Source organism: Pseudomonas sp. NFACC43, from assembly GCF_900119645.1.
Taxonomy (GTDB): domain Bacteria; phylum Pseudomonadota; class Gammaproteobacteria; order Pseudomonadales; family Pseudomonadaceae; genus Aquipseudomonas.
The window spans coordinates 114,309-229,651 of the sequence record NZ_FPKK01000002.1 but is presented as its reverse complement, the minus strand read 5'-3'; the positions used below and the strand labels follow the sequence as shown (position 1 = coordinate 229,651).

Genomic DNA, 115,343 nt, shown 5'->3' with positions numbered 1-115,343 from the left:
TCGCGGGGATCGTGCTGGATTACGCGTTGCGCTGAGGCACACTTATTTCTTAGCAGTCACCGGACCTTGTGGCGAGGGGATAAATCCCCTCGCCACAGCGATCTTCGACAGACGGGAGTCAGTCGGGCTTGGCGATCTTCCATGCGCCATCCATTTTGCCGTCGCCGGTCATGTCTCCCGCTTTCTTGTCACCAACAAAGGTATACAGTGGATCGCCGTCATAGGCCCATTGTGAAGAGCCATCGGCACGGGTGATCACAGTCCATTCGCCCGAGGGCGTCGCGGTGCTTTCAGCCTTGAGCGGCGGCCAGTTCACGGCGCATTTGTCGTTGCACATCGACTTGCCGTCGTCATCCTTGTCAAAGGTATACAACGTCATGCCCGCGTGATCGACCAGCACACCGTCCTTGACCATCGCCGGCTCGCCAGCCGCAAACGCCATTCCCGGTAATGCCAACGCAACCAACAGCCCCAGCGCGTTGATGGATCGAGTGTAATAAGCCATGGAAAACCTTCTTGTGTGGTAGCCAGGATTCGGACTGAAAAGCGTAGCCCAGGATCCCTTTTGCTGCCGGAGCACGAAATAACTGTCACACGACTGCAATAATTCCGTTATCTAATGCGGCGCAAGACAGTTAAATGACAAGAGGATTACCCCATGGTTGGCAGGAGCATTCTGATCGTCGACGACGAGGCGCCCATCCGCGAGATGATTGCCGTTGCGTTGGAGATGGCCGGCTATGACTGCATGGAAGCAGAAAACTCTCAACAGGCCCACGCAATCATCATCGACCGCAAGCCCGACCTGATCCTGCTGGACTGGATGCTGCCCGGCACCTCCGGTATCGAGCTGGCGCGGCGCCTCAAGCGCGACGAGCTGACCGGTGACATTCCGATCATCATGCTCACGGCCAAGGGCGAGGAAGACAACAAGATCCAGGGCCTGGAAGTCGGCGCCGACGACTACATCACCAAACCGTTCTCCCCACGGGAACTGGTGGCGCGCCTGAAGGCCGTACTGCGCCGCGCCGGGCCGACCGATGGCGAGGCGCCGATCGAAGTCGGCGGCCTGCTGCTGGACCCGATCAGCCACCGGGTGACCATCGACGGCAAGCCTGCCGAGATGGGGCCGACCGAATACCGCCTGCTGCAGTTCTTCATGACCCACCAGGAACGCGCCTACACCCGCGGCCAGCTGCTGGACCAGGTCTGGGGCGGCAACGTCTATGTCGAGGAGCGCACCGTGGATGTGCACATCCGTCGCCTGCGCAAGGCCCTCGGCGATGCCTATGAGAATCTGGTACAAACCGTGCGTGGCACCGGTTATCGTTTTTCGACGAAGGCCTGATCCGAGCCCTTACCGCCCGACAAGCTGACAAGGACGCGTGTTCAATTGAATCAAAACTGGCATGGCACCCTGATTCGCCACATGTTGTTGCTGGTCACCGGCTGCCTGGTGATCGGCCTGATCAGCGGGCATTACGCCTGGAGCCTGGCGGCGGGCCTGGCCCTCTACCTGGCCTGGACCCTCAAGCAACTGCTGCGCCTGCACGAATGGCTGCGCCTGCACAAACCCGACGAGGCCCCACCCGACGGCTACGGACTGTGGGGCGAGGTGTTCGACAGCATCTACCACCTGCAACGGCGCGACCAGCGCGTGCGTGGCCGCCTGCAAGCGGTGATCGACCGGGTGCAGGAGTCTACGGCGGCCCTCAAGGACGCGGTGATCATGCTCGACAGCGACGGCAACCTGGAATGGTGGAACCGCGCCGCCGAGACCCTGCTGGGCCTCAAGACGCCCCAGGACAGCGGCCAGCCGGTGACCAACCTGGTACGCCACCCGCGATTCAAGGAATACTTCGAGCAGGAAAACTACGCCGAACCCCTGGAAATCCCGTCCCCCACCAATGACCGGCTGCGCATCCAGCTGTACATCACCCGCTATGGCAACAACGAACACCTGATGCTGGTGCGCGACGTGACACGCATTCATCAGCTGGAACAGATGCGCAAGGACTTCATCGCCAACGTATCCCACGAACTGCGCACGCCCCTGACAGTGATCTGCGGCTACCTGGAAACCCTGCTCGATAATGTCGACGAGGTGAACCCGCGCTGGCGCCGGGCCCTGCAGCAGATGCACCAGCAGAGCGGACGCATGCAGACCCTGCTCAACGACTTGCTGTTGCTGGCGAAGCTGGAGGCCACCGATTACCCGTCGGACAACCAGCCGGTCCCCATCGACGACCTGCTGCAGATCATCAGCGAAGATGCCCAGGAGCTGTCCGGCCCCAAGCAACAAACCATCACCCTGGAAGCCGACCCGCTGGTGCAGCTCAAGGGCAGCGAGGCAGAACTGCGCAGCGCGTTTTCCAACCTGGTGTTCAATGCGGTCAAGTACACGCCGGAACAAGGCCGGATCCATATCCGCTGGTGGGGCGACGTGCAAGGCGCGCACCTGAGCGTGCAGGACTCCGGCATCGGCATCGACAGCAAGCACCTGCCGCGCCTGACCGAACGCTTCTACCGTGTCGACTCCAGCCGCAACTCCAATACCGGTGGCACCGGCTTGGGGCTGGCGATCGTCAAGCATGTCCTGTTGCGGCACCGAGGCCGCATGGAAATCAGCAGCGTGCCCGGCCACGGCAGCACTTTTACTTGCCATTTCGCCCCGGCGCAGGTGGTTCGCGCGCGTCACGCCACCCCTGCCGATTGACGCACGCCGGCGCTTCCCTCTAGGCAATTGCCGAGTCAGCCGCTACATTGGCTGACTTGCGCCTGCCTTTGCAGGCATGCTTTTTTGACCCTCCAAGCACTTACGGAACCTGCAAAACCCCATCATGGACCCATCCCCTGGCTTGTCCCTCGTCACACTTTTCGCCGAATTCGGCATGATTCTCTTTGCTCTGATCCTGGTTCTGCTCAACGGATTCTTCGTTGCGGCCGAATTTGCCATGGTCAAGCTGCGCTCGACCCGGGTCGAAGCCATCGCCGAGCAGAACGGCTGGCGGGGGCACATCCTGCGCACCGTCCATAGCCAGCTCGACGCCTACCTGTCCGCCTGCCAGCTGGGCATTACCCTCGCCTCCCTGGGCCTGGGCTGGGTCGGTGAGCCGGCGTTCGCGCACATCCTCGAACCGCTGCTGGGCGCGGTGGGCGTCGAATCGCCGGAAGTGATCAAGGGCGTTTCCTTCTTCACCGCGTTCTTCATCATTTCGTACCTGCACATCGTGGTCGGCGAACTGGCGCCCAAATCCTGGGCCATCCGCAAACCCGAGCTTTTGTCGCTGTGGACCGCCGTGCCGCTGTACCTGTTCTACTGGCTCATGTATCCGGCCATCTACCTGCTCAACGCCAGCGCCAACGCCATCCTGCGCATCGCCGGCCAAGGGGAACCGGGCCCCCATCACGAGCACCACTACAGCCGTGAGGAGCTCAAGCTCATCCTGCACTCCAGCCGTGGCCAGGACCCCAGCGACCAGGGCATGCGCGTGCTGGCCTCGGCCGTGGAAATGGGCGAGCTGGAGGTGGTGGACTGGGCCAATTCCCGGGAAGACCTGGTGACGCTGGAGTTCAACGCGCCGCTCAAGGAAATCCTGGCGATGTTCCGCCGTCACAAATTCAGCCGCTACCCGGTGTACGACAGCGAACGCCAGGAGTTCGTGGGCCTGCTGCACATCAAGGACCTGCTGCTGGAACTGGCGGCCCTGGACCACATCCCCGAATCGTTCAACCTGGCCGAACTGACCCGGCCCCTGGAGCGTGTGTCGCGGCACATGCCGCTGTCGCAGCTGCTGGAGCAGTTCCGCAAGGGCGGCTCGCACTTCGCCCTGGTGGAGGAAGCCGACGGCAACATCATCGGCTACCTGACCATGGAGGACGTGCTGGAAGTGCTGGTGGGCGACATCCAGGACGAACACCGCAAGGCCGAGCGCGGCATCCTGGCCTACCAGCCGGGCAAGCTGCTGGTACGGGGCGACACGCCGTTGTTCAAGGTCGAGCGTCTGCTGGGCATCGACCTGGATCACATCGAGGCCGAGACGCTTGCAGGGTTGGTCTATGAAACCCTCAAGCGGGTGCCGGAAGAGGAAGAAGTGCTGGAAGTCGAAGGCCTGCGGATCATCATCAAGAAGATGAAAGGCCCGAAGATCATCCTGGCAAAGGTGTTGATGCTCGATTGAGCATCAACACCTTTGCGGCGACGACCCTTCTGTGGCGAGGGGTTTTGTCCCCTCGCCACAGAAGCGCTTTAACTGCTGCAGAGGCTACTGCTTGCCCACCGCAAAGTTGGGCAAGTCCCCCACGGGCTGGTTGAACTGGTAGGGAATCGACACCAACCCCAAGCCGGTGTTGCGCTGCACCACGAAATGCAGGTGCGGACCGGAGCTGTTGCCGGTGTTGCCGGACAACGCCAACGGCGTACCCACCCCCACCCGTTGCCCTTCCCGCACGCTCACCGAGCCTTTCTGCAGGTGCAGGTAGACCCCCATGGTCCCGTCGTCGTGCAGTATCCGCACGAAGTTGCCCGAAGGATCGTCCCCCCTGCCGGTCTGTTCGTTTTCAGTCTTGATGACCACGCCGCCACGCGCCGCGATGATCGGCGTGCCTTCGGGCATGGCGATGTCCATGGCGTAGCGATTCTTGGGACCGTAATGACTGTATTGGCCATTGGCCCCCTGGCTCAGGCGAAACGGCCCGCCGCGCCACGGCAATGGGTAGCGGTAGGCTTGCGCCGTGCCGGCGGGGTCGCCCAGGGAGTATTCGAACCGCGGGGTGTACACCAGGGGCTGGCCGGGCTGCGTGGCCGTGAGCAGCGCCAGGCGCAGGTTGCTGCGCGCCGGCAACACCCGACGAATCGGCCGGCTCGGCGCGCCACTGACGTTGCTCAACCCGGCGAAGCTCAACTCGATCTCCACCGGCGCGTACAGGTCATTGCGCACGAACACCGCGTCCGCGCCTTTTTGCTTGCGGATATCGAGAAACACCTGTCGTTCCAGGCGCTCGACCATGCGATCACGGAATACGAACACCTGGGCGCCCTTGCTGGGGCGGTCGCTATAGGACACCACGCCATTGGCATCAGTGGATTTGTAGATTGTCATGGCCACGGCCGACGTGGAGGCCAGGACAAGACCACAGGCAAACAGCAAAGGCACGAGCATGGGCAAGATTCTGTCGAAAAGTGAAGGCCTGCACAGCAGCCTAGCAGCTGGGATGGACCAGCGTAGTCGACGGATGTTTCAAAATTGCAGGCTACAAGCGCTTTGCTCAGGCCCATGGCCTGATCGCGAGCAGATGGGCTCCCAAAATCTATCTACAGGCACTGGCCCCCGCTTCGGGAAGGGGACACAAGGAACAAAGGCAGATCAGGAGACCCTACAGCACCACCCTCCGGACGATCAACCATACTCCAAACCCAGGCACTCTCTTGCAACGATAAATACGAAATCGGTACCCCGAACATTATCAGGCCAGCGGTGATATCCGATTGCTTGACCGTATGCCGTATCACCAGTTCAGAGCCGAGCCGATAGCCGGTGAAGAAAAATATCACGACATCGCCCGCAACCATTCCCTGAGTCAACTGCCGAAACGGATAAGAGCCTCCCTCATTGATGGCCGAAAGATGGACCACGCTACGAGTTTCCTGTCCTTGCTGGTGGATCCCAGCGGGCACGGCCAGGTCGCCAGCGACACCGAGTTCAAGGACAGGGGATACCCTCGTTCCCGCTGTCGATTGCACCGTGTAGATAACCCTGACAGTGCCGTGTTTGATCGGTACCAGAAAATCCGCCCCCACGGGCACGACCAGATCCTCCACCGGACCCGGCCCAATAACCATGTGCTTGACGAAACAGGCATCCGCGCTCGAACCCCACCAATAGACAGAAACAAGAGCACCCGGCGTGAGCGATGAGCCGGCTCTGATGCGCAGGTTGACGCCTTGCACAACCACCGGGAGGGCAATCATGCCGTCAACCGCTTCATCCACTACAGGCTTATATATCTGACCCTCCATTGACAGCACGACGACTGGCGATTTCGTCTCTTCGACCGGATATTCCAGATAGAAATAATAGAGTGCGGCCTGCTGCCCCTGGAACTCCAACGCCCGGTCAGCCGGCACGTCCACGACGATGTCCTGGTTCGCTTCCTGGATTGTTCCACCCATACCAAACCCGCCAGGCCCATCCACCGATTGCAGCACTGCATGATATCGACCATCCACCCGCATCCCATCGACAAAAGGAATACGGATGGTCAATCCCATCTCCAGATCGGCATACGAGACTTTCCCGTCCACGGCTTCATCGATCGAAGCCTCGAGCAACGGTGCCTGATCACGGTGTAATGCGTCGGCTATTCGATTTCTTTCTTCCAGGCTGATAAATAGGCTCATCACGCTCTCCCATTGTGCAGGCAACCATCAGGACGACTGTCCGCAGCAACTTAGGAGAAAAAACCTGAAGAACAACCTGTAGGAAATAACAGTCCGGACCAATGGTCAGTCTTGCTGTCCGACATGACGAGCATGTTGCACTCAAGATTGGAGGAGCCGGTCTTGAGCATGCTCTCACAGAGGACTGTGGATACTGCAGACCAATGTGGAAGCGAGCCCGCTCGCGACAGCGGGCTGGAGGCCGTCGCCGGATCAGGCGCCGGGAACGAAGTGCTTCTGCGCCGTGCCGCGGGCGATGAGGCGGGAGATGTAGTCGAGCTTCTGCGGGTCTTTGTCGACGAAGCGGAAGGTCAGTTGCAGCCATTCGCTGTCCGGTGTCTGCTCATGGGCGACGATGGCGTGCAGATAACCGTTCAGGCGCGCGGTTTCGGCGTTGTCGCCCTGCTCCATGTCCAGCACGGAGCTTTCAAGCACCTGAGGCAGGGTGTCGGTGCGCTTGACCACCAGCAGCGCTTCCTTGAGGCTCAGGGCCTTGATCACGCATTGCTGGGTGCCGCTGGACAGGCGCAACTGGCCCTGGCCGCGGTTGGCGGTCGCTGCGGAGGCGGCCGGCGCCTTGACGGGCGGGCTGTTGAGCAAGCCACGGGCCGGCGCGGCGGCGGGAGCAGCCGGTGCGGCAGGGGCAGCGGCGGCCGGTCTGGCGGCAGCAGGAGCTGGCGCGGCAGCCGTCACTACCGGCGCGCCCTTGCCGCCGGTCAGTGCGCTGAGGGAGTCGTTGCCGAACGCCGAGTTCATCTTGGTCGGGGCGCTGTTCATCAGGGTGTCGAGCTTGCCGACCTTGTGCAGGGCCTGCTTGACCTTGGTCAGCAACTGTTCGTTGGTGAAGGGCTTGCTGACGTAGCCGGAAACGCCGGCCTGGATCGCCTGGACCACGTTCTCCTTGTCGCCACGGCTGGTGACCATCACGAACGGCATACCCTTGAGGTTGTCCTGCTGGCGGCACCAGGTGAGCAACTCAAGACCGGACATCTCCGGCATTTCCCAGTCGCACAGCACCAGGTCGAATGCCTCACGGGCCAGCAGGGCCTGGGCTTTCCTGCCGTTCACCGCGTCCTCGATACGGATGCCCGGGAAGTAATTGCGCAGGCACTTCTTCACCAGGTCACGAATGAACGAAGCATCGTCCACGACCAACACACTGACCTTACTCATCCAGATCCACCTCTAAAAAATCCCGGCAAGCATACCGCTTTTACTGATGGCATATTGCCAAAAACCGTCAGTCACGCCGGGACTTTTCGTTCGCGGGGTGCTGCTTTCGATTAAAAAGGCCACAAAAAAAAGCCCGACCAGAAGGCCGGGCGCTTTTCTTGGGCAATCTTACTTATCGTCAGTTTCACCTGGAACATTAGCGGTTTCGGACGGGGTGCCCTCAACTTCTTCCTTCATTCGCTTGAGCCCCATGTGCCGTACATCGGTGCCACGCACGAGATAGATCACAAGTTCCGAGATGTTGCGCGCATGATCGCCGATACGCTCCAGGGAACGCAGGACCCAGATGATGCTCAGCACCCGGGATATGGAACGCGGGTCTTCCATCATGTAGGTCGCCAGCTCGCGCAGGGCGGTCTTGTATTCGCGGTCGATGATCTTGTCGTACTGGGCCACCGACAGCGCCAGGTCGGCGTCGAAACGGGCAAAGGCGTCCAGGGCATCGCGCACCATGTTGCGCACCTGGTCACCGATGTGGCGAACCTCGACGTAACCGCGCGGCGCCTCGCCCTCTTCGCACAACTGGATGGCGCGGCGAGCGATCTTGGTGGCTTCGTCGCCGATCCGCTCAAGATCGATCACTGACTTGGAGATGCTGATGATCAAGCGCAGGTCGGAAGCAGCGGGTTGGCGACGGGCCAGAATGCGCAGGCACTCCTCGTCGATGTTGCGCTCCATCTGGTTGATCTGGTCGTCGATCTCGCGCACTTGCTGGGCCAGGCCCGAATCGGCCTCGATCAGCGCGGTCACCGCGTCGTTGACCTGCTTTTCCACCAGCCCGCCCATGGCCAGCAGGTGACTGCGCACTTCCTCCAGCTCGGCGTTGAACTGTGCGGAAATGTGGTGAGTAAGGCCTTCCTTCGAAATCATCTTGTTCGCTCCGCGAAAGTTGCAAGCTTCAAGCTGCAAGCTTCAAGCAGTTAAATGTTGATCCGGATCGCATCTGCCGCCTGTGCTCTGCGGCTTGCAACGGCCTCGACTAGCCATAGCGACCGGTGATGTAGTCTTCGGTCTGCTTCTTGGCCGGATTGGTGAACAGCGTATCGGTATCGCCGAATTCCACCAGTTTGCCCATGTACATGAACGCGGTGTAGTCGGAGACCCGAGCCGCCTGTTGCATGTTGTGGGTCACGATGACGATGGTGAACTTGGACTTGAGTTCGTAGATCAGCTCCTCGACCTTCAGGGTCGAGATCGGGTCCAGGGCCGAGCAAGGCTCGTCGAGCAGCAATACTTCCGGCTCCACGGCGATGGTGCGGGCAATCACCAGACGCTGCTGCTGACCACCGGACAGGCCCAGGGCCGAGTCGTGCAGGCGATCCTTGACTTCATCCCACAGGGCCGCGCCCTTGAGCGCCCACTCCACGGCTTCGTCGAGTACGCGCTTCTTGTTGATGCCCTGGATGCGCAGGCCATAGACCACGTTCTCGTAGATGGTCTTGGGGAACGGGTTGGGCTTCTGGAACACCATGCCCACGCGACGGCGCAGCTCGGCCACGTCTTCGCCCTTGCGGTAGATGTTGTTGCCGTAGAGGTTGATCTCACCCTCGACGCGGCAACCGTCCACCAGGTCGTTCATGCGGTTGAAGGTGCGCAGCAGGGTGGACTTGCCGCAACCCGACGGACCGATGAACGCGGTCACGCGCTGTTTCGGGATGTTCAGGCTGACGTCGTACAGCGCCTGCTTCTGGCCGTAGAACAGGTTCAGGCCGGGCACTTCGATGGCGACGGTTTCTTCGGCCAGGTTCAGGCTCTGCTTGTCGCGGCCCAGGGCCGACATGTTGATGCCATGTGTATGTGCTTCGTGTTGCATGGGAGGCTCCCTGTGCTAACAAATTCGGTTCGGTTGTGTGGGAGCGAGCCTGCTCGCGTTTCTGGCACCTCGGCCCGGCGCTGGACCGAGGCGATGCCATCGCGAGCAGGCTCGCTCCCACAGAAAATCAGTGCGTAATCAACTATCCAGTGCCTTGTACTTCTCGCGCAGGTGGTTACGGATCCACACCGCCGACAGGTTCAATATCGCGATCACCAGTACCAGCAGCAGCGCCGTGGCGTAGACCAACGGCCGCGCCGCTTCTACGTTCGGACTCTGGAAGCCCACGTCATAGATATGGAAGCCCAGGTGCATGATCTTCTGGTCCAGGTGCAGGTACGGGTAGTTACCGTCCAGCGGCAGCGAAGGTGCCAGTTTCACCACGCCCACCAGCATCAGCGGCGCCACTTCGCCCGCGGCGCGGGCCACGGCGAGGATCATGCCGGTCATCATCGCCGGGCTCGCCATGGGCAGCACGATCTTCCACAGCGTCTCGGCCTTGGTCGCGCCGAGGGCCAGGGAGCCTTCGCGCACGGTCCGCGGGATACGCGCCAGGCCTTCCTCGGTCGCCACGATCACCACCGGCACCGCCAGCAGCGCCAGGGTCAGGGACGCCCAGAGCAGGCCAGGAGTCCCGAAGGTCGGCGCCGGCAGGGCTTCGGGGAAGAACAGCCGGTCGACCGAACCACCCAGCACGTAGACGAAGAAGCCCAGGCCGAACACGCCGTACACGATGGCCGGGACGCCCGCCAGGTTGTTCACGGCGATACGGATCAGCCGGGTCATGGTGCCTTGGCGCGCATATTCGCGCAGGTATACAGCCGCCAGTACGCCGAACGGCGTCACGATCATCGCCATGATCAGGGTCATCATCACGGTGCCGAAGATCGCCGGGAAAATCCCGCCTTCGGTGTTGGCTTCACGAGGGTCGTCGCTGAGGAACTCCCAGACCTTGCTGAAATAGAACCCCAGCTTGGTGAAGGTACCCATGCCGTTCGGCTGATAGGCGTGCACCACCTTGCCGATGCTGATTTCCACTTCCTTGCCGTTGGCATCCCGGGCGGTCAGGCTGTCGCGGTTGAACTGGGCGTGCAGGTCGGTCAGGCGTGCCTCGATGTCCTTGTAGCGAGCGTTGAGCTCGGCACGCTCGCTGTCCAGGTCGGCCTGGGCCGCGGCGTCAAGCTTGCCGTCCAGCTCCAGCTTGCGACCGTGCAGGCGGATACGCTCCAGTCCGGCGTTGATCGCACCGATCTCGACCTTCTCCAGGGTCTTGAGCTCCGCGGCCAGTTGGTTGACGCGCTCCACCCGGGCCTGCAACTGCGGCCAGGCGGCCTCGCCTTCGGCAACGACCTTGCCCTCCTCCTTGACGTTGACCAGGTAGCCGTAGAAGTTGCCCCACTCGCGGCGCTCGATGGCCATCAGCTCCGGTGGCGTGGTCTGGTTGGTCAGCCAGTCGCCGACGATCCAGGTGAAGTCGGTGCCATTGAGGTCCCGGTTACCCACCTTCACCAGCTCGCGGGTCATGAACTCGGGGCCTTCGTCGGGCACCGGCAGGCCAGCGCTTTTCAGCCGCTCGCGAGGCACTTCTTCTTTCTGCACCACTTCGCCGACCACCAGGTGACTGGGCATGCCCGGCACGTTGTAGCTGGCGTGGATCAGGTCCGCCGGCCAGAAGTGGCCCAGGCCGCGCACGGCAATCACTGCCAGCAGGCCAATGGTCATGATCACCGCGATGGACACCGCGCCACCGCTGATCCAGACGCCGGGGGCGCCGCTCTTGAACCATCCTTTCAGGGAGTGCTGTTTCACAGACTTCTACCTTTCTTAAAGCGACGAATATTTCTTGCGCAGACGCTGACGGATCAGCTCGGCGAGGGTGTTCATGACAAAGGTGAACAGCAGCAACACCAGTGCCGACAGGAACAGTACGCGGTAATGGCTGCCACCGACTTCAGACTCGGGCATCTCCACCGCCACGTTGGCCGCCAGGGTGCGCAGGCCTTCGAACAGGTTCATTTCCATGACCGGCGTATTACCGGTGGCCATCAGCACAATCATGGTCTCGCCCACCGCCCGGCCCATGCCGATCATCAGTGCCGAGAAAATGCCCGGACTGGCGGTGAGGATCACCACGCGGGTCATGGTCTGCCACGGCGTGGCACCCAGGGCCAGGGAGCCCAGGGTCAGGCCGCGAGGTACGCTGAATACGGCGTCTTCGGCGATGGAGTAGATGTTCGGGATCACCGCGAAACCCATCGCCAGGCCCACCACCAGGGCGTTGCGCTGGTCATAGGTGATGCCCAGGTCATGGGAAATCCACATGCGCATGTCGCCGCCGAAGAACCAGGCTTCCATGTACGGGCTCATGTACAGCGACAGCCAGCCCACGAACATGATCACCGGAATCAGCAGCGCGCTCTCCCAGCCGTCCGGCACTTTCAGGCGAATCGACTCGGGCAGGCGGCTGAAGGCGAATCCGGACACCAGGATGCCGATGGGCAACAGCATCAGCAGGCTGAAGATACCTGGCAGATGCCCTTCCACGTACGGCGCCAGGAACAGGCCGGCGAAGAAACCGAGGATCACCGTCGGCATCGCTTCCATCAGCTCGATCACCGGCTTGACCTTGCGGCGCATGCCGGGGGCCATGAAGTAGGCGGTGTAGATCGCGGCGGCGACGGCCAGCGGCGCGGCCAGCAGCATGGCGTAGAACGCGGCCTTGAGCGTACCGAAGGTCAGCGGGGAAAGGCTCAGCTTGGGTTCGAAGTCGGTGTTGGCGGCGGTCGATTGCCAGACGTATTTAGGCTCGTCGTAGTTCTCGTACCAGACCTTGCTCCACAGGGCGCTCCAGGACACTTCCGGGTGCGGGTTGTCCAGGGTCAGGGGCTGCAGCTTGCCGCCCTGCTCCACGATCAGGCGGTTGGCCCGCGGCGACATACCGAACAGACCTTGGCCATCGACCACCTGGTCCACCAGCAGGGTGCGGTGGGCGGTACTGTGGAACACGCCGAGCTTGCCGGCGGCATCGAGGGCGACGAAGCCTTTGCGGCGCTCTTCGGCGCTGATCTCGACGATCGGCGTGGTGCCCATCTGGAAGGTGCGGATCTGCTTCAGGCGTTGCTCGCCGTCCGCATCGCGGGCCATGAACCATTGGGCCAGGCCACCCTTGGAATCACCGAAGATCAGCGAGATACCCCCCACCAGCTGGGCGGCGGCGGTGATCTGGGCTTCGGCGTTTTCCAGCAGCTTGTAGCGGCCGTTGAGGCTCTTGTCCCGCAGGTTGAACACGTCGGCCTGGGCCCGGCCGTTGACCACATACAGCCATTGCTGGCGAGGGTCGACGAAGATGTTCTTCACCGGCTCGGTCATCTGCGGCAGCTCGATGCGCGTCTGCTCGCTGGTGATCTCGCCGGTCATCATGTTTTCTTCGCTGGTGAGCGACAGCACCTGCAACTGGGCACCGCTGGAACCGGCAAGCAACAGGGTCGAATCGGTGGCGTTGAGGCTGACGTGCTCCAGGGGCGCGCCCTGCTCGCTCAAGACGATCGGCGTCTCACCATAAGGATATTCGACGGCAGGCGAGATGGTTTTCTTGCCGTCCGGGTAGGTGACCTTATAGGTATGACGGAACACCAGGGCCTGGCCATTGGACAGGCCGATCACCACGAGCGGGCTGCCGGGCTGGTCTTCGCCAATGGACGTCACGCTGGCGCCGGCCGGGACCGGCAGGTCGACACGGCGCAGTTCGGCGCCGCTGGTCAGGTCGAAGAACAGCGCCTGGCCCTTGTCGGAAACCCGCATGGCCACCTGGTTCTGCTCTTCGATGGAGATCATCAGCGGTTTGCCGGCGTCCTGCATCCAGGCCGGCGTGATGGAGTCCTTGGCCGTCAGGTCCGCACCCTGGAACAGCGGGAGCACGACATAGGCCAGGAAGAAGAAAATCAGGGTAATGGCCGCCAGGACGGCAAGGCCACCCACCAGCACGTACCAGCGGGTCAGGCGATCCTTGAGCGCGCGGACGCGACGCTTGCGTTGAAGCTCAGGCGTATTGAAATCAATGCGCTTGGGAGGGGAAGTCGTAGTCATTGTGGAATTGGCCAGATCATTCATGCGCACACCCTAGCGATCCTGTATGACAGAAAGATGACAATGCAGTGACGCAACAAATCCGCCGCCGAACAAACCGGCAGCGGACAGGAATTTGTGTGTGGGAGCGAGCCCGTTCGCGACAGCATCGGGCCGGTCGACATCGACGTCGAATGCACCGGCCTCTTCGCGAGCAGGCCCGCTTCCACAAAAGCCCGGGCGCCGGCCCGGGCTCAGGGCTTACTTCTTGGCGACGTTGCCGCCTTCCGACAGACCCAGGTCAGCCAGGGCCTTGGCGGCTACCTTGGCTGGCAGTGGGATGTAGCCATCCTTGACCACGACTTCCTGGCCTTGCTTGGACAGGATCAGCTTCACGAACTCGGCTTCCAGGGGAGCCAGAGGCTTGTTCGGAGCCTTGTTGACATACACGTAGAGGAAACGCGACAGCGGGTACTTGCCGTTCAGGGCGTTCTCTTCGGTGTCCTCGACGAACTCAGTGCTGCCTTTCTTGGCCAGGGCCACGGTCTTCACGCTGGCGGTCTTGTAGCCGATGCCCGAGTAGCCCACGCCGTTGAGCGAAGAGCTGATGGACTGCACGACCGAAGCCGAACCTGGTTGCTCGTTGACGTTTGGCTTGTAGTCGCCTTTGCACAGGGCTTCTTCCTTGAAGTAGCCGTAGGTGCCGGATACCGAGTTACGACCGAACAGTTGGACCGGCTTGTTGGCCAGGTCACCGGTCACGCCCAGGTCACCCCAGGTCTTGACGTCGGTCTTGCCGCCGCACAGACGAGTGGAGGAGAAGATCGCGTCGACCTGCTCCATGGTCAGGTGCTGGATCGGGTTGTCCTTGTGCACGAATACGGCCAGGGCGTCCACGGCAACCGGGATAGCGGTTGGCTTGTAGCCGTACTTCTGTTCGAAGGCCTGCAGTTCGTTGTCCTTCATCTTGCGGCTCATCGGGCCCAGGTTGGAGGTGCCTTCGGTGAGTGCGGGCGGCGCGGTGGAGGAACCGGCGGCCTGGATCTGGATGTTTACGTTCGGGTATTCTTTCTTGTAGTTCTCGGCCCACAAGGTCATCAGGTTGGCCAGGGTATCGGAGCCGACGCTGGACAGGTTGCCCGACACACCAGTGGTTTTGGTGTAGCTCGGGATCGCAGGGTCAACAGCGGCAACCGCGTTGGCAGTCGCAACGCCAGCAGCGACAAAAGTCATTGCCGCCATCAAACGCTTCAGTTTCATGCCTTACTCCTAGCAGATAGGGTGTGTTAAGTCGGCCAAGTATCTGTAAGCCGTGTGAACACTCTATGGCTGAAATATGACAATTGGATGAAAGGCCAGCATCGAGTTTTACAAGATGTCGTGGCGAGGGGATTTATCTCCTCGCCACAGAACCGGGTCTAGCGCCCTTTTTTCCAGAGATAGGCCCCTACCACCATCCCGACGCCACACAGTACCGCCACGTAATAGGCCGGCCCCATCGGGCTTTCCTTGAGCAGCAGGCTGACGATCATTGGCGTCAGGCCGCCGAAAATCGCGTAGGCAACGTTGTAGGAGAACGACAGGCCGCTGAAGCGCACCACCGGCGGAAAGGCCTTGACCATGACATAGGGAACCGCGCCGATGGTGCCCACCAGAAGACCGGTGAGGGCATACATCGGGAACAGCCACTGCGGATGCTCGGCCAGGTTGTGGTAGAAGGTCCAGCTACTGGCCAGCAATGCGGCGCAGCCGAACACGAAGACACGTCCCGCACCGAAGCGGTCGGCCAGCACACCGGCCAGGATGCAGCCGATGCTCAGCATCACGATCGCCAGGCTGTTGGACTGCAGGGCGGTGGTCGGCTGGAAGTGATAGACCGTCTGCAGGACCGTCGGGGTCATCAGGATCAGCACCACGATGGCGGCGGACAACAACCAGGTCAGCAGCATGGAAACGATGATGGCGCCTCGATGGTCACGCAGCACTGCGCGCAACGGCACTTCTTCGGCCAACGCCTTGCGCAGCTGCAGCTCCGCGAATACCGGAGTCTCGTGCAGCCACTGGCGCAGGTACACCGAGAAAAGACCGAACACGCCGCCCAGCAGGAACGGAATCCGCCAGGCGAACTCCGCCACTTCCACGGGCGTATAAAGGCTGTTGATGGCGGTGGCCACCAGCGACCCCAGCAGGATCCCCGCCGTCAGGCCGGAAGTGAGGGTGCCGCAGGCATAACCGATGTGGCGCGCCGGAACGTGTTCGGAAACGAATACCCAAGCCCCCGGCACTTCGCCACCGATGGCCGCCCCTTGGATCACCCGCATAAGCAACAGCAGGATCGGCGCCCACATGCCGATCTGCGCATAAGTGGGTAACAGACCCATGATCAGGGTAGGCACCGCCATCATGAAGATGCTCAAGGTGAACATCTTCTTGCGTCCCAGCAGGTCGCCGAAGTGAGCCATGATGATCCCGCCCAGCGGACGGGCCAGGTAACCGGCGGCAAAAATGCCGAACGTCTGCATCAGGCGCAGCCACTCGGGCATTTCGGCGGGAAAGAACAATTTCCCGACCACGGTGGCGAAGAACACGAAAATGATGAAATCGTAGAACTCCAGCGCGCCGCCCAGGGCCGATAGCGACAGGGTCTTGTAATCATTGCGGGTCAGCGGACGGGCGGGTTGCGCGGGTATTGCCGTGCTCGAAGGCGCAGTGGTCATGGGAGGGGCTTCTCTTATAGTCGGTTCCGCAACCCACCGATACGGGTTGGGGCAAGGTTTGGCACGATAGCAAATTGTTCGAAAAAGCACATGGAGACGTGCCCTTGGGCATCGAAAATCGGAGCCGGGTGTCCAGTTGCGCAAACGGGCGCCTTGAGAAGCGGCAATGCAGCATGACGGCGAGGGACGCCATCAAAGAAGAACCTTATTGGGGAATGAGGGCACTAGTGGTCGTCTCGACGTCTATCGCCCGATATACTCGCAAGCTTGCGACACTCTGTAAGGGGTTGCTGTGCGAAAACGTCGTTGGTGGGCGCAATGAAAAACCAGCCGGTTTCGCAGAGTATCCCTTTGGCACGCCTTTACGAAAAACGTGACGAACGCAGCATGTTCGGGCTGAATCGTTTTTTACAAAGACGGCTATTCACCTGAAGTACAAGACAGAGTTACGGGTCAGAGGCCCCTTCGGCATGATAGAGCTCGAGCAAGAAGATCCAATCCCGCAAGGCGACCTGGCCCTGCAGATCACCGCACTTCCCCGTGACACCAACGGCTTTGGCGATATTTTCGGCGGCTGGCTGGTGTCCCAGATGGACCTGGCTGGCACGGCAATGGCCAGCCGGGTAGCCGGCGGGCGCGTGGCGACCGTGGCGATCGATCGCATGGCGTTCCTGGTGCCGGTAGCGGTGGGTGCACAACTGTCGTTCTACACCCAGACCCTGGAAATCGGTCGCAGCTCGATCCAGATGATGGTCGAGGTCTGGAGCGACGATCCGCTGTCCAGTGAATGGCGCAAGGTCACCGAGGCCGTGTTCGTGTTCGTCGCCATCGATGGCAGCGGTCGCACCCGTTCGGTTCCGCCCCGCGCCCGTTAAACACGGCGACCGTTTTGCGGTCCATTGCAGTTCCTGTTCCCGAGCGAGATTTGCAGCATGCCTACGCCCAATGTCGAAGCCGTCAAACTGGATGAACTCAATGGATGGCGCATTCGCCACGGCCAGGCCGAGTTGCTGGTGGCCCAGCAAGGCGCGCATATCCTCAGCTATCAAGTGGACGGCCAGCCGCCGCTGATCTGGCTCAACGACCAGGCCACCTTCAAGACCGGCAAGAGCATCCGCGCCGGTGTACCGGTGTGCTGGCCATGGTTCGGCAACCTCACCCGCAACCCCGACAGCGTACAAGCCATGCGCGTGAGCAACGAGCCAGCCACCGCCCACGGCCTGGTGCGGGCTATGGACTGGACATTGAAGGGCATCGAAGCCGAAGGCGACAGCCTGAAGGTGGAGTTCGTGCTGCCTTATCCTGAGAATGGCCTGTCGGGCTGGCCCCATCAGGTGGACCTGACGCTGGCCATCGTGATGGACACGCAGTTGCACATCAGCCTCACCAGCCATAACCGTGGCAGCGAGACCGTCAGCCTCAGCCAGGCGCTACACAGCTATTTCGCCGTCAGCGATGTCCGCAACGTGCATGTCCAAGGGGTCGATGGCCTGAGTTACATCGAGACCCTGGACGACTGGAACACAGCGACCCAGGCCGGTGACCTGCATTTTTCCGGCGAGACGGATCGCATCTATCTCGATACCCCGCCGACGCTGAGCATCGTGGACCCGCACTGGGCACGACGGATCGAACTGACCAGCAGCGGTTCGCGTTCGGCGGTGATCTGGAACCCCTGGACCGAACGCGCCAAGGCCTTCAGCGACATGTCCGACGATGGCTGGCAGCGCATGCTGTGCATCGAAACGGCGAATGTGATGGACGATGTGGTGACCTTGCTGCCAGAGGCCAGCCATACCCTTGGCGTGAGCATCTGCAGCAAGCCGCTCTAAGCCACGCCACAAAAACCACAGTGGGAGCGAGCCTGCTCGCTCCCGCATGGTTTTGGGTCAGCCGAGCAGTCGGTTACAGATCCGCGTCCTGCACTACCCTCACCTTCTGCGCGTCCAGCGCATACGCCGCGCTCGCCAGGTCGTTGTCGACCTTTTCGATCTTCAGCGTGCCGGTCACCCATAACGGGGTGTAGATGTCATCCAGCTTCAGGCCCTTGGGGTAACGCACCAGTACCAACTGGTTGGGCGGCGGTGGCGGAACGTGGATGCAGGCGCCAGGGTATGGCACCAGGAAAAACAGCGTGCTGTGACCCTTGGCATCGGTTTCCAGGGGTACCGGATAACCGCCGATGCGGATGTGCTTGTCGTTCATCGACGCCACGGTCTTGGTCGAATACATCACCGCCGGCAAGCCCTTGCTCTGTTTCAGGCCGCCTTTCTGAGTGAAGGTGCCATCGGCTTCCGGGGAGTTGTGGTCGATCTCGGGCATGGCCTCGAGGGCTTTCTGGTCCGACTTGGGCATCAGCTCGAGCCAGTCGGTTTCCGGCAGTTCGGCTGCATGGGCCAAGGCACTGCCCAGCAAAAGAAGGGTCAACACTAGACGGCGCATGAAAGGGCTCGGCAAAGAGTGAAAGGTAGGACGCCGGGCATTCTAGCCCTCTCTACGCGCCGTAGAGAGGGCCTTGACGCATTTGATTCAGTTTCTTTTGATCAGGCCGTAGATCACCAGCAATACGACCGCGCCCACCAGGGCACCGATGAAGCCGGCACCTTCGCCCGCCTGGTAGATGCCCAGGGCCTGGCCGCCATAGGTGGCTGCCAACGAACCGCCAATACCGAGCAGAATGGTCATGATCCAGCCCATGCTGTCATCACCCGGTTTCAGGAAGCGCGCCAGCAGGCCAACGATCAAGCCGATAAAGATGGTTCCGATGATTCCCATGGCATTTCCTCTTGAGTAGGACTCATGCCAAAGCCTAGTCAGGCTTTGGCACCTTGCCATGAGAGAATCCTGCCGACGAATGGTTCCAAAATGTTGCGGATCAATGCTCGGCGATCAGCGTCTCGACCTTGATGATCTGCTGGGCCAGCGTGGCCCGATCGGCACACCGCAGGTTGGCGTGGCCGACCTTGCGTCCGGCCTTGAACGCCTTGCCGTAGTGATGCAGATGGCAGTCGGCGATTGCCAGGACTTTCTCGGTGTCCGGCACCTTGCCGATGAAGTTGAGCATCGCGCTTTCGCCGACCTTGGCGGTCGAACCCAGGGGCAGCCCGGCCACCGCCCTGAGGTGGTTTTCGAACTGGCTGCACTCGGCGCCCTCGGTGGTCCAGTGCCCGGAGTTGTGCACCCGAGGGGCGATCTCGTTGGCCTTGAGGCCGCCGTCCACTTCAAAGAACTCGAACGCCATCACGCCGACGTAATCGAGCTGCTTGAGCACCCGGCTGGAGTAGTCCTCGGCCAGTGCCTGCAGCGGGTGGTCGGTGCTGGCGACGGACAGCTTGAGGATGCCGTCCTTGTGGGTGTTGTGCACCAGCGGATAGAAACGGATCTCACCGTCGCGGGCACGCACGGCGATCAGCGAGACTTCCCCGGTAAATGGTACGAAGCCTTCCAGCAGGCAGCCCACGCTGCCCAGCTCGGCGAATGTACCGGCCACGTCTTCGGGCGTGCGCAGGACTTTCTGGCCCTTGCCGTCGTAGCCCAGGGTGCGGGTCTTGAGCACGGCCGGCAGGCCGATGGACGCGACGGCGGCGTCCAGGTCGGCCTGGGACTGAATGTCGGCGAAGGCCGGGGTGGGAATGCCCAGGTCCTTGAACATGTTCTTTTCGAACCAGCGGTCTCGCGCGATGCGCAAGGCCTCGGCGCTCGGGTAGACCGGAACGAACTGGGACAGGAAGGCAACGGTCTCGGCCGGGACGCTTTCGAATTCGAAGGTCACCAGATCGACTTCATCGGCCAGTTGGCGAAGGTGGTCCTGGTCGCCGTAGTCAGCCCGCAGATGCTCGCCCAGGGCACTGGCACAAGCGTCCGGGGCCGGGTCCAGGAAAGCGAAGTTCATCCCCAGCGGCGTACCCGCCAGGGCCAACATGCGGCCCAACTGGCCGCCACCGATTACACCGATCTTCATTCGTCAACCACCTCAGGCAATGCGTGGGTCCGGATTGTCCAGGACGCTGTCTGTCTGTTCAGCGCGGAATTTCTTCAATACGGTATGAAATTGTGGGTGCTTGGCGCCCAGGATGCTCGCCGAGAGCAGGGCCGCGTTGATCGCGCCAGCCTTGCCGATGGCCAGGGTCGCGACCGGAATGCCGGCCGGCATCTGCACGATGGACAGCAGCGAATCGACTCCCGAGAGCATCGACGACTGTACCGGCACGCCCAGCACCGGCAGGTGCGTCTTGGCCGCACACATGCCCGGCAGGTGGGCCGCGCCACCGGCACCGGCGATGATCACCTCGATGCCACGCGCCTCGGCCTCTTCGGCGTACTGGAACAGCAGATCCGGGGTGCGGTGGGCGGAAACCACTTTCACCTCATAGGGGATGCCGAGCTTTTCCAGCATATCGGCGGTGTGGCTAAGGGTGGACCAATCGGACTTGGAGCCCATGATCACGCCAACCAGTGCACTCATCGTCGTGCCTCTTCTCTCTGGGCGCCCGCGGGCGCGTCAAAAAACAACAAGCCACGCGGGAAACCAGCGTGGCTTGTTGTACGAATTATGGCCGGGCGAACCGACCGAAGGCCGGGCAGTATACCGAAAACGGTGCGTTAAACGCATCTTCGCCGACCATCTGTCATTTGGGCTGAAGCGGCGGCTTTATTGACTCGCAGGTCAGCGAGGGAACAGCCCGCATCCCTGTGGGAGCGAGCTTGATCGCGATAGCGGTGTGTCAGTCGCCATCAATGCTGCAGAGCCAACGCCATTGCGAGCAAGCTCGCTCCCACAAGGGGTTGCGTGTTGTTTTCAGGATCCGATGGCACCCTGGGCCACGCCCCCCTCGAGCTTGCGCCAGAGCAGTCGTACATTGGCCTTGCGCACCAGGGCGCAGCGATACAGGCGGATCTCCAGCGGTACATGCCATTGGGTACCGCCGCAGATCACCAGTTCACCTCGAGCCAGCTCGGCGCGCACGCTCAGTTGCGGCACCCAGGCGATGCCCAGGCCTTCCAGGGCCATGCTCTTGAGGCTGTCGGCCATGGCCGTTTCGTAGACCGTGGTGAAACGCAGCGCCCGCTGGCGCAGCAACTGGTTCACCGAGCGTCCGAGGAACGCCCCGGCGCTGTAGGCCAGCAACGGCACGCTGGCCTCGCCTTCGAGATCGAACAGCGGCCTGCCATCGGCATCGGCGGCGCATACCGGCAGCATTTCGGTCTGGCCCAGGTGCAGTGACGGGAAGATCTCCGGATCCATCTGCATGGCCGAATCCGGGTCATAGAAGGCCAGCATCAAATCGCAGCCGCCTTCGCGCAGGGCATGGACGGCATCGCCCACGTTGGTGGCCACCAGCCGGGTGGCGATGTTCATGCCTTCATTGCGCAGTTGGGCGATCCAGCGTGGGAAAAAGCCCAGGGCCAGGGAATGCGCGGCCGCCACCTGTATCACCTCGCCCTGTCCACCCTCCAGGTGATGCAGGTGACGCAGCACCTCGCCCAGTTGCTCCACCACGGTGCGTGCCGTCACCAGGAACAACTGCCCCGCCGCCGTCAGTTCCACCGGCGTGCGGGAGCGGTTGACCAGCGTCAGCCCCAGCGCCGCCTCAAGGCTGCGGATGCGTCGGCTGAAAGCCGGTTGCGTCACGAAGCGGCGCTCGGCCGCCTGGGAGAAACTGCGAGTGGCGGCCAGGGCACTGAAGTCCTCGAGCCATTTGCTTTCAAGATTCATCACGTTCTCCCTGCACATGCCCAACGCATGCACGACACACGCACCAAAACAGGTCACACGTTCGCCGTTCGCCCGGCGTCACATGTGCATTATGCCGAATATGCATAGGGCAGTGTTTAACAGCATTGGCCCTTATTTTCCTGAAGGCCTAGGATCCACAGCGTTCCGGCACAGTCCGGGTCCTTATCGAGATGATTTTCCATCATGTCTTCCGCTGCATCATTCCGCACAGAAAAAGATCTGCTTGGCGTACTCGAAGTACCAGCGCAAGCGTATTACGGCATCCAGACCCTGCGAGCGGTGAACAACTTCCGCCTCTCGGGCGTTCCGATCTCGCATTACCCCAAGCTGGTGGTCGGTCTGGCAATGGTCAAGCAGGCCGCCGCCGATGCCAACCGCGAGCTGGGCCAGCTCAGCGAAGCCAAGCATGCAGCCATCAGCGAAGCCTGTGCCCGTCTGATCCGCGGCGATTTCCACGAAGAATTCGTGGTGGACATGATCCAGGGCGGCGCCGGCACGTCGACCAACATGAATGCCAACGAAGTCATCGCCAACATCGCGCTGGAGGCCATGGGTCACCAGAAAGGCGAGTACCAATACCTGCACCCCAACAACGACGTGAACATGGCGCAGTCCACCAACGACGCCTACCCGACCGCGATCCGCCTGGGTCTGCTGCTGGGCCACGATGCGTTGCTGGCCAGCCTCGAAAGCCTGATCCAGGCATTCGCCGCCAAGGGCGAAGAGTTCAGCCACGTCCTGAAAATGGGCCGCACCCAGCTGCAAGACGCCGTGCCGATGACCCTCGGCCAGGAATTCCGCGCCTTCGCCACGACCCTGGGCGAAGACTTGGCGCGTCTGAAAACCCTGGCGCCCGAACTGCTCACCGAAGTGAACCTGGGTGGCACCGCCATCGGCACCGGCATCAACGCCGACCCGCGCTACCAGGCCCTGGCCGTGCAGCGCCTGGCCACTATCAGCGGCCAGCCGCTGGTGCCCGCCGCCGACCTGATCGAAGCCACGTCCGACATGGGGGCCTTCGTGCTGTTCTCCGGCATGCTCAAGCGCACCGCGGTCAAGCTGTCGAAAATCTGCAACGACCTGCGCCTGCTGTCCAGCGGCCCGCGCACCGGCATCAACGAAATCAACCTGCCGGCCCGTCAGCCAGGCAGTTCGATCATGCCCGGCAAGGTCAACCCGGTGATCCCGGAAGCGGTCAACCAGGTGGCATTCCAGATCATCGGCAACGACCTGGCCCTGACCATGGCGGCCGAAGGCGGCCAGCTGCAACTGAACGTGATGGAGCCGCTGATCGCCTTCAAGATCTTCGACTCGATCCGCCTGCTGCAACGGGCCATGGACATGCTGCGCGAACACTGCATCGTCGGCATCACCGCCAACGAAGCGCGCTGCCGTGAACTGGTCGAGCACTCGATCGGCCTGGTCACCGCGCTGAACCCGTACATCGGCTATGAAAACGCCACTCGCATTGCCCGCGTCGCGCTGGAAAGCGGACGCGGCGTGCTGGAACTGGTGCGCGAAGAAGGTCTGCTCGACGACGCCATGCTCGACGACATCCTGCGCCCGGAAAACATGATCGCTCCGCGTCTGGTCCCGCTCAAGGCGTGACAGATGCGAGCATTGCTCACCAGGTCGAGGGACTAGACACCTCTCACCTTTTGAGGGCTTGGGGAATTTTTTCCCCAAGCCCTTTTTTTGCCATCGCCAGGGAGGGCTTATGCCGAAATTGACAACATCGGGACAGATCTCAGCCTTCGACAGCTCCTTTGATGGGCTGTCGAAGGCTGCGATTCGTACCGATTGCGGCACGACGTTTCGTCGCTTGCACCACAACCGTGCAGACGGGCACGGCACTGATAGGTATAGTGCCGCCCCTCTTCGCATGAGTGGTCGTCGGTAGCGAGACCTTAAACATGCGAAACCCGAACTAATAACAACCCGCGAATTGGACCGGGACGAAACCTCGCCTCACCTGTCAAGCCGTGCGCCGACGGATGTAACGTGATGTTTCCAAATGGCCAGCATTTGCTTAAACAAAAAACAGCGAGGAATACTCATGCTTGAAGTCATCAACGACTTCCTCTCAGGGAAAGTGCTGATCGTGCTCATCGTCGGGCTCGGCGGCTACTTCACGATCCGCTCGCGTTTCGTCCAGTTCCGTCATTTCTTCCACATGTTCTCGGTGTTCCGTGACAGCCTCAAGAGCAGCACCGACCAGCTCAGTTCCTTCCAGGCCCTGATGCTCAGCCTCGCCGGTCGTGTCGGCGCGGGCAACATCGCCGGTGTCGGCATCGCCGTGACTCTCGGCGGCCCCGGCGCGGTGTTCTGGATGTGGGTGACCGCGCTGGTCGGCATGTCCAGCAGCTTCTTCGAATGCTCCCTCGGCCAGCTCTACAAGCGCTGCGACTCCGAAGGCCAGTACCGTGGCGGCCCGTCCTACTATATCCAGCACGGCCTGCAGAAACGCTGGCTGGGCATGATCATGGCGTTCCTGCTGCTGGTCACCTTCGGCTTTGCCTTCAACGGCCTGCAAGCCCACGCCGTGACCCACTCGCTGAACAACGCCTTCGGTCTCGACACCACCTACACCGGCCTGGGCTTGGCGGTGCTGCTGGGCCTGGTGTTCATCGGCGGGATCAAGCGTATCGCCAAGGTCGCCGACCTGCTGGTGCCTGTGAAGACCCTGGCCTACATCGCCGTGACCATCTACGTGATCGTGCTGCAGTTCGACCATGTACCGGCCATGCTCGTGACCATCGTCAAAAGCGCCTTCGGCCTGGACCAGGCTTTCGGCGGCCTGATCGGCAGCGCCATCGTCATGGGCGTCAAGCGTGGCGTCTTCGCCAACGAAGCGGGCCTGGGCAGTGCGCCTAACGTGGCCGCTGTCGCCTCGGTCGAGCACCCGGTCGCCCAGGGCGTGGTCCAGGCGTTCAGTGTTTTCCTGGACACCTTCGTGATCTGCACCTGCACCGCGCTGCTGATCCTGCTGTCGGGCTTCTACACCCCTGGCTTCGAAGGCGACGGCATTGCCCTGACCCAGAACTCCCTGGCTGCCGTCGTGGGCGACTGGGGCCGGATGTTCATTTCCGTGGCCCTGGCGCTGTTCGTCTTCACCTCGATTCTCTACAACTACTATCTGGGCGAGAACAACCTGCGCTTCATGGTGGGTGAAAACCGCAAGGCCTTGATCGGCTACCGCGCGCTGGTCCTGGTGCTGATCTTCTGGGGTGCCATCGAAAACCTCAGCACCGTGTTTGCCTTCGCCGACATCACCATGACCCTGCTGGCGTTCGTGAACCTGATCGCGCTGTTCCTGCTGTTCAAGGTCGGCATGCGCATCCTGCGCGACTACGACGACCAGCGCTCTTGCGGCATCAAGGTACCGGTCTTCGACTCCGCCAGGTTCCCGGACCTGGATCTGGACCGCAAGGCCTGGCCAGCCAACCCGTCTTCGGCTCCCCAGCCTGAAGCAGTGACCGGCGCGACCGCAGCGCAACGCTGATCGGCAGGCTTGTTGCAAAAAACCGGGCGCATCCCCTGCGCCCGGCGTGACACAGCGTAAGGTCGGCGTCATGCTCGACCTTATGTTGGGGCAGCTCGACGAAGCTGCCGCTTTCGTCCTCGGAGAACAACCATGAATTGCTCGACCTACCCTGCCGCCCAGCACGTCATGGTGCTCTATACCGGCGGCACCATCGGCATGCAGGCCAGCGCCCAGGGCCTGGCCCCGGCTTCCGGCTTCGAAGCGCGCATGCGCGATTACCTGCACAGCCAACCCGAACTCGTGATCCCGCAGTGGCGCTTCCGGGAGATGTCGCCTCTGATCGACAGCGCCAACATGACCCCGGCCTACTGGCAGCAACTGCGCGAAGCGGTGGTCGATGCCGTGGATGTACAGGGTTGCGACAGCGTGCTGATCCTGCACGGCACCGATACCCTGGCCTACAGCGCGGCGGCGATGAGTTTCCAACTGCTGGGCCTGCATGCCCGGGTATGTTTCACCGGTTCCATGCTGCCCGCCGGCGTGACCGACAGCGACGCCTGGGAGAACCTCAGCGGCGCGCTGGTCGCCCTCGGCCAGGGCCTGGCCCCGGGCGTGCACCTGTACTTCCACGGGGAGCTGCTGGCACCGACCCGGTGCGCGAAAGTGCGCAGTTTCGGTCGCCATCCGTTCAAGCGCCTGGAGCGCCAGGGCGGCGCAGCGAAAGCCACGTTCCTGCCGGCCGAGCTGAATTACCGGCAGCCAAGACAACTGGCCAATATCGCGGCATTGCCTCTGTTTCCCGGCATCAGCGCCGAGATCCTCGATGGCCTGCTCGGCAGTGGTATCCAGGGTTTGGTATTGGAGTGCTACGGTAGCGGCACCGGGCCAAGCGACAACCCGGCCTTCCTCGCCAGCCTGGAGCGGGCACGGGACAGCGGCGTGGTAGTGGTGGCGGTGACTCAATGCCATGAAGGCGGCGTGGAACTGGACGTGTACGAAGCCGGCAGCCGCTTGCGAGGCGTTGGGGTGCTGTCCGGTGGCGGCATGACCCGCGAGGCGGCGTTCGGCAAGCTGCAAGCGTTGATAGGCGCCGGGCTGGCCGTGGAGGATGTCCGCCGGCTGGTTGAGCTGGACCTATGCGGCGAGCTGAGCTGAGCCCTGCAAACCGCTGAGGCGCGAGTCTCCTCGCGCCTCACACCGCTACACCGAGAGGAACAACGCCTTGGCGGCGGCGCTGCCAATGTCGGCACGCCAGATCCGCTCAACCGCCTGGCCGGCCTTCTGCTGGGCTTTCTGGAACTCAAGCCCCCGCCCGCCCTGCTCGAATGTCTTCAGGTGAGCCTTGGTAAAGGCATCCGCCGCTGCATCCTGTTTCAGATAATGGAAGTGAGCGAACCACAGCACGCGGTTGTTGCGCCTCTCGCGAATCTCGTAGACCTGCAGGAAGTCGTTACCTTTATTGTCTGAAATATCCACCCGGCCACCGGCCTTGCGGATGCTGATCTCCTGTTCCTGTAGCAAGTACTCCACCGCGCCAACGTTGGGCAGCTTCGCCTTGGTCATCATGATGCGGGTGGTTCGCCCCAACTCCCGCAGACGCCTGGCACCGGCCCTCAGCTCCTCGATCAACATTCGCGGAGCCTGGTCACCCAGCGCTTGCGTCAACTGCTCGATCTCCTCGGCACAGCGGTCGAACCCGGTTGCTTTGCCTACGATGAGATCCTCTACGTCGATAGGCGGACGCTCACTTCTGGACAACCAACCGACGTCAGACATTTGTTGATCAAGTGTGCCCAGCAGATCGCGCCCTTTCTTCTCCAGGCTCTTGAGTTTCTTTGCGGCACGGATACTCAGCCCACCCGCACCACCGAGCAATCGCGGGCGGAGTCCCAGGCGCCAGCGACCCTGCCCGTCATGTTCAAGCCAGGGACCGGTCCGCGCCGGATGGGCGGCGTCGATGATCACCACCCCCTCAAGCCGGCGTGACACTCGATACCATTTGCCTTCGACCTGGGCAAACCACAGGCTGCCCCGTTGATAGAGCCCCTGGTATTCACCCGAAACCACCAGGCCTTGCGACGTAGAAGGAGATGCCAGTTGGAAAGTATCGAGGCGGGCCAGCTCAGGGGCGGAAAAATGGGTACGAGGGCTCGACCAGCCATAGACCAGCCGCGCTTTCGCCCCGTAAGGGCTAGCGGACGCAGCTAACGCCGGCTCTTTGATGATCGCATTGCCAGGCAAGGCAACCGGAGCCTCATGCTCGATCCTCGCCCGCGACTCCAGTCGGCTGATCGCTCCCAGGCGCGCCCCTCCCTGTACCAGCACCAACGCCAGGCCCATCAACGCCGCGGCCAAGGCTTCCGCGCTGTCTTGCACCCCCTCGCTGTCAATGAACTCATCAAGCTGCTCCGTGAGCTGGGCCAGCAAACCGATCATCATTACCGGACCATCCAGCAGCGGCAGCAACAGGTTGAACGCTACCCAGCCAAACTGCATGAACCTGTCCCAGCGCGTCTGCGAGTCGGACACCGAAGCCCGTTTGGCCTGTTCGATCAAGGCCCGGGCACAGGCTTTGTACAACGCACCGACGATATCGCCTTGTAACGGCTCGCGGCCGAGCAATGCAGGTTCCGGAGACCGGGGAGCGGTGGCATCCGAAAGCAGCACCCGGCCGATGTGCGGCTCCTGGAAACCACCGTTGGCATAGACCCGACGGGCAGAAGGTTCAAGCCCGGCAAGTACGCTGTCCTGTAACGCTCCGGCCTGCTTGATGGCATCGAAAAGAGCGGCTCGCGAGGCAAATTCCATCAGGGGCGTTGACGAAGCAGGCCTGTAAAGCACATGAGGGCCCAGGCTGGCATCCTCGGGGCCGATCACAAACATGTCGGCGACCACATTGGGCGTTGCCTGGGCATCGGTCAGGAAAGCCAGGGGCCTGATGACCGGTTCATACCCGGCAGCGAAACCGGCCGACAGGGTCGGCCGCAACACCGCCACGACAAAGCGATAAGCCATATCGGTAAGGTTCTTTTTGATCTTCAGTTCCAATGCCTGCAATGGCAGCAGGATGGCGAGGCGATCAGCGAAATGTTGCTGCCTGCGGGCCACATCCAGGGGATCGTTCAGTAACTTGCGCTGCAGCAGTTCGGGATAGTGCTGGCCGATGTCGGCTCGCGAGGTCAGGTCCCGCAGATATTCATAGGTCATCCAGGCGGGTGGTTCGCCCCCTCGGTAAGTGATCTTCGATGGGCTCCAGGGAAAAGCTTCGAGATTTCGGATCGCCATCTCGGGGAAAGTCCGGGTTTGAGTTGCACTGCGAGGGGGCGGAAACGGCGGATCGATGATCTCGAACGGGGAATTGCTCGACCGGGATAACGTCACTTCAATTTCGTTCACCGAGATATCCGTGCGCGAAGGGTCATCCTCCAGCATCTTTTCCTTCAAGGCCTGGTCAGCGAACTCAAGGATGTTCGAAATACCCGCCATGAATGACACGGACCTTCGATGCTGCGCCGCCAGCGATGACAACAAACGACCGTAGGCGCCGCGATCCGCCAACGGTGCATTCCTCAGCCAGGATGGAAGCACCTGCTGCAGTTTCGACAGCCTGGACTCATGCCCCGAGCGAAAGGCCCCCAGCAGCGTGCCGGGACCGGAAACCAGCGCCACTTCGCGTTCAAGACTGGCCGTGTCGGGATAAGCCGAGGGTTGGATCCTGGCGAGCAGTTGCAACTGACGCTCCAGGAGACAGAGGGTCAAGGCGTCGAAGATGTCCTGCTCGGGGGTGTAGTTTCTCAGCTTCGAATCGTCCGCCCGGCGCGCACCGAACCAGGATGCTTCCATTGCCGCCACCGAGCCGAACACCTCGATCCCGCCAGTCAATGTGTAGAGCAAAGCGATTTCTCGCTCACCCAGACGGCGCGACATGGCCAGCACCAGCACATCCCTCGGATGAGGAACGTTGCTGTCGCCCTCGTAGACAAACGTGACGCAGGCTCGGGTGGTGCCCTGCCCCAGGGCTCGTTGTCGCCGAGCCGGCTCCGGGTAGTCGAGGACGGCCTGGACGGTGGCGAGTTCCTCGCCTACGAGCGCCGAAGCGGCCTGTTGCAACTGCGCCTTGAACAGATCGGACAGTTGTCGCCAGACACTGGGAGCGTCCGTGCTCCAGAAATCCACCAGGTGCTGTTGATAGCCCTCAAGCAGCGTGGAGGCCCCTTCTTCGAGCATTTGCTGGAGTTCATCCAAGGGGACCTTTTCGCCCTGGGGCGTCTCTGCGCCAGGGAATTTCGCAAGAAAGCTGCCCTGGCTGAACGTCCTTGCCCCCACGCCCCTGCAGCGCTCGAGCAACAGGTCGGCCAATCCATGGGTGTTGTACCCGACCTTGTGCGGTTGCCCGCCGTCCATGCGCCATTGAGGTTCAAGGATCACGGCGGTTGCGGCGGCTGGCGCCAACGTTGGGTAACGTTCATCGAGGAGCGCTTGCAGCGTCGTCCGTGCGACGTCCGTCAGCGACGGGCGTGACGCGAACAGCAGGTGCACGTTCAGGGCCCATGAGGTGATCTCATCATCGGTTCGCAGGGGGCGTGGCGAGCTTGTCATCGAAGGAGTGGGGCTTGAAGTCGACATGGCTTTTTTCCATTGGCAGGCAATGAGTGGAAGTCTTCAGCGCGCCTAAAGAAGCGAACCGCGACCGTTACCTGCGAGCGTAAGCAGCCCGTTGGGGCGTTGTGCGGTATCGGGTTATCGTTTTTCCCGGCATACAACTTGCTCGATATCCAGCCTCCCCAAGGCTGGAAACGAACATGCTTCATTCCCACCTCACTACTCTCAACGCCGTCTCCCTGGTGCTTGATGCCTTCAAGCACGAAGGCCTGCCGAGTGAAGCGTTGCTGGCCGGCAGCGGCATCAGTGCGGCCGACCTGAACCGGGCCGACACGCGCATCACCACCAACCAGGAAATGCAGGTCTGCGCCAACGCCGTGGCCCTCAAGCGCGACATCGGCCTGGACCTGGGCTTGCGCATGCATGTTTCGTCCTACGGCATGCTCGGCTATGCCTTGCTCACCAGTGCCACCTTAGGTGACGCCTTGCGGTTGGCACTGCGCTATCCGGCTCTTTTGGGAACACTGTTCGACCTGGCCCTGGAGGACGATGGCGAGCACATCTGGCTCAGCGCCAGCGATTACCGGGAGAATCCCGCCCTGGCGGCATTCAATGCCGAATTCTGCATGGTCTCGCTGAAGGTCATCTGCAATGACCTGCTTGGCCGCGCATTGCCGCTGCATGCAGCGCGCTTCGAACATCCTGCACCGGAGTACCGGGCACGCTACGTGGCCTACTTCGACTGCCCGGTGCGTTTCGACGCCACCGTCAACGCCTTTGCCTTCGACCGTCATTGGTTGGACCGCCCCCTGCCCCTGGCCGACCCCATCACCCACAACGCCATGGTCGAACGCTGCCGCAAGCAGAACACCGAATTCACCGGACGCCAGGCCTGGCTGGGGCGGATCCGCCAGTTGCTCGCCGTCCAGCTGGACGCCGCCCCAGGCCTGGAACGCCTGGCCGAACAGATGAACTGCTCGGCACGCACCCTGCGCCGGCACCTCAAGGACTGCGGCTGCAGCTACCAGGAACTGCTGGACGACCTGCGCTTCGAACGGGCCAAGCAGATGCTTTGCGAGGATCGCTTGCCCATCTACCGTATCGCCGAACGACTGGGCTTCAGCGAAACAGCCAGCTTCCGTCACGCCTTCGTGCGCTGGAGCGGCGTGGCGCCGAGTCAGTTCAGGCCCTGATCCCCCTACATCGCTTTCATGTACAACATCCCCCTGTGGCGAGGGGACTTATCCCCGTTGGGTACGCAGTCACCCCAAAACAGACTGACGCATTTGTGCGCAGATACCGCACCGGCCGATTTACGACGGCTGCGCCGCAGAGCGGGAGCAAGCTCCCTCGCCACGAATCCCGGGGCAATCCGGAGCCTTGTTTATTCGCCCTCCACCAACGCGTCCACCAAGCTACGAATCCTTGCGCCATTGCCCACAACTACGCCAGAATCCGCCCGCTTGTGCGCCTTGCCCCCGGTCTCTATCGTTTCCCTGCCACTGCCCATCAGTGGTCGGGCTTGGCGGCCCGTTAGACGAAAGGTGCAACGCCCCTCAATATGATTGCGATGCTTCTGGCATTGGCACTCCTGTGTTATGGCGGGTTGCGCAAGGATCCCTTCGGGGATGCCGGGTTCCTTTCGTTCCGGTCCGCCAACCTTGTGTAATCCGTCACCTCAATCTGCTTGGCGGCAGACGGTGATGGTTCCTCAGACGAAAGGAGCACCACATGTTCAAGGTCACCCCCAATCCTCCTGAAACAGCCCGCCCCTCGCCTTCCAGTAAACCGAAAAACAAGAAGCAGGACGAAGCCGCCAAGCGCGCCTTGGATTTCTACCTGCTGCCAAAGCCGGAGAATCGCGAGGCCAGCTCCCAGCCGGGCCAGCTCTTCACCGTCATACAGGACATCGACAGCGAATGCCTGCTTGTCAACCTCAGCGAGACCCTGGCTTCGGCTGATGCGATGATCAGCGACCTGGCTTTCGAACTGGAAGGCTCAAAACGCCACTTCGTTCTTGGTATTCAGCAATTGATCGAACTGAGTTCATTGCTGGCGAACCGAGCGCTGGATAACGTCGACCCACGCTAACCGCGACACCATCCACCTGTGGCGAGGGAGCTTGCTCCCGCTCGACGGCGCTAGCGTCTCAAACCGGTCGATGCGGCGGGGCTGAAAGCATGCGCCAGACTTTTTGAGGCGGTTTCGCTCAAGGCATTTGGAGCGTCCAACGGGAGCAAGCTCCCTCGCCACGTTGCGGACAACCATCGGAGCATCACTCATGCCCCAACCCCGCGCACAACTGCGCCATCAAGGGGCGATTTACGGTCAAACCTTTTGGCCATTTCGATCCCCTTTTGGCCTCTCCTGCCGTTCTCTGAAACGCCGCCCGCCGCAAGACTGTGGTCAACCGATCAGCCCTTTGCGGAGAACAACAAATGCTGACGATCTACTCGGATGATCACCACTTGCACCATGGCCGCTGCGAGTTGATGGACGGGCAACTGATGCCTTGCTTCGAAATGCCCTCCCGGGCCGATCATGTGCTGGAACGGGTCAAGGCCCGGGCATTGGGCCCGGTGGAGGCGCCAACGGATTTTGGCCTCGCACCGATCCAGCGCATCCACACCGCGGCCTACCTGGAGTTTTTCCGCGGGGCCTGGGATCGCTGGGTCGAGTACAACCGCGAAGGCGATTTGCTGCCCTACACCTGGCCGGCCCGGACCCTGCGCACTGTCATCCCCCGCAGCCTGCATGGCCAGCTGGGCTATTACAGCTTCGACGGCGGTGCGCCGATCACCGCCGGCACCTGGCAAGCGGCCTACAGCGCCGCCCAGGTGGCCCTCACCGCCCAGGCTGAAATCCAGCGCGGCGCCCGCAGTGCCTTTGCTCTGTGCCGCCCGCCGGGGCACCACGCCGCCAGCGATTTGATGGGCGGCTATTGCTACCTCAACAACGCCGCCATCGCCGCCCAGGCGTTCCTCGACCAAGGTCACGAGAAGGTTGCGATCCTCGATGTGGATTACCACCACGGTAATGGCACCCAGTCGATTTTCTATGAGCGCAGCGACGTGTTGTTCGCCTCGATCCACGGCCACCCGGAGGCCGAGTTTCCGTTCTTCCTGGGGTACGCGGATGAACGCGGCGAAGGCGCCGGGAAAGGTTTCAATTTCAACTACCCTCTACCAGCCGGTTCGGGCTGGGACACCTGGAGCGCGGCCCTGGAGCAGGCGTGCGACGAAACCCGGCGCTACGACGCGGATGTCATCGTCGTGTCCCTGGGCGTGGACACTTTCAAGGACGACCCGATTTCCCAGTTCAAGCTCGACAGCCCGGATTACCTGGCGATGGGCAAACGTATCGCCGCGCTCGGCAAGCCGACCCTGTTCGTGATGGAAGGCGGCTATGCGGTGGCTGAGATCGGCATCAATGCCGTGAACGTACTCGAAGGTTTCCAAAGCGCCCAATGAGGAACACAAGCATGAAAAGACTCAAGCGTCTAATGGCCCCGGCCCTGTGCGCCGCGCTGCTTTGCACAACGGCCCAGGCCGAGGAACGAACCCTGCGGGTCTATAACTGGTTCGATTACATCACGCCCAAGGCCCTGGACGACTTCAAGGCGCAGAACAGCCAGATCAAGCTGGTCTACGACATCTTCGATACCAACGAAGCCCTGGAAGCCAAGTTGCTCACCGGCAATTCCGGCTACGACGTGGTGGTGCCGTCCAATGTGTTCCTGGCCAAGCAGATCGAAGCCGGCGTCTTCCAACCCCTGGACCGCAGCAAACTGCCCAACTGGAACCACCTCGATCCCAAGCTGATGAAGTTGATCGAAGCCAACGACCCGGGCAACAAATTCGCCGTGCCCTACATGTACGGCACCATCCTGATCGGCTTCAACCCGGACAAGGTCAAGGCCGCCCTGGGCGACAATGCGCCGGTGGACAGCTGGGACCTGATCTTCAAGGAAGAGAACATCAGCAAGCTCAAGCAGTGCGGCGTGGCGCTGCTGGATTCGCCGTCGGAGATCCTGCCCCTGGCCCTTCAGCACCTGGGCCTGGACCCCAACAGCAAGAAGCCGGCGGACTATGCCAAGGCCGAAGCGCTGATGCTGAAGATCCGCCCCTACATCACCTATTTCCACTCGTCCAAGTACATGGCAGACATCGCCAACGGCGATATCTGCGTGGCGGTGGGCTATTCCGGCAGCTTCTCCCAGGCGGCCAACCGGGCCAAGGAAGCCAAGAATGGTGTGACGGTGGACATGCGCCTGCCCAAGGAAGGCGCGCCGATCTGGTTCGACATGCTCGCCATTCCCAAGGACGCCAAGAACCCGGGCGACGCCTACACCTTCATCAACTACTTGCTGCAACCCCAGGTGATCGCCCCGATCAGCGATTTCGTCGGGTATCCGAACCCGAACAAGGACGCCACGGACAAGGTCGATCCCGCGATCCGCAGCAACCCCAACCTGTACCCGACCGAGACGGCGATGGCTACGCTCTACACCCTGCAACCCTTGCCCAGGGATGCCGAGCGAGCACGGACGCGAACCTGGACACGGATCAAGTCCGGCCAATAGCCCGGCACCTTGTACCCGGCATATACATAGTTACCACCCTCCCTGTCCTGCCCGCTCCTAGCATGCAATCCCCGAAGCATCTGGCTTCGAGGATTGCATGTACCGCGAGACAGGGAGACTCAAATGGCAAGAACCTTAAGAACCACCGGGCAATCCACGCCCGAAGCCAGCCTCAGGGATGCCGTACTCAATCAATTGCTGGCCGGTCCGACCTCACCGGAAGTGGCCGCCGTACTCTTGCGCACAGCCCTCAAGCGACTCTATCCGGCGCTGGACCTCGACCCGCACAACACCGTCGTCGGGGAGCCGGACTGGGACATTGTCGATGGCGAAATCGTCGAGCGCCCCACACGCTACGAAACCTTGAGCAGCATGGTGGCCGAGCGGGTGGGCGAGAGCGATTCCACCTTGCTGGTGGACGGCCTGCACTATCTGACCCAACTGCCGCTGACCACGCCCGAGGTGCATCTTCCGGTGCGCATCGGGCAGATCGGCAACATGATCAACGAGCTGGTGCCGACCATGTTGTCCGCCAGCCAGGAGCAGCAACTGCTGTACTGGAACGCCTCCCTCGGCGCCTCCGGTCCGCGCTGGCATGAGCTGTCCCGCACGCTGCGCAAGCTCTGGGACGTCAGGCAGGTCAAGGGCTGGACCGCGACCGAATGCACCATGGCCAGGCTGCTGTACCTTTATCCCGATCTACAGGATCGCAAGGAGCATGACCGCTTCGACACCCATGCGTATCTGATCGATATCGATGAAGTCAACGGCGACAAGGTGTCCCGCGTCAACGAGAACTCGGTCGTGGTGCTGATCGGCAAAATCGACGGCCAGGAAGTCATCCTCACCTACTCGCTGCGCAACGGCTATGAGAAGTTCGACTCCCAACACGCCCTCGGCCAATCCCTGCCCACTCACCTGGGGACCGGGGTACGCAAGAAGATCCAGTGGCGGCTCTACGAACCCAGCGGCAATATCTTCGATCACAAGGCTTGCGGGTTGATTGCCATGCAAGTGGAGATCATCGGCTCCCCGGGCTTCATGCAGAGGTTCATACCCAGCGAGAACGAGCAGAACGCTTCCGATGAGCTGGACACGGATAACGACCCGACCGAAGACTGGTTCCAGAAGCAGATACCTGACTGGTTGAAGACAGCATCGGTATCGGACCAGATGCTGTTTGCCCAACACATGAAAAGCCTCTCGGCGCTGAGCAGTTCTCATGCCGGCAAGACTTACCTGGACGAGATCCCATCTATCAAGCGCTACACGTTGGCGGCCCTGAAGCAACAGATGCAATCGGAACACGCCGATGCCGAGAGCCTCGACCTGGAGAAAATCCAGGTCCAGATCCGCAGCCTGGTTGCCTGGGGTACCTTCATCGTGCCGGGGAAATTCGAAACCGCTCGGTTCAGCCTGGTTGAACTGGCCTTGCAAAACCTCATCGCGCTGCCTCCGGGGGATAGAACGGTTCGATCGATCGACGGTACCGCCCTGCCTGGCTGGATGACGATCGACTACCTGGAAAAGGTCATCGGCAAGATCGATATCGGTCGTGTCTACCCCGAATTGGTCAAGCGCAAGCTGCTGGACGACCCGCAGGAGTCAAGCCGTCGCCAGAATCTGTATACCTCCCAGCTGCGCGTCCAGCTACCCATGCTGGCGCTCGAAAGCAAGATTCGCGGAGCCTGCTACATCGATGAACGGGGCTATCGCTATGTATGCGCCCTGATGGAGCCCGAGCCGGCCGATCGCAAGATCGACGGGCAGGCCATCGTGATCCGCAAACTGGCGTTCGTGTCCGAACAGAGGCACTCGAAGGACGTCGTGACCAACATGTTCGTGATCGGCCCCCAGAACCCGGATGCCGGCCCCTGCCTGCTGTACCGGCCGCTGCTCGAACCGCAGCTGTGCCAGTATCCATCGTTCAGCAACCTGATCTATGCCATCAAGCAAACCCCTTCCTTGCGCCAGTCGGTACTGGCCTGGCTACCCGACGGCGTGCGTGAAAACTACAGCCGATACGTGTTTTCAGGCCCTCTGCCCTCCCCCTGGACCATTATCGATTTCGTGACCGATCCTTTTTCGGCCTGGGCCAACAGCGCCCCCATCAGCTTGAGTGAAGAGACGCTCGGAGCCGACTTCCTGCCGCAGTTGTTCAAGGCCAATGCCGACGCCCTGGTGGAACTGGCCGATCGCCAATCGATTTCCAACAGTGAGCATCGCTGGCAGACCTTCAAGCAGGCCGGCTGGTTGATCTTCAACCTGGCGCTGCCCTACCTGGGCTCAGCCGTAGGCACCGCGGCCTGGTTCTGGCAGATCCTGGACGACGTGGAGTCGCTGACGCAGAACGACGAAACGTTCAACAGCCAGGCCACATGGGAAGCCTTCGTCGACCTGCTGCTGAACATGGCAATGGCCATCACCGCGTTCGCCATCGCCCGCGCCAGGGAAGGCAAACGCAGCCGCCGATCGACGGCGCCGGAGGTGGTGGTCGAGCTGGAAGACCTGAAAAAAACCGAGCTGGTCATCGAAAAGCGCCCACCGCTCAAGGGTACCGAGCTGTTGCCCGAACACTACGCCGTCATTCATTCCAGCGGTGCCTTGATCAGCAAGTCGGGGCAAGGTGTGAAGCTCCTGGAAACCTTCCGTATCGACAAACCCGACAGGCTGGAGCAACCCGAAACCCAGGGCGCATTCAAAGGGCTCTACCCAAAGGGCGATGACTGGTACGCACAGGTGGCGCATACCTGGTTCAAGGTGGCGGTGGAGGGGGAACAGGCCTTCATCGTCGATGAGGCCAATCCCGCACGCATCGGTCCTGCCTTGATGGGCGACGCCCATGGAAGATGGCATGTCGATACCCGTCTGCGTTTGCGTGGCATCGGTTCGAAAGACGCCAGGCAGGCGGTCGTCGCCGAGGCAAAGCGCCTCAGCACGCAACTGCTTGCAGAGCTGAACCGGATCGAAAACAGCAAACCGCAGAACCAGAAGCTGCTGACCATGAATGCCGAAGAAATGAACAAGGCATCGGGCGCCGCCAAGGAAACCAAGCGCGACGTGTACCTCAGCACCTTGAAGACACAACGTGAGAGCTACGACGAAGCCTTGCGAATATTGACCGAATGGCCGGTGTTCCAATCAAGGCCCGACGCCCCCCAGGCCAGGCTGGGTTACCTCAATGCGCAGATCAATTTCACGTTCGAGGAGATAGACGCATTGAACGAGCGATTCACCCCGGCCCTGAGGAAGGCCATGGACATGACCACCTCCGGTGTGGAAATCCTGGAGCAGGAGCATATCGATGCCGCCGACACCATGATCAGGGTCGGCGACGACATGATCGAACGCCTGGACTACATGGAGACCCGCTTCGCCAGGCTCAAGAAGCTGGGACGCGAAGGCTTCGAATTCCTGCGCCAGCACCGTGCAAAGATGCCGGCCTACAGGAGTGACGCCATCCGGCTGATCCAGTTGGACATGTACCGGCATCTTTGCCTGTCGCTCGAAAGCGTCGGCACCATGCCCGAAGGCTGGGCGGACCTCAATCAGGTCGTGGATAACGTCACGGTCGCTTTCCAGAGCCTGCATGACGCCATCGAGGAACGCAGCGTGATTCGCCTCGACGAGCAGATCGACGCCTTCGGCAGCCTGACGGAACAGTTCTCCGCCATCGAGGAACACCTTGAATACATCGCCAGTGAATACAAGGACAGCGTTCGCCTGGTGGAGCTCAGTCGACTGGTCAAGCAGGTCGGCCTGCTCAAGAAACGAACCCTGCGTCACCTGGCCCAGGCCCTCGACGAACGCAGCAACCAACGGACCACGGGGGCCCCGTATGAGGCCCGTCCGAGGCCGAGAAAAAGATTCATCAGGGCGCGGTTCTGGGGCCTGGTCAGTGGTGAGCCGCGTTTGACGAAGCTGAAGGAGGAAACCGACTGGGTCGACGTCAAGCACCCGTTCTCGGACAAGATCATCGCCACGTTCCATCGCAAGGACAACGGCGAGTGGGTGCCCCATATCAATGCCGACTCCCCGCCGGCCGCCATGTCGTCGGTGGTTCCACCGCTCAAGACCAGCGTGACCAAGGGCAAGGCCCTGATCAATGGCTTGACGGCGTTCAAGACCGAGGTCGCGGAAAACCTCCAGGAGTCTGAGCGCTCTCCTGCAGGGCTCGGCGTGATCCTGAACGCCCATGCCAGCCGGATGGAGAAAGTCGGCGCCGCGATCACGAAAGCGCTGGACAGCACTTCGAACGAAACGGTGGATATTCCCGCAGACGAGCGACGTATTGCCGAATCCACGCGCGCGGAACTCAAGAAAGCCGCGAAGGCCCTTTACGACGATGGATTCGAAGCCGTGCTCAAGGTCATCAAGCAACGTCCGCCCACCATGAGCAGCGTCACATGGCTCAAGAGTCGGAATCAGATTTCCATCAGCAAGCAGAAAAGCCGACAACGGATCAAGGGACCGTTCTATGGCTACCTGGACCGGTATGAGATCAAGGACCTCAAGGAAAACAAAACCCTCTGGTTCGCCGATTTCCACTATTCGACCGACTGGGTACCGGCTCACGCTTTCCTGTCCGCACGCTTGAAGACACCGGAACAGGTCAACCTCGGGAAAGCCGCTGACTCGACCAACGAACTCAACCAGCGGCAACTGATCGACCATTACCGCAGCGAGATCGCCGTGGATCAAGCCATTGCGGTCTTCTTTCCGAAACGGCCCTCATAGTCCTGGCCCACCGGGCATCCGTCGATGCCCGGTGTTCAATCCCCGGCGCCCCATGCCTTTGCCAGGCTCGTCAGCGCGGCACCGATGGCCGCTGGCGGGACGGCCGCGAACCCCAGCACCAGCCCGGCGCGCACCAGGGGAGGCTGCGTGGCGGGCAGCCAATAGCTGCTCAAGCCATTGATCTCGACGCCAATCCGGGTCGCCTGGACGATCAGCTCCCGCTCACGCTCGACGCTGTCCACCGGCACCGTGACATGCAACCCCGCCACCACTGTCGGCAGCGGCCCCACGCCGGCGACAGCTTTCGGCCAACCGGCCAGCATCGCATCGCGTCGTGCCAGTGCGGCCCGGCGCATGCGCCGGATGTGCCGCTGGAAATGCCCGGCGGCCATGAACTCGGCCATCACCGCCTGGGTGCTGACTTCCGAGTGGCGCACATCCACGGCGCGACGACGGGCAAACGCATCCACCAGGCCCGGAGGCAATACCAGGTAGCCCAGGCGCAAGGCCGGGAACGCGACTTTGCCGAACGTCCCGACATAAAGCACCCGGCCCTGGCGATCCAGCGCAGCCAAGGGCGCCAGCGGCGCACCGCTGTAGCGGTATTCGCCGTCATAGTCGTCTTCGACGATCCAGCTATCGTTGCGTTCGGCCCAGGCCAGCAGTTCCAGCCGTCGAGCAAGGCTCATGACCACACCAAGCGGATACTGATGGGACGGTGTGACATAGGCCAACCGACAATGGCTCAACCCCTCGAGCGCCGCGCAATCGAGCCCGTCGTTGTCCACGGACACCCCTCGCACATCGGCGCCCGCCACGGAAAACGCATGCCCGGCGGCGCGATAGCCCGGATTTTCCACTGCCACTATGTCCCCAGGATCCACCAGCAGCTGTGCACAAAGACTGATGCCCTGCTGGGCGCCGCTGGTGATCACAATTTGCTCAGCCGTGCAGTGCAAACCACGAGAACTACGCAGGTAAGCGGCGATAAGGGCCCGCAGGCGTGCATCGCCTTGTGAGTCGCCATAACACAACTGCTGCAGATCCGGCTTGCGCCAGAAAGCCGCGTTCAGCTTGGCCCAGATGTCGAACGGGAACAGATCGAAGGCCGGTACGCCGACCCTGAACGCTCGGGGCGGACCGCTGGGAGGCGGGTTCAGGTGATGTTTTTCGACACGCGCCAAGGCGTCGCTGTGGATAACTTTGCTGGCGGGGGCCACCGGTAAATCCAACCAGTCCGGAGCGATTTTTGTGGATAAATCTGTGGGTAAGCCTGTTGATATGCCTGTGGACACTTTTGTGGATATGTTTTTGATGGGCAGCGTCGCCGATGACAGAGTCGCTACGTAAGTGCCATCACCGACCCGCCCTTCTATGAAACCCTCCGCATAGAGCTGGTCGTAGGCCCGCACCACACTGTTGCGGGAAATAGACAGTGCCGTCGCCAGGTCACGGCTGGCGGGCAGGCGGGTGCCACCGGCCAGGCGCCCGTCCAGTACTCGCGAGCGCAAGGCCTGATAGAGCTGGCGGCTGAGTCCCTGGCGGCGATCCAGCTCGATTCCAGCGGGATTGAAGGACAGCGGTGGCACAGCATTGGTCATGACAGCACCCGAAAATGGTCCTACTGAATTGGTTGAAAGTGGCTCTTACAACAGACCAATAGCCTGCCTAGGATGTGGGCATTCGCCAAGGAAAATGTCATGTACAACCCTATAGCCTTTGCCGTGCAAGACCTGCCCCAGCTCCAGCAGATGATCGACGACTGTCGCCTGGCCGTCTTGATCACCCAGGGGGAGCACGGCCTGCAGGCCAGTCACCTGCCCCTGTTGCTGGAGCCACGACAAGGCCCCCATGGCACCCTGTACGGGCACCTGGCCCGGGCCAACCCACAGTGGCGCGATCTGCAGGCCGGTGCCGAGGCGCTGGTGGTTTTCGCCGGTGGCGATGCCTACGTCAGCCCCGCTTTCTACCCCGGCAAAGCCGAGCACGGCAAAGTCGTGCCGACCTGGAACTACCTGGCCGTACATGCCTACGGGAGCGCCGAAGTCTTCACCGACGCCCATCGCCTGCGCAACCTGGTGAGCGCCCTCACCGACCGCCACGAAAGCGGTCGCGCCCAGCCATGGAAAGTCGATGACGCACCGCCTGAGTATATCGACGGCATGCTCAAGGCAATCGTCGGCTTCGCCCTGCCGATCCAGCGCCTGGAAGGTAAACGCAAGCTCAGCCAGAACCGCGGTCCCGCCGATGTCGCCGGGGTACGCAACGGGCTCGCCGCCAGCCCAGACCCCCAGGACCAGGCGCTCTCGCGCCTGATGCCTGCTCCAACAACCGAGGAGTGAACATGAGCCAAACCAGGATCCGCCTCGTCACCGCTGACGATCATGCCGCGTGGCTGCCGTTGTGGCAGGCCTACCTGCGGTTCTACGACACCGAACTGCCGGAGGCGGTAAGCGAAAGTACCTGGCAGCGGCTGCTCGACAACCGCGAGCCGACCCATGGCGCGCTCGCCTGGGACGGCGACACGGCGGTGGGCCTGGTGCACTTCATCTACCATCGTTCGAACTGGAGCATCGAAAACTCCTGCTACCTGCAAGACCTGCTCGTCACGCAGCAGCGCCGGGGCACCGGGGTCGGTCGGCAACTCATCGAGTTCGTCTACGCCACGGCGAAGGCCGACGGTTGCTGCAAGGTGCATTGGCTGACCCACGAAACCAACGCGACAGCGATCCGGCTGTATGAGCGCGTCGCCGAACGCCCAGGCTTCATCCAATTTCGCAAAGCCCTTTGAGGAGCACCGCATGCCGATTTCACTCGCCGACTGGAAAGGTGTCCCGGCACCGTTCACCCAGTTGATCGAAGGACGTTTCATCCGCCTGGAAAAACTTGACCCGGCGCGTCATGCCGATGGCCTGTGGCAAGCCCTGGAAGGCCCCGGTGCCGACCCGAAACTCTGGGACTACCTGCCTTACGGCCCTTTCACGGAGCGCAAGGCTTTCGATGCCTGGCTAGAGAATCACGCCAGCAACATCGATCCGTACTTCTTCACCGTGATCGACCGGGCCAGTGGCGACGTGCAAGGCATTCTCAGCCTGATGTCCATCGTTCCGGCCCAGGGCCGCATCGAGATCGGCCACGTAACCTTCGGCGCGTCGATGCAACGCTCGCCGAAGAGTACCGAGGCGGTCTACCTGCTGGCGAAGGAGGCATTTGCCCTGGGTTATCGTCGGCTGGAATGGAAATGCAACAACGCCAACGCCCGCTCCAGGTACGCCGCCGAACGGCTGGGCTTCACCTTCGAAGGGGTGTTCCGCCAGCACATGGTGGTCAAGGGACAGAACCGCGATACGGCCTGGTACTCGATGCTCGACTCGGAATGGCCCGCCATTGGCGCGGGGTTCGAGCGTTGGTTGAGCGAGGAGAATCTGCACGAGGGTGGGCAGGTGCGCAGCTTGGCGCAGTGCCGGGCGCAGCATTTGTGAACGCCAAGGACCCAACGTGGGAGCGGGCTTGCCCGCGAAGCCGTCGACCCATTCAGCACCAATGCAGGCTGATCCGACGCTTTCGCGGGCAAGCCCGCTCCCACAGGGATTGGCGGTGAATACATGATTCACTCAGGCTTGGGCTTCACCTCGCCGATCTGCTTGAGCGAATCGGCGGTAACCCCGCGTCTTGCGTACTGCCAGGCCCAGTCCGGGATGGTCAGGTGGCTTTCCACATACACGGCAAAATCCAGGCGACTATGGCCCAGGCGATCGGTCGGGAAATCAAAGTTGTAGAGGTACTGCTGGGCCCGACGCTGGCCGATGGACAGCAGCCGCTGGATAATCTGATTCGCGCGGAATTCGTCCGGGGCAAGGCTGCTTCTCAAGGCAAGGGCAAGATGCAGCTCGGAATTCAGTGCCCGGGGTTCGGCCAGTGTCTTTCGGATGGTGGCGTCGCTGAAGTGCGGCCCGATCAGGTCGGCCCAGATCTGGCTGGCGTAATCCTTTCGGAGTTTCTGCAGAGAGCTCCACAGATTCGGGGTCTCGAACAACAGGGCAACCCTGGCGTTGGACGGCGGCTGCCCCGCAAAGCTGAACAGTTTTGCGACCGCAGGAATGTCGTTGTCCATGATGTTGCCCCACGCGCCCCCCAGGAACACCAGGAAATCCGCCAGCTCTTCTTGATGCACGACGATATTCTCCAGGTTCCGGTCGTCAAACAACTGCATCCAGTCGACATCAATGCTTTCGGTGCGCTGCAATTCGCTGTAGCGGGTGCTCGCATACTCCGCAAGAAGCTGGAAACGCCTATCGGACAAGGCCGGGTTACGTAGCCACCGGGCCACTTCGCCGACCCGCAACAAACCGCCCAGGTTATGCGCGATGATCGGCGACCTGAACAGAAAATTCGCCCGCCTCAGCAAGACGGGAAAACGCCCGAGAGCGGTCTTGAACAAGTTGACAGTCCTATCGGCCCTGTCCGTGTAAATGAAATGATCGAACAGCTCCGAAGTATCACTGATGTACTTGCCAGAATCGGCATTCAACAGACTCTTGGCATCATCCAGATCATCGCTATTGACCAAGTAGGCCCCATCGAGCAGAGCTTCAAGCTGGTCTTCGTCCAGATGCCCGTGCAGCGCTTCGTCATACAGGACATAAGCCGAACTGTTATTGGGATGGTAATTGACCAGTTGCCTTGCGGTCACGCCGTACTCCAGCAGGATATGGGCCACGTCAGGGGTCATCAGCAGGTACTTGTCATCAAGCAGCTTCTGGATCAGTGCAGGCTCAACGGGCCCCACCAAGAGGTCCTCGAACAGTTGCTGCATGGTTTGTCGCTCTTCCCCGGAATATGGCGCATAAACGCTGGCTGCCAATTTCGCCGGCGGCCGCTGCGACAATAGGCGTCCGACTTGTTGGAGGATTTCGGTTGGCAATCTGGAGGCTGGATTGGCCGTGAGTGCCATACCCACCGCACTGTTCGCATGCAACTCCAGGTAGCGCAAGGTGGGTTGGAACAGGCGATGCGGGTTGGGCGCGCCATAGACGATCCGGGTGAGATCGAGCACCGCCGCCGAACCCAACAGGTTGTCCAGCGAAGACGCATTCTCGAAGAGCGCCTCTTGTGTCCCAGTGGGCGGCGGTGCCACGTATTGTTCGATCTGTGGATGCTGATCGATATAGTCGGCCACTTCATTTCGCAAGCCTTGCATGGAGAACGTTTCCTGGGCCTGTCCTTCATTCAGCCCACGGGTGACGGCATTGAAGAAACAATCGCCGTCGGCAGGGATCTCCACGACCTCCTCCCCCAACACCAGGCTGTAATGGGTCTGGGTCGGTCGGCTCAGGACCACATCGGTGTCGGTCCTGTCCGGATGGTTGCTTGCCGGATAGATGGTTTCGTCTTGGCCGGGGGTAAAGCGCACCGACCAGACATGCTCAGGTGTCTGTTCGTTGAGAATCAGCAAGCTGCGGTTTTGTGGCCAACTTCGCAGACGCGTCATGATTGACGGAACCAGGTCCATGAGCTGGTTGTTCCAACGGCCTGGCGTGCGCACCAACGAGGAAAGCGCGGTAGACGAGATGGCCGCCTTCTTGGGTTTCGAAGGGCCTGGCTGGGGGTTCAAATCCCCCGGCCGTTTTCCACCGCCCCGGCCAAATCCTACGGCACGCCATTCGCCATCGGACGTCCGCGCCACGGTACTTCTCATCACCCCACTGGAGCGCAGGCTCAATCCCGTTATCGGGTCGACCAGAATGGCATCGGTCGCGTTCAGTTTCGTCGCGTCGTGCACGCGGAACACCGTGCCATCGGGTTGGCGTACGTACACGGGGCGGGCTATCACGCGACCTGTCGCCACGTCGCTGACCGTCCCACGATAGAAGCCCCGGGTGTCGGCTGCCAGGCCCCGTATAACCGAGGTATCCGCCACGGCGTAACGGCCGTAGATCGCGCTGTCCAACCGCAGTCCGGTCTGCGCCTCCTCCGGACTCTGGCGCGCCGTCACCGCGCGGAAAAACGACTGGCTTCGCGTGGGCACCGCCACGCCTGCGGACAAGCGCCATCCACCGTGGTTCGCTACGGCGTGCACCAGCGCCAAGGTCTTGAGGTTCAGAGGAATGGCCCCGGTTCTGAATATCAGCAAACCGGTCTTGATGGCGCTCTTGAGCATCTGGATACCGGGCGCCAGGAACAGGCCGGCCAGTTCCAGGACAATCTCGATCACCATCTGCCCGAACCGGCCATAGGTTTGATGGCGAACATCCCGGTTGCTGTTGGAACGGTGATCGGCATGGGCGCTGTGAAAGTGCACGTGCGCCCGATGCAGCGCCTCAAACAGGTCGCCGGTGATCAACGCGCCGCGAATCAACGGACGACCACCCTGCTGCCCCAATGTCCGCTTGATCTCAACCGGGTTGCTGGTGGAAATGCGCGCCCGGAAATATTCTTGCCAATCCTCACGGGGCAACAGCTGCGCAATGCCATCGCTGAGATCGGCAAACTCATGAAAGTCCTCCCCCTTGGGCGCATCCGGGAAATAAACGCCGACGGTGCCCTTGATATCCGGCCCCGCCTGATCGGAAAAGATCAGCGCGCCATCGATGCTGGTCGCATTGCTCTGCCTGGCCTGCTGCCCGCCCGCCGCCATGCTGCCACCCAGCAAAAGACCGTAGACGTGAACCGTGCGCCCCATGACCGGTGCGCGACGTTCGGCTGATGGCGAGCGCAGGACGGCGTCGAGCCATAGGGCGAGCTTCTTTGCCAATTTTGGAGGATTGAAAGCCTTATCGATCAGGACGGCCTTGAATACGTCGTCGCCCTTGAGCGAGGCCTCGAAGGCTTTGAATTTCAGATTGGCGAGGTACGCGCTTTGCCAGGCCTTTTTGTATTCCGGTTTGTGCATCGCCTCCTTGAGCATGGCTTGATAGCTGCCACCGGCATCGATGCTCGTCACCATCCGCGCCAGTTCGCGCCCCGTCAACGTGACGAAATAACCGTTGGCCGGATTCCGGATGCGTTGGCCGTCCTCATCGACCAGGTAAGCGCTCAACACTTCGCGCATGCCGTTCGGGTATTGAGCCGGGCGCAGGTTGTCGAGCAACAGTTGGGTCAGACTGGCGCTGCGCGACTGCCTTGGGTTGGCGCGTTTGCCATAGAAGAACGTGACCAGGCTCTGGTCCGGATCGGCATCGATGCCGGGGTGCACGGTTTTTTGCAGGTACTCTTTGACCTTCTGGCGGGTGAACTGCAACAAGGTCTGGATATCGCTACGGCCTAATTGATAGGCCGCCTCCAAGACCTGCGTTTCCAGGCTGCGATAGGTCGACTTCTCCAAACGCGTGGCGGTTTTATAGAAATCACCGCGACTGTTTTCAACCAGGATTTCCTGACGGACCGCCAGCGGCCCGGCCAGCGACAACATGGGCAAGTCCAGCGCATCTTCAGCGCTCAGGGCAAACGCCGTCAAAGCGACCGTCTCGTTTTGCGCAGTCTTCAAATACCTTTCCAGGGCAGCGCTTTGAACCTGCAGCAAGTCGTCTGCCGCCACTTCAAACACAGGCCCGGACAATTCGGAGGAGATATCCCGGATCGCACGCTTCTGCCCTTCGTAGATCGGACTCACTTTATTGATCAGGTCTTGGACAGAACCGAATCGCTGTATTCCGCCTTCCAGGGAGTAAAGGAACAGATAGGGTTTATCGGTCCGTTTGATCACCATCGCCGCCGACCATTTCCGGGGCGCGGCGCTGCCCATATCGAGCATGACGGCGTAGACATGGGGAATGGGGGCCCGCAGCAAGCGGTTTCTATCGGCCATGGAAGGGTGGGTGGTGATGAGATCCAACAGGCGATCTTCCTCAGCCTGCCGGGTTCGGGCGTCCGGGCTTGATTGGGTGCCTGGATCGCGATCGATCCTGTACAGGTCGAACAAGTGCAAAAAACGTCGGGACAGCAGATGAGCAAGTGCCGCGTGCGTGGTGGACGCCGGGGTTGGCGTATCGAGAACGTCTGCGCCGCTGCTGTTACGAAAGCGGATGAGATCGTCGCGCCACTGCTGTTTCAATTCTTCATTCCCGGTGGGCTGGGCGATATAGAACACGGCCTCCAGGGTCGCTGCCGTTTTCGCATCCAGCGGGCCGGCAAAAATGCTGTCGACCTCCTCCACCGAGTCTGGGCGACTGAAAAACCCCACGCTACCGACCGAGTAAGTGGGCGGTGTATCCGTCATCAGGCAGTCCAACATCACGTCGGAAAAACGCTGCGACGAGGTCAATGAACGGCCGCCCGCCGCGTCCACGGTAAAGTGATTCACATACCAGTGATCCGGATCGATGTCTTGAAGCAGCGATCCACGGAATTTTTTCTCCGGGATCTTCGCCTTGATCCGGCTGGCCAGCAGATTCTTGAGCACCGAGTCGAACGTTGGAAGAGCGGCAAACAAGCGCGCCAGTTTCACCTGATTGGTGTCCAGCAACGCCAATTGCCTGACCTGTTCTTTTTCACGGGCACCGAGCACATTGCCCTGGGCATCCACCTCAGTAATGACGGGCTGACCGATGCCCTGATAGCCGGGCGCAATGCCGGCGCGCAATTGTTGCAAAACATCTGGCGCAAGGGTCTTGCCGTTGACCCGCAGTGCCGAGAAGTCCAGGGACATGTGACTGATGTGGGGGTAAATCCAACCTTCACGCGGCGAATGGCCAGAGGAAGATCCGCGGCTTTGATGGGCGATCAGAAAGCCTTGGGTCACGGCGTCACGCAAAGGCACCGAGGTGCTCTGGGTGGCGGCGGCCGAGTCGATGGTCTCGACTTCTTGATACGTGACGTTGACCTGCGCATCGCCGGTGAGGCCCCATTGACCTAGCCATTGATCGGCGAATACATGCGGTTGAAAGCGAGCGCCGTTGGCTAGCAGGCTGATGGGCTTCAGGCGCGCGGCAGGAAGAGACGCCGACGCGCCAGGTTCATGTTCAGAAAAGACAGACATTGAGGTGTCCCGGTTGTGATGAGGGCTGGGACCCTATCGCGCCGTTCGACCGGAAATGACATACATATGTATAGGGATGGCTGGCGGGCTCGGAGAAAAGCGTAAGCCGGGATGTCCTCCGAACTGTGGCGCGGGAGCAAGGGCTCATGGAACAAAGTCGTGGACCGGCTAGCGCGGATTGATCGTTCCCACGCTCCCGCGTGGGAATGGCGCTAGGGACGCTCCGCGTTCCGCTTCTGGAAGGTGACGCAGAGCGTCATGGGATGCATTCCCACGCAGAGCGTGGGAACGATAAAACCGTCATGCGTTTTAACCTAGCTGTTGCGCCAACACCGCAATATGCTCCGGCCCGATCCCGCAGCAGCCGCCCAAATGGCTGGCCCCGCGCTTCTGCCAGTCAGCCGCCCACTGCAGGTACCCCGGTGGATCGAGGTCTTCACGCAGCGGATCCAGCCCGTCGTTGGCCGTCGCTTCCTTCGGTTGCGGCGGGAAGGCGTTGGCGTAGGCACCGATGTGGATCTTCACCCCCAGACGCTCGAAGGTGTCTCGCGCCGCATCAATGGCCGCGCCGATCACTTCCGGCTGGCTGCAGTTGAACAGCAGTGTCTCGACGCCCAGCTCGGCCGCGACCGCCGCCGCGTCCGCCACTGGTTCGCCGGAGCGCAGGCGCGGCACTTCGTCGGTGTCCTCATCCTTCAAGGTAAACGACAGCCAGAACGGCTTGCCGTCCCGGGGCAGGCCGGCATGGATCGCCTTGGCTTCGACCGTCGAGCTCTGGGTTTCAGCCAGCCATAGATCGACATGCGGGGCCAGGCCGGCCACCAGAGGCGCGAGCAGTTCAGTGGCGCGCGAGGCGTCGAACAGGTCGGGGCGGTAGGAACCGAACAGCGGCGGCAATGAACCGGCCACCCGTACCGCTTTGCCGGAAGCCTGCACCGCCCGCCGCGCCAGTTCCCCGGCCAGCGCCGCCAGTGCCTGGCCCTCGGCGGCGAAACGCGCCTCGCCAATATGAAACGGCACCACCGCGTAGCTGTTGCTGGTGATGACGTCCGCGCCGCTGGCGATATAGGCCGCGTGCACCGCTTCCACCGCCTCGGGCGCTTCGCTCAGGGCCAGCGCCGACCATTCGGGCTGCCGGAACGGTGCACCACGACGTTGCAATTCGCGGCCCATGCCGCCGTCGAGAATGACTGTGGTTGCTGCGCCCATATTCGATTCACTCATAAGCTTATGAAAATAACTCACTACCGGAGTCGTTCTTATAACTATTTAATACGCACTCTTTGATTTGTCACAACTTTTTTCTACCAGGGACTCCACATGAAACGACAACCATTGCTGGCCCTGGGCCTTATTCTGCTGGCCGCTTCGTCGCAAGCGCTCGCCGGAGCCACGCTCGATCGCATCGAACAGAAGAAAGAACTGGTCGGCGTCCTGATGGAAAGCTACCCGCCCTTCTCGTTTCTGAACGACCAGAACCAGCTCGACGGCTTCGACGTGGACGTGGCCAAGGCCGTGGCGCAGAAACTGGGCGTGAAGCTGCGCCTGGAAACGCCTTCCTGGGACGTGATCGCCGCCGGTCACTGGAGCGGACGCTACGACATCTGCATCTGCTCCATGACCCCGAGCAAGGCCCGCGCCGAGGTGTTCGATTTCCCGGTGCAGTATTACGCCTCGCCCGCGGTTATCGTGGTCAATGCCAAGGACGACAGCATCCAGGGCGCCAAGGACCTGAGCGGCAAGAAAGTCGGTCTGACCAGCGCCTCCAGCTATGAAAGTTACCTGAACAAGAACCTGGTGATCGAAGGCGCCGAAGACACCCAATTGAGCTATCCCTTCGAGGACGTGCAGATCGCCCCGTACGACACCGACAACGTGGCGTTCCAAGACCTGGGCCTGGGCGCCGGGGTACGGCTGGATGCCGTGCTGACCAACCTGGTGACCGCCCAGCCGCGCCTGACCGAAGACAAACGTTTCAAGCTGGCGGGCGCACCGCTGTATTCCGAGCCGAATTCGGTGGCCATCGAAAAGGGCGATGCCCAGTGGAACAGCAAGGTGCGTGAGGTTTTCGCGCAGTTGAAACAGGACGGCACCTTGAGCAGACTCTCGCAGAAATGGATTGGCGCCGACATCACCCAATGACCTCTTTCCCGCCCTCTTCTCAGCCACCGCAACCGGTGGCTGAGTCGCGCCTGAAGAAAATCTTCGGTTTCCGCACACGGCTGTACCTGACCTGGGCAGCCATGCTGGTGCTGTTCGCGAGCTTTTTCCTGACCTTCGACCTGAAGTTCTCCATCATCCTGGACAAGCTGCCGAACCTGATCGGCCTGCATCTGGCGCCCAACGGCTTCCTGCAAGGCGCGGCGCTGACCCTGTTCCTGTGCCTGTGTTCGATCGTCGCTTCGTCCTTGCTGGGCTTCGCCGCGGCCCTGGCAAGGTTGTCCAGCAGCGCCGTGGCGTTCGGCATCGCCAGCTTCTACGCATCGTTCTTCCGCGGCACCCCCCTGCTGATCCAGATCCTGTTGATCTACCTCGGCCTGCCCCAATTGGGCGTGGTGCCGGGTGCCATCGCCGCCGGGGTGATCGCCCTGTCGCTGAACTACGGCGCCTACCTGAGCGAAATCTTCCGCGCCGGCATCCTCGGCGTTCCTCATGGTCAGCGCGAAGCCTCGCTGGCCTTGGGCATGGGCGAAACCGTGATCTTCTGGCGGGTCACCCTGCCCCAGGCCATGCGCACTATCATCCCGCCCACCACTAACCAGTTCATCTCCATGCTCAAGGATTCATCCCTGATCTCGGTGATGGGGGTCTGGGAAGTCATGTTCCTGGCACAGTCCTACGGACGTTCCAGCTACCGCTACATCGAGATGCTCACCACGGCGGCGATCATCTACTGGCTGATGTCCATCGCGCTGGAGCTGATCCAGGCGCGGATGGAACGGCATTACGGGAAGGCTTATCTCAAACGCAGCTAAAGGCTCTTGGACGGTCTAACGCACAGGTCCGAGGAAACTGTAGGGCAACGCCACAAGCCGTGGAAGGCAACGCGGCGGATAACCTGAGCACGACCCGACCAGCCTACATGTTCGATCTGCTCTCTCCCGCCAATGTCGGGGAATCCGCCCGGCATCGCGGCCAGGTTGGAATTTTTAAAGTGCGGCCTCCACCCTTGAGAGGCCGTACTCGATGCCTATCCAACACTCATATCTTCCCCGACGCCTGGCCCTGGCAATTGCCCTGGCCCTGGGTTGCGCCAATGTTTCGATGGCTCAGCAACCGGCTCATATCCCCACGACCGCCGAGCAACAGCAACGCCTGGAGGCCTTCGCCGAAGCGGCCGACACCAGGAAACAAAACGCCAACGTCCCCCGCAAAGGCAACGCGAAATGGACAGGCAAGAACGACCTGGTGATTGTCAGCGCAAACGCGAAGTTCCCCGGTTCCATGGATGGCGGCGGCGGAACCAACATGCTGCGACTGGACCTGGCCAAGCATCCCGTCCTGGGGGAGACCCGTAATTTCGAGGCCTTGCAGGTCTCCCAGGGCGAATGGGAACACACCGCTCGTTTCGCCGGCTGGGGTGTGGTGGAGCCTCAAGCCACGCTGGTCAATACCGGACATATCGACGGACGGATCGGGGTGCTCGGTGCATTCGATAACAAGGGCGCCGTGGCCAATGGCGTGATGGTCGAGCCAGGGGGGCGCATGACCCATTCAGGCACCGCGCATGGCGGAATACATGTACATGAAGCGGCCAGTTTCAGCGGCAACGGAACCGTGGATTTCCTGACAATGGCGGGACGGTGGGAGGTAGGCCCGGATGTCGGCGCCCCCTCGATTACGGGCAATCTCGAACTGTCGAGAAGCGCCGAGCTGGTCTATGGCATCGACGCCAATGGAGGCAGTGCCTCGATCCAGGTCGAAGGCACCGCGACGCTGAATGATTCGACCCTGACAATCGTCGCCGTACCGGCCGACAGCCTTTCCTCCAGTGAACATACCGTCATTCGTGCGGGCAACGTCGTGGGTGAGTTTGGTACGGTCATCGACAACCTCCCATTCATGACGGCCACTGCGCATTACACCGACACTCAGGTTGGCCTGACCTACGTCCGCAACGACACCCCCCTCGAGACCGCCGCAACTTCCGACAACGGGAAGCAATTGGCGGCCAGCATCGAAGAACCACAACCGGTCGAGCCACCAGAGCCCAAGCCCGTGGAGACACCCGCCCTCGCCAAAGCGGTTGCCACCAAGCCGAATGCGCCCACCATGCCTTCCAAACCCGCCGCTGCGCTACGAGTCACCCCACCGGCCAGAACACCCAACGCCGCGGTCAACGCGCTGCTGGGAAGCAACAGAATCGTGGCGGCCGATGCCATCGAGCAACTGGCCGGCCAGACTACCGCTAACCTGGCCAATGCCACGTTGAACAGCATCGCGCCAATCAGCGCCGGGATGCTGTCCGCCATGGGCCAGCGGCCTGTCGACGGTCAGGTCTGGATCCAGGCCATCGGCCATGGCGGCACGGTCGGCAGGCAATTGGGGAGCGATGCGCTGAAGCATTCCACAAAGGGCCTGATGCTGGGGACCGATTGGGCGATCAGCCCTGAATGGCGCCTGGGCATGATGGGCAGCAAGACCCGGACACAGCTGGACGGTCACCGACTCGACGCAGGCCTCGACAGTTGGTACCTGGGCGCTTACGCCTGGCGCCAGGACGGACCGATGGCACTGCGCCTGGGCGCCGTTCATGGCGATCATGACGGCAGCACCAAGCGCCATGTGGTGTTCAATGGTTTCAACGATCATCTCAAGGGCCGCTACGATGCCAGCACGCAACAGGTCTTCGGGCAACTCGGCTATCGCTTCGACCTCGGCCGTTACGATCTTGAACCCTATGCCCAGCTGGATTATCAGCGCTATCAACGCGACCGCTACACGGAAAAGGGCGGCGACTCGGCGCTGAGGGTCGATCGCCAGACCGAGGACCATTACGGCAGTACCCTGGGCCTGCGCCTCGCCACGGCCTTGGCTTTTGACCAGGGCACGCAATTGACCCCTCGCTTGAATGTCGGCTGGAGACACCTCTACGGCGATGTCAGAGGCAGCGCCCGCCAGAGCCTGGTGAAGGGAGGCAGAACCTATACGGTGCAAGGATCCGACCTGGACCGGGACAGCCTGTTGGTGGAAGCCGGGCTGGACCTGGCTGTTTCGCCACGCCACACGTTGGGATTGGGTTACAGCGGTGAAACGGGCAACGACAACCGCAGTCACGCCTTGATGGGGCAGTGGCGAATGATGTTCTGATCGCCTCGGTGCCTTCCTGTGAGAAAGGCCTGCTCGCAACAGCGGTGGAGCCGCCTGCACGCATGTCGGTCGCACCATCGCCTTGGCGAATTGGCTTCACCCTCCCGGTGACCTGGCTTTCGAAAAAAAAAAGGGGAGCACATGCCCCCCCGAGGTTAAACGGTTGTATCGAGGCTGTTCGCTCAGCCTTCGATCTCGATCAGGATCTCGCCCGGATTGACCCGGTCGCCCTTGGCCACATGAATGGCCGTGACCTTGCCGGCGATGGCGGCCTGCACTTCGGTCTCCATCTTCATGGCTTCGGTGATCAGCACGGCCTGACCGGCCTTCACTACGTCGCCTTCCTTGACCAGCACGTCGACGATGTTGCCCGGCATGGTGGTGCTGACGTGGCCCGGCGCAGTGGCTTGCTTGCGCTTGCTGCTGCCACCGCCGACGAATTCATTGAGGGGCTCGAACACGACCTCTTCCGGCATACCGTCGATGGACAGGTAGAAGTGACGCTTGCCTTCGGCCTTGACGCCCACGCCGGTGATGTCGACGCGGTAGGTTTCGCCGTGGACGTCAATGACAAATTCCGTTGGCACACCCTCACCCGCCGCCGCGCTCACGCCGCCCGCCTCAGGGATCGGCAGCAACACCTCTGGCGTCAGGGTGCCGGCTTCGCGCTCTTCGAGGAACTTGCGACCGATGTCCGGGAACATGGCGTAGGTCAGCACGTCCTCTTCGGACTTGGCCAACGCGCCGATCTCGCCACGCAGCTTGGTCATTTCCGGCTTGAGCAGATCGGCCGGACGCACGTCGATCACCTCTTCGCTGCCAATGGCCTGGCGACGCAGTTTTTCGTTCACCTGGCCCGGCGCCTTGCCGTAACCGCCTTGCAGGTAGAGCTTCACTTCGTTGGTGATGGTCTTGTAGCGCTCACCGGCCAGTACGTTGAAGAACGCCTGGGTGCCGACGATCTGCGAGGTCGGAGTCACCAGCGGCGGGAAGCCGAGGTCTTCGCGTACTCGCGGGATTTCCGCCAGCACTTCGTTCATGCGGTTCAGCGCGCCCTGCTCTTTCAACTGGTTGGCCAGGTTGGAAATCATCCCGCCGGGCACCTGGTTGACCTGGACACGGGTGTCCACCGCCGTGAATTCACTTTCGAACTGATGGTATTTCTTGCGCACGGCATAGAAATACAGACCGATTTCCTGCAGCAGTTCCAGGTCCAGGCCGGTGTCGAACTCGCTGCCCTTGAGAGCCGCGACCATCGATTCCGTACCTGGGTGGCTGGTGCCCCAGGCGAAGCTGGAAATGGCGGTGTCGATGTGATCGGCGCCGTTCTCGACGGCCTTGAGCTGGCACATCGCGGCCAGGCCGGCGGTGTCGTGGGAGTGGATGAATACCGGCAGCGATTGCTCGGCCTTCAACGCCTTGACCAACTCGCCTGTGGCATACGGGGTCAGCAAACCGGCCATGTCCTTGATCGCCACCGAATCGCAACCCATGGCTTCCATCTGCTTGGCCTGGGCCACGAACGCCTCGATGGTATGCACCGGGCTGGTGGTGTAGGCGATGGTGCCCTGGGCATGCTTGCCGGCGGCCTTCACGGCCTCGATGGCGACGCGCAGGTTACGCACGTCGTTCATCGCGTCGAAAATCCGGAATACGTCGATGCCGTTGACGGCGGCCTTGGCCACGAACGCCTTGACCACGTCGTCGCTGTAATGGCGATAACCCAGCAGGTTCTGGCCGCGCAGCAGCATTTGCAGGCGAGTGTTGGGCAGTGCGGCACGCAGTTGGCGCAGGCGCTCCCACGGATCTTCCTTCAGGAAACGCACGCAGGCATCGAAGGTCGCGCCGCCCCAGACTTCCAGCGACCAATAGCCGACTTTGTCGAGCTTGTCGCAGATAGGCAGCATGTCTTCGGTGCGCATGCGGGTGGCAAGCAGCGATTGGTGAGCGTCGCGCAGGATAGTGTCGGTTACGTGGATCTTCTTGGACATTGTCATGATTCCTTACAGGCCTGCGTGGGCGGCAATGGCGGCAGCGATGGCCAGGGCCAGCTCTTCGGGTTTGCGCTTGATCGAGTAGTTGGTCAATTCAGGATGGCTTTCGACGAAGCTGGTATTGAACTGACCGCTACGGAATTCGGGGTTGCGCAGGATTTCCTGGTAATACGCCGCGGTGGTCTTGACCCCTTGCAGGCGCATGTCGTCCAGGGCCCGCAGGCCACGGTCCATGGCTTCTTCCCAGGTCAACGCCCAGACCACCAGTTTCAGGCACATCGAATCGTAGAACGGCGGAATGGTGTAGCCGGTGTAGATCGCCGTGTCGGTACGCACGCCGGGACCGCCAGGCGCGTAATAACGAGTGATCTTGCCGAAGCTGGGCAGGAAATTGTTCTTCGGGTCCTCGGCGTTGATCCGGAACTGCAGGGCGAATCCACGGTGCTGGATGTCTTCCTGCTTGACCGACAGCGGTAGGCCGGAGGCGATGCGAATCTGCTCGCGGACAATATCGATCCCGGTGATTTCTTCGGTGATGGTGTGCTCCACCTGAACCCGGGTGTTCATTTCCATGAAGTACACCTCGCCCTCGGCGAGCAGGAACTCCACGGTGCCAGCGTTTTCATAGCCCACGGCCTTGGCGGCACGCACCGACAGATCGCCGATGTAGGCACGCTGCTCGGGCGTCAGCTGTGGGCTGGGAGCGATTTCGATCAGCTTCTGGTTGCGACGCTGGATCGAGCAGTCCCGCTCGAACAGATGCACCACGTTGCCGAAACTGTCCCCCAGGATCTGCGCTTCGATGTGCTTGGGGTTGACGATGCATTTTTCCAGGAACACTTCCGCCGAACCGAACGCCTTGGTGGCTTCGGAGATAACGCGAGGGAAGGCCTGTTCGAGTTCTTCGCGGCTGTTGCAACGACGAATACCGCGGCCACCGCCGCCGGACGTTGCCTTGAGCATCACCGGGTATCCGATCCGGTCGCCCTCGGCCAACGCCTCCTCGATACCCGAAACGTTGCCCTCGGTGCCTGGGGTAACCGGCACGCCGGCCTTGATCATGCTGCGACGCGCTTCGGTCTTGTCGCCCATGCGTCGAATGACTTCAGCCGCCGGACCAATGAACTTGATACCGCGTTCGGCGCAGATATCCGCCAGTTCGGCGTTTTCCGAAAGGAAGCCATAACCGGGATGCAAGGCATCGCAGCCGGTCTCCACGGCGAGGTTCACCAGCTTGCGCGGGTTGAGATAACCGGCCAGCGGATCGGCGCCGATGCTGTGGGCCTCGTCCGCGCGCTTGACATGCAAGGCATGGCGGTCCGCGTCGGAGTAGACCGCGACCGAGCGAATGCCCATCTCGGCGCAGGCGCGCACGATTCGGACGGCAATCTCACCGCGGTTGGCGATCAGGATCTTTGTTATCAATTGGAGGTTCCCTTGAGCCGGTGATACCACGGCCTGGACGTTCAGGCCGACGCGTGACCAGATGTAACAATTGGTCGCAGCTCCACACTAGTACCGGGCGGGGATTAACAAAAATGAATATTTATTGGGTCACGCATAAGCCAAGACTTATAGTTGCGTTGTCGGGATCGGACCAAGGTGAGTGAAAAATGCGTAAGTCATTGATGCGTATGACTTTGCGTCAACTGCAAATTTTCAATGAAGTGTGCGACCTGAGGTCCTACAGCCGTGCTGCCGAGGAAATGTCTCTCACGCAACCAGCCGTTAGCCTACAGATTCGATCCCTTGAAGAGCTGATTGGCCAGCCGTTGTTCGAGTATGTCGGGAAAAAACTCTACATGACCGAAGCCGCCGAAGCCCTCCAACGCGCCAGCCGGGATATCTTCGGGCGCCTGGAGAACCTCGATATGCAGCTTTCGGACATGCAGGGCTCGCTGCAGGGGCAATTGAAACTGGCGGTGGAATCCAGCGCGAAATATTTCGTGCCGCACCTGTTCGCCGCGTTCAAGCGCCAGCATCCGGAGGTCAACCTGAACCTTACTGTGGTCAATCGCGGACAAGTGATCCGGCGGCTTTCGGACAACCGCGATGACCTGGTGATCATGTCCATGGTGCCCCAGGACATGGGGCTTGAGTTCCTGCCGTTTCTCAATAATCCGATCGTGGCCGTGGCGCCGCCGGATCACCCACTGTGTCACATGGGGGCATTGCGCCTGCAGGACCTGGAGCCCTACACACTGTTGCTGCGCGAACCCGGGTCGGGAACGCGGCTGGCCTGCGAGGAATATTTCAAGGAAAAGCGGGTGCATTTCACCCAGACGCTGGAAGTGGCCTCGGCCGAAGCCCAACGCGAATGCGTAGTGGCGGGGCTGGGCGTGGCGTTGTTGACGCGCCACGCCGTGAGCCGGGAATTGTCGTCCGGCGCACTCATCGAGCTGCCGGTGGAAGAGTTGCCGCTCTACCGAAGCTGGTGCCTGGTGCAGGCCAGGGCGAAGCGTTTGTCACCGGTGGCCCACGCCTTCCTGGCGTTCGTTCGCGGTGAGCGCGCCCAGATCATTGGCCTGGTTGAGCGTTTCGACGGGAAGCCACCGGCGTTGCCTGCCAGTAATTGAATTCTGTCGCGTCAGGAAATTCGCTGATTTCGGCCAGGAGCTGGCGCTGTTCGAAGCGGTCTTCGATCGCACGACGGAACGCCATGCGGCGTTGGTCTTCCTGCTGGCGACGGGTTTTGACGGCGCTGCGTTCTTCGTAGGACTGGGTCATGTCGAGACTCCCAAGACGTATACGGGAGTTTCAAGATGAAGGCTTGGGATGACGTTTTGGCGGCGCGTGGGTTACAGAACGATGAATTCGAGCGATGGGATCTTGGGGAGGGTTGAGCCTGTGGCGAGGAGACTTGTCCCCTCGCCACAACGGCGCTTGCCTTGATGATTGGCTCAGTCGTCCAGTGCCTTGACCGACTTGGGCGACAGCCGCAGGCTGCGAAGGCTGCGCTTGACGCTCTTGAGGTGGTTGACCAGGCTCGGGCCGCGCGCCATGGCAACCCCCATCGCCAGCACATCGATGACCACCAGGTGCGCGATACGCGAGGTCAGCGGTGTGTAGATTTCAGTGTCTTCGTGCACGTCGATGGCCAGGTTCACTGTCGAGAGCTCGGCCAATGGCGTCTGGCTCGGGCACAGGGTGATCAGCGAGGCGCCGCTTTCGCGCACCAGGTTGGCGGTGATCAGCAGGTCCTTGGAGCGCCCCGACTGGGAAATGCAGATCGCCACATCGGTGGGTTTCAACGTGACCGCCGACATCGCCTGCATGTGCGGGTCGGAATAGGCTGCCGCAGTGAGCAGCAGGCGGAAAAACTTGTGTTGGGCATCGGCCGCCACGGCGCCCGAAGCGCCGAAGCCATAGAATTCGACGCGCTGGGCCTGGGACATGGCCGTCACGGCTTTTTGCAAGGCCACCGGGTCGAGCTTCTCGCGAACCTCCATCAGCGTATGCAAGGTGGTGTCGAAGATCTTCAGGCTGTAGTCGGCAACCGAGTCGTCCTCATGGATCGCAAACTGACCGAAGCTTGCGCCGGCCGCCAGGCTTTGCGCCAGCTTGAGCTTCAAGTCCTGGAAACCCGAGCAACCGATGGCGCGGCAGAACCGCACGATGGTCGGCTCGCTGATGCCGACGCTGTGGGCAAGGTCAGCCATGGAGCTGTGCATCACGGCCGCAGGATCGAGCAGTACGTGATCGGCGACTTTCAGTTCCGATTTGCGCAGCAGGTGGCGTGACTGGGCGATGTGTTGCAACAGGTTCAAGGGACTGGACTCTTGTTATTGGCGGCGTTATTGGCAGATGCCGGATGCAGCAGTGATGTAGCCAAGCTTGTAGTTATACTACATGAATTGCCTTTTTGCCCGCCCGATACGTAACTCGATCGCCCGATTCCATGCCGCATGCGCGTCATGTAGCAGAGGTGAGCCATGAATCGCCCGGCTTGTCGCGCAACAACGCGGCCAGGCCTTGGGACTCGAGCGGACGGCTGATGAGGTAGCCCTGCACTTCATCGCACTGTTCAGCCTTCAGGAACGCCAGCTGGCCCTGGTGCTCGACACCCTCGGCCACCACCTTGAGCGACAGGCCATGGGCCATGGCGATGATCGCCCGGGTGATCGCGGCATCCTCGCCGCCCTCTTCCAGCCCACGAATGAACGCCTGGTCGATCTTCACGTAATCCACCGGGATACGCTTGAGGTAGCTCAGCGAGGAATAGCCGGTGCCGAAATCGTCGATCGCCAGCTTGACCCCCAGGTCTCGCAGTTGCTGGAAGGTGGCGATGATGTGTTCGACGCTGTCGAGCAACTGGCTCTCGGTCAGTTCCAATTCCAGGCAATGAGGGGCCAGGCCGGTTTCTTCCAGCACTTGCCGCACGAGGCTGACCAACTTGCCCTGGCGCAACTGATGCACCGACAGATTGACCGAGACCCTGATAGGCGACAGCCCCTGGCGCTGCCATTCGCACGCCTGCCAGCAGGCCTGGCGCAACACGAACTCGCCAATCGGCCCGATCAACCCGGTCTCTTCGGCCAGGCCGATGAACTCCCCCGGCGGTACCCGGCCCATGGTCGGATGATCCCAGCGCACCAAGGCTTCGGCGGCGTTCAGACGACCGGTCGCCAGGCACAGCTTGGGTTGGTAGAACACCTTCAATTGCTGTTCTTCCAGGGCCTTGCGCAGTTGGTTTTCCAGCTGCAGCCGCTCCAGCGTACTGGCTTGGAGGCTGTCGGTGAAAAACTGGAAGTTGTTGCCTCCCAGGTGTTTGGCATGTTGCATGGCCATGTTTGCCTGGCTGACCAGGGTGGCGACTTCACGCGCGTTATCGGGTAGCAGGCTGATGCCGATGGAGGCGCTGACCACCAGCTCATGGCCTTCGATGGTCAGCGGCAGGCGCAACTTGGCGGACAGGCGGGTCGCCACCCGGGCCAGGCTGGAAAGATTGCCGTAGGCATCGAACAGCACCCCGAACTCATCGCCGGACAGTCGGGCGATGGTGTCGGCCTCGGGCAACGCGTTGATCAGGCGCCGGGCCATTTTCTGTAGCAACTGGTCGGCAATGTCATGCCCCAGGCTGTCGTTGAGCAACTTGAAGCGATCCAGGTCGATATGCAGCAATGCAAGGCTGCGCCGCCCTCCCTGTCGCACACGCTGGTGGGCTTCATGCAACCGCTCGCGGAACAGCGACCGGTTCGCCAGCCCCGTCAGTTCATCATAGTGGGTGAGGTAGCGCATCCGCTCCTCGGATTCGCGCCTCGCCGAAAGATCGGCGAAGAAGCCCACAATATGACTGACATTTCCTCGTACATCGCGCACGACGTTCAGTTGCAGCCATTGCGGGTACAGCTCGCCGTTGGCCCGAGCCTCGACCAGTTCGCCCTGCCAGGTGCCGTGCGCCTTGAGGGCCTGGCGAATGACCGGATAGTGCCGCCGGGCGTCCCGACTGCACGGAAGATCCACCACGTTGCAACCCAGCATGTCATCGATATTGAACCCGGTGACCCGGGTGAATGCCTGGTTGGCGGCCAGCAGTGCGTAGTTGGGATCGAAAATCACGATGCCTTCGCTGGCGGCCTCGAACACCGTAGCAGCCAATTGCCGCTGCTGTTCCAGCTCTTTGCTGGCGCTGATGTTTCGTCGAGTGCCGACCATCCGCAACACCCGGCCGCTGGCGCTGCGTTCCACGGCCCGCCCGCGGTCTTCGATCCACACCCAGTGCCCGTCGCTGTGGCGAATGCGATATTCGATCTGGTAGTCCTCGCTACGGCCCTTCAGATGCTCGATCAGGGCTCGCTTGAGCGCTGGCAGATCTTGTGGATGCAGGCGGGGCGTGAGATGGCTGAGCATCGCCGTGACGTATTCGCGCTCCAGCCCGAACAACTCCTTGAGCTGGGTATGGTGGACTTCGTCGGTTTGCAGGTTCCAGTCCCACAACCCCAGCTCGCTCGCCTTGAGGGCCAAGGCCAGGCGCGCCTCGCTCTTGCTCAGGGCCTGGCTGGCCACCTCCAGTTCAAGGCTGCGCTGGGCCACGCGCGCCTCGAGGCCAACCTGGGCGGCGCGCAACCGCTCTTCGGCGAGACGACGCTGTTCGACTTCCCTGGCCAACGCCTCGTTGAGCTGCGCGCTACGAATCTGTGTCTGCTGCAGATGTTCGATCAATGCCTGATTCTGGAAACGTCGCAGCATGCCGTTCTGCATCAGTCGATTGACCTGCCAGGCCACCACGCTCAGCGATACCAGAACAGCCAGGCCGAGCCAGCCCCATCCGTGCTGCTGCTGGTCGTCGCCCCAGAACAGGAAACCGATCGCCGGCAGCAGGCAGGGCAAGGTAAAAGACAGGTAGGCGGGAAGGCTCACCGCATAGGCGACACTGGCCGACAGGGTGGCCGCGCCGATCAGGCCGAACACCCAGGCCTGTTGCTGGAAGTTGTCGGTCGGGGCCAGGGCGATGCCGGCAATGGCCAGCGTCAGGCCGGTCATCGCCGAGCCCAGCAAAAACATCCGCAGCCAGATGGGATGCGCCTGGCGGCCCGGGATCGCCGAATCGAAGGCAGCCACCTGGATCACCCTCAGCGCCACCAGGGACAACAGCCACACCAGCCAGACGCTGACCAGGACATAGCGTGACGGATCCCACAACAGCGCCGCGCAGACCAGGCCGTTGACCAGCATGAACAAGGTTGGCAGCAGCGAGCCCTGGTACAGCAACCGTGTACGCTCTACCGCCATCTCCGTGGCGTACTGCTTGCGAATGACCCGCGGTTCCACACAAGGGCCCGCCAGATCGGAATTGAGGGTCATAGGCACTGTTCTTGTTCTTATCACAGGGGCACGGAGAACCCGAAAGAGCACCGAGCATACACAAGCCCGGGCTTATCCCACACTGCCGAGGCTCATAAAAATACGCAAAAAATTCGCCATTGCGACGTTCCTCGAACGCTGCGCACGAGGCCTGGCAACGCTCCTGCACCATGACTGACCGGTCATCCCCGACCGGTCTTTTATCGGTTGCTGCAAAGCTTGGTTTGCCCGGGGTGACGCCGCGCCCTAGAATGCCCCGATGCGCGATGATCTCTCCCTTCTGCTGAACTCCCTCAACGACGCCCAACGCCAGGCCGTAGCCGCCTCCGTGGGCCGTCAGTTGGTCCTGGCCGGTGCCGGCTCCGGCAAGACCCGAGTGCTGGTGCACCGTATCGCCTGGTTGATCCAGGTCGAGAACGCCTCGCCTCATTCGATCCTGTCGGTGACCTTTACCAACAAGGCCGCTGCCGAGATGCGTCATCGCATCGAGCAGTTGATGGGCATCAACCCGGCCGGCATGTGGGTCGGCACGTTCCACGGCCTGGCGCACCGCTTGCTGCGGGCGCACTGGCAGGAAGCCGGCCTGAGCCAGACCTTCCAGATCCTCGACAGCGACGACCAGCAGCGGCTGGTCAAGCGGGTGATCCGCGAGCTGGGCCTGGACGAACAGCGCTGGCCCGCCCGCCAGGCCCAATGGTTCATCAACGGTCAGAAAGACGAAGGCCTGCGACCACAGCATATCCAGGCCAGTGGCGACCTGTTCCTGGCGACCATGCGCGGCATCTATGAAGCCTACGAGGCGGCATGCCAACGGGCCGGCGTCATCGATTTTTCCGAGCTGCTGCTGCGGGCTCTGGACCTGTGGCGCGATCATCCGGGCCTGCTGGAGCATTACCAGAAGCGCTTCAGGCATGTCCTGGTGGACGAATTCCAGGACACCAACGCCGTGCAGTACGCCTGGTTGCGCCTGCTGGCCAAGGGCGGCGACAGCCTGATGGTGGTGGGCGACGACGACCAGTCGATCTATGGCTGGCGCGGCGCCAAGATCGAGAATATCCACCAGTATTCAGCGGACTTCCCCGACGCCGAGGTCATCCGCCTCGAACAGAACTATCGCTCGACCGCCGGTATCCTCAAGGCTGCCAACGCACTGATCGCCCACAATACCGGGCGCCTGGGCAAGGAGCTGTGGACCGACGGCAATGAAGGCGAAGCGATCAACCTGTACGCCGCGTTCAACGAACACGATGAAGCCCGCTATGTGGTGGAAACCATCCAGAGCGCGCTGAAGACCGGCCTCTCCCGCAGCGACATCGCCATCCTGTATCGCTCCAACGCCCAATCCCGGGTCCTGGAAGAAGCCCTGTTGCGCGAACGGATCCCCTACCGGATCTATGGCGGCCAACGCTTCTTCGAACGAGCCGAAATCAAGAACGCCATGGCCTACCTGCGCCTGCTGGAGGGCCGCGGCAACGATGCCGCCCTGGAGCGGGTGATCAACGTGCCGACCCGTGGCATCGGCGAAAAGACCGTCGAGGCGATTCGCGAACACGCCCGCCATAGCCACGTATCCATGTGGGAAGCCATGCGCCAGCTGGTGGCCAACAAAGGCGTGACCGGCCGCGCCGCCGGCGCCCTGAAGGCCTTCATGGAGCTGATAGACGACCTGGCGGCCAAGTGCGCAGAGATGCCGCTGCACCTGATGACCCAGACCGTTATCGAGCAGTCCGGGCTGATTGCCTACCACGAGGCGGAAAAAGGCGAGAAAGGCCAGGCCCGGGTGGAAAACCTCGAGGAACTGGTCAGCGCCGCGCGCAACTTCGAGAACACCGAAGAAGACGCCGACCTGTCGCCGTTGTCGGCCTTCCTGGGCCATGCTTCCCTGGAGGCGGGCGATACCCAGGCCGACGAGCATGAAGACAGCATCCAGCTGATGACTTTGCACAGCGCCAAGGGCCTGGAATTCCCCTACGTCTTTCTGGTGGGCATGGAAGAAGGCCTCTTCCCGCACAAAATGAGCCTGGAAGAACCGGGGCGCCTGGAAGAAGAGCGGCGCCTGGCCTACGTGGGCATCACCCGGGCCATGCAGAACCTGGTGCTGACGTACGCCGAAACCCGACGCCTGTACGGCAGCGAAACCTACAACAAGGTGTCGCGTTTCGTACGCGAAGTACCGAAGGGCCTGATCCAGGAAGTCCGGTTGTCCAACAGTGTCAGTCGACCATTCGGTGGCAGCCAGTCGCAAGGCACCAGCAGCCTGTTCGGCGGTAGCGATATCCCGGAGACCGGCTTCAGCCTGGGCCAGACCGTGCGCCATTCGGTATTCGGCGACGGCGTGATCCTCAACTTCGAAGGCGCCGGCGCCCAGGCCAGGGTCCAGGTAAACTTCAGCGAAGGCAGCAAATGGCTGATGCTGGGGTACGCCAAGCTGGAAGCGATCTAGAGAGTTGTGTAGGCCCCTGTGGGAGCGAGCTGGCTCGCGATAGCCGTCGGTCAGTCAATATGGATGCTGACCGAGACACCGCTATCGCGAGCAAGCTCGCTCCTACAGTTTTCTGGAAAATATTTCCGATAGAACTTGTTCCTCTTTCCTACAGCCCAAAGCGAACAAGCCCTCTTGCGCGATTGAAGCTGAACCTAACCTGTCACGCAAAAGCCCGAAACACTCTGCCGCTAGCCAGCAACAGTTCACCTGTGCAACATGGCGCGCGTGCTATCCACAAATGGGAATGCCTTTATATGAAACGTTTTCTTAGCATCGCCATGGCGTTGTGCATCGGCCTGACGATGGCCATCGACGCCAATGCCGCCAAGCGTTTTGGCGGTGGTAAAAGCTCGGGCGCGGCCCCGACTCACCAGACCAGCCAGATGGCGCCGTCCTCTGCTGCCGGGTCCACTGCCGCCACCGCAGGCGCGGCCGGTGCCGCTGGCGCCGCCACCAAGGCCAGCGGTGCTTCGCGCTGGCTCGGCCCATTGGCCGGCATCGCGGCCGGCGGTCTGCTCGCTTCCATGTTCATGGGCGACGGCTTCCAGGGCATGCAGATCTTCGACATCCTGATCATGGCGGTCATCGCCTTCCTGGTCTTCCGCTTCATTGCCGCCCGTCGTCGCAAGCAGCAGGAGCAATTCGCCCCGGCCGGCCATGCACCGATGCAGCGTGAAGTATTCAACCAGCAGCCTTCCGCCGGCTCCATCTTCGGTGGCTCGGCCGCTCCGGTGGCCGCCCGTCCAGTGATCAACGCTCCGGCCTGGTTCAACGAAGAGCGTTTCGTCGAAGCCGCGCGTACCCACTTCCAGTCCCTGCAGCAACACTGGGACGCGAACGAAATGGACAAGATCGCCGAGTTCGTGACCCCGCAATTGCTGGAGTTCCTCAAGCGCGAGCGTGCGGAACTGGGTGACGGCTTCCAGTCCACCTACATCGACAACCTGCAGGTACAACTGGACGGCGTCGATGATCGCGCCGACAAGACCATCGCTACCCTGACCTTCAGCGGTGTATCGAAGAACTCTCGCTTCGACCAGGGCGAAGCGTTCAGCGAAAGCTGGAACATGGAACGCGCCCAGGGCGACAACCAGCCTTGGCTGGTGGCAGGTATCCGCCAGAACGGTTGAACCTTTGCGCGTTTTGCAGGTTGAAATAAGAGAACCCCGGCTCAGGCCGGGGTTTTCTATTTCGCGGTTGCATCTATGGCGAGCTACTGTATAAACCGCTCCATACAAACCGCGCCATCGAGAAAGAGGATCCCCGGACGTGGAAGAAATTATCGAACAACTGCGTGAAGCCAACGAACCCGTACCGGTTCCACTGGAGTTGCCCGACGAAGACCTGCTGGTAGAAATCGAAGAACAGCTGTTCATCGACATCCCGTTTGTCTTCAGAGAGTTTTTGCTGACCGTCAGCGATGTCGTCTATGGCAGCCTGGAGCCGGTGACCGTCACCGATCCACAATCCCATACCTACCTGCCGGACGTGGCCGCCAACGCCTGGGATGCCGGTGTCGACCGCAGCCTGATCCCGATCTGTCAGGACGGCGACGACTACTACTGCGTCGAAGAAGACGGCACCGTCGTGTTGTGGCAGGCCGAAGACGAGTTGCTTGCCGAGGAAACCTGGGAGTCCGTCTGGCACTGGGCACGGGATGTCTGGCTGGAGAGCTGACCCCCTGGGCCGGTCAATGCCCGGACGACTCCTTGTGGTTGTCCAGGGTCTCCAGCAAGGCCACCTGCATCCTGGTGTGCAACCGGACGAACCAACGCCAGAGCAGTGCCGCTACGGCCGTTGCCACCACTGCAATCAATGCCAGCAACTTGTTGGTCGGCAGGATACTGGCCGACAAGGCTGCCAGGAGCAGGAAAATCACCAGCAGCGAAAGGATCGGGATCACTTCGGCGATCACCCGACGTACGCGCTGGGTATGGCGGCCGGCCATTTCCGCCTTCACCCCCATCTCTGCCAGCATCATCGACAGCGCCTTGAGCTTGCGGTACGCGGCGATCAGGAACGGCAGCGACAGTAGCAGCGCCCCACCCCAGATCAATGCTTTCTGCCAGCTTGGGTCGCTGATCCAGGCTTGCATATGAACCGACATGCGCTCGGCAAAATAGCCGCCCGAGACAAAGATCGCGATCACCAGGGCCAGGTTGATGCCTACCTGCAACAAGATCCGCCTGATCATGGAGGCGATCAACACATTCTCACCGTGGGGCTGGATGTTGCGCAGCCACTCGCCATACATCCCCAATACCCGCGATAGCCGTTGCGGTACCACGGTCGCCAATTTGACGGACAACGGATCCGCGGCTCGGATCAGGTAAGGCGTCAGCAGCGTGGTCAGCACCGAGACGGCGACCGCGACCGGGTAAAGGAAGTCGCTGGTGACCTGCAGAGTCATCCCCAGTGAAGCGATGATGAAGGAAAATTCGCCAATCTGTGAAAGCCCCATCCCTACCCGCAGCGATGTGCGTCCGTCATTACCAGCGATAAAGGCACCCAGGCCGCAGGAAAGCATCTTGCCCAGTACCACCGCGACCGTGATCACCGCGATCGGCCAGGCATACTGCAGCAGGATGACCGGGTCGAGCATCAGGCCTATGGCCACGAAAAAAATCGCACTGAACAGATCGCGTACCGGTTCCACCAAGCGCTCGATCTTCAGCAACTGTCGGGACTCGGCCATGATCGCACCGATCAGGAAAGCCCCCAGCACCATGCTGTACTCAAGCTTCACCACCAACAGACAGAAGCCGAAACACAGGCCCAGGACGGTGATCAGCAGCATCTCGTTGCTGTCGAATTTCGCCACATAGGCCAGCAGCCTCGGCACCAGCAAGATGCCAATCACCAGCGCGACGATCATAAACAGCGAAAGCTTGCCGACCGTGGAAAACACCTCGCCGGAGCTCACCGTACCGCTGACAGCGATGCTCGACAGCAAGGCGATGATACCGATGCCAAGGATGTCCTCGACGATCAATACCCCGAAGATCAACTGGGCGAAACGCTCGTTCTTCATCTTCAGGTCGTTAAGTGCCTTGACGATGATCGTGGTCGAAGAGATCGCCAGGATCGCGCCCAGGAACAGCGAGTCCATGGTGCTCCAGTCGAACCAGCGGCCTATTTCATAACCGATCCAGATCATCAACACGATTTCGAGGAACGCGGCGATGAATGCCGTGGCACCCACCTTGAACAGCTTGCGCAGGCTGAATTCTAGGCCCAGGCAGAACATGAGGAAGATCACCCCGAGCTCAGCGAGGGTCTTGATCGTGTCTTCGTCGTGGATGAAGCCAAACGGCGGTGTATGGGGACCGATGAGGAAACCGGCAACGATGTAGCCCAGCACCACCGGTTGCTTGAAACGATGAAACAAGACCGTCACCAGCCCGGCTGCCAGCATGATGATCGCCAAGTCTTGAATGAAGTTGATGGCATGCATCTGTAGGGCTCCCTGTCGCCGACTGGATAAGTCCGTTTCTCTTGTAGGAAATGCCCTCGCGATGGGCTTTTGCAGGTTAACACCGCGACTTCTGACAAAAAGACGGTGCAATATAAGGAAACAGATCCATCGACGCGTGACGGCAGCCACAGGCGCAGCGTCCCGATATCGGTGGTTTTGCAAAAAGGTCGAGCAGGCCACTGACCAGCGCCCGCAGAGGTGCACTTCCCTAATCGCTGCCTTGATCCGTGAGAACGTTATGGAACCCGGAAACGCCCAACTGTCGATGACGGTGTTGATGACCCCCGATATGGCCAACTTCTCTGGCAATGTCCACGGCGGCACCCTGCTCAAATACCTCGACGAAGTCGCTTATGCCTGCGCCAGCCGCTACGCTGGCCGCTACGTGGTGACCTTGTCGGTGGATCAGGTGATTTTTCGCGAGCCGATTCACGTCGGTGAGTTGGTGACCTTCCTGGCGTCGGTGAACTACACCGGCAACACCTCGATGGAGGTGGGCATCAAGGTGGTGACCGAGAACATCCGCGAGCGCTCGGTTCGCCATACCAATAGCTGCTTCTTCACCATGGTTGCGGTGGACGACCAGCGCAAACCCGCCCCCGTACCGCCCTTGCAGCCACAGAACAGCGAAGCCAAGCGCCGCTACGAGCAAGCCCAGCAACGCCGGCAGATTCGCCAGGAGCTGGAGAAGCGCTATCAGGAGATCAAGGCGGACGCGCCTTGACGGAAGCTGGAGCGGTGTCGGTCACAAGTGGATCGGCACAGCCTCGAACCGCACACGTGGATGGGTGATGCGATCCTGGGCGCGCACCAGTTGCAATTCATAACTGGCGCACGCCTGGGTTTCCAGCAATACCTCATGCACCGCGGCGGCAGTGAATTCAAGCGCCGCCACCAGGCTGTCACCCAGCAGTATCCGCGCCAGAAACAATCCGGATGTCAGGTCGCCTACCCCCACCGGCTGACGCGGGAATGCCAGCAATGGTCGCCGCAGGTGCCAGTTGCCTTCGGCGGTTACCAGCAGCATTTCGAAGCTGTCCTCGGCCTTGCCAGGATACGCCAGGTGCTTGACCAGCACGGCCTTGGGACCACGAGCCAGCAGCGCACGCGCCATGCCCAGGCAGTCGAGCAGCGATTGCGCCTTGCGCCCGGAAAAACTGTCCAGTTCCAGTTGGTTCGGGCACATCAGATCCGCTACCGCGGCGGCCTCTTCCAGCAGGAACTCGCTCACCTCGGGCGCGACGATGCAGCCCTTCTCCGGATGCCCCATGACCGGGTCGCACAAGTACAGCGCCTTGGGATTGGCAGCCTTGATCCGGGCCACGCCGGTCAGGATCGCCCGACCCTGGGCCGCGCTGCCCAGGTAACCGGAGAGAACCGCATCGCAATGACCCAGCTCGCCAATCGCCGCAATACCTTCGATCAATGCCGGTATCTGCTGGGGCGCATGAACTTCCCCGGCCCATTGGCCATACTGGGTGTGATTGGAAAACTGCACGGTGTTGAGCGGCCAGACGTTGACCCCGACCCGCTGCATGGGAAACACGGCGGCGCTGTTGCCAGCATGACCGAATACCACGTGAGACTGTATGGCGAGCAGATGAGGCGTACGTTTCATGCGGGTGGTTTCCGTAAAACGATTGAAATTCAAGCCGCGCAGTATGCGACTAAACACAGCCTGTACGACAGACCGGCGACACAGTTAAGCTGACGGCAACTTGTTGGAGCACTTCGTTCATGCTGACTCTTGGAAACATCTTCGTGCTGATGCTGCTGGCTACCGGTGGCGCCTGGTTGTGGCACAACCACGGCTTGCGCGAACGGGCATTGGCGAGGGTCATGCAGCATTGTGCCAACCTCAGGATCGAGCTGCTGGATGGCAACGTCGCGCTGAAGAAGATCGGGTTTGTGAAGGATGCCAGTGGCCGACGGCGCCTGGCGCGGATCTACAATTTCGAGTTCACAGTCACTGGCGAGTCCCGCCATTCGGGCACTATCACCCAATTCGGCGCCCACAGCGCACACATCGAGCTGGCGCCGTATCCGATGCCGTTCGAAGAGTCGCCCGAAACCTTGGCTGAACCGGTCCAGGCCAGGCCTCGGGCCGAGGTCATCGAGTTGAGCCAATGGCGGCAGGAACACAACAAGTGGAAGCCTTGAACCACCGCTGACTCATGACCGTCGGCAATTGGCCAGGCCAACCTGCAGGGTCGGAACGTCTTGCGGCTCGCCGAAAATCAATTCAAGCCGGGAATCCTGCCGCCACTCGCTGCTTTGCCAATCCAGCGCCGCCCCCTCCAGTGCATTGGCTGAAACCCAATCCTCGGTGCTGTGGATAACCAGCTTCGCCCGCTTCCAGACCTGACCTTGCAGCCATCGCGTCAGTGTCGCCGTGTCGAAACGCTGGCTCGGATGCCAGCGCCAACCGATGCTCCAGCCCCCCTCCTGCTGCTGGTGCAGGCAGATCGGCACCGTTGGATCGCTCCAGACAGCCGGGAGCTGACCCACGTCCTTGGGCACGTTCAAGTTACCCACAACCCCGCCTCCCGTTGCGGCCAGGCCCGGCAAACGGCTGATGGGCAAGTTCGCCTGCTGTGTCCAATACGATGGAATCGCCGGCAGCCGCTCCATCACGCGGGCACGATCGGCGTCCGTGAGACCTTCGGATTTGTTCAGCACCAGCAGTCCGGCGGTGGGAAGCGTCTGTCGTTGCGCATCAGCCAACGGCTTGTCGTCTGACAATGCCCGGGCGTCCAGCACCAGCACGCATGGCTGGACCGCCAGCACGCCGAGCCACGGCGCTTGCCGCAATTGGCGCATCAATTGCGCCGGATGACCGAGGCCCGAAGGTTCGATGAACAATCGGTCCGGCCGGGCCTTGCGTAATAATCGACCGAGGCCAACCTGAAACGGCGCGCCGTTGACGCAACACAGGCAGCCTCCGGCAACCTCCCCCAGTGCGATACCATCGGCCGCCTGGGTCAGTAGCGCAGCATCCAGGCCGATCTGGCCGAACTCGTTGATGAGCACGGCCCAGCGTTCGTCGGCCGGGCGCTGGGCGAGCAATTGTCTGATCAGGCTGGTCTTGCCAGCCCCCAACGGCCCTGCGATGACATGGGTGGGAATGTTCTGCAGCATGGGCGACGGCTTTCGATGGAGGTGAAAAATGCGGGTGATTGGCTGCTTATTACTGGCACTGGCTTCGAGCGAGGTGCTGGCCCAGGCTTGCGTGGTCCATAGCCAGGCGGAGCGGCTCGACGTGAAAGTATGCCAGCAGAACCGCAGCATTCCACCAAAGCTGTTCGCCGACGGGTTCTGCCAGCCAAGCCTGGCCGGGCAGAAAGTCGAGGTGCAATACGTCGATCAGTGTCCTGGCGGTGCGTTCGGCATCTGCAGCGACGCCCAGGTGGCCAATATGCCCTATCGCCAGGATATTCACTATTACGGTGTGGCCAGTGACGCCGCCTACCTCAAGCCGTTCTGTGAAGGGAAAAACCAGGGAAGCTGGCTCAAACCCTAGGCGCTATGCGAAGTCCCGTGAGGAAGGCCAGGCAGGCGAAACGGGGCGCGGCCGAGTACAGAGCTGCAAGAGCCTAGGCAAGCCAGTCCAGCGTAAGAATCAGTCGGCGCTCCCCCTGGGTCGGTTCCGGCGAGCGATGGATCAGGCCAAATCCCTCGTTGCCCAGCCATTTCTCGCCCTTGAGCAGGGCCACGTCACCGTGGCCAAGCTGTTGGATCATCTGTGGATCCCTGGGCTCGGCCTCAGGGTGGGCGAGCCATCGGCGATCCATGGCGCCTTCCTCGAGCCACTGGCTGCCGGGGCCGGCATAGGTGGTAACGAGCCGCACCGGCACATGGTCGACGTGGAAACGCGGACACATGGCCTTGTCCAGGGTTCGCAGGCGCAGGCCGACACGCGTGGCGCCCAGCAGGCAGGCAAACGCGCCGACCAGCCAGGCGACATCAGCCCTGAACCCTTCGTAGCCTTGCAGATCGCTGAAACCGGCAGCCAGACCGTTCAGCTCCGGCTGGGAGTCCTCCTCTGGCAGATCGAGCACCCACGACTGCGCCAGAGACTGTTCCATGGAAAGCACCATCGCGGCAAAATCGCTGATGTGCAGCGGGAGTTGGCGTTGCCACACCGCCAGATTGACGCCATCGTCCAGAATCTGCGTCAGGGCCCGAGGGGTATCGCCCTGGACCTGGCGGACCTGTCCGCGTTCCAGGCCGGCCGCCAAGATCACGCCGCAACCTCGTCGTGCCATGCACCGAATGGATCCGGCAGCAGCCGCCAACCCTCGACTCCCAGGGCCATTTCCTCGTCCGTAAGCAGACAGGCGTCCAGCGCTGCGGTGAGACATTCGAAATCGATGTCCTGGCCAATGAAGACCAATTCCTGGCGGCAATCTCCCGTGCCCGGGAGCCAGTTCTTCAGGATGGCGGCAGTGCTTTCTTCGTCCCGTGGCCACTGGCTCTTGGGCACGAATCGCCACCAACGGCCGGCAAATCCATGACGCATCAAACCTCCAGCCTGGGACCAACTGCCCGCCTCTTCCGGCTTACTGGCCAGCCAGAAGAATCCCTTGGAGCGCAGGAGCCTGCCGTTGGTCCATGGGCGGTCGATCAGGCTGAAGAAACGCTCGGGATGAAACGGTCGGCGTGCCCGATAGGCCGCCGAGGCGATGCCATACTCTTCGGTCTCCGGCACATGCTCGCCACGCAATTCCTGTAGCCAGCCGGGTGCTTGTGCTGCGCGTTCGAAGTCGAAACGACGGGTGTCGAGTATTTCCTCCAACGGCACCTGCCCCATGACCATGGGAAGGATCCGTGCCTGGGTATTGAGACGCTGGAGAATCGCGGTCAGTTCTTCCCATTCCTGACGACCGATCAGATCGATCTTGCTGATCAGGATCACGTCGGCGAATTCGATCTGTTCTACCAGCAGGTCTGTGATGGAGCGCTCATCTTCTTCGCCGAGGGTTTCACCTCGGGCGGCCAGGCTCTCGGCGGCCAGGTAATCAGCCAGGAAGTTCACTCCGTCGACCACCGTCACCATGGTGTCGAGTCGGGCAACATCGGCCAGGCTACGCCCCTCTTCATCGCGAAAAGTGAAGGTCTCCGCCACGGGCAAGGGTTCCGAAATGCCGGTGGATTCGATCAGCAGATAGTCGAAGCGCCCCTCCCTGGCGAGCTGGCCGACTTCGGCCAACAGATCTTCGCGCAGCGTGCAGCAGATACAACCATTGCTCATCTCCACCAGTTTTTCTTCAGCGCAGCTAAGGGTGACATCGCGCTGAACCTCGCTGCCATCGATGTTGATTTCGCTCATATCGTTCACGATCACGGCAACACGCAGTTTTTCGCGATTGCGCAGCACATGGTTGAGCAGAGTACTTTTGCCGGCGCCGAGAAATCCGGACAGCACCGTAACAGGAAGGCGATTGGGCATGGGTTGTATCCTCATCGGGGCGGCCGTTGCTGACGCTGCATCAGCGTGCTGCGACTCGTTCTGTGATTTACGTTATACTATAACAATAAATCTACGCCACCCTGCAATGTCCATCATCGGAAATCTCCATGCGGTTTTTTTTCGTATTTTTATTGCCCTGCGCGCTTTTTCTATCGTTTTCATCACCTGCATCGCCCCAGGGCCAGAGCGCTTTATTAGCAAACTGCACACGTAGCGCGAGTTTGCTGTCGTGTGCGGATGAGCGCGGCAATACCTACAGCGTGATGACTGCCGGAAATACGATTTATCTTCGGGGGTTTGACGCAGAAAGGCGCCGCTACTGGGCGCAGACCAACAGTCGCTATGGGCAATTGACCTTTTTCACAGGACTGGCTTCCGACGGTGAAAGTTGGATTGGCTACAGCCGCCGCGTCGGTTGGACGACCATCAATCGCTTCTCCAGCTCCGGTGGTAGCGCAGGAGAATTTGTATGCGGACGCGTCAGCGGTTGTCAGGATTCCCGCTGATGTTTCACGTGGAACGAACAGATTAAAACTCTATTCATGAAAAAGATCTGGCCGGGTGAATTGTTACACTATAACATTAAATCTGACCTCACGATGGATCTAACCCATGAACGCGTTAACGCTGCCAGACGTCGCTGCGCAGGCCTCACGCCAAGCCGGTCCTCTCGATTGGGTGGGCATGCACGGCGTCGCGATACCGGTATTGATCGAAGGCCAGCGCCTGAGTGCAAAGGCAGACGCTGGAGTCAGCCTGGATGACGCTGATGCCCGGGGTATTCACATGTCCCGGCTGTATCTTGCCTTGGAAATGCTCGAGAGCGAGCCCCTGTCGCCTTCCTTGCTGGAGCGAGTCCTGCAGCAATTCCTCGCCAGCCATGAAGGCCTCTCGAGCTCTGCGTCCCTGACCGTCCATACCGAATTGCTACTCAAACGCCCGGCGCTGGTCAGTCCCCTTGGCGGCTGGAAACGCTATCCGATAAGCATCAAGGCTCATCAGAAACATGCAATGTTCCACGTGGAACTGAACATCGAGATTCCCTATTCATCTACGTGCCCTTGTTCGGCGGCCCTCGCTCGTCAGCTGATTCAGCAACAGTTTGTGAACGACTTTGCCAATAAGGCCCTTGAGCATGCAGAAATTCTGGCCTGGCTAGGATCCTCCAAAGGCATCGTCGCCACCCCTCATAGCCAGCGCAGCACAGCGACCCTGGGTATACGCTTGGCTACGACCGTGATTGAGTTGCCGTTGCAATTTCTGATCAACGAAGCCGAAGCGGCACTGGGCACCGCCGTGCAAACCGCAGTCAAGCGCGCCGACGAACAGGCATTCGCCCTCGCCAACGGCCAGAACCTGATGTTCTGCGAGGATGCCGCTCGACGACTCAGTCTGGCCTTGCGCCGTTCAAAAGACGTTGTCGCATTCGATGTCCGTGTGGTTCATGCCGAAAGCCTTCACGCCCATGATGCAGTTGCCGAAAGTCGTTGGAACCGGGAGCGGTCATGATCGACTGCCAGGCTTTGCGTTGGGGGCCTCCAGGACGACCGCTAACGCCCGCGCTGTATCTGGAACGGCCCGCCGGCAGCCTGACGGCCATTGTCGGCGCCAATGGTTCTGGCAAAAGCAGCCTGCTGAAAGTAATGGCAGGATTGCAAAAGCCCCTGTCCGGCAAGATCACGCTGAAAGTCCGGCACCGCGGTGGCGTCTCGTTTTTGCCGCAGCAACAACATCTGGATCGTCAGTTCCCCATCAGCCTTCAGGAGCTGGTGGTTGCTGGCGCATGGGGTCGTAGGGATTCGCCAGCCTTGCGCAGCCAGCGGCTCAACACCGTTCTGGAAGGTTGGGCGTTGCGTGGCCTGGAACATCGCCCGCTGATGGCGCTGTCGGGAGGCGAACTGCAACGGGCCCTGCTCGCTCGCCTGAGCCTGACCGAAGCGCCACTTCTATTGCTCGACGAGCCCCACGCCGCCCTCGATGAACAAGGCCAGGCGTTGCTGTGGAAACACATCCATGGCTGGCATGCCGAGGGGCGCACGCTCGTAGTGGTTTGCCACGACCTGGCTGCGGTGCGCCAGCATATTCCCCTTACGTTGTTGATCAAGCACTCCGGCTGCACCTTGGGACGCAGCCACGAATTGATCGCGCAGCAACCTTGCACAAGGGTGGCCTGATGCTTGCGGCCATCCACTTCTGGCAGCCTTTCCAGGAGTTTGTGTTCATGAGACGGGCCTTGCTTGGCGGCCTGGTCTTGGCATGCAGCACGGCGCCCTTGGGTGTGTTCCTGATCCTGCGCCGCATGAGCCTGATCGGCGACGCGGTGGCCCACGGCATCCTGCCCGGCGCCGCGCTGGGGTTCTGGTTCGCCGGCCTGAGCCTGCCCGCCCTGACAGTGGGGGGACTCGGCGCGGGCCTGGGCATGGCCGGACTGGCTGCCTGGATCACCCGCCGCACCGGGCTGCGAGAAGATGCGAGTCTCGCAGCGATCTATCCCATTTCACTGGCGGCCGGTGTGCTGATATTGGGGGTGGCGGGCAAACGCCTGGACCTGCTGCACCTGTTGTTCGGTTCGGCCCTGGCGGTGGACGAACCGACACTCACCGGCATGCTCTGGGTGTCGGGTATCAGCCTGATGGCCATGGCGCTGATCTACCGCCCCCTGTTGCTCGACACCCTGGATCCGCTGTTCCTGCAAACCGTCAGCCGGCTCGGACCGTTGGCCCATGGCGTGTTCCTGACTCTGGTGGTCCTGAATCTGGTGATCGGTTTCCAGGCGATCGGCGCACTCATGGTCGTAGGCTTGATGATGCTGCCGGCGGCCGCGTCGCGTTTCTGGAGCCGTCGCCTGCCGACGCTGATGCTCATTGCGGCAATGCTCGGCTGTCTCTCGGTAGGGTTCGGCCTGTTGCTGTCGTTTTACTTCTCGCTGCCCAGCGGGCCAGCCATCGTACTGGTGGCGGGCGGGTTGTATCTGTTGTCCGTGGTGTTCGGTCCGGTACATGGTTTGCTGCGCCGCCCGCCTTTGCTCACATCCCCATGAGGTGTTTCCGATGCGCGCCCTGCTCGTACTGTTCAGCCTGCTGTTATCCATGTCCTTGTCCGCCGCCGAAAGGCTCCAGGTAGTCACCAGTTTCAGCATCCTTGCCGATATGACCCGACAGGTCGGTGGCGAGCATGTCCAGATCACCAACATGGTGGGGCCCGACGCCGATGCCCACACCTACGAACCCACACCCGACGATGCCAAGGCGCTGCTCAGTGCAAAATTGATCATCAAGAATGGCCTGGGCTTCGAGCCGTGGCTGGATCGCCTGGTGGCCAGTACCGAAACCGCTGCGCCGGTGATCAGCGCCAGCCGCGGAGTGATTCCCCGTTCATTGGACGAAGACGGCGAGACAGTCCCCGACCCGCACGCCTGGCACAACCTGGCGAATGCGCTGTTGTATGTACGCAACATCAGCAAGGCGCTGGAAGCCGCGGATCCGGCCAACAAAGCCGACTACGTGCGCAACAGCGAAGCCTACCTGAACAAGATCTATGCGCTACTCGCTGAAGCCAGGACCCGGTTCGGTTCACTGCCACCCGGCAATCGCAAGATCGTGACGTCCCATGATGCCTTCGGTTACCTGGGACAGGCCTACGGCATCGAGTTCATGGCGCCCCAGGGCCTGTCCACCGAACGGGAACCATCGGCCGCTGAAGTCGCAGCGCTGATTACCCAGATCCGCCAGGCGAAGGTCAAGGCCGTATTCATGGAGAACATCAAGGATGCGCGCCTGCTCAAGCAGATCGCCGACGAAAGTGGCGCGCATATCGGTGGCACGCTGTATTCCGATGCCCTGGCTGCCAGTGGGTCGGCCAGCACCTTTATCGGCCTGTTCGAATACAACCTCAACACTTTGTACGACGCGTTGAGTCGGCCTTGACTCAAGCGGTCGGTCAAGCCCTCGGCTTGACCGTTCCGCAATCCTGTCCCAGCCAGACTGCACGGGTGTCCAGGCTGCCGTTCTGCTGGATGCCGGTGGCATTGAACGTACCGTTGACCTTGGTGGTGAATTCACGATCGCTCTGGAATGTCGCGATCCCACTCCCCTGGGCTTTCGGGCAGCTGAAGCGAAACTTCCACTGGTTACCGGTGCGCTCGGTGATCTGCTGCTTGCATCCCGATTGCGGGTCCTGCAAGGGGATGTCATTGGTCTGGACCTGCTCGGGCGTCAGGCACACCCGGATCCCTTTCCCGCCCATGGTGATGCCTTGCTTCTCCAGCATGGCCCGTTGTTCCGGGGTCATCTGGTTCTGCAACTGGCCCAGGATCAGCTGCAGGTCCGGCAGGTTCTGGTTATCGACTTTCATGTTGCTAGTGGTCAATTCCCACAAGCCTGGCTGAAGCATCTGCGCCTGAGCGGCCATAGGAACAGATAAGCCAACCGCCAAGGCCAAACCCAGCAGACGAACATTCATTGCAAGAACTCCAGAGGACAGGTGGCCGTTAGACGTCGTCCATGGGCTTCGGTTCAGGCTTGGCACAGGTGAATTAATTAGCGACATTCGTCCTGGAACATGGTCTGTTAAGCAATTGGAACTCAGGAGCAAGACGACTCCATGGACTATTTCGGCCCGCATGTTTTCGGTTACCTCATCGCGCTGCTTCATACCCTGGGTTCCATCGCCGCGGTTCATGCGGTACTGACGGTGCGAACGGCCCAAGGCTCGATCGCATGGGCCCTGTCACTGGTGTTCGTCCCATACCTGACGCTGATTCCCTATCTGGTCTTCGGCCGCAGTACCTTCGACGGCTACATCCAGGCACGCCGGCAGGCCAACGATGAAATGCGCAAGGCCGTCTCCGAGCTGAACTGGCGCCCCTGGGTGGAAGAGGCGCTGGCCGCACGCGCTTCCCAGGCGTACGCCTCGCTGCGCGCCATGCCGAAACTGGGGCGCACGCCCTGCCTGGCGAACAACCAGGTACGCTTGCTCATCGACGGACAGGCCACTTTCGAGGCCATCTTCCAAGCCATCGATAACGCCAGGGAAGCCGTCCTGATTCAGTTCTTCATCGTCCATGACGATCGCCTCGGTCAACGTCTGCAGGCGTTGCTGTTGAAGAAAGCTGCCGAAGGTGTAGCGGTTTATCTGCTGTATGACCGTATCGGCAGTCACTCCCTGCCCCACCGTTATGTCCAGGCCCTGCGCGACGGAGGCGTTCAGGTCAAAGCCTTCGCGACCCGCAGTGGCTGGCTAAACCGGTTCCAGGTGAACTTTCGTAACCACCGCAAGATCGTCGCCGTGGACGGGGTCCTCGGCTTCGTCGGCGGCCATAACGTGGGCGATGAATATCTAGGGGAGATGCCGCCCCTGGCGCCGTGGCGCGACACCCATGTCCAGGTGAGCGGCCCAGTGGTTGCAAGCATGCAAGAATCATTTGCCGAGGACTGGTTCTGGGTTGCCCGCTCATTGCCGCCCCTGATCCTGCCTGACACCTATCCGGAGGACGGCGTGCTGTGCCAGTTATTGGCCAGTGGGCCGGCGGATGCCTTCGAGACGTGCTCGCTGTTTTTCGTCGAAGCGATCCATGCGGCAAGCGAACGGGTATGGATCACGACGCCGTATTTCATTCCTGACGAGGCGGTATTCGCCGCGCTACGCCTGGCGGTGTTGCGGGGGGTGGATGTGCGCATTCTGTTGCCCTCCAGGCCGGACCACAGGATCGTCTACGCCGCCTCCAGCCTCTACGCCTTCGAAGCCGTCCGCGCCGGGGTACGGGTGTTCCGCTACGAGCCGGGTTTCCTGCATCAGAAAGTGGTGTTGATCGATCGGGAAATCAGCGCCATCGGCAGCGCGAACCTGGACAACCGCTCGTTCCGGTTGAATTTTGAAGTGATGCTCCTGACGGTGGATACCCCCTTCGCCACAGAGGTCGAGCAGATGCTGGAGGCAGATTTCGCCCAGGCCCACGAAATCGCCAAACAGGAAAGCCGGGAGACCCACCGTCTGCAAAAGATCGGCATGCGGGTCGCCCGGCTCATTTCCCCGATACTTTAGGCTCCGTACGAAAAAGCTTGAGACGAAGGTCAGGCGAGGCGGTTTCAACGCTGCATGAACGAGTATCAAGGCTTTTCGTAACGGCCCGATCAGGGGTGGTAGATGTCGTCTCGGGTCCAAGGCAGGTCATGACTGCCGTCAGCATGGGCCTTCACCGCCAGGATCTGATGCAGGTTGATCCAACCCTTGGCAAACGCATAGGCGCAGCCGGCCAGGTACAGACGCCAGATGCGCAGGGCCTGCTCAGAGACTTCCTTCGACGCTGCTTCCAGGTTGTCTTCCAGCCGTTCGCTCCAGTGATCCAGCGTACGCGCGTAATGCAGGCGCAGGCTCTCCACGTCGACGATCTCCAGGCCCGCTTCGCTGATGTGAGCGGAAATCATCGCCAGATGCGGCAACTCGCCGTTGGGGAAGACGTACTTCTCGATGAACTCACCCGCGCCGCGACCGACCGGACGCCCGTCGGTGTGCTTGGCCGTGATGCCATGATTCATCACCAGGCCACCCTCACGCACAGCGCCGAACAACGTCTTGCAGTATTGCTCCAGGTTCGCATGGCCGACGTGTTCGAACATCCCGACGCTGACCACCTTATCGAAGCGACCGTCCTGGGGAAGGTCGCGGTAATCGAGCAGTTGCAGTTCGACCTGGTCTTCCAGGCCTTCGGCCTTGACCCGCTCACGGGCCAGTGCCAATTGCGCCTTGCTCAAGGTAATACCGAACACCTTGGCGCCGAACTCCCGTGCCGCAAAACGGGCCAGGCCGCCCCATCCACACCCTACATCCAGCAGGTAGTCACCCGGCTGCAGCCGCAGCTTGCGACACAGATGTCGGAACTTGGCTTGCTGGGCTTGTTCGAGGGTTTCGCTGCCCGTCTCGAAATAGGCGCAGGAATAGACCATGTCGCTATCGAGCCATAGCTGATAGAAGGCGTTGGACAGGTCGTAATGATAGGAAATGGCCTTGGCGTCGGTTTCCTTGTCGTGGACCGAGCGCACCGGAGGGTTGTCGCCCTCTTCGTCCACCAGGGCCTGGCTCAACTCGTCGCAGACCCGGATCACTTCGTTGATCGAGCCTTCAAGCTCGAGCTTGCCTTCTACGAACGCCGCGCCCAGGGCATCCAGGCTGGGATGGGTGAATTGCGCGACCATCTGTGGGTCCTTGACCACGATCGTGACGCTGGGGTCGGCACCCAGCGAGAATTCATGGCCGTCCCAGAGCCGTAGCCGAAGCGGCAGGTGCAGATTCTGTAAGGCCGGTGGAAGTTGCGCGAGCATGAGATATCCCCCCTTGTTTCAGACGTCTGAAATCAGGGTAGACCATCGTAGAAAAATAGCTGCCTATCGAATATATAGCCTTTTTCTATTACCTCCCGAAGTCGCTCCTTGAGCCGGGACGGCCCTGATGCATACCCTTTCCACCCTTGATTGCACATCGCGCGCAGTTCTGTCCAATGGGCCGCTTTTCAAACTTTCGACAAAGGCTCATGGAAGCGCAACAACCGTCCGGCATTACCTAACACTAGCAGAGTGCTCAGGTTATGCAGCAGCGCAGCGATCATCGCTCCTGCCGCACCGAGCCAGCCGAAAGCGGCAAAAGCGACGATCGCCAGGGTCCAGCCCAGGCCAATCATTACGTTGACCTGCAGCGTACGACGGCATTGGCGGCTGAGCCGCACGCAGGTACCGAGCCGCCTCAGGTCGCTGCCGATCAACACCACGTCCGCCGACGCCAGGGCAATGTCTGCACCTCCCGCCCCCATCGCGATTCCGACGACACCGGCCTTGAGCGCCAGTGAATCATTGATACCGTCGCCCACCACCATGGGACGGAAACCGTGATCGATTTCCGCCATGACCCGTTTGAGTTTGTCTTCCGGCAGAGCCTGGGCCTGTACATCGCCGATGCCGATGTCCCGAGCCAGGGCTTTGGCCACGCTCTCGCGGTCACCGGTCAGCAGCAATTGTCGCCCCAGGCCCAACGCACGCAATTCGGTCATGGCCAGTTGTGCTTCCGGCTTGACGCTGTCGGCCAACAGCAACCAGGCGAGGAATTGTCCATTCAGGGCCAATCCGGCTATCGGGCCGTCGTGGTTGGGGATCGCAGAGGTCTCGATCCCCAACCGGGCGAACAGCTCCGGCCGTCCAAGCGCTGCCTCACCCTGCTCGGTCATCGCGACCACGCCCAGTCCCTGGCGCTCCTGAATCTGTGCCAGGGACAGGCGCTGGTCCTGTTCCACCAACCCGGCCAATGCGCGGCTGACAGGATGGCTGCTGGCCGAACCGAGGCTGGCCGCCAACGGCAGCAGGAAGGCGCGATCCTCCAAGTCGCTCTCGATGGATTGCAGACGCAGGGCACCGTAGGTCAGGGTGCCGGTCTTGTCCACGACCAGGGACGTGAGGTCCGCCAACTCTTCCAGGAAAGCCGAGCTGCGGATCAGGATGCCATGACGCGCCGCCACCGCGATGCCGGCAATCGCCGTCGCCGGTGCCGACAGCACCAGTGCACACGGACACGCGGCCACCAGCACCGCCAGCATTGCCTGGGCATCGTTGGTGATGAACCAGGTCACTGCCGCCAGCAGCAACACCAGCACCAGATAACTTGCGGCATAACGTTCCAGCAGCCGGGTGATGGGTGGCTTGGAGCGCTCCGCGTTCTGCATCAGGGCGATGACTTTGCCCAACGTCGATTCGTTGCCGGTTCGCGTGACTTCAAGGCGCAGCAGCCCATCGAGATTGATCGCGCCGCCGAACACTTGAGTGCCCACCGCCGCTTCCAACGGTACCGACTCGCCGGTAATGGGAGCCGTGTCGAGGCTCGCCTGGCCCGACACTACCCGACCGTCGGCGGGCACCCGGTCCCCTGCCCTGACCTCCACCAGGTCGCCCGGCTGGAGCGTCGCGTTGTCGACATCGACGATCGAACCGTCCGCCAGAACCTTGCGACCCTGGCTGCGAGTCAATCGGCCCAGGGCATGGATGGCCTCCTGGGAGCCAATCACGCTTCGCTCCTCCAGCACATGGCCGAAGATCATGATGATCGGCAACAGCGCGGCCGTCAGCAGATCCCCCGTGGCCCAGGCGCCTAGCATGGCCAGGGCGATCAACTGGTCGGTGATCCCGTGCAGGCTCGGATAGCGCAGGCTGTACCAAGCCGACCTCATCACTGGCATAGCCACCAACAGCGAGGCGACCCCCAGCAGCAATTGGCTGACGCCCGACTGCTCCGGTGCCCATCCTCGCCAGGCCAGACCCAACGCAAGCAGACCAAGGGCCAACATGGCCAGGGTCAGTTGCCGCGCGGCAGTACGTTGCTCGTCGCGAGACAACATCGGAGCGGCAATGGTGGGTGCGGTCATTGTTCTGCTCCCTGGATGATCAGGTGGGAATCGTCTTTCGGATCGACCGTTGTCACTGAACCGGCCTGGCGAAGAATGGCTGGCACGCGTTCGCGATACAGGCGCAGCAGCATCTGCGGATCACTACCCTGAGCCTTGGTCAGGCCGAGCACCGTAGCGGTATCGGCCGACGCCTTGGCGAGCCGCTCACTGGCCTGGGCATGGGCGACCTGCAGGGCCCGGTCCGCTTCCTGACGGGCGGACTGGGTCAATCTTTCGGCTTCGGTTCGCGCATTGGCGACGGCTTTGTCGGCCTGCTGGCTGGCCGTCAGCACTGCATTGAACGCACTCACCGCAGGCCCCGGCAGACTCGATTGCACATCGACCCGCGCCACTTCGATTCCCAACCCCTGTCCCGTGGTCGCCAGCTCGGCCAGACGACGGTTGATGCTCTGAACCAGATCGCCACGCAGGCGCTCGCGAAGTTCGGCGGCCTGGTTATCACTGCCGATCAGCTCTGGCCGAGCCACCAGAATCGTGTCCAGGTCCCGAGCCGCAGCCAATGCGACAGCGCTACGAGTCACCAGTCGATCCAGGGCCGGCAGCACGTGTTCTCCTTGAAGTACGAAGGCATAGGGTTCGGTGACCTTGTAGAACACGCGCACATCCAGTTGCACCAACCCTGCGTCGCCGGTCAGCAGATAACCGGACCCGGCCAGTGCGTCGCTGACCGGCGTAGCGAAACTGGCGACTCGGTCCGCCTGCAGGGCGGCGTCCGAACGCAACAAGCTCTCTACGCGCCTTTCCAGAACCCGATCCGCCGCAGGCAGTAAAACCACCTGTTCCACAGGACGAGGCCAGGCCAATAGAAGCCCGGCGTTTTCGATCCGATCCAGTGCGCCGAAATGCAGCACCACAGCCCGTTCCTGCGGATCGATCTGCCGGACGTTGGAAAACGCCCAGGCCACAGCGGCCAGGGCCGTAACCGCGTAAAGCGCCAGAAATGTCAGGCGTCCGGCCTGGATCCAGGGGCTGGACAACTCGTTTGTTCCACGTGGAACCACACTCATGGTTGTGTTCCACCTTTTGGTTCCACGGCCGGCGGCCCGTCCACCAACACTCGAAACGGGGCCGCGTCGGTCCGCAGAACCAGTTTCGTGCCAGGGCCAACGATGGTGCCGAGGGTGTCCAGGGAACGCAGCAGGTTATAGAGCTGGGGCGAACCGGCGTAGGCCTTGCCGTAAAGCTGAGCGGCTTCGACTCGAGACTGCGCCTCGATATCGGCAGCCTTCACAGTGGCATCGGCTTGCATGATCCGCGCATCACGCTCGGCAGCGGAGCGGATCTGCGCCGCTTCGCGCTTGCCAATGGCGGTGCGCTCAGTGGCGATGGTCTCGCGCTCAGCGCGCATGCGATCCACTGTGGCGGTCAAGGTCACCGAAGGCAAGGTCAGGCGTTCGATGCCCACTTGCAACACCCGCACCCCATACGTGGCGAGCAGTTGCTGATCGATCTGCTGGCGCAATTGGGTCTCGAATTCGCCGATGCGCACTTGGCTGGCGTTGGTGTTGACCAGGTCCGACAGGTCAAAACTGGCAGCGGTTGTTTCCAACGCCGAGCCTACGAAGGTCCGAATCTGCCGTGCCGCCTCGTCCGGCTGGTTCTGCACCGCTCGCATGAAGCGTTGGACGTTGTCCGGGTCGCCCTGTACCTGCCACGCCACGTAGGCTTGCACGATGATCCGCAATCCGTCTCGGGTCCCCACATCCTGCAAACCACTGGAAGTGGTGCGCAGCCGCAAGTCCACCGGGATTGCCGCCTCGAACGGCGCCGGCCAGCGCCAGCCCAGGCCTGGTTGCAGCAGGACCCTGGCCGGATTGCCGAAACGCGTAATGACGGTGGCCTCTCCGGACCGCACTTGTACCAGACTCGCAGCCGCCACCGCGAACGCCACCAGCAGTGCTGCCCAGCCCATTCGGCGCCAAGGGAACGGCCCGGCTTCCTGGGGTTCACCATGATGGTGATGATGTCCGTGATGATGTCCGGCGTGGCCGTGATCGTGACCGATGTGGTCGTGGTGATCGTGGGGAAAAGGGCTCAATGGACAGCTCCTGGCTGGGCAAGATTACGCGGCTCGGCAGGGTCGGCCGGTAAGGTGAAGGTCCGCAGGTCAATGGTCGGTGCGTTGCCGCTGCCTCCCAGGCGATGGTCGAGCACCAGCAGCCTGGCTTGGCCCAGGCCCTGGCTCAGTTGGCTGAGGTACTGTTCAAGCACGAAGGCATGACCCGCAGCGGCGAAGGCCTTGCGCTCAGCACCGAAGCGCAGGTCGGCGGCCTGTGCGGTGGCATTGATTTCCCGAGCGCTGGCCTGGGCCTGGTCATAGGCCATGGCGGCCTGCAACTGCGCCTGGCTGGTCTGCTCCGCTGCCGCGCCGCGCTCCCTGGCAATCAATGCCTGGGCGCCGATCTGCGCCGCCTGCACCCCGTGATAGGCGTTGGCCGCACCTGCCGGTGGATGGATCGCTTCCACCACTGTGGCCAGGATCTCCACACCACTGTCCAGGGCCTGCAAATCGGCCTGCACCGCTCGGCCGATCTCATCGGCCAGGCTGACACGATCCGCTCCCAGCAAACCGTCCAAGGTGCGCGAGGCGAATTCATGCACCAGGATACGGCTGGCGGTACTGCGGATCAGCGCGGGCACATCGGCGCTGTGGTAGGTCGCCGCGAGCGCGGCCTTGTCGTCAAGACCAATGCGGTAGACGAAGCGCACATCCATGTTGATGATCTGGAAGCCCTGCTGGTCGGCCCGGCGGCTGGCAATGACCTGGGATTTATCGTTCACATGACTGGCGTCCCACAACCGGTTGGCAATCGCCGGGGCTGGCCCCTCCGCCGGTTCGGCTTGCGCAGGCCCGCGGTTGTCGCCAACGCTGGTGGCCAACTCATGGACCACGCCATTTTCGACAGCCAGCACCCGGCCCAATGGCCAAGGCAATCCGACATGCAGGCCCGGACCGAAGACCTGGGCCGGCTCACCGAACCGTTCGTAGACACCACGCCCCTGCAGTGGCACTTCATACACCCCCGTCAACAACCAGCCCACCAGCGAGACCAACATCAGCACCGGGAAAAAGGCACGGCGCATGTAACTGAAAGCCCAGACTTGCCGCAGGTCGATGCCGAAACGGTTGTGCAATTCATGTTGCAACGCCTGCAAGGGACGCGGCGGCCAGCGCAGCAGGTCGGCAAGGACACTACGCCCCAGCAGCGTCGGCTCAAGGGCGTCCCGGCGTGGGCTGAACACAGACAGCAATGCCCTGAGCAGCAGCTCCACGGCCACCACGCCCGGCAACACCCCCGCCCACACCGCCAACCGTACCGGCCAAATGGACGTTTGCGAGGAGAACAACAGGCACAAGGCGCAAATGACCAGGACGATAATCGCCAGCCGCGTCAGCTGCGCCAGCGGCGGCGCCTCCGGCCATTCGAGGATGGATTGCTGACCCAACTGGCGTTCGAAAACCAGTAAACCGAACGCCAGCGTCAATGAAAATACCGCGCCAATACTGGCCGCCACACCCAGCGTGGCGGGTGGCAACGCCAGGTTCCAGGCCTGTTCCAGGCTCAACAGCACCACCATTGCCCAACCGATCAACCACAGCGTAGGGGCACCGATATAGCCCAGCAGGCGACCACAGCGCGTACTGATACCGTCCAGGAGTCGCTCGTACCAACCGAGTTCATCCACAGGCTCAATGTCAGCCGCCGGGATATCCTGGCTCGGCAGCAGCGCCCGGGTACGCCACCGCGTCACCCACCAGGCCGATTGCAAGCCCGCGACCAGCACCAGCAAGGCAGCGCACTGGCTTACCAGCAGGGCAGGCCACAATGATTGCGGTGCGAACAGCCCGATAAAAAATGCCAGCACCAACCCCAGGCCCGCCAGGGTGCCCAGCACCCAGGCCATGCCCTTCAGGCGCCGCCCTTGGAACGGTGCCTGTTGGAAACGCGGTAGCCCAACCGCACTCACCCCTTCGCCATCTAGATCGACTTGCATACCACCCCAGCTTCAAGGGAACAGAATCGGGCTGTGGGCGAAACCACGGCCGCTTCGTTGAGGAACGTTACCCTATAACGATTCCTGTGAAATTTCTGTGTTGTTTGCTTCATGAAAGCTGCGCCAAGCCAACATGGGAAGCCTTGACCGTAATCCTCGAAAACGCTCATATTACGTTCATAATTTTTTGGCCGAACGGGAGAGCAGCGATGAGCAATTATGACGTGATCATTCTGGGCGGCGGCCCGGGTGGCTATAACGCGGCGATTCGCGCCGGCCAGCTGGGCTTGAAGGCTGCTTGCGTCGAAGGTCGGGCCACTTTGGGCGGCACCTGCCTGAACGTCGGCTGCATGCCTTCCAAGGCCCTGCTCCACGCCTCGGAACTCTACGAAGCGGCCGCAGGATCGGAGTTCGCCAATCTCGGCATCAAGGTCAGCCCCACTCTCGATCTCGCGCAGATGATGAAACAGAAGGACGCCAGCGTGGCAGGCCTGACCAAAGGCATCGAATTTCTGTTTCGCAAGAACAAGGTCGACTGGATCAAAGGCTGGGGCCATATCGACGGCCCTGGAAAAGTGACCGTCACTGGCGACGACGGCAGCAAGACGCAACTGAGCGCCAAAGACATCGTTATCGCCACCGGCTCAGAACCCACGCCACTGCCCGGGGTGGAGATCGATAACCAGCGCATCCTGGATTCCACCGGGGCACTGTCCTTGAGTGAAGTGCCGCAGCACCTGGTGGTGATCGGCGCAGGGGTCATCGGCCTGGAACTGGGCTCGGTCTGGCGGCGGCTTGGCGCCCAGGTGACAGTCGTGGAATACCTGGATCGCATTTGCCCAGGCACCGACGTCGAGGCAGCGAAAACCCTGCAGCGGGCCTTGGGCAAACAGGGCATCCAGTTCAAGCTGGGGTCCAAGGTTACCCGTGCCGTCACGTCGGCAGAAGGCGTGCAGTTGCAGATCGAGCCTGCAACCGGCGGCGAGATGCAGCTTCTCGAAGCCGACTATGTGCTGGTGGCCATCGGTCGTCGGCCCTACACCCAGGGGTTGGGACTCGAGAACGTCGGGCTGAGCACCGATAAACGCGGCATGCTCGCCAACAGGCAACATCGAACCGAAGCACCTGGCGTCTGGGTGATCGGCGACGTCACGTCCGGGCCGATGCTGGCTCACAAGGCTGAAGACGAGGCCATGGCCTGCATCGAACAGATCGTCGGCAAGGCCGGGGAGGTCAACTATGCGTTGATTCCCAGCGTCATCTACACCCGCCCGGAACTGGCCAGCGTCGGCAAGACAGAGGAACAGCTCCAGGCGGAAGGTCGCGCCTACAAGGTGGGCAAATTTCCTTTCACGGCCAATAGCCGGGCGAAAATCAACCACGAGACCGAAGGTTTCGCCAAGGTCCTGGCCGATGAGCAGACTGACGAAATCCTCGGCGTGCACCTGGTAGGCCCGAGCGTCAGTGAAATGATTGGCGAATATTGCGTCGCCATGGAGTTCAGCGCCTCGGCCGAGGATATCGCCCTGACCTGCCATCCACACCCTACCCGCTCGGAAGCATTACGCCAGGCGGCGATGGATGTGGAGGGCATGGCGACGCAGATGTAGCTTCCAAGGACGGTCCCGTGGGAGCGGTTCCCGCGGGACAGTCAGGACAGCGGCTCTTCAGCTGGCCGATACCCGCGCCTTGTTGCGCCGCCGGCTGATCAACCCAAGCCCGACCGCGACCACCAACGCCAGGCCGCCAACCTGCAACCAGCGCTTATACGGTCGAAGCGCAGAGCGCAGCGACTCCAGGGCCTGGGTGACGTAGCGCTTGTCAGCGCTGCGGAAATCCGGCTCCTGGCATTGATGACCGAAATCACCCGCCCAGGTCACATAGGGCCCCTCTTTCACGTAACGCTGATACAACGCGCTTTGCTCCTCCAGGCTGGAGTTGTACCCCACTGCCTTGCACAGCACCGCCGCGAACGCCTGGCTGGTATGGGGCAGGTTGTCAGCCGCCTGACTGGCCAACGCCGTGGCGACAAAACGATAGTGATAGCGCAGGTCTGGCTGGGCGGCGCTGGCTTGCTGGCGTTTTACCTCACCCTCGGCCATCAGCGGCCCCACCTTGAGTTCGACAGGTTCGAGACTGTAGTTGCCCTCGAAAGTGGCATAGTCCGGAGCCATCTCGTAGCCGAGCAGTTCCATGCCCCATCGGCGCGCGATCCAGGAAGCGTTGAAATAGGCCTCGGCCCGGCGGGTTGGCCACCATTTGGACTCGGCTTGCTGAAGCAACTGGGCGTAGGCCCGGGCCTTGGCCTGCAGGTCGGCATTGTCGAAATAGGCCGGCGCCTCGTCGTAGCGCCCCTCACGCAGCAAGCGGCGGCCCAGCAGGTTGCGCAGGCTCGCGGCGACCGGCAATGGCACGTAATTGTCGCGATCCTCCTGGCTCAACGCCGGCGGGGCCGGGACTTGCTGGTCGACGTACTGTTTCAATTCATCCACCGTCAGCACCCGTTCGGCGACAGTCGCGGCGTCGTACCAGTAATTGCTCTGACCACGGTAAAGCTGATCGAAGGCTTGCAGGTAATCGCCCCGTTGCAGGGCCAGGATCGCGCTTTCGCCTTCGACCCGACACTTGGGCTGCACCACCTCGAAATCCCAATCCGCGTTGCGCCGGCCGCCCCAGGTTTCCTCTTGGGGAAAAGCCTGGGCCGCCTTGGCGTAGGCCGCCGCCGCAGCCGCTTTATCCGCGTCGCGCAAGGCCAGCTTGGCCCGAACCCACCACGCCAACCCGGTATCGCCGGCCTTCTCCACAAAGGCCTTGGCCCCAGCGTAGTCACCGTGCTGATAACTGACCGCCGCCAACCGGTCGGCGTTGTCCAGGCTTGCACGGCTGCTGGCCTGCAGGCGCTGGAAAAGGCGCTTCTCCCCGGACGGCTCCTCGCCGTCCCACCAACCGACACGGCTGAGCAGATAACCGGTCAGCAACCGCTGCACACCCGCACGCTTGAGCAATGCATCCAGACGCTCGTCCGGCTGCGCAGCCAGGTCGGCAGCCAGATACAGCAACGAGCTGTAGCCGACCTGGGATCCATGCAGGAACTGGCTCGCGTACAACTCGATGGCGCTGTCCCAGTCATCGGCGGTATAGGCCACCCTGGCCTCTTCGCCGAGGCTGGCGATTCCCAGTTCCAGCGGGTCGCTGAAACCACCGATGCTCAGCTCGCGGGCCTGGCGAAATGCCGCACCCGCCTGATCGCGCAACGTCGCCGGCTCGCCGCGCCCTGCCTCGGTACTCATGGCGAACAACGACCGCCCCAGGGAATATGCGGCCCAGGTACTGCGCAACGGGCGCTGATCGGCCGGTAGCGCCAGCAACTCCTGGAAGGCCTGCGCCGCCTGCTGGTGATCGCCCAGGTTGAACGCCGCCGCGCCAATGGCATACAGCCGCAACTCGGCAGGCAGGTTCGCCGCTTCGGCGCGGGCCTGGTCAATATCGTTCAGAGCCCGCACCCGTTCCACCACCGCTTGCTGCGGTGGGGTCAGACCGATCCGCTCGGCCTGGTCACGTTGGGCGATGTAGCCAGGCATGTCGTCATAGTTGTAGTCCGGGTTGCGAGTCGCCTCGCTGGCCGACTTGAGCCCCGCGATGGCCTGGCCAAGGCGGCTGACCTCGAAACGAAAGCTGCCTTCAGGCAATTCGGCCAGCGTCTGGGCGCGGTTGTCCAGCAGGCGCGCGGGAAAATCGGGGCCACAGGCCAGCGCCTCGCCCCACGGCAGGCCCAGCGGCAGACTAAGGCTCAGGCAGAGCAGGCGACGAGACCACTTAGGGGTAGACATTGAAAGTTCCTTGTTCAATTTTTGTACAGCGTGCCCAGCCGACGGCCCGCTGGGCGCCAGCGGCCAGGCGGCCTTCCTGAATGCGGGTGAAGGTAAGCAGTCCGGGCGTTTGTTGCAACGTGTAGCCAGCCAGGGCATCGACCCCATCACATCCACCTACCGCCAGCGTCAGGCGCTGGGGCCAGGGGCTGTCGAGGTTGCCCCGGTTAACCAGGCGGATATCGTACAAGCCACCCTTTTCTTCCAGCTCCAGGGCCAGCCGGCTGTCGAGCTTGTCCCCCCGAGCCACCGCGCCAAGGGTAGTCAGGCTCCAGACGCGCCGGTCGCCGCTCAAGGGCAGGCGAAACCAGATCAACCCCGCCAGATGTTCCGGCGGATCGGCCCGCAGGCCGGCGGCCAGCCCGGCCACTTGCTGCGGGTCGGCCAACAACTCCTTGCGCTCGCCGCCCAGGTCGATGGGCACCTCACTCTCCACCACCGGCGCGCCACTTTCCTGGCTCAGCAGTGCCACCCCATAGGCCGGCAGCGCCAGGTAAAAAGGCCGCATAGTGACGCGGTCCCAACGTTCGGCCCAGCGCAGGGCCTGCTTCGGATCGAACAACCCCTGCCGCGGATCGCTCACCGCATGGACCTGCAGCACACTGCTGTCCACGGTTTCCAGCAAGCCGGGCAATTCAGGGCTGTCGAGCCAGGCCGGCAGCGCGGTAATGCTCAGTTTCAGATCGGCCGGCAAGCTTTGCCGCAACCGGGCCAGGAAGGTCCTGTAGCCCGGCAGCCGGGCGCTACCGGCGTCATGGTCGATCTCGACCCCTGTCGGCGCCAGGCCTTGGGCTTGCCAGTGCTTGAGCACCTGCTGGATCTGCGCGACGATCTCGTCCTGGTCCAGCGTCTTGAGCTGGCCGTCCAGGCGAATCACGGCAATCAGCGGCCGACCGTCAGCCTTGAGCAACGCCGCATCGATCCGCGCCCGACTCCAGCCAGCCTGTGGGAACGCCTGCAACGCCAGCACCCGCAACCCGGAGAAATCCTGATGACTCTGGCGCAGCGCCGCGTCATGGGCCGGAACCCATTGGCGTTGCCAGATGTACAGCTGTTGATCGAGAGGACGAGCCGGGGGTCGTTCGCAGCCAGATAAAAGCAAAACGGCGAGCGCCAGCGCTGGCCGGAATAAAGAAGTCATGGGTTTCACCGCATTGCGCGTCACATCGACACTGGGGGGCGTCCAGCGCCCCGGGCATTCTATGAGCAATCAGGTATCGATCAAGGCTTGCGCGCGATGATCACCTGACTCTTGGCCACGACCCCGTCCAGGGCCTGCTTGATCTGCGCGCCCCGAGGCGAATTGAGCACCGCCTGCCAGGTGTCGGCCCAGTGGTTGAGCAATGGATGATCGGCATTGCTGAAATCGACCTTGGCCTCCCAGAACAGCAGCATCCACATTGACCAGTAGAAGCCGTACTGGCTGTGACTCAACACCTCAAGCCCGGCCTCGCTGACCATCGCCTTGAACTGTTCTTCACCGATGATGCGGATGTGATTGGGCTTCTGGAAATATTCCGGGGCGGCAATGTCCTTCTGCAGTTCTTCGGAGCTGGGGTGCGGCACGCTCAACAGGTACAGCGCACCTGGTCGACCGACACGCACCAGTTCGGCGAGGAACTGCGCCGGGTCGTCGACATGCTCGATCACCTCCGTGGACACCACCCGCGTGGCCGTGCCGTCGGCGATGGGCAGCGGGTTGCAATCGGTCACGTGGCATTCGATGTCTCGCGCCGGCGTATCGCCCAGGCGCTGGCGCGTGGCCTCGACCTTGGCGGCATCGATATCGGCGATGATGATCTTCGCGCCTCGCATGCCGCAGAAATGCACGTTGCCGCCGTCGCCGCAGCCCACGTCCAGCAAGGTGTCCTGGGGAGTAACCGGGAAGCCGGTGAACAGTTCGCCCGTGCGCTGATTGAACCAGCCGCTGAGCATCGCATCGTGCAGCCCGAGCATATACGGATCGACCTTGTCAGCCGCTGGCGTCGCGGGCGCGGGCGTGCCCGTGGTGAGTTTCTTCAAAAGGCTCAGCATGAAGGGGCTCCAGAGACAGGAAGGACGCAAGGTGCGGCTCGAAGGCGTTCGACCAGTCGAGCACCACGATTGCGCATGGGCATTTCCACCAGCCGGTAGTTGAGTTCGCTCAACAGTCCGATCAGCGACAAGCCGCAAGCCAGGGCCAGCCAGGGATGGCTGGCCAGGTCCGGCGACCCCAACGGGGCAAGACGGAACCACAGCTCGCGCAGCAGGAAAAACACCGGGACGTGGATCAGATAGATCCCGTAGGAACGGCTGCCGACCCAGGTCAGCGCGGCTTTCAGCGGGCTACGGGGCAGCAGGTAATCCCGGTCATAGGACGCGACCCACACCAGCACGGCGCTGAGAACCGCGATGACGCCGAGGCGGTAGAAGGACAGATTGAACTGTTCGGTGGCGAGCCAGGCCATGACGCCGCCAAGACCTGCCAGCAACGCTACGCCAAGACCCGGCCAGCGCAACCACCTGGGCTCGAACCGCCAGTAGCCGGGACGCAGGCTCCAGATCGACAACAATACCCCGAGGGCCAGGGCATCGGTACGCACGACCGACAGCCACACCGCACGCCAGGTGAAAAATTGCACCAGCACTATGGCCAGCAGCACCCAGACCAGGTACCGCCGCGAAACGAACACCAGCAGCGGCAGGATCAGATAGAACTGCTCCTCCAGCGACAGCGTCCAGTACACGAAACTGGCACCGTATTCATAGCGCATGAACGCATCGGCAAAGCGTAGGTTTGCGAACTGCAGGACCCCGGCCAGGGTGGCCTGCACGTTGGCCTGCACACTGCCGAACGCACCGGAACGGTTGAAGAAAAACGCTGCAAGCAGCACCAGCAGCAACCAGAGCCAGGCCGACGGCAACAGACGGAACGCCCGGCGGATCCAGAACGCACGCGTGGCGACCCAGAATTGCCGGAGGCTTGCGCAACCGCGCAGTTGCGGGATCAGGCTACGACCGATGACAAAACCGGATATGGCGAAGAACAGGTCCACGCCCCACCACAATTGGAAGCTACCGGACAGCGCCGCCAGGCCTGGCCATCCACCCGGGAACGGCATGCCTTGTATGTGATGGAACAGCACGCCGATCACGGCAACGGCGCGCAGCAATTCGATGTCCATGATTCGTTTGCTGGTCACGACGGGTCCTCGGCGCAAGGATCGGGTTTACGAGCGATGATGACCTGGCTCTTGGGCATGAACCCATCGAGCACCTGCTTGATCGCCAGGCCGTCGGGTTGCGACAGCAAGGCCTGCCACGCACTCGCCCACGATTGCATCAGCGGCGGGTATGGGGCCTGGATCCGGTCACGAACGGCACCTTCGAGGATGCGTCCGGCCGCCCTTTCGCTGGCCCAGAAGAAGATCATGCCCATGACCCAGAAGAACCCGCTGGCCTGGCGATGTTCGATCACCAGGCCGGCGTCCTCCACCAGCGCGGCGAACTGCTCGGCGTCGAATACCTGCACATGATTGGGGGCCTGGAAATAGGCCGGCGGCGCGATGCCTTGCTGCAAGCGCTCGCCCACCGGCGCCGGCACGCTGAGCAGATACTGCGCCCCCGGGCGACCCATGCGCACCAGTTCAGCCATGAACGGCGCTGGCTGGTCGACATGTTCGAGGACTTCCATGCATACGATCTTGTCCGCGCAGCCATCGGCCAGGGGCAGCGGCAGGCTATTGCTCACCAGCCCCAGGAATGGCGTTGCGGTCGACCTGGCGTGGCGCCCGACCTGGCGGGCCAGGTCGCGCACTTTGTCGTATTCGCTGTCGGTGAAGATCACCGATGCACCCTGGCGCATCCCGAACAACGTGGCCACGCCCTCACCGCAACCCACATCCAGCAACGTGTCGTTGGCGCCGATGGCGAAGCCCTTGAGCAATTCGCCGGTGGCATTGTTGAACCAGCCATCGAGCGTCGCATCGACAAGGCCGACGTCCCGGGGCGAAACAGCAGCCGGCGCAGGCGGCGTGGGCTCCACGGGAGGCCTGAGCCAGGCCATGAGCCGCCGGATCATGATTGCCCGGCGTTCCACTGCCGCCCGGACAACTGCTCGAGAAAGTCCCGCAAGCGCTGCTCGGCGTTGGCCTGGCTGCAGAATTTCTCCAGGCTGCGCACGGCCTGGGCCGACATGCGGCGATAGCGCTCGGGGTCGTTTTTCGCCACGTCATAGCTGGCACGATAGGCCGAACACAACGAGTCCCAATCCGTGACATAGCGCAAGGTTCGAAATGCCGCGCGAGGGTCGTGAGGCCAGGCGGTCAGCTCTTCGGTGGAATCCACCACGAAGGCATTGTCGTGGTCGATGTAGTCGGCCATCGCCGTGTTCAACGGCGCAATCGCCGGCCGGCCACAGGACATGAACTCCATCAGCGGCAGGCACTGCCCTTCGCCGTAGGAACTGTTGACCACATAGCGAGTGGCCTCCACCAGCCGTTCGTAGTCCGCATCGGCCAGGTACCCGTGGATCAGCACGATGCGGCAGCGGTACGTCTGGTTCTTGTAGACGTGGTGCAGCATGTCCTCCAGCGCTTCGGCGACATCGTGGTGAGTCAGCTTGAGCACCAGGGTCGCATCGGCCACGTCGCGAAACGTGGTGCAGAACGCGCTGATCATGTCCTTCCAGTTCTTGCGCCCGTCGTACGGGTTGAACACCGAGGTGTAGATCACGCCGTCCAGCAGCAACTCGTGATCCTGTGCCGGACCATCGAGCACCACCGGGGTGCCGGCCCGGTGCACTGGCGGGCCATAGGGCCGCAGGTCGGTGGTGCGGCTGTCGATCAACAGGCCGCGCAGTTGCAGACGCATGTGCTCCACCGTCGGTCTTTGCGCCAGCAGCGCACCACGGGCCGCAAAGCGATCCCAGACCGGCGCGGCAATGGCGACGATGGGAAAGTCGGCACCCATCGCCGCGCGGACAGTGTCGACGGTGAAACTGGAATGGGTGATCGCCCTGCCTGTCGCGCCGAGCACCGTGCGCCAGTCGTGCCGAGGTTCGCCCAGCCAGCTTTCAGTGGGAATCGTGCTGAACTCCCAGGCAAATACCGGAACCGTCGGACAGGCATAGTGGACCGCGGTGCGGTGGGGCGGGGAAAACGACAGGAACACACACGCCTCGCCGCGCTCCAGGCAGTCGGCATAAAGCTGATCCACTTCGTCGTCCGGCCGGGTCACTTCGATCACCCGCCCCAGCCGTTCCAGAACCGGGCGAAACTCCTTGAGCACGAAGTAATAGCTGTATTCGGGCTTGCCTAGGTTTTCCAGGATATTGCTCTGGTTGGTTTCCGAATAAATGATGATCAGCATGAGGCGGCCCCCGCTTCGATCACGTCCGGCAATGGATCGTCGCAACCGGGCGCCGCCAGGAAATCCGCCAGGCGTTGGCGCACCGGGTCGAAACCGCAATAGCCGCGCATGCGCTCGCTCGCTGCCAAGGCCATGGCCTGGTAGGCCTGGGGCTGATGCCGGGCCAGGGCGTAGCTCTGCTGGTAGGCAAGTTTCAACGAACCCCAGTCGGGCCGATGGCGCAAGGTGCGGTAAAGGATGCGCGAATCTTCCGGCCAGATGGTCGGCTCGCGGCTGGACTTGACGATAAAGGCCACCTGGGGATCGATGTAGTCACGCATCGCCGTGTGGTCCGGGGCGATCGCCGGCCGGGCGCAGGACATGAACTCCATCAGCGGCAGGCACAGCCCTTCGCAACGGGAGGCATTGACATAGAAACTCGCCGCGCCATACAGCCGGGCGAACTGCTCGTCCTCCAGGAATCCATGCATCACCACGACTCGGCAACTGAACGGCGACAACTGGGACAACAAGGTGAGCAGCTCGACGTAATAGGTCGACAGGTCGTTCTGGGTCATTTTCAACACCAGCGTGGCATCCTCGACGTCCCGCAGGCCCCAGCAGAAGGCCGTGATGAGGTGATGCCAGTTCTTTCGACCGTCATCGGGGTTGAACACGCTGACGTACACCACTCCGCTGACTTCGGTTTCCACCCTCTGGCTGGTATCCGGCAGGATTGCCTGGGGATGTTCGGGCGGTGTCGGCTCGGCGATGTGCAACGCAACGTCCAGCACGGGCGCGGCCGGCCCCCTCAGAAGCCGGCTCACGGCAATGCGCACGGGCACCGGCACCAGGTCACGCACCGCTTCGCGGTACCAGCACAGCAGGTTGTGCCTGACCAGCCACAACGGTCCTTGCTCGCTGTCGTCCCTGAAGGCGCGGAGGATTTCGCGCAAGTAATGACGGCTGAGAAATGCACGACGTCGCCAGGTCGGGGCTGGCGTCTCGATGAGCGGTTGGACGACGTCCTCAGGAGGAGCCTGAGGTACGACAGGATCCGCCGGCGGCGCGTCTTCGAGAAGGGGCGCGATCAAACCGTCCGCCGACAGGCCAAGGGGTCGGCTGTCGATGATGCATCCCTTGATCTCCAGGACCGTGCCCGGATTGATGGGCGTACTCGGGTACTGTTCACGAATCGCCGCGAAACGCTCCCACAGCGGTGTCGGCAGGACCAGCACCGGGAAATCCTCGCCCAGCGACCTGCGGATTGCTTCGGCCGTATGACTGGACAAGGTAATGACGCGGCCATGGCGGGCCAGCGTACGGCTCCAGTCATGGCGCAAATCGTTGTCCCAGTGCTCGGCCGGAATCGAATCGAACTCCCAGGCCACCACGCAGACCATCGGGCAAAGCAGGTCGGTGGGGGTCTTGTGGGGCGGTGAAAACGAGAGAAACAGGCAATCCTCTCCGGACTGCTGCAAGGTCTGATACAGCGGATCGACTTCGGCGACCGATGCCACCACATGTACCCGCCCCAAGCTTTCGAGCACGGGGCGATAAGCCTTGAGTACGAAGTAATAGCTGTACTCAGGGCGGCCAAGGCTCTGGCTGATGGAGTGATCGTTTACGTCCGAGTAAATGATGAAGTTCATGGCATCCCATCAGGAAGCCGCAATCCCGGCAACTTCCTTTCATGACGGTGGTGGACCGCACCGCGCTTGTCGAGTGTCCACCAGCCCGTCTCGTTCTTGTTATTAGCGGCCTGCACCCTGTCGTTCGAATCGAAATCGAACCGGGGCAGCCATATTGACGAGGGGCATTCTAAACACATCCTCCCAAGGTTCGTGAACCGCTCGGCGAGAATAAAACGACTATAAATATGAGAACTGACCGGTCACGACTTGCAGTGTTGAAATTGCCGCAAAATTGGCACAGATTGATAAGCAAATAATTACAAAACCCTTCATCTGGGCTGTTTTTGGGAATGATTTCTCCGAACTTACGGATATTTCCTACTTATCCAGCGACAGACGAAGTTTTGCCTCAAGAGGGCTGATGCTTGAAAAAACGTCTGTTCGTTACGGGCCTCGGCGGTTTCGTGGGACGTCATATCAAATCGCGCCTGGATACCTGCGCTTGCACGTGGCAAGTGATGCCCGTGTCCGCTCGCTACGACCTCACTGATGGCAAGACCCTGGAAAATCTCTGGTCGCACGTGCCTGATGCGGTGATACACCTCGCCGGCCAGACATTCGTTCCCGAAGCCTTTCGCGATCCGGCGCGCACTCTGCAGATCAATCTGCTTGGCACCCTGAATCTGCTTCAGGCCCTCAAGGCCCGGGGATTCACTGGCACGTTCCTGTATGTCAGCTCCGGCGATGTCTACGGCCAGGTCGGCGACCACCAGTTGCCGATTACCGAATTGCACCCTCCCGCACCACGCAACCCTTATGCCGTGAGCAAGCTTTCCGCCGAGCTGCTGAGCCTGCAATGGGGCATGAGCGAAGGTTGGCCTGTGATCGTGGCGCGCCCGTTCAATCACATCGGCACCGGGCAAAAGGACAGTTTTGTCATTGCCAGCGCCGCCCGGCAGATCAGCCGTATCAAGCAGGGCCTGCAACCACCCCGCCTGCAAGTGGGGGACATTGACGTCACCCGCGATTTTCTCGATGTAGACGACGTGATCTCGGCCTACCTGGCGCTGCTGGACCAAGGTACGCCAGGACAGATCTACAACATCTGCTCGGGTCGCGAGCAGAGCATTCGCAGCCTGATCGAATACCTGGGCGATCTTGCCCAGGTCGATGTGCAACTGATCCAGGACCCCGCGCGTCTTCGCCGCGCGGAACAACGACGCGTGTGTGGCAGCCCTGCCAAGCTCCGACAAGCCACTGGATGGACACCTGAAACAACAACACAACAATCCTTGCGGGCGATCCTGTCCGACTGGGAGATACGGGTACAAAAAGAATGAAAAGTGCATTGATCACAGGGATAACCGGCCAGGATGGCGCGTATCTGGCCAAGTTGTTGCTCGACAAGGGGTATAAGGTCCATGGTCTGGTGGCGCGACGCAGCAGCGATTCGCGCTGGCGTCTGCGAGAGATGGGTATCGAAGACGCGATCGTTTACCTGGATGGCGATATGGCCGACGCCTGTTCGGTGCAACGGGCGGTCATCAAGGCCGCGCCGGACGAGGTGTACAACCTGGCGGCCCAGAGCTTTGTCGCGGCCTCGTGGGACCAACCGGTCACCACGGGCATCGTCGACGGGCTGGGGGTGACCCACCTGCTCGAAGCCGTTCGCCAGTTCAGTCCGGGCACCCGCTTCTACCAGGCGTCCACCAGTGAAATGTTCGGCCTGATCCAGGCCGAGCAACAGGATGAACATACGCCGTTCTACCCACGCAGCCCTTATGGCGTCGCGAAGCTGTACGGACACTGGATCACCGTCAACTATCGCGAAAGCTTCGGCCTGCATGCCAGCAGCGGCATCCTGTTCAACCATGAATCGCCCCTGCGCGGCATCGAGTTCGTGACCCGCAAGGTCACCGACGCGGCGGCCCGCATCAAGCAGGGCAAGCAGCAGGAATTGCGACTGGGCAACATCGACGCCAAGCGCGACTGGGGCTTTGCTGGGGATTATGTCGAAGCCATGTGGCTGATGCTGCAGCAGGACAAACCCGACGACTACGTGGTCGCTACCGGCGTCACCACGACCGTGCGGGAAATGTGCAGGATCGCCTTCGAACATGTGGGCCTGGATTACCGCGACTTCGTGAAGATCGACCCGGCGTTTTTCCGCCCGGCCGAGGTCGAGGTGCTGCTCGGCAACCCGGCCAAGGCGAAAAGAGTCCTGGGGTGGAAGCCCAGGACCGATCTCGACACCCTGATCCGCATGATGATGGATGCGGACATGAAACGCGTCGCCAAGGAGTAGGCCATGCTGATTCCCGTGATTCTCTCCGGCGGTGCCGGGACGCGGCTGTGGCCGGTATCCCGCGAGGGCCAACCCAAGCCGTTCATGCGCCTGCCCGATGGCCAGTCCCTGCTGGGCAAGACCTACCGTCGCGCCGCCAGCCTGTTCGATGGCCGGGGCGACATTGTCACCGTGACCAATCGCGAGTACTACTTCCAGAGCCGCGACCACTATCAAAGCGCCAATCTGACCCGCCATCGCGGTCATTTCGTGCTCGAACCCACGGGTCGCAACACCGCGCCGGCCATCGCCACGGCGACGCTCGCGGTGCAGGCCATGCATGGGGACGATGCCATCCTGATGGTGATGCCTGCCGATCATCTGATCCGCGACGAAGCCGCTTTCAAGGCCTCGGTGGAGCACGCCATGGAACTGGCCAAAGGCGGCCACCTGGTGACCTTCGGCGTACTGCCTGCCACGCCGGAAACCGGTTTCGGCTATATCGAACGGGGCAAGCCCCTGGATACCAAAGGTGCGGCCAAGGTCGTGCGCTTCGTCGAGAAACCCGATCTGCAGACCGCCACTCAGTATCTGGAGAGCGGTCGGTTCCTGTGGAATTCGGGCATGTTCTGTTTTTCCGTCAAGACCCTGCTCGCCGAGTTGCAGATCCACGCCCCCGAACTGCTCGAACAGGCCCGGGCCTGCGTGGCGGTCAGCACTGCCGTGGAAACCTCGGGCTGCGTGCAGCAGGAGCTGTCCGCCACCCATTTCGCCGAGATGCCGGATATCTCCATCGACTATGCCCTGATGGAACGCTCCGGCAATGTCGTGGTGATCCCGGCGGCCTTCGACTGGAGCGACATAGGTTCCTGGAGCGCCGTCGCCGGGCTGGTGCCCGCCGATGCCCAGAACAACCGCGTCAGCGGCGAGGCGCTGTTTATCGACAGCCGGAACAATTACGTCCAGGGCGAAGGCCGGCTGGTGGCCACACTGGGTGTGGAAAACCTGATCATCGTCGACACCGCCGACGCCATCCTGGTCGCCCACGCCGACCGCGCCCAGGACGTACGCTGCGTGGTACGCCAGCTCAAGGACAAGGAGCACGAATCCTACCGCCTGCATCGCACCGTCAGCCGCCCCTGGGGCAGCTACACCGTGCTGGAACAGGGCCCGCGCTTCAAGATCAAGCGCATCGTGGTCAAGCCCGGCGCGGCACTGTCACTGCAGATGCACCATCACCGCAACGAGCATTGGGTGGTGGTCGAAGGCATGGCCAAGGTCACCAATAACGGCTCCGACCCACACCTGGTGGCCAAGAACGAATCCACGTTCATCCCCGCCGGACATCGCCACCGCCTGGAAAACCCGGGGGTGATCGACCTGGTGATCATTGAGGTGCAGAGCGGCGAATACCTGGGCGAAGATGACATCGTCCGCTTCGAAGACCACTACGGCAGGGCCGTCTGATGCTGCTGACCCTGCATCGCGCCCTGTGGGGCTATCGCGGCTTCATCCTGGGCAGCGTCAAGCGCGAATTCCAGGCCCGGTACCGCAACTCGCTCTTCGGGGCGCTGTGGACGGTGCTCAACCCGCTGTCGATGATCCTGGTCTACACCGTGATCTTTTCCCACATCATGCGTGCGCGCCTGCCGGGGGTGGAAGACGGCATGGCCTACAGCGTCTACCTCTGCGCCGGCTTGCTCACCTGGGGTTTCTTCGCGGAAATCACTACCCGCAGCCAGGGCATGTTTCTGGAGAATGCCAATCTGCTGAAGAAGATCAGTTTCCCCAGGATCTGCCTGCCACTGATCGTGCTGCTCAACGCGGGGATCAATTTCGCGATCATCCTCGGGCTGTTCCTCGGCTTTCTCCTGTTGACCGGCCGCTGGCCTGGCATGGCGTTGCTGGCATTGCTGCCGTTGCTGGCGGTGCAGATGATATTCGCCGCAGGGCTGGGCCTGCTGCTGGGGATCCTCAACGTCTTTTTCCGCGATGTGGGCCAGTTGTTCGGCATCTGCCTGCAGTTCTGGTTCTGGCTCACACCGATCGTTTATCCGATCACCATCCTGCCAGAGCCGATCCAGCGATTGCTGGCCCTCAATCCCATGACCGCACTGATGCAGGGCTACCAGAACCTGTTTCTTTACAACCAGTGGCCGGCCTGGCAGTCCCTGCTGCCGTTGCTGGTCGCCGGGTTGCTGCTGTGCGTGCTGGGCTTGCGGATGTTTCGCCTGCGCGGCGGTGAAATGGTGGATGAACTCTGATGGGATATTTGCACGTCAGTGGCCTGGGCAAGGCCTACAAGCAGTATCCGAACCGCTGGAGCCGGCTGTTCGAATGGCTGATCCCCTTTTCCCGCCAGCGCCATCAGTTGCACTGGGTCCTGCAGGGGGTGGATTTCGAGATCCAGCCCGGTGAAGCCGTGGGGATCGTCGGCGTCAACGGCGCGGGCAAGAGCACGTTGCTCAAGATGATCACCGGCACGACCCAACCCACCTGCGGCCACATCCGGCTGCAGGGGCGTGTCGCCGCGCTGCTGGAACTGGGAATGGGGTTTCACCCGGACTTCACTGGCCGCCAGAACGCCCTCATGGCTGGTCAGTTGCTGGGCATGCAGGTCGAGGAGATCGAAACGCTGATGCCGCAGATCGAAGGGTTTGCCGAGATCGGCGACGCCATCGACCAGCCGGTACGAACCTATTCCAGCGGCATGCAGATGCGCCTGGCGTTCAGCGTCGCCACCGCCCGACGCCCGGACATCCTGATTGTCGACGAGGCCCTGTCGGTCGGCGATGCCTACTTCCAGCACAAGAGCTTCGAGCGCATCCGCAGCTTCCGCAAGGCCGGGACCACGCTGTTGATCGTGTCCCACGACCGCTCGGCGATTCAATCAATCTGCGACACCGCCATCCTGCTTGAAAACGGGCGCATGGCCATGCGCGGCAAGCCGGAAGAAGTGATGGATTACTACAACGCCATGCTGGCCCAGCGCGAAGGCCAGGTGGTGCGCCAGGAGATGCTCGCCAATGGCCAGGTGCGTACCATCTCCGGTACTGGCGAAGCCGGCATCCTCGACGTTCAATTGCTCAACAGCCAGGGACAACCGGTGGAAGTGGCTGAAGTCGGCCAGCCCGTGGTGTTGCAGGTCCGGGTCGAAGTGCGCCAGGACATCGAGCGGCTGGTGCTGGGATTTTTGATCAAGGACCGCCTGGGACAACCCATGTACGGCATCAATACCCATCGCCAGGACCAGGCCGTGACCGACCTGCTGGCCGGCGAACACGTCACTTTCCGTTTCAATTTCGACATGCGCCTGGGCAAGGGCAACTATTCCGTGGCGTTGAGCCTGTCGCGCCTGGATTCACACCTGGATCGCAATTTCGAGTGGCGCGACTACGGGCTGGTGTTCCACGTCATCAACAACCGTCAGGAAGACTTCGTCGGCTGCTCCTGGCTCCAGGCCCGTACCAGCATCCAGAGGCAAGGCCTGTCCACCACCGAAGCTTTAACACAAGAGGAGCTGCCATGAGCCGCCTGCTGGTGGAATGCACCTACGTCTATGAAAACCCGAAGGCCAACTCCGGCATCCAACGAGTCGTGCGCAATGTGGTTCACGAACTGCAAGCAAGAAACCAGGAGCGCGAGTGCTTGCCTGTGGTAATGCTCAAGGGCAAGCTCTACGAAGTAAAAAGCCTTATACCACTGCCCTACAAAGGGCTGGACCTGGTCAGCCTACGCGGGTGGCTGGAGCGCGCAGCCAATCTTTTCTGGCTCAGACACCGGACCCTGGAATCACGACGCCCCTTCAGCCACTCCCGGTGGGCCAGAGGCCTGTTGTACATTGGCTGCCGGCTGTTTGTCTTCGGTTGCCTGAGTCTTCCGATCCGCTTGATCGATCACCTCCTCAGGCGTAACCCCGCCCCGAAACGCATCGTGCCCCTGCAACACCGGCCCGACGACATCCTGGTATTGCTGGACTCCTCCTGGCACGCGGACTTCTTTCCGCTGGCCGAGCAGCTCAAGCGCGATGGCGTCCGGATCGTTTCGGTGATCTACGACCTGATCCCCCTGACCCATCCGCAATTCTGCGACGAAGGATTGGTCAAGGTGTTCAACCGCTGGTTCGACTGGATCGCCCGCACGGCTGACGGCTATGTCGCCATTTCCGCCACCATCCGGGACCAGGTACGCCAGGAAATGGTGCGCCGTATCGGCGAACAGCGCGTGGAGGAGCGCTGGTTCGACTATTTCCACCTGGGCAGCGAACTGGACCTGGCGGACGCCGATGGCGCCGTTGACCGGGAGCTACAGCGCCTGTTCGAGCAGCCCGAACCGGTGTTCCTGATGGTCAGCACCATCGAACCACGCAAGAACCACGCGTACCTGCTCGATGCATTCGAACGGGCCTGGGCTGCCGGCTCGCAGGCACGGCTGTGCATCATCGGGAAGATCGGCTGGAAATGCGAAGCCCTGATCGAACGCATCCGTCGCCATCCACAACTGCATCGGCGCCTGTTCGTGTTCAACGATGCCTCGGACCAGAGCCTGGAACACGCTTACCTGCAAGCCACCGCATTGGTGTTTCCGTCCTATGTGGAAGGCTTTGGCCTGCCGTTGGTCGAAGCCATGCAGCGCGGGCTTCCGGCGATGGGCAGCGACATCGAGGTGTTTCGCGAAATCGGGGGTGAATTCATGGCCTATTTCGATCTCGACGATCCTCAAAGCCTGGCGGACCTGGTCACCGGCATGGAGCACAGCGGCGTTTTTCCGGCCACCCGCCCCTTGGATCAATGGCAATGGTTGAGTTGGCGCCAGGCCAGTGAGCAACTGGTGGAACGCATCGAGCGACACAATGTGCTCGCCGACAGAGAACCGGTATGCGGATAGCCCTCAATGCACAAATCCTCAGGGGGCCTCGCACCGGCATCGGCCACTATGTGGCGGAACTGGCCACCGCCCTGGCCCGGGAACCGGACGTGCAGCTGTCCTTGTTCCATGGCTGGGGCTGGAGTTCACAGCTGCCGCAAGCGACCCTGCCGGGTTATTCGCGCCTTGCTCCCCTGCTTCGACAGGTTCCAGGCGCGTATCGGGCGCGACGCTGGATGGAACAGCGGCGCTTCGATCAACGTCGCTGCGAGACCATCGACCTGTACCACGAGCCAAGCCTGTGGCCGCTGGCTTTCGAAGGGCCTACGGTCATGACCCTGCATGACCTGACTCACCTGCGCCACCCCGATACGCAACCGCCGGCGCGGCTCAGGGAAATCGAGCGGCGGCTGGACCATGCGGTGCAACAGGCGCAATTGATCCTGACCGACTCGCAGTTCATCGCCGACGAAGCACAGCGGCATTTCGGCCTGCCGACCGAGCGCTTCAGGGTTGCCCCGCTGGGGGTTGCGGCGCGCTTCCACCCGCGCAGCCCTGAGACGGTCGATTCCGTGCTCAAGGCCCATGGCCTGGAAGCAGGCCGCTACTTCCTATGTGTCGGCACCCTGGAACCGCGCAAGAACCTGTCGTTGGCCCTACGGGCGCACGCTGGGTTACCTGAATCCATCCGTCAGGCTTTTCCTTTGTTCATTGTGGGAATGAGCGGATGGCAACACGCACAACTCAACGACGAGTTGAAAAAGGCCATGGCCAGCGGTCATGTTTGCCTGGCAGGTTACCTGCCCGATGAACAGGTCGCCCATTTACTGGCGGGGGCCAGGGCATTGATCTTCCCATCGCTTTATGAAGGCTTCGGCCTTCCGTTGCTGGAAGCCATGGCCAGCGGCATACCGGTCATCACGACCCGTTGCTCGGCGATGCCGGAAGTGGCCGGGAGCGCAGGCAATTATTGCCAGCCCGACGATCCGCAAGGCATGCGTGACGCCATGTGCCGGTTGATAGAGGATCGGTTGCATTGGCAGGCCTGTCAGGAAGCAGGACTGCAACAAGCGGCCCTTTTTACTTGGGAACGGTGTGCGAAGATAACTGCCCAGGCATATCGCCAGGTGTTGGGAGGCTGAATTGCGAGTCCTGCATTTCTATAGAACTTATCTACCCGACTCCATTGGCGGCATCGAACAGGCCATCTTCCAACTATGCGACAGCACCGACCGATTGAACATCGATAACACGGTGCTGACTCTGAGCGAACATCCCGCCCTCGGGCCGATCAGGATCCATGGGCATGATGTCCATCAGACCCGGATGGATTTCCAGCTGGCTTCCACCGGTTTCTCCTACAGCGTGTTCAGGAAGTTTCGCGAACTGGCCGCTGAAGTCGACGTGATCAACTACCACTTCCCCTGGCCAATGATGGACCTGGTGCACTTCTGCAGTTTCATAAAAAAGCCCTACGTCGTGACCTACCATTCGGACATCGTTCGCCAGCGGCACCTGCTCAAGTTGTATCGTCCCTTGATGCGGCGCTTTCTCAACGACGCCGATCGCATCGTCGCAGCGTCTCCCAACTATGTGGAGACCAGCGAGGTACTAAGGGCCTATCGCGAAAAGACCCGGGTCATCACCTATGGCTTGAACAAAGCCCGTTATCCACAACCCGACGCCGAGCGCATGGCCCGGTGGAGGGCGAAACTGGGTGAACGCTTCTTCCTGTTCGTTGGTGTGATGCGTTACTACAAGGGCCTGCATATCCTGCTCGACGCCCTCAAGGGGGTGGATTATCCGGTCGTCATCGTGGGAGCAGGTCCATTGGAAAAGGCATTGCATGCCCAAGCGGCGGCGCTGGGGCTACGTAACTTGCATTTTCTCGGCTACCAGGGGGACGAGGACAAAGTGGCCCTGCTGGAACTGAGCTACGCCATCGTGTTTCCTTCGCACCTGCGCTCCGAAGCCTTCGGGATCTCCCTGCTCGAAGGCGCGATGTACGGCAAGCCGATGATCTCCAGCGAGATCGGTACGGGCACCAGCTACATCAATATCCATAACGAAACCGGTCTTGTCGTCCCCCCCAGTCAGCCCGAGGCATTGCGTGAGGCGATGCGCACCTTGTGGGAAAACCCCACCAGGGCCCAGGAAATGGGTATCAAGGCAGAAGCCCGCTACAAGCAGTTGTTCACCGCTGAAGAAATGGGCCGCAAATGGGTGGAGTTGTATGAAGGGCTGCTGCAGGAAAAAGCGCTCAGCTATGCCTGAAAAGGTCTTTCTGCGAAGGGGAAACAAGCCAAAGGGGTGAGAGGAACCGTCCCCCCACCCCAGATGATGACCACTTCTTCAGGCATGTGCTTGCAGGCCCACGGCGGTACGCGGCATGCCCACGAACCCTGGCAAGGCTTCGATGCGCGCCAGCCAGGCACGCACATGAGGGTATTGCTCGAGGGATACATTGCCTTCCGGAGCATGGGCAATGTAGGTGTAGCCAGCGATGTCGGCAATCGTCACGGCATCACCCGCCAGATAAGCGCTACCACCCAGATGCTGGTCGACCACCTTGAGCAATGCGTGGGAGCGGGCAATCACATCTTCGGCGTTGTAAGACGCGCCGAACACCGTGATCAGGCGTGCGGTGGCTGGCCCCGAATGAATCGGCCCGGCCGCCGCCGACAACCAGCGCTGCACCTGGGCAGCACCGACCGGATCGGTGGGCAGCCAGCGACCTTCGCCATATTTCTGTGCCAGGTACACCAGGATGGCGTTGGAATCGGCCAGTATCACTCCGTCATCGTCAATCACCGGCACCTGCCCGAACGGGTTGATGGCCAGGAAATCCGGTTGCTTGTGCGCGCCTTTGGCCAGGTCGACGAAGATCACTTCGACAGGCAGTTCGAGCAGCGAAAGCATCAGCTGGACACGATGCGCATGGCCGGAAAGGGGGAAATGATAGAGCTTGATGGGTTTCATGGGGCGACTCCGCTGGAAGTGACGCCATCAGCAGAACGGCGTCGATGGGGTCATCTTCCCCTTCCACCGGACATCGGAGAATCACCCGGAAACGCAATCCATCATTTCACCAAGAGAAATAATGCCTCAGCCTTTCAAGGCCGGGTGTTTGCGCAGAGCGTTAACCGTGAAATCGACAAAACTGCGAACCCGCGCCGGCGCATTGCGCCCTCCCTGGTACACCACGTGAATCGGCAGGGGCGGCAGTTCAAAGTCGGCCAGCACGATTTCCAACGCCCCGCTCTGGACCTCACTCGCCACCTGGTAAGACAGGACCCGCGTCATCCCCAGGCCTCGACAGGCCGCCGTGATGGCGGCCTGGTTGGCCGTCACCACCAGGCGGGGCACTGGCCGGACCGTCAACGGTTGCCCGGCGTCGAGGAAGGTCCAATGCCTGATCTGGCCAATGGCCGAAGATGCCACCACCGGCATGCGCTCCAGATCCTCCGGATGCCGGGGCCGGCCATGGCGAGTAAAGAAATCCGGGGATGCGCAAACGACCCGTCGTACTTCGCCGACACGCACCGCATGCTGGTTGCTGTCCGGCAACTCGCCGATCCGCAAGGCAACGTCCATGCCCTCTTCCACCATGCTGACAACTCGATCCAGCAGCAAGGCATTGACGCTGACTTCGGGGTACTGCTGCAGGTAATCCACCAGCACCGGGGTAACGAATGATTGGCCGAACAGCACGGGGGCGGTAATCGTCAGCTGTCCGCGGGGCTGGGCGTGACTGCCGGCCGCCGAGTCTTCTGCCTCTTGCAGGTCGGTCAGGATCCGCCGACAGTCCTCTAGGAAGCGTTGGCCTGCTTCGCTCATATACACATTACGAGTGGTGCGTACCAATAAAGGCGTGCCAATGCGTTGTTCCAACGCGGCCACCGCACGGGTGACACTGGCTGCCGACAATCCGAGACGCCGCGCAGCCGCGGAAAAACCCGACTCCTGGGCCACGGCGACAAACACCTGCATTTCCTGGAACCTGTCCATCCATCCCCCGACGAGAAATCCTGATACAAGTTTTGTGCGCCCCCGAAGCCGCACCGCACGGCCATTGTAGAGGCTCGGGCAAGCGAACCACAGCGCAACGCGCCAGGACAATCGGCCATAGACGGCTTCGCTTGTTACCATTCCCTTTTCAATGACAAGTCAAAACCCTGTGGACAAGCCTGCTTCCCAGGGTTGGTGTGCGGCTGACTCCCTTCAAAGGCCTGTTTCATGAACAAGACTTACCGTGCTTTGACCCATCCCCTCGCCTCCCTTGTCGCCCTGGCCGGATGCGTATTGCTCGTTCCTCTGGTCATGCGCCTGGCGTTGGGCTGGTCCGAGCCCCTGGGTTACCTGTCGGACCTGGGCAGCGGCGGCTTGCTGATCGCGCTGCTCCACCGTCGTCCCGGATGGTTGGTACTGCCCGTACTGCTGGCCTGGAGTGCACTGACATTGGCCAATATCGAACTGATCAGCGCGGTCGGTCGAATGCCCAACCCTTCGGACCTGCATTACCTGCTCGACCCGCAATTCGTCGAGAACTCCACCAGCGGTGGCTTCGCCCATCCCTGGCTGGCAGCCATCCAGCTGACGGCGCTGGTGCTCTGGCTGGCGGTCCAGAAGACTAGCCCACCGCCCCTGGCGCCACGTTTGCCACGCCACGCCTGGGCATTGCCCACGCTACTGTTGCTGGCCCACGGCGCGGTGCAATCCTGGCGCCCCAGCGAGGCAGACCAGTGGAACCTGTTCAACCTGCCCCATCAGCTCGTGACCGCAGGCATTGCCGCCGGGCAGGAACGGGCCCAGCTATGGCTCGACGGCGGTGAAGACGTCCTCACTCCACCAATGGAAGGCCTTACCCGGCTGGACCTCGATGGACAAAGACTGCTGGCAGCGCCGGGGCAGGCGCGCAACGTCCTGATCATTGCCCTGGAAGGCATCCCCGGCGCCTACATAAGCGCCAACCGCCAGGCGTTGAAAAGCAGCTACCAGGAAGACCTGATGCCGCGCCTCAGTGCCTGGGCCGAACGCGGCATGAACACCCCCGATTATGTCCTGCATAGCCACCAGACCATCCGTGGCCTCTATGCAATGCTATGTGGCGACTACGACAAGCTCGACGACGGCACACCCAAGGGTGTCGAGATGCTGAACCAGACCCAGCGCAACCGGGCCTGCCTGCCGGCGCAGCTGCGCCAGCACGGGTTTTCCACTCACTTCCTGCAAGGGGCTGGCCTGCGGTTCATGGCCAAGGACCGGATCATGCCGCATATCGGTTTCGACACGACCCTGGGCATGGAGTGGTTCACCAAGCCGGCCTACCTGGATTTCCCCTGGGGCAAGGACGACAGGACATTCTTCGAAGGCGCGCTGACCTACGTCGGGCAGCTGCAACAAACGGACAAGCCCTGGATGCTCACCCTGCTGACGGTCGGTACGCACCAGCCCTATTCCGCGCCGGAAGACTATTTGCTGCGCTACGACACCGCCAAGCAGGCCGCCGTGGGTTACCTGGACGATGCCCTGGACAGTTTCCTGGCGGGCCTGGAACGCCAGGGCATCCTGGAAAATACGCTGGTGGTCATTACCTCGGACGAGTCCCACGGGCTGGACGACATACGCCTGGCATCGTCCTGGGGGTTCAACCTGACGCTGGCGCCGGAACCGCTGCCCAGAATCAAGCCCGGTGTGCACGGCCATGTGGATCTGACCGCCTCGGTCCTCGATTACTTCGGTTTTGCGGTGCCTACGTCACTGTCCGGCCGCTCGCTGTTCAGGGACTACGCGACGGGTCGGGAAATCATGTCGTTCACCAACGGCAAGCTGCGTTATCACGACGGCAAGGGCACGTTCACCGAGTGCGACTTCCTGCAACGGTGCCGTTATTACGCCAGCGAAGGCTTCGTCGCCGACCAGGCCACCTATGCCGGGCAATACAGCGGCCGGCGCGCCCGGTTGATCAAGGCCCGGGCCGTGGCACTGGACCAGACCCTGCTGCCCACGCCCCTGAACCAGCGCTATCAGTTCGGCAGCTCCGAGAGGATCCCGCTTCCAGCCCAGGTTTCCAACGACTGGACCGATAACCTGATCGGCGCCCAGTACCTGGAAATGCCCAAGGGTTCCCAGACCCGTGTCAGCCTGAATATCCGCGCCGTGGACGCGAACCATGCGGCCTACATTTCCCTCAAGGCCAAGGAGTTCGAACGGGATGTGCCGATGGACCTGCCGACAGACGTGGCGGTGACCTCCGATCAGCCGCTGGTGATGGACATCAGTTTCGATAACCCTCAAGCGCGCAAGGCGTTTTCCTTCCACTTGCTGGGCCATGGGGAGGGTGCCATCGAAATCAGTGACTTCAGCGTCGTCACCGAACTGCCGGAGCAGACGGACCAGCCGGAATACCTGGACGACATGCAGGACGACAGCGAAGCGCAATCCAGTTGAACAAAAAACGCGCAGTCACTGGATGTGGCTGCGCGTTTTCTGTTCAGGGCGTTGATCGATCAGTCATTGACCAACTGCATGATCTCGAACGCGTTCAGCGCCGCACCACGCAGCAGTTGGTCGCCGCTGATGAACAGGTCCAGCCCGTGCTCGCCATAGATCAGGTTGTAGCGGATCCGCCCGACTTCCACGGCGTGCTTGTAGGTAGATGTCATCGGCATCGGGTAGATGCTCTTCGCAGGCTCATCCACCACCTCGACCCCCGGCGCGGCGCGCAACAATTCGCGCACCTGCTCCAGTGACTTGATCGGCTTGCTGAAGCGCAGGCTCAGGCTCTCGGCGTGGGAGCGCAGGGTTGGCACTCGGACGGCGGTGGTGCTGATGGCCAGTTCCGGCTCGTCCAGGACCTTGCGCAGCTCCCAGACCACTTTCATTTCTTCACGGGTGTAGCCGTTGTCTTCGAACGAATCGACCTGGGGAATCACGTTGAACGCCAGGTTATGGGCGAAGTTCTCGCTGCCGTCCTGGTCGCCATAATCGCTGAAGGCCTTGGCCTTCTCCCGCAGTTCCAGCATGGCCGGCTGACCCGCACCGCTGGCGGCCTGGTAGGTGGAGATGATGGCGCTTTCCAGCCCATAGGTGTCATGCAGCGGTCCCAGTACCATCAGCGCGATGGCCGAGGAGCAGTTGGGGTTGGCGATGAGTTTCTCACCCTTGTAGCGCTGGCCGTTGATCGGCGGCACCAGCAGCGGAATGTCCTTGTGGTAACGGAAAGCCGACGAGTTGTCGATGACATAGGAGTTTTCGGCCAGACGCTCGCCATATTCCAGGGCGAAGGAGCCGGAAACACACAGGAAAACGATATCGCACGAGGCACAGCCTTCGACCGAAAAGGGTTCGATCAGGTGCTCGGTATTGCCCGCTTTCAAACGCTTGCCCGCCGAACGCTCAGAGGCCATGCAGACCACTTCGTAATCGGTGTTCTCAAGCAATTGCAGCATGGTCATGCCCACTGCACCGGTACAACCCACTACGGCCACTTTCTTCATTTCGACTCGATTCCCTTATCCAAAACCTTATCCGACAAACCCGCGCCGCCAGGCGGCGGCACGGGCAGGTACGTCATGCCGTGCGCATCTGCACGGACAACCTGGCGGCTGCCGCTGCGCGCTGGACCCGGATGGAGTTCCAGGTAAACAGCGCAAGCGCCAGCCAGATGAACGAGAAAGCCGCCAGTTTCAACGACGAGACCGGTTCACCATAAACGAACGCCGCCAACAGGAAGTTGCAGATTGGCGGGACAAATTGCAAGAAGCCCAGCGTGATCATCGACAGTTGCTTGGCAGCCAGACTGTACCACCACAAAGGCAATACTGTGATCAGCCCCGTCGCAACCAGCAGCAGATCCCGGGTACCCGACTGCAGGAACTGATGCCCCATCCCCTGGGCCTGTGCCCAGAGCAGGAACACTGCCGCGAACGGCAACAGTACCGCGATTTCGAGGGTCTGGATGACCACCGGATCGCCGGGAACCTTCTTCTTGAAGATGCCGTAGAAGGAATAGCAGAAGCCGATGACCAATGCGATCCAAGGGAAGGAATGCAGGTTCAGCAGCTCGAACGCCATGAGGGTCACGCCCGTGACGGCCAGGAAAATGGCCCAGGTCTGCAAGGTCGTGAGGCGCTCCTTGAAGATCAACCGCGACACCACCATGCTCATGATCGGGCTGAGGAAATAGCCGAAAGCCACCTCCAGCACCCGCCCGGTCATGATTCCGTAGATGTACATCAGCCACCACAGCCCCAGCACGGCGGATACGGTGAGCACGTTGGTCGGGCGAACCGTCTTGAGGGTGGAACGCAAGGTTGCGACCCGTGCGGTCACCAGTACCAGGGCCACGAGAAACAGCTCGGCGAACACCACCCGCCACGACAGCAGGTGGTAGGCGTCGAGACCGGCCAGGGGCTTGTACCAGAGTGGGTAGGATCCCCAGAGCAGTGTGGCGCCCAGCCCGAAGGCCACGCCTTGCCCGGATTCGTTCTTGACGGTCATTGACGTACCTCACTGTTGAGTTTGCGCTCGATGCCGTCCCAGTACACTTCCATCAGGTGCAGGTACTGTTCGATGCCCTCGGCGAAAAGACGACGCTCCTCCGGGGTCTGCAGGTGCTTCTCCATGACGTTGAACACGGCATTGGAGTGGCCGACTTCGACTTCCATGTGCAAGGTCCAGAAGAAACGGCCGCGCTCGCTCACGCCTTCCTTGATCAAGCCGTCGTTGTACTTGGAAACCATCGACGCCGACATCGCTTCGTCGGCGAACAGGCCGCCCAGCGCCTTCTGCAGCGGTGGCTTGCTGTAGAGCGCGCAGATACCGTCGTTCAGGGCCTGGGTGCTGGGGAGGCACTTGTAGGAGTCGATCTGCTCTTCGCTGATGCCCTTGTCGAGCAGGAACTTGCGATACAGGTCCGAGTGGGACTGGGTTTCGCCCAGTTCGTCACGGGCGTTGAACGCGATGGTGCGCAATACCGCTTCGTCGCGGGTGATGGTGGAAATGCCACACACGTAGAACGGCAGGTACTTGAAGTAGTGCAAGGTCTCCAGGTACAGCACCTTGCTCTGCTCCGGCGGCAGGCCGTGCTGCGCGTAAGTATTGAGGAACGGGTGTTCGGTGGCCCGGTGCTTGAGGATGTAGTCGATCTGCTCATCCATGAACAGCTTGAGCTCCAGGTCGACACCTTCGTTGCGCACGACGTAGGCGGTTTCGGATTGAAAGGTTTCTTGAGTAATGGACATGGCCTGCTTCCTTGAGCCCCGGGGGCAACGTTGATTCGAATAGAAAACCGGACGGACACCCGTCCGCCCGGTCGTTCACTGGTCAGGCCTCTTCGGCGGTCCTGGCCTTGGTATCCCAGATCACTTCGATACTTTCATGGGCCACGTCGGTGCGGCGGTCGTGGGCGCTGGCCCAGCAGGTGTTGAGAATGATGCGGGTGGTTTCCTGCTGGATCGGCACGACGTGGTGCAGGGTGGTATCGGACTTGAGGAAGTACACGTCGCCCTTGAGGTGGTGATAGGACTTGATCGGATTGTTCAGGATGTATTCCCAGATCCGTGGGTTCTGTTTGTCCCATTCGCTGTGCGGCACGCATTGCAGGACGCCACCGATCGCCGGGTCCTCGGGGGCCTCGATGATCCAGATCATGGTGTAGGGGTAGTCGCCCCAGTGCCAGCCGTGGGTATCGCCTGGATGGCTCAGCTTGGTGATCAGGTACTGCTCCTGCTCCCAGCAGGAGGCCAGGTCGTCGCCGGCGATGTTGCCCAGGAAATTGCGCAGCGATTCAGATTTGTAGAGCGCCGGAATGTATCGGCCACCCTCGGCGATTTCCGGTTGGTTGACGTTATACATCTTGCGATAGGTATTACCGGTCGAGGGAACGGTGACATCGCGACGGACCGAGTACTCATCCAACAGCGCATGAACTTCAGTGTGAACGTTCTGCAGAAGATCCTTGGGGAGAAACGAGAAATTCTTGAAGTTGAAATAC

The 115,343-nt window shown here is 61.7% G+C and carries 91 protein-coding genes (2 of these 91 cut by a window edge); 43 read left to right on the top strand and 48 right to left on the bottom strand.

Annotated features, from left to right (window positions below; genetic code table 11):
- Positions 1–35, top strand: the end of a protein-coding gene (gene ubiA, locus BT179_RS04920; protein ID WP_072397228.1) for a 4-hydroxybenzoate octaprenyltransferase. It extends 856 nt beyond the left edge of the window; only the last 35 of its 891 coding nucleotides appear in the window; the start codon falls outside the window, past its left edge; the stop codon is at positions 33–35.
- A gap of 83 nt (positions 36–118) precedes the next feature.
- On the opposite strand, the gene BT179_RS04915 is transcribed toward ubiA, so the two are convergent.
- On the bottom strand, positions 119–505 hold the full coding sequence (locus BT179_RS04915) for a COG4315 family predicted lipoprotein (RefSeq protein ID WP_072397230.1): 387 nt from the start codon (positions 503–505) through the stop codon (positions 119–121).
- 153 nt (positions 506–658) lie between these two features.
- Here BT179_RS04915 and phoB point away from each other — a divergent pair, with 153 nt between their 5' ends.
- The 3 genes from phoB (at position 659) to BT179_RS04900 (ending at position 4,181) form a co-directional block, all read left to right on the top strand.
- Positions 659–1,348 (top strand): phosphate regulon transcriptional regulator PhoB, encoded by a 690-nt coding sequence (phoB, locus tag BT179_RS04910; protein ID WP_053148877.1) that lies wholly within the window; start codon positions 659–661, stop codon positions 1,346–1,348.
- A gap of 81 nt (positions 1,349–1,429) precedes the next feature.
- Positions 1,430–2,716, top strand: coding sequence for a phosphate regulon sensor histidine kinase PhoR (phoR, locus tag BT179_RS04905; RefSeq protein WP_231991122.1), 1,287 nt, complete (start codon positions 1,430–1,432; stop codon positions 2,714–2,716).
- A gap of 124 nt (positions 2,717–2,840) precedes the next feature.
- Positions 2,841–4,181: a hemolysin family protein gene (locus BT179_RS04900; RefSeq protein ID WP_072397234.1), complete on the top strand. Its 1,341-nt coding sequence runs from the start codon at positions 2,841–2,843 to the stop codon at positions 4,179–4,181.
- Positions 4,182–4,265: 84 nt separating this feature from the next.
- Here the strand turns inward: BT179_RS04900 and BT179_RS04895 are convergent, their stop codons facing one another.
- From BT179_RS04895 to BT179_RS04855, 9 genes are all read right to left on the bottom strand, one after another.
- Positions 4,266–5,162 (bottom strand): peptidoglycan DD-metalloendopeptidase family protein, encoded by an 897-nt coding sequence (locus BT179_RS04895; RefSeq protein ID WP_072431370.1) that lies wholly within the window; start codon positions 5,160–5,162, stop codon positions 4,266–4,268.
- A 152-nt stretch (positions 5,163–5,314) separates the two neighbouring features.
- Positions 5,315–6,400 carry a hypothetical protein gene (locus tag BT179_RS04890; RefSeq protein ID WP_072431369.1) on the bottom strand — a complete coding sequence of 362 codons (1,086 nt, stop codon included), beginning with the start codon at positions 6,398–6,400 and terminating at the stop codon, positions 5,315–5,317.
- 252 nt (positions 6,401–6,652) lie between these two features.
- Positions 6,653–7,612 carry a response regulator gene (locus BT179_RS04885; RefSeq protein ID WP_072431368.1) on the bottom strand — a complete coding sequence of 320 codons (960 nt, stop codon included), beginning with the start codon at positions 7,610–7,612 and terminating at the stop codon, positions 6,653–6,655.
- A gap of 168 nt (positions 7,613–7,780) precedes the next feature.
- Complete coding sequence (gene phoU / locus BT179_RS04880; RefSeq protein WP_030139132.1) at positions 7,781–8,542, bottom strand: phosphate signaling complex protein PhoU; 762 nt, start codon at positions 8,540–8,542, stop codon at positions 7,781–7,783.
- 109 nt (positions 8,543–8,651) lie between these two features.
- Complete coding sequence (pstB, locus tag BT179_RS04875) at positions 8,652–9,485, bottom strand: phosphate ABC transporter ATP-binding protein PstB (RefSeq protein WP_072397244.1); 834 nt, start codon at positions 9,483–9,485, stop codon at positions 8,652–8,654.
- A gap of 138 nt (positions 9,486–9,623) precedes the next feature.
- Complete coding sequence (gene pstA, locus BT179_RS04870; protein WP_072397246.1) at positions 9,624–11,294, bottom strand: phosphate ABC transporter permease PstA; 1,671 nt, start codon at positions 11,292–11,294, stop codon at positions 9,624–9,626.
- 15 nt (positions 11,295–11,309) lie between these two features.
- On the bottom strand, positions 11,310–13,343 hold the full coding sequence (locus tag BT179_RS04865; protein ID WP_172834652.1) for an ABC transporter permease subunit: 2,034 nt from the start codon (positions 13,341–13,343) through the stop codon (positions 11,310–11,312).
- Positions 13,344–13,811: 468 nt separating this feature from the next.
- Entirely contained in the window at positions 13,812–14,810 is a 999-nt protein-coding gene (locus BT179_RS04860) for a phosphate ABC transporter substrate-binding protein PstS (protein WP_072397249.1), read from the bottom strand.
- A 158-nt stretch (positions 14,811–14,968) separates the two neighbouring features.
- Positions 14,969–16,267, bottom strand: coding sequence for an MFS transporter (locus BT179_RS04855; protein WP_072431367.1), 1,299 nt, complete (start codon positions 16,265–16,267; stop codon positions 14,969–14,971).
- Between the two features lie 470 nt (positions 16,268–16,737).
- Here BT179_RS04855 and BT179_RS04850 point away from each other — a divergent pair, with 470 nt between their 5' ends.
- Positions 16,738–17,142 carry an acyl-CoA thioesterase gene (locus BT179_RS04850; protein WP_024777863.1) on the top strand — a complete coding sequence of 135 codons (405 nt, stop codon included), beginning with the start codon at positions 16,738–16,740 and terminating at the stop codon, positions 17,140–17,142.
- Positions 17,143–17,199: 57 nt separating this feature from the next.
- Positions 17,200–18,099, top strand: coding sequence for a D-hexose-6-phosphate mutarotase (locus BT179_RS04845; RefSeq protein ID WP_072431366.1), 900 nt, complete (start codon positions 17,200–17,202; stop codon positions 18,097–18,099).
- Positions 18,100–18,172: 73 nt separating this feature from the next.
- Here the strand turns inward: BT179_RS04845 and BT179_RS04840 are convergent, their stop codons facing one another.
- The 5 genes from BT179_RS04840 to BT179_RS04820 all read right to left on the bottom strand — a co-directional run bounded on the left by BT179_RS04840 (position 18,173) and on the right by BT179_RS04820 (position 21,983).
- Positions 18,173–18,709, bottom strand: coding sequence for a DUF3299 domain-containing protein (locus BT179_RS04840; protein ID WP_072397263.1), 537 nt, complete (start codon positions 18,707–18,709; stop codon positions 18,173–18,175).
- An 87-nt stretch (positions 18,710–18,796) separates the two neighbouring features.
- On the bottom strand, positions 18,797–19,042 hold the full coding sequence (locus tag BT179_RS04835) for a GlsB/YeaQ/YmgE family stress response membrane protein (RefSeq protein WP_039593587.1): 246 nt from the start codon (positions 19,040–19,042) through the stop codon (positions 18,797–18,799).
- Between the two features lie 100 nt (positions 19,043–19,142).
- Positions 19,143–20,228, bottom strand: coding sequence for a 5-(carboxyamino)imidazole ribonucleotide synthase (locus BT179_RS04830; protein ID WP_072397265.1), 1,086 nt, complete (start codon positions 20,226–20,228; stop codon positions 19,143–19,145).
- Positions 20,229–20,240: 12 nt separating this feature from the next.
- Positions 20,241–20,732: a 5-(carboxyamino)imidazole ribonucleotide mutase gene (purE, locus tag BT179_RS04825; RefSeq protein WP_003196369.1), complete on the bottom strand. Its 492-nt coding sequence runs from the start codon at positions 20,730–20,732 to the stop codon at positions 20,241–20,243.
- 333 nt (positions 20,733–21,065) lie between these two features.
- Entirely contained in the window at positions 21,066–21,983 is a 918-nt protein-coding gene (locus tag BT179_RS04820; protein ID WP_072397267.1) for a LysR substrate-binding domain-containing protein, read from the bottom strand.
- 204 nt (positions 21,984–22,187) lie between these two features.
- Here BT179_RS04820 and aspA point away from each other — a divergent pair, with 204 nt between their 5' ends.
- From aspA to BT179_RS04805, 3 genes are all read left to right on the top strand, one after another.
- On the top strand, positions 22,188–23,612 hold the full coding sequence (aspA, locus tag BT179_RS04815) for an aspartate ammonia-lyase (protein WP_072397269.1): 1,425 nt from the start codon (positions 22,188–22,190) through the stop codon (positions 23,610–23,612).
- A gap of 448 nt (positions 23,613–24,060) precedes the next feature.
- Positions 24,061–25,506, top strand: a complete 1,446-nt coding sequence (locus BT179_RS04810; protein WP_072397272.1) for an alanine/glycine:cation symporter family protein — start codon at positions 24,061–24,063, stop codon at positions 25,504–25,506.
- A gap of 132 nt (positions 25,507–25,638) precedes the next feature.
- Positions 25,639–26,643, top strand: a complete 1,005-nt coding sequence (locus BT179_RS04805) for an asparaginase (protein ID WP_072431365.1) — start codon at positions 25,639–25,641, stop codon at positions 26,641–26,643.
- Between the two features lie 45 nt (positions 26,644–26,688).
- On the opposite strand, the gene BT179_RS04800 is transcribed toward BT179_RS04805, so the two are convergent.
- Positions 26,689–30,114 carry a dermonecrotic toxin domain-containing protein gene (locus BT179_RS04800; protein WP_143148683.1) on the bottom strand — a complete coding sequence of 1,142 codons (3,426 nt, stop codon included), beginning with the start codon at positions 30,112–30,114 and terminating at the stop codon, positions 26,689–26,691.
- A 176-nt stretch (positions 30,115–30,290) separates the two neighbouring features.
- Between BT179_RS04800 and BT179_RS04795 the strand changes: the two genes are divergently transcribed.
- The 5 genes from BT179_RS04795 (at position 30,291) to BT179_RS04775 (ending at position 39,409) form a co-directional block, all read left to right on the top strand.
- Positions 30,291–31,283, top strand: coding sequence for an AraC family transcriptional regulator (locus BT179_RS04795; protein ID WP_072397277.1), 993 nt, complete (start codon positions 30,291–30,293; stop codon positions 31,281–31,283).
- A 538-nt stretch (positions 31,284–31,821) separates the two neighbouring features.
- On the top strand, positions 31,822–32,181 hold the full coding sequence (locus BT179_RS04790) for a DUF6124 family protein (protein ID WP_072397282.1): 360 nt from the start codon (positions 31,822–31,824) through the stop codon (positions 32,179–32,181).
- A 347-nt stretch (positions 32,182–32,528) separates the two neighbouring features.
- Entirely contained in the window at positions 32,529–33,560 is a 1,032-nt protein-coding gene (locus tag BT179_RS04785; protein ID WP_072431363.1) for a histone deacetylase family protein, read from the top strand.
- Positions 33,561–33,571: 11 nt separating this feature from the next.
- On the top strand, positions 33,572–34,672 hold the full coding sequence (locus tag BT179_RS04780) for a polyamine ABC transporter substrate-binding protein (RefSeq protein ID WP_072397285.1): 1,101 nt from the start codon (positions 33,572–33,574) through the stop codon (positions 34,670–34,672).
- A gap of 123 nt (positions 34,673–34,795) precedes the next feature.
- Positions 34,796–39,409: a dermonecrotic toxin domain-containing protein gene (locus BT179_RS04775; RefSeq protein WP_072431362.1), complete on the top strand. Its 4,614-nt coding sequence runs from the start codon at positions 34,796–34,798 to the stop codon at positions 39,407–39,409.
- Between the two features lie 35 nt (positions 39,410–39,444).
- On the opposite strand, the gene BT179_RS04770 is transcribed toward BT179_RS04775, so the two are convergent.
- Positions 39,445–41,010, bottom strand: coding sequence for a MocR-like pyridoxine biosynthesis transcription factor PdxR (locus BT179_RS04770; RefSeq protein ID WP_072431361.1), 1,566 nt, complete (start codon positions 41,008–41,010; stop codon positions 39,445–39,447).
- 99 nt (positions 41,011–41,109) lie between these two features.
- Between BT179_RS04770 and BT179_RS04765 the strand changes: the two genes are divergently transcribed.
- From BT179_RS04765 to BT179_RS04755, 3 genes are read left to right on the top strand one after another with little or no spacing between them, the layout of a single operon-like run.
- Positions 41,110–41,751 carry an FMN-binding negative transcriptional regulator gene (locus tag BT179_RS04765; RefSeq protein ID WP_072431360.1) on the top strand — a complete coding sequence of 214 codons (642 nt, stop codon included), beginning with the start codon at positions 41,110–41,112 and terminating at the stop codon, positions 41,749–41,751.
- Positions 41,752–41,753: 2 nt separating this feature from the next.
- Positions 41,754–42,200 carry a GNAT family N-acetyltransferase gene (locus BT179_RS04760; RefSeq protein WP_072431359.1) on the top strand — a complete coding sequence of 149 codons (447 nt, stop codon included), beginning with the start codon at positions 41,754–41,756 and terminating at the stop codon, positions 42,198–42,200.
- Between the two features lie 10 nt (positions 42,201–42,210).
- A complete protein-coding gene (locus BT179_RS04755; RefSeq protein ID WP_072397292.1) occupies positions 42,211–42,891 on the top strand; it encodes a GNAT family N-acetyltransferase in 681 nt (226 codons plus the stop codon).
- Between the two features lie 128 nt (positions 42,892–43,019).
- Here the strand turns inward: BT179_RS04755 and BT179_RS04750 are convergent, their stop codons facing one another.
- The gene (locus BT179_RS04750) at positions 43,020–48,386 is read right to left on the bottom strand and encodes an OTU domain-containing protein (protein WP_072431358.1); all 5,367 of its coding nucleotides are present in this window, start codon (positions 48,384–48,386) and stop codon (positions 43,020–43,022) included.
- Positions 48,387–48,695: 309 nt separating this feature from the next.
- A complete protein-coding gene (locus BT179_RS04745; RefSeq protein ID WP_072431357.1) occupies positions 48,696–49,595 on the bottom strand; it encodes a homocysteine S-methyltransferase family protein in 900 nt (299 codons plus the stop codon).
- A 111-nt stretch (positions 49,596–49,706) separates the two neighbouring features.
- Between BT179_RS04745 and BT179_RS04740 the strand changes: the two genes are divergently transcribed.
- From BT179_RS04740 to BT179_RS04730, 3 genes are all read left to right on the top strand, one after another.
- Complete coding sequence (locus BT179_RS04740) at positions 49,707–50,528, top strand: ABC transporter substrate-binding protein (protein WP_072431356.1); 822 nt, start codon at positions 49,707–49,709, stop codon at positions 50,526–50,528.
- Complete coding sequence (locus tag BT179_RS04735; RefSeq protein WP_072397296.1) at positions 50,525–51,361, top strand: amino acid ABC transporter permease; 837 nt, start codon at positions 50,525–50,527, stop codon at positions 51,359–51,361. Before BT179_RS04740 ends, BT179_RS04735 begins: the two co-directional genes overlap by 4 nt.
- A 211-nt stretch (positions 51,362–51,572) precedes the next feature.
- Entirely contained in the window at positions 51,573–53,696 is a 2,124-nt protein-coding gene (locus BT179_RS04730; RefSeq protein ID WP_072431355.1) for an autotransporter outer membrane beta-barrel domain-containing protein, read from the top strand.
- Positions 53,697–53,878: 182 nt separating this feature from the next.
- Here BT179_RS04730 and oadA read toward each other — a convergent pair whose 3' ends face one another.
- Positions 53,879–55,687, bottom strand: a complete 1,809-nt coding sequence (oadA, locus tag BT179_RS04725) for a sodium-extruding oxaloacetate decarboxylase subunit alpha (RefSeq protein ID WP_072431354.1) — start codon at positions 55,685–55,687, stop codon at positions 53,879–53,881.
- Positions 55,688–55,699: 12 nt separating this feature from the next.
- Positions 55,700–57,115 carry an acetyl-CoA carboxylase biotin carboxylase subunit gene (locus BT179_RS04720; protein ID WP_053149054.1) on the bottom strand — a complete coding sequence of 472 codons (1,416 nt, stop codon included), beginning with the start codon at positions 57,113–57,115 and terminating at the stop codon, positions 55,700–55,702.
- Between the two features lie 188 nt (positions 57,116–57,303).
- Here BT179_RS04720 and BT179_RS04715 point away from each other — a divergent pair, with 188 nt between their 5' ends.
- Entirely contained in the window at positions 57,304–58,266 is a 963-nt protein-coding gene (locus tag BT179_RS04715) for a LysR family transcriptional regulator (protein WP_072431353.1), read from the top strand.
- Here the strand turns inward: BT179_RS04715 and BT179_RS04710 are convergent.
- From BT179_RS04710 to BT179_RS04700, 3 genes are all read right to left on the bottom strand, one after another.
- Entirely contained in the window at positions 58,208–58,417 is a 210-nt protein-coding gene (locus BT179_RS04710; protein WP_072397311.1) for a PA3496 family putative envelope integrity protein, read from the bottom strand. The genes BT179_RS04715 and BT179_RS04710 overlap by 59 nt on opposite strands.
- Before the next feature lie 173 nt (positions 58,418–58,590).
- On the bottom strand, positions 58,591–59,457 hold the full coding sequence (gene hexR, locus BT179_RS04705) for a transcriptional regulator HexR (protein WP_003187110.1): 867 nt from the start codon (positions 59,455–59,457) through the stop codon (positions 58,591–58,593).
- 145 nt (positions 59,458–59,602) lie between these two features.
- The gene (locus tag BT179_RS04700; protein WP_072397312.1) at positions 59,603–62,494 is read right to left on the bottom strand and encodes a putative bifunctional diguanylate cyclase/phosphodiesterase; all 2,892 of its coding nucleotides are present in this window, start codon (positions 62,492–62,494) and stop codon (positions 59,603–59,605) included.
- Positions 62,495–62,753: 259 nt separating this feature from the next.
- Here BT179_RS04700 and uvrD point away from each other — a divergent pair, with 259 nt between their 5' ends.
- The 3 genes from uvrD (at position 62,754) to BT179_RS04685 (ending at position 66,656) form a co-directional block, all read left to right on the top strand.
- Entirely contained in the window at positions 62,754–64,937 is a 2,184-nt protein-coding gene (gene uvrD / locus BT179_RS04695; RefSeq protein ID WP_072397314.1) for a DNA helicase II, read from the top strand.
- Between the two features lie 296 nt (positions 64,938–65,233).
- Positions 65,234–66,109, top strand: a complete 876-nt coding sequence (locus BT179_RS04690) for a Tim44 domain-containing protein (protein ID WP_072397321.1) — start codon at positions 65,234–65,236, stop codon at positions 66,107–66,109.
- Between the two features lie 139 nt (positions 66,110–66,248).
- Positions 66,249–66,656: an SMI1/KNR4 family protein gene (locus BT179_RS04685; protein WP_072397323.1), complete on the top strand. Its 408-nt coding sequence runs from the start codon at positions 66,249–66,251 to the stop codon at positions 66,654–66,656.
- 13 nt (positions 66,657–66,669) lie between these two features.
- On the opposite strand, the gene BT179_RS04680 is transcribed toward BT179_RS04685, so the two are convergent.
- On the bottom strand, positions 66,670–68,433 hold the full coding sequence (locus BT179_RS04680; protein WP_072431352.1) for a cation:proton antiporter: 1,764 nt from the start codon (positions 68,431–68,433) through the stop codon (positions 66,670–66,672).
- A gap of 259 nt (positions 68,434–68,692) precedes the next feature.
- Between BT179_RS04680 and BT179_RS04675 the strand changes: the two genes are divergently transcribed.
- Positions 68,693–69,178, top strand: coding sequence for an acyl-CoA thioesterase (locus BT179_RS04675; protein WP_072397327.1), 486 nt, complete (start codon positions 68,693–68,695; stop codon positions 69,176–69,178).
- Between the two features lie 21 nt (positions 69,179–69,199).
- Here BT179_RS04675 and pdxY read toward each other — a convergent pair whose 3' ends face one another.
- The gene (gene pdxY, locus BT179_RS04670) at positions 69,200–70,072 is read right to left on the bottom strand and encodes a pyridoxal kinase PdxY (RefSeq protein WP_072397329.1); all 873 of its coding nucleotides are present in this window, start codon (positions 70,070–70,072) and stop codon (positions 69,200–69,202) included.
- Positions 70,073–70,191: 119 nt separating this feature from the next.
- Between pdxY and BT179_RS04665 the strand changes: the two genes are divergently transcribed.
- Entirely contained in the window at positions 70,192–70,614 is a 423-nt protein-coding gene (locus tag BT179_RS04665; protein ID WP_072397331.1) for a DUF3301 domain-containing protein, read from the top strand.
- A 12-nt stretch (positions 70,615–70,626) separates the two neighbouring features.
- Here the strand turns inward: BT179_RS04665 and BT179_RS04660 are convergent, their stop codons facing one another.
- On the bottom strand, positions 70,627–71,592 hold the full coding sequence (locus BT179_RS04660) for a CobW family GTP-binding protein (protein ID WP_072431351.1): 966 nt from the start codon (positions 71,590–71,592) through the stop codon (positions 70,627–70,629).
- A 28-nt stretch (positions 71,593–71,620) separates the two neighbouring features.
- On the opposite strand from BT179_RS04660, the gene BT179_RS04655 reads away from it, so the two are divergent.
- Positions 71,621–71,974, top strand: coding sequence for an NADH:ubiquinone oxidoreductase (locus BT179_RS04655; protein WP_072397335.1), 354 nt, complete (start codon positions 71,621–71,623; stop codon positions 71,972–71,974).
- Positions 71,975–72,047: 73 nt separating this feature from the next.
- Here BT179_RS04655 and BT179_RS04650 read toward each other — a convergent pair whose 3' ends face one another.
- Positions 72,048–72,695, bottom strand: a complete 648-nt coding sequence (locus BT179_RS04650) for a DUF1826 domain-containing protein (protein WP_176776507.1) — start codon at positions 72,693–72,695, stop codon at positions 72,048–72,050.
- Complete coding sequence (zigA, locus tag BT179_RS04645; protein ID WP_072431349.1) at positions 72,695–73,903, bottom strand: zinc metallochaperone GTPase ZigA; 1,209 nt, start codon at positions 73,901–73,903, stop codon at positions 72,695–72,697. The genes BT179_RS04650 and zigA overlap by 1 nt, the downstream gene beginning before the upstream one ends.
- Before the next feature lie 128 nt (positions 73,904–74,031).
- On the opposite strand from zigA, the gene BT179_RS04640 reads away from it, so the two are divergent.
- The 5 genes from BT179_RS04640 to BT179_RS04620 all read left to right on the top strand — a co-directional run bounded on the left by BT179_RS04640 (position 74,032) and on the right by BT179_RS04620 (position 77,850).
- The gene (locus BT179_RS04640) at positions 74,032–74,430 is read left to right on the top strand and encodes a glutamine synthetase (protein WP_072431348.1); all 399 of its coding nucleotides are present in this window, start codon (positions 74,032–74,034) and stop codon (positions 74,428–74,430) included.
- Positions 74,431–74,536: 106 nt separating this feature from the next.
- Positions 74,537–75,433, top strand: coding sequence for a GTP cyclohydrolase FolE2 (gene folE2 / locus BT179_RS04635; RefSeq protein ID WP_072431347.1), 897 nt, complete (start codon positions 74,537–74,539; stop codon positions 75,431–75,433).
- Positions 75,430–76,098: a metal ABC transporter ATP-binding protein gene (locus tag BT179_RS04630; RefSeq protein WP_072431346.1), complete on the top strand. Its 669-nt coding sequence runs from the start codon at positions 75,430–75,432 to the stop codon at positions 76,096–76,098. The genes folE2 and BT179_RS04630 overlap by 4 nt, the downstream gene beginning before the upstream one ends.
- Positions 76,098–76,964: a metal ABC transporter permease gene (locus BT179_RS04625; protein WP_072431345.1), complete on the top strand. Its 867-nt coding sequence runs from the start codon at positions 76,098–76,100 to the stop codon at positions 76,962–76,964. The genes BT179_RS04630 and BT179_RS04625 overlap by 1 nt, the downstream gene beginning before the upstream one ends.
- A 10-nt stretch (positions 76,965–76,974) precedes the next feature.
- Entirely contained in the window at positions 76,975–77,850 is an 876-nt protein-coding gene (locus tag BT179_RS04620) for a metal ABC transporter substrate-binding protein (RefSeq protein WP_072431344.1), read from the top strand.
- 13 nt (positions 77,851–77,863) lie between these two features.
- Here the strand turns inward: BT179_RS04620 and BT179_RS04615 are convergent, their stop codons facing one another.
- Entirely contained in the window at positions 77,864–78,385 is a 522-nt protein-coding gene (locus BT179_RS04615; protein WP_072397352.1) for a DUF3617 domain-containing protein, read from the bottom strand.
- 141 nt (positions 78,386–78,526) lie between these two features.
- Here BT179_RS04615 and cls point away from each other — a divergent pair, with 141 nt between their 5' ends.
- On the top strand, positions 78,527–79,966 hold the full coding sequence (cls, locus tag BT179_RS04610; protein ID WP_072431343.1) for a cardiolipin synthase: 1,440 nt from the start codon (positions 78,527–78,529) through the stop codon (positions 79,964–79,966).
- An 89-nt stretch (positions 79,967–80,055) separates the two neighbouring features.
- On the opposite strand, the gene cfaB is transcribed toward cls, so the two are convergent.
- The 5 genes from cfaB to hflK (BT179_RS04585) form a co-directional block, all read right to left on the bottom strand.
- Positions 80,056–81,243 (bottom strand): C17 cyclopropane fatty acid synthase CfaB, encoded by a 1,188-nt coding sequence (gene cfaB / locus BT179_RS04605; RefSeq protein ID WP_072397355.1) that lies wholly within the window; start codon positions 81,241–81,243, stop codon positions 80,056–80,058.
- A gap of 188 nt (positions 81,244–81,431) precedes the next feature.
- Positions 81,432–83,327 carry a heavy metal translocating P-type ATPase gene (locus BT179_RS04600; protein WP_072431342.1) on the bottom strand — a complete coding sequence of 632 codons (1,896 nt, stop codon included), beginning with the start codon at positions 83,325–83,327 and terminating at the stop codon, positions 81,432–81,434.
- The gene (gene hflK / locus BT179_RS04595) at positions 83,324–84,376 is read right to left on the bottom strand and encodes a protease modulator HflK (protein ID WP_072431341.1); all 1,053 of its coding nucleotides are present in this window, start codon (positions 84,374–84,376) and stop codon (positions 83,324–83,326) included. The genes BT179_RS04600 and hflK (BT179_RS04595) overlap by 4 nt, the downstream gene beginning before the upstream one ends.
- Positions 84,373–85,374, bottom strand: coding sequence for a protease modulator HflC (hflC, locus tag BT179_RS04590; protein WP_168199063.1), 1,002 nt, complete (start codon positions 85,372–85,374; stop codon positions 84,373–84,375). The genes hflK (BT179_RS04595) and hflC overlap by 4 nt, the downstream gene beginning before the upstream one ends.
- 29 nt (positions 85,375–85,403) lie before the next feature.
- Positions 85,404–87,365 carry a protease modulator HflK gene (gene hflK, locus BT179_RS04585; protein ID WP_072431340.1) on the bottom strand — a complete coding sequence of 654 codons (1,962 nt, stop codon included), beginning with the start codon at positions 87,363–87,365 and terminating at the stop codon, positions 85,404–85,406.
- A 209-nt stretch (positions 87,366–87,574) separates the two neighbouring features.
- Between hflK (BT179_RS04585) and lpdA the strand changes: the two genes are divergently transcribed.
- Positions 87,575–88,975, top strand: coding sequence for a dihydrolipoyl dehydrogenase (gene lpdA, locus BT179_RS04580; RefSeq protein WP_072431339.1), 1,401 nt, complete (start codon positions 87,575–87,577; stop codon positions 88,973–88,975).
- Between the two features lie 57 nt (positions 88,976–89,032).
- Here the strand turns inward: lpdA and BT179_RS04575 are convergent, their stop codons facing one another.
- The 7 genes from BT179_RS04575 to BT179_RS04545 all read right to left on the bottom strand — a co-directional run bounded on the left by BT179_RS04575 (position 89,033) and on the right by BT179_RS04545 (position 98,214).
- Positions 89,033–91,195, bottom strand: coding sequence for a hypothetical protein (locus tag BT179_RS04575; RefSeq protein WP_072431338.1), 2,163 nt, complete (start codon positions 91,193–91,195; stop codon positions 89,033–89,035).
- The gene (locus BT179_RS04570) at positions 91,182–92,375 is read right to left on the bottom strand and encodes a DUF3142 domain-containing protein (RefSeq protein ID WP_072397365.1); all 1,194 of its coding nucleotides are present in this window, start codon (positions 92,373–92,375) and stop codon (positions 91,182–91,184) included. Before BT179_RS04570 ends, BT179_RS04575 begins: the two co-directional genes overlap by 14 nt.
- A gap of 80 nt (positions 92,376–92,455) precedes the next feature.
- Positions 92,456–93,268, bottom strand: coding sequence for a class I SAM-dependent methyltransferase (locus BT179_RS04565; RefSeq protein ID WP_072397366.1), 813 nt, complete (start codon positions 93,266–93,268; stop codon positions 92,456–92,458).
- Complete coding sequence (locus BT179_RS04560; RefSeq protein ID WP_072397585.1) at positions 93,262–94,416, bottom strand: acyltransferase family protein; 1,155 nt, start codon at positions 94,414–94,416, stop codon at positions 93,262–93,264. Before BT179_RS04560 ends, BT179_RS04565 begins: the two co-directional genes overlap by 7 nt.
- Positions 94,413–95,294, bottom strand: coding sequence for a class I SAM-dependent methyltransferase (locus BT179_RS04555; RefSeq protein WP_072431337.1), 882 nt, complete (start codon positions 95,292–95,294; stop codon positions 94,413–94,415). The genes BT179_RS04560 and BT179_RS04555 overlap by 4 nt, the downstream gene beginning before the upstream one ends.
- Positions 95,291–96,583, bottom strand: coding sequence for a glycosyltransferase (locus BT179_RS04550; protein ID WP_072431336.1), 1,293 nt, complete (start codon positions 96,581–96,583; stop codon positions 95,291–95,293). Before BT179_RS04550 ends, BT179_RS04555 begins: the two co-directional genes overlap by 4 nt.
- Complete coding sequence (locus BT179_RS04545) at positions 96,577–98,214, bottom strand: glycosyltransferase (protein ID WP_072431335.1); 1,638 nt, start codon at positions 98,212–98,214, stop codon at positions 96,577–96,579. The genes BT179_RS04550 and BT179_RS04545 overlap by 7 nt, the downstream gene beginning before the upstream one ends.
- 407 nt (positions 98,215–98,621) lie before the next feature.
- Between BT179_RS04545 and BT179_RS04540 the strand changes: the two genes are divergently transcribed.
- The 8 genes from BT179_RS04540 to BT179_RS04505 are packed head-to-tail and all read left to right on the top strand — an operon-like array spanning position 98,622 to position 107,620.
- On the top strand, positions 98,622–99,536 hold the full coding sequence (locus tag BT179_RS04540; protein WP_072431334.1) for a GDP-mannose 4,6-dehydratase: 915 nt from the start codon (positions 98,622–98,624) through the stop codon (positions 99,534–99,536).
- Positions 99,533–100,501, top strand: coding sequence for a GDP-mannose 4,6-dehydratase (gene gmd, locus BT179_RS04535; protein WP_072397407.1), 969 nt, complete (start codon positions 99,533–99,535; stop codon positions 100,499–100,501). The genes BT179_RS04540 and gmd overlap by 4 nt, the downstream gene beginning before the upstream one ends.
- A gap of 3 nt (positions 100,502–100,504) precedes the next feature.
- Positions 100,505–101,947 carry a mannose-1-phosphate guanylyltransferase/mannose-6-phosphate isomerase gene (locus tag BT179_RS04530; RefSeq protein WP_072397408.1) on the top strand — a complete coding sequence of 481 codons (1,443 nt, stop codon included), beginning with the start codon at positions 100,505–100,507 and terminating at the stop codon, positions 101,945–101,947.
- Positions 101,947–102,744, top strand: a complete 798-nt coding sequence (locus BT179_RS04525) for an ABC transporter permease (RefSeq protein ID WP_072397409.1) — start codon at positions 101,947–101,949, stop codon at positions 102,742–102,744. Before BT179_RS04530 ends, BT179_RS04525 begins: the two co-directional genes overlap by 1 nt.
- Positions 102,744–104,009, top strand: a complete 1,266-nt coding sequence (locus BT179_RS04520) for an ABC transporter ATP-binding protein (RefSeq protein WP_072431333.1) — start codon at positions 102,744–102,746, stop codon at positions 104,007–104,009. The genes BT179_RS04525 and BT179_RS04520 overlap by 1 nt, the downstream gene beginning before the upstream one ends.
- Positions 104,006–105,367, top strand: a complete 1,362-nt coding sequence (locus tag BT179_RS04515) for a glycosyltransferase family 4 protein (RefSeq protein ID WP_072431332.1) — start codon at positions 104,006–104,008, stop codon at positions 105,365–105,367. The genes BT179_RS04520 and BT179_RS04515 overlap by 4 nt, the downstream gene beginning before the upstream one ends.
- Complete coding sequence (locus tag BT179_RS04510; protein ID WP_072431331.1) at positions 105,358–106,488, top strand: glycosyltransferase family 4 protein; 1,131 nt, start codon at positions 105,358–105,360, stop codon at positions 106,486–106,488. The genes BT179_RS04515 and BT179_RS04510 overlap by 10 nt, the downstream gene beginning before the upstream one ends.
- Before the next feature lies 1 nt (position 106,489).
- Positions 106,490–107,620 carry a glycosyltransferase family 4 protein gene (locus BT179_RS04505; protein ID WP_072431330.1) on the top strand — a complete coding sequence of 377 codons (1,131 nt, stop codon included), beginning with the start codon at positions 106,490–106,492 and terminating at the stop codon, positions 107,618–107,620.
- Positions 107,621–107,698: 78 nt separating this feature from the next.
- Here BT179_RS04505 and BT179_RS04500 read toward each other — a convergent pair whose 3' ends face one another.
- On the bottom strand, positions 107,699–108,325 hold the full coding sequence (locus tag BT179_RS04500; RefSeq protein ID WP_072431329.1) for a glutathione S-transferase family protein: 627 nt from the start codon (positions 108,323–108,325) through the stop codon (positions 107,699–107,701).
- Positions 108,326–108,451: 126 nt separating this feature from the next.
- The gene (locus BT179_RS04495; protein ID WP_072431328.1) at positions 108,452–109,354 is read right to left on the bottom strand and encodes a LysR family transcriptional regulator; all 903 of its coding nucleotides are present in this window, start codon (positions 109,352–109,354) and stop codon (positions 108,452–108,454) included.
- Between the two features lie 228 nt (positions 109,355–109,582).
- On the opposite strand from BT179_RS04495, the gene BT179_RS04490 reads away from it, so the two are divergent.
- Entirely contained in the window at positions 109,583–111,796 is a 2,214-nt protein-coding gene (locus tag BT179_RS04490) for an LTA synthase family protein (protein ID WP_083568901.1), read from the top strand.
- 59 nt (positions 111,797–111,855) lie between these two features.
- On the opposite strand, the gene BT179_RS04485 is transcribed toward BT179_RS04490, so the two are convergent.
- From BT179_RS04485 to BT179_RS04470, 4 genes are all read right to left on the bottom strand, one after another.
- Positions 111,856–112,845, bottom strand: coding sequence for an aspartate-semialdehyde dehydrogenase (locus BT179_RS04485; RefSeq protein WP_072397455.1), 990 nt, complete (start codon positions 112,843–112,845; stop codon positions 111,856–111,858).
- A 73-nt stretch (positions 112,846–112,918) separates the two neighbouring features.
- On the bottom strand, positions 112,919–113,848 hold the full coding sequence (gene rarD, locus BT179_RS04480; RefSeq protein WP_072397457.1) for an EamA family transporter RarD: 930 nt from the start codon (positions 113,846–113,848) through the stop codon (positions 112,919–112,921).
- Positions 113,845–114,591 (bottom strand): iron-containing redox enzyme family protein, encoded by a 747-nt coding sequence (locus BT179_RS04475; protein WP_072397459.1) that lies wholly within the window; start codon positions 114,589–114,591, stop codon positions 113,845–113,847. Before BT179_RS04475 ends, rarD begins: the two co-directional genes overlap by 4 nt.
- An 82-nt stretch (positions 114,592–114,673) precedes the next feature.
- A protein-coding gene (locus BT179_RS04470) for a HalD/BesD family halogenase (RefSeq protein WP_072431327.1) crosses the window boundary here: on the bottom strand, positions 114,674–115,343 show its 3' portion. 125 nt of this gene lie beyond the right edge of the window; 670 of the gene's 795 nt are visible here — the last part of the coding sequence; its start codon lies off the right edge, out of view; the stop codon is at positions 114,674–114,676.

Coding starts and splice junctions, on each gene's coding strand:
- BT179_RS04675 (WP_072397327.1), top strand. CDS start 68,693: ATGGAACCCGGAAACGCCCAACTGTCGATGACGGTGTTGATGACCCCC.
- hflK (WP_072431341.1), bottom strand. CDS start 84,376: ATGAGTGTGGTTCCACGTGGAACAAACGAGTTGTCCAGCCCCTGGATC.
- BT179_RS04575 (WP_072431338.1), bottom strand. CDS start 91,195: ATGTCTACCCCTAAGTGGTCTCGTCGCCTGCTCTGCCTGAGCCTTAGT.
- cfaB (WP_072397355.1), bottom strand. CDS start 81,243: ATGCTCGCGCAACTTCCACCGGCCTTACAGAATCTGCACCTGCCGCTT.
- BT179_RS04545 (WP_072431335.1), bottom strand. CDS start 98,214: ATGAACTTCATCATTTACTCGGACGTAAACGATCACTCCATCAGCCAG.
- BT179_RS04730 (WP_072431355.1), top strand. CDS start 51,573: ATGCCTATCCAACACTCATATCTTCCCCGACGCCTGGCCCTGGCAATT.
- BT179_RS04760 (WP_072431359.1), top strand. CDS start 41,754: ATGAGCCAAACCAGGATCCGCCTCGTCACCGCTGACGATCATGCCGCG.
- folE2 (WP_072431347.1), top strand. CDS start 74,537: ATGAACGCGTTAACGCTGCCAGACGTCGCTGCGCAGGCCTCACGCCAA.
- BT179_RS04655 (WP_072397335.1), top strand. CDS start 71,621: ATGCGGGTGATTGGCTGCTTATTACTGGCACTGGCTTCGAGCGAGGTG.
- BT179_RS04860 (WP_072397249.1), bottom strand. CDS start 14,810: ATGAAACTGAAGCGTTTGATGGCGGCAATGACTTTTGTCGCTGCTGGC.
- BT179_RS04485 (WP_072397455.1), bottom strand. CDS start 112,845: ATGAAGAAAGTGGCCGTAGTGGGTTGTACCGGTGCAGTGGGCATGACC.
- uvrD (WP_072397314.1), top strand. CDS start 62,754: ATGCGCGATGATCTCTCCCTTCTGCTGAACTCCCTCAACGACGCCCAA.
- BT179_RS04770 (WP_072431361.1), bottom strand. CDS start 41,010: ATGACCAATGCTGTGCCACCGCTGTCCTTCAATCCCGCTGGAATCGAG.
- BT179_RS04785 (WP_072431363.1), top strand. CDS start 32,529: ATGCTGACGATCTACTCGGATGATCACCACTTGCACCATGGCCGCTGC.
- BT179_RS04525 (WP_072397409.1), top strand. CDS start 101,947: ATGCTGCTGACCCTGCATCGCGCCCTGTGGGGCTATCGCGGCTTCATC.
- BT179_RS04835 (WP_039593587.1), bottom strand. CDS start 19,042: ATGGGAATCATCGGAACCATCTTTATCGGCTTGATCGTTGGCCTGCTG.
- BT179_RS04510 (WP_072431331.1), top strand. CDS start 105,358: ATGCGGATAGCCCTCAATGCACAAATCCTCAGGGGGCCTCGCACCGGC.
- BT179_RS04555 (WP_072431337.1), bottom strand. CDS start 95,294: ATGATCCGGCGGCTCATGGCCTGGCTCAGGCCTCCCGTGGAGCCCACG.
- BT179_RS04615 (WP_072397352.1), bottom strand. CDS start 78,385: ATGAATGTTCGTCTGCTGGGTTTGGCCTTGGCGGTTGGCTTATCTGTT.
- BT179_RS04640 (WP_072431348.1), top strand. CDS start 74,032: ATGCGGTTTTTTTTCGTATTTTTATTGCCCTGCGCGCTTTTTCTATCG.
- BT179_RS04775 (WP_072431362.1), top strand. CDS start 34,796: ATGGCAAGAACCTTAAGAACCACCGGGCAATCCACGCCCGAAGCCAGC.
- BT179_RS04750 (WP_072431358.1), bottom strand. CDS start 48,386: ATGTCTGTCTTTTCTGAACATGAACCTGGCGCGTCGGCGTCTCTTCCT.
- BT179_RS04495 (WP_072431328.1), bottom strand. CDS start 109,354: ATGGACAGGTTCCAGGAAATGCAGGTGTTTGTCGCCGTGGCCCAGGAG.
- gmd (WP_072397407.1), top strand. CDS start 99,533: ATGAAAAGTGCATTGATCACAGGGATAACCGGCCAGGATGGCGCGTAT.
- phoR (WP_231991122.1), top strand. CDS start 1,430: ATGTTGTTGCTGGTCACCGGCTGCCTGGTGATCGGCCTGATCAGCGGG.
- zigA (WP_072431349.1), bottom strand. CDS start 73,903: ATGCCCAATCGCCTTCCTGTTACGGTGCTGTCCGGATTTCTCGGCGCC.
- BT179_RS04885 (WP_072431368.1), bottom strand. CDS start 7,612: ATGAGTAAGGTCAGTGTGTTGGTCGTGGACGATGCTTCGTTCATTCGT.
- BT179_RS04620 (WP_072431344.1), top strand. CDS start 76,975: ATGCGCGCCCTGCTCGTACTGTTCAGCCTGCTGTTATCCATGTCCTTG.
- BT179_RS04790 (WP_072397282.1), top strand. CDS start 31,822: ATGTTCAAGGTCACCCCCAATCCTCCTGAAACAGCCCGCCCCTCGCCT.
- BT179_RS04745 (WP_072431357.1), bottom strand. CDS start 49,595: ATGGGCGCAGCAACCACAGTCATTCTCGACGGCGGCATGGGCCGCGAA.
- BT179_RS04780 (WP_072397285.1), top strand. CDS start 33,572: ATGAAAAGACTCAAGCGTCTAATGGCCCCGGCCCTGTGCGCCGCGCTG.
- pstB (WP_072397244.1), bottom strand. CDS start 9,485: ATGCAACACGAAGCACATACACATGGCATCAACATGTCGGCCCTGGGC.
- BT179_RS04550 (WP_072431336.1), bottom strand. CDS start 96,583: ATGCTGATCATCATTTATTCGGAAACCAACCAGAGCAATATCCTGGAA.
- BT179_RS04530 (WP_072397408.1), top strand. CDS start 100,505: ATGCTGATTCCCGTGATTCTCTCCGGCGGTGCCGGGACGCGGCTGTGG.
- BT179_RS04895 (WP_072431370.1), bottom strand. CDS start 5,162: ATGCTCGTGCCTTTGCTGTTTGCCTGTGGTCTTGTCCTGGCCTCCACG.
- BT179_RS04890 (WP_072431369.1), bottom strand. CDS start 6,400: ATGAGCCTATTTATCAGCCTGGAAGAAAGAAATCGAATAGCCGACGCA.
- lpdA (WP_072431339.1), top strand. CDS start 87,575: ATGAGCAATTATGACGTGATCATTCTGGGCGGCGGCCCGGGTGGCTAT.
- BT179_RS04865 (WP_172834652.1), bottom strand. CDS start 13,343: ATGCAGGACGCCGGCAAACCGCTGATGATCTCCATCGAAGAGCAGAAC.
- BT179_RS04520 (WP_072431333.1), top strand. CDS start 102,744: ATGGGATATTTGCACGTCAGTGGCCTGGGCAAGGCCTACAAGCAGTAT.
- BT179_RS04805 (WP_072431365.1), top strand. CDS start 25,639: ATGAATTGCTCGACCTACCCTGCCGCCCAGCACGTCATGGTGCTCTAT.
- BT179_RS04740 (WP_072431356.1), top strand. CDS start 49,707: ATGAAACGACAACCATTGCTGGCCCTGGGCCTTATTCTGCTGGCCGCT.
- BT179_RS04680 (WP_072431352.1), bottom strand. CDS start 68,433: ATGCATGCCATCAACTTCATTCAAGACTTGGCGATCATCATGCTGGCA.
- BT179_RS04840 (WP_072397263.1), bottom strand. CDS start 18,709: ATGCGCCGTCTAGTGTTGACCCTTCTTTTGCTGGGCAGTGCCTTGGCC.
- purE (WP_003196369.1), bottom strand. CDS start 20,732: ATGAGTGCACTGGTTGGCGTGATCATGGGCTCCAAGTCCGATTGGTCC.
- cls (WP_072431343.1), top strand. CDS start 78,527: ATGGACTATTTCGGCCCGCATGTTTTCGGTTACCTCATCGCGCTGCTT.
- phoU (WP_030139132.1), bottom strand. CDS start 8,542: ATGATTTCGAAGGAAGGCCTTACTCACCACATTTCCGCACAGTTCAAC.
- BT179_RS04810 (WP_072397272.1), top strand. CDS start 24,061: ATGCTTGAAGTCATCAACGACTTCCTCTCAGGGAAAGTGCTGATCGTG.
- BT179_RS04795 (WP_072397277.1), top strand. CDS start 30,291: ATGCTTCATTCCCACCTCACTACTCTCAACGCCGTCTCCCTGGTGCTT.
- BT179_RS04915 (WP_072397230.1), bottom strand. CDS start 505: ATGGCTTATTACACTCGATCCATCAACGCGCTGGGGCTGTTGGTTGCG.
- BT179_RS04735 (WP_072397296.1), top strand. CDS start 50,525: ATGACCTCTTTCCCGCCCTCTTCTCAGCCACCGCAACCGGTGGCTGAG.
- BT179_RS04855 (WP_072431367.1), bottom strand. CDS start 16,267: ATGACCACTGCGCCTTCGAGCACGGCAATACCCGCGCAACCCGCCCGT.
- BT179_RS04850 (WP_024777863.1), top strand. CDS start 16,738: ATGATAGAGCTCGAGCAAGAAGATCCAATCCCGCAAGGCGACCTGGCC.
- BT179_RS04570 (WP_072397365.1), bottom strand. CDS start 92,375: ATGACTTCTTTATTCCGGCCAGCGCTGGCGCTCGCCGTTTTGCTTTTA.
- BT179_RS04475 (WP_072397459.1), bottom strand. CDS start 114,591: ATGTCCATTACTCAAGAAACCTTTCAATCCGAAACCGCCTACGTCGTG.
- BT179_RS04700 (WP_072397312.1), bottom strand. CDS start 62,494: ATGACCCTCAATTCCGATCTGGCGGGCCCTTGTGTGGAACCGCGGGTC.
- BT179_RS04820 (WP_072397267.1), bottom strand. CDS start 21,983: ATGAATCTTGAAAGCAAATGGCTCGAGGACTTCAGTGCCCTGGCCGCC.
- BT179_RS04565 (WP_072397366.1), bottom strand. CDS start 93,268: ATGCTGAGCCTTTTGAAGAAACTCACCACGGGCACGCCCGCGCCCGCG.
- BT179_RS04710 (WP_072397311.1), bottom strand. CDS start 58,417: ATGACCCAGTCCTACGAAGAACGCAGCGCCGTCAAAACCCGTCGCCAG.
- BT179_RS04765 (WP_072431360.1), top strand. CDS start 41,110: ATGTACAACCCTATAGCCTTTGCCGTGCAAGACCTGCCCCAGCTCCAG.
- BT179_RS04515 (WP_072431332.1), top strand. CDS start 104,006: ATGAGCCGCCTGCTGGTGGAATGCACCTACGTCTATGAAAACCCGAAG.
- BT179_RS04845 (WP_072431366.1), top strand. CDS start 17,200: ATGCCTACGCCCAATGTCGAAGCCGTCAAACTGGATGAACTCAATGGA.
- BT179_RS04800 (WP_143148683.1), bottom strand. CDS start 30,114: ATGTCGACTTCAAGCCCCACTCCTTCGATGACAAGCTCGCCACGCCCC.
- BT179_RS04690 (WP_072397321.1), top strand. CDS start 65,234: ATGAAACGTTTTCTTAGCATCGCCATGGCGTTGTGCATCGGCCTGACG.
- BT179_RS04500 (WP_072431329.1), bottom strand. CDS start 108,325: ATGAAACCCATCAAGCTCTATCATTTCCCCCTTTCCGGCCATGCGCAT.
- pdxY (WP_072397329.1), bottom strand. CDS start 70,072: ATGAAACGTACGCCTCATCTGCTCGCCATACAGTCTCACGTGGTATTC.
- BT179_RS04625 (WP_072431345.1), top strand. CDS start 76,098: ATGCTTGCGGCCATCCACTTCTGGCAGCCTTTCCAGGAGTTTGTGTTC.
- oadA (WP_072431354.1), bottom strand. CDS start 55,687: ATGTCCAAGAAGATCCACGTAACCGACACTATCCTGCGCGACGCTCAC.
- aspA (WP_072397269.1), top strand. CDS start 22,188: ATGTCTTCCGCTGCATCATTCCGCACAGAAAAAGATCTGCTTGGCGTA.
- BT179_RS04630 (WP_072431346.1), top strand. CDS start 75,430: ATGATCGACTGCCAGGCTTTGCGTTGGGGGCCTCCAGGACGACCGCTA.
- BT179_RS04490 (WP_083568901.1), top strand. CDS start 109,583: ATGAACAAGACTTACCGTGCTTTGACCCATCCCCTCGCCTCCCTTGTC.
- BT179_RS04830 (WP_072397265.1), bottom strand. CDS start 20,228: ATGAAGATCGGTGTAATCGGTGGCGGCCAGTTGGGCCGCATGTTGGCC.
- BT179_RS04665 (WP_072397331.1), top strand. CDS start 70,192: ATGCTGACTCTTGGAAACATCTTCGTGCTGATGCTGCTGGCTACCGGT.
- hflK (WP_072431340.1), bottom strand. CDS start 87,365: ATGCAAGTCGATCTAGATGGCGAAGGGGTGAGTGCGGTTGGGCTACCG.
- BT179_RS04715 (WP_072431353.1), top strand. CDS start 57,304: ATGCGTAAGTCATTGATGCGTATGACTTTGCGTCAACTGCAAATTTTC.
- BT179_RS04755 (WP_072397292.1), top strand. CDS start 42,211: ATGCCGATTTCACTCGCCGACTGGAAAGGTGTCCCGGCACCGTTCACC.
- phoB (WP_053148877.1), top strand. CDS start 659: ATGGTTGGCAGGAGCATTCTGATCGTCGACGACGAGGCGCCCATCCGC.
- BT179_RS04660 (WP_072431351.1), bottom strand. CDS start 71,592: ATGCTGCAGAACATTCCCACCCATGTCATCGCAGGGCCGTTGGGGGCT.
- BT179_RS04900 (WP_072397234.1), top strand. CDS start 2,841: ATGGACCCATCCCCTGGCTTGTCCCTCGTCACACTTTTCGCCGAATTC.
- rarD (WP_072397457.1), bottom strand. CDS start 113,848: ATGACCGTCAAGAACGAATCCGGGCAAGGCGTGGCCTTCGGGCTGGGC.
- BT179_RS04600 (WP_072431342.1), bottom strand. CDS start 83,327: ATGACCGCACCCACCATTGCCGCTCCGATGTTGTCTCGCGACGAGCAA.